General features: G+C 70.9%; 105 protein-coding genes and 1 pseudogene (1 of these 106 only partly in view). 39 read left to right on the top strand and 67 right to left on the bottom strand.

Going from position 1 to position 112,185, the window contains the following annotated elements:
- The 4 genes from AB0D85_RS30220 to AB0D85_RS30205 form a co-directional block, all read right to left on the bottom strand.
- A protein-coding gene (locus AB0D85_RS30220) for a hypothetical protein (RefSeq protein WP_362327003.1) crosses the window boundary here: on the bottom strand, positions 1–654 show its 5' portion. 429 nt of this gene lie to the left of the window's left edge; only the first 654 of its 1,083 coding nucleotides appear in the window; its start codon is at positions 652–654; its stop codon lies beyond the left edge, outside the window.
- A 158-nt stretch (positions 655–812) separates the two neighbouring features.
- A complete protein-coding gene (locus AB0D85_RS30215; protein WP_362327000.1) occupies positions 813–1,487 on the bottom strand; it encodes a SigE family RNA polymerase sigma factor in 675 nt (224 codons plus the stop codon).
- Positions 1,488–1,970: 483 nt separating this feature from the next.
- Complete coding sequence (locus tag AB0D85_RS30210; protein ID WP_362326996.1) at positions 1,971–3,050, bottom strand: aspartate-semialdehyde dehydrogenase; 1,080 nt, start codon at positions 3,048–3,050, stop codon at positions 1,971–1,973.
- Entirely contained in the window at positions 3,047–4,318 is a 1,272-nt protein-coding gene (locus tag AB0D85_RS30205) for an aspartate kinase (protein ID WP_362326993.1), read from the bottom strand. The genes AB0D85_RS30210 and AB0D85_RS30205 overlap by 4 nt, the downstream gene beginning before the upstream one ends.
- A 227-nt stretch (positions 4,319–4,545) precedes the next feature.
- Between AB0D85_RS30205 and AB0D85_RS30200 the strand changes: the two genes are divergently transcribed.
- Together AB0D85_RS30200 and AB0D85_RS30195 are read left to right on the top strand one after the other, a co-directional pair.
- Positions 4,546–5,235 (top strand): response regulator transcription factor, encoded by a 690-nt coding sequence (locus AB0D85_RS30200; RefSeq protein WP_362326990.1) that lies wholly within the window; start codon positions 4,546–4,548, stop codon positions 5,233–5,235.
- Positions 5,232–6,584, top strand: coding sequence for a HAMP domain-containing sensor histidine kinase (locus tag AB0D85_RS30195; protein WP_362326987.1), 1,353 nt, complete (start codon positions 5,232–5,234; stop codon positions 6,582–6,584). The genes AB0D85_RS30200 and AB0D85_RS30195 overlap by 4 nt, the downstream gene beginning before the upstream one ends.
- Here AB0D85_RS30195 and AB0D85_RS30190 read toward each other — a convergent pair.
- Together AB0D85_RS30190 and AB0D85_RS30185 are read right to left on the bottom strand one after the other, a co-directional pair.
- Entirely contained in the window at positions 6,550–7,074 is a 525-nt protein-coding gene (locus AB0D85_RS30190) for an SgcJ/EcaC family oxidoreductase (RefSeq protein ID WP_362326984.1), read from the bottom strand. The genes AB0D85_RS30195 and AB0D85_RS30190 overlap by 35 nt on opposite strands.
- Before the next feature lie 92 nt (positions 7,075–7,166).
- Entirely contained in the window at positions 7,167–7,334 is a 168-nt protein-coding gene (locus tag AB0D85_RS30185) for a hypothetical protein (protein ID WP_362326981.1), read from the bottom strand.
- Between the two features lie 112 nt (positions 7,335–7,446).
- Between AB0D85_RS30185 and AB0D85_RS30180 the strand changes: the two genes are divergently transcribed.
- Positions 7,447–8,166 carry a sulfite exporter TauE/SafE family protein gene (locus AB0D85_RS30180; protein ID WP_362326978.1) on the top strand — a complete coding sequence of 240 codons (720 nt, stop codon included), beginning with the start codon at positions 7,447–7,449 and terminating at the stop codon, positions 8,164–8,166.
- Positions 8,167–8,187: 21 nt separating this feature from the next.
- On the opposite strand, the gene AB0D85_RS30175 is transcribed toward AB0D85_RS30180, so the two are convergent.
- From AB0D85_RS30175 to AB0D85_RS30155, 5 genes are all read right to left on the bottom strand, one after another.
- Positions 8,188–8,577, bottom strand: coding sequence for a hypothetical protein (locus AB0D85_RS30175; protein WP_362326975.1), 390 nt, complete (start codon positions 8,575–8,577; stop codon positions 8,188–8,190).
- Positions 8,574–8,849, bottom strand: a complete 276-nt coding sequence (locus AB0D85_RS30170; protein WP_362326972.1) for a hypothetical protein — start codon at positions 8,847–8,849, stop codon at positions 8,574–8,576. The genes AB0D85_RS30175 and AB0D85_RS30170 overlap by 4 nt, the downstream gene beginning before the upstream one ends.
- A 72-nt stretch (positions 8,850–8,921) precedes the next feature.
- Entirely contained in the window at positions 8,922–9,998 is a 1,077-nt protein-coding gene (locus AB0D85_RS30165; protein ID WP_362326969.1) for a hypothetical protein, read from the bottom strand.
- Positions 9,999–10,298: 300 nt separating this feature from the next.
- Entirely contained in the window at positions 10,299–11,048 is a 750-nt protein-coding gene (locus AB0D85_RS30160) for a DUF397 domain-containing protein (protein ID WP_362326966.1), read from the bottom strand.
- Between the two features lie 150 nt (positions 11,049–11,198).
- Positions 11,199–11,756 (bottom strand): VOC family protein, encoded by a 558-nt coding sequence (locus tag AB0D85_RS30155; RefSeq protein WP_362326963.1) that lies wholly within the window; start codon positions 11,754–11,756, stop codon positions 11,199–11,201.
- 655 nt (positions 11,757–12,411) lie between these two features.
- Here AB0D85_RS30155 and AB0D85_RS30150 point away from each other — a divergent pair.
- Positions 12,412–17,127, top strand: a complete 4,716-nt coding sequence (locus tag AB0D85_RS30150) for an RICIN domain-containing protein (RefSeq protein ID WP_362327329.1) — start codon at positions 12,412–12,414, stop codon at positions 17,125–17,127.
- Between the two features lie 10 nt (positions 17,128–17,137).
- Positions 17,138–17,821, top strand: a complete 684-nt coding sequence (locus AB0D85_RS30145) for a hypothetical protein (protein WP_362326960.1) — start codon at positions 17,138–17,140, stop codon at positions 17,819–17,821.
- 93 nt (positions 17,822–17,914) lie between these two features.
- Here AB0D85_RS30145 and AB0D85_RS30140 read toward each other — a convergent pair whose 3' ends face one another.
- From AB0D85_RS30140 to AB0D85_RS30130, 3 genes are all read right to left on the bottom strand, one after another.
- Positions 17,915–18,577 (bottom strand): DUF5063 domain-containing protein, encoded by a 663-nt coding sequence (locus AB0D85_RS30140; protein WP_362326957.1) that lies wholly within the window; start codon positions 18,575–18,577, stop codon positions 17,915–17,917.
- Entirely contained in the window at positions 18,570–19,169 is a 600-nt protein-coding gene (gene recR, locus AB0D85_RS30135; RefSeq protein WP_046732256.1) for a recombination mediator RecR, read from the bottom strand. The genes AB0D85_RS30140 and recR overlap by 8 nt, the downstream gene beginning before the upstream one ends.
- Positions 19,170–19,288: 119 nt before the next feature.
- Complete coding sequence (locus AB0D85_RS30130) at positions 19,289–19,633, bottom strand: YbaB/EbfC family nucleoid-associated protein (RefSeq protein ID WP_362326953.1); 345 nt, start codon at positions 19,631–19,633, stop codon at positions 19,289–19,291.
- A gap of 297 nt (positions 19,634–19,930) precedes the next feature.
- On the opposite strand from AB0D85_RS30130, the gene AB0D85_RS30125 reads away from it, so the two are divergent.
- Entirely contained in the window at positions 19,931–20,680 is a 750-nt protein-coding gene (locus AB0D85_RS30125; protein ID WP_362326950.1) for an SLATT domain-containing protein, read from the top strand.
- Positions 20,681–20,782: 102 nt separating this feature from the next.
- On the opposite strand, the gene AB0D85_RS30120 is transcribed toward AB0D85_RS30125, so the two are convergent.
- Positions 20,783–21,787: a LacI family DNA-binding transcriptional regulator gene (locus tag AB0D85_RS30120; protein ID WP_362326947.1), complete on the bottom strand. Its 1,005-nt coding sequence runs from the start codon at positions 21,785–21,787 to the stop codon at positions 20,783–20,785.
- A gap of 123 nt (positions 21,788–21,910) precedes the next feature.
- On the opposite strand from AB0D85_RS30120, the gene AB0D85_RS30115 reads away from it, so the two are divergent.
- Genes AB0D85_RS30115 through AB0D85_RS30105 form a run of 3 tightly spaced genes read left to right on the top strand, consistent with a single transcriptional unit; the run spans position 21,911 to position 25,114 of the window.
- Entirely contained in the window at positions 21,911–23,065 is a 1,155-nt protein-coding gene (locus AB0D85_RS30115) for a Gfo/Idh/MocA family oxidoreductase (protein ID WP_362326944.1), read from the top strand.
- A complete protein-coding gene (locus AB0D85_RS30110) occupies positions 23,062–24,066 on the top strand; it encodes a Gfo/Idh/MocA family oxidoreductase (protein ID WP_362326941.1) in 1,005 nt (334 codons plus the stop codon). Before AB0D85_RS30115 ends, AB0D85_RS30110 begins: the two co-directional genes overlap by 4 nt.
- A 7-nt stretch (positions 24,067–24,073) precedes the next feature.
- The gene (locus AB0D85_RS30105) at positions 24,074–25,114 is read left to right on the top strand and encodes a Gfo/Idh/MocA family oxidoreductase (protein ID WP_362326938.1); all 1,041 of its coding nucleotides are present in this window, start codon (positions 24,074–24,076) and stop codon (positions 25,112–25,114) included.
- Between the two features lie 4 nt (positions 25,115–25,118).
- Here AB0D85_RS30105 and AB0D85_RS30100 read toward each other — a convergent pair whose 3' ends face one another.
- A complete protein-coding gene (locus tag AB0D85_RS30100) occupies positions 25,119–26,645 on the bottom strand; it encodes a substrate-binding domain-containing protein (RefSeq protein WP_362326935.1) in 1,527 nt (508 codons plus the stop codon).
- Positions 26,646–26,779: 134 nt separating this feature from the next.
- A complete protein-coding gene (locus tag AB0D85_RS30095) occupies positions 26,780–28,585 on the bottom strand; it encodes a protein kinase (RefSeq protein ID WP_362326932.1) in 1,806 nt (601 codons plus the stop codon).
- A 235-nt stretch (positions 28,586–28,820) separates the two neighbouring features.
- Here AB0D85_RS30095 and AB0D85_RS30090 point away from each other — a divergent pair, with 235 nt between their 5' ends.
- From AB0D85_RS30090 to AB0D85_RS30075, 4 genes are all read left to right on the top strand, one after another.
- On the top strand, positions 28,821–30,179 hold the full coding sequence (locus tag AB0D85_RS30090) for an aspartate aminotransferase family protein (protein ID WP_362326929.1): 1,359 nt from the start codon (positions 28,821–28,823) through the stop codon (positions 30,177–30,179).
- A 216-nt stretch (positions 30,180–30,395) separates the two neighbouring features.
- Positions 30,396–31,094, top strand: a complete 699-nt coding sequence (locus AB0D85_RS30085) for a GntR family transcriptional regulator (protein ID WP_362326926.1) — start codon at positions 30,396–30,398, stop codon at positions 31,092–31,094.
- Positions 31,091–33,532: a dolichyl-phosphate beta-glucosyltransferase gene (locus tag AB0D85_RS30080; RefSeq protein WP_362326923.1), complete on the top strand. Its 2,442-nt coding sequence runs from the start codon at positions 31,091–31,093 to the stop codon at positions 33,530–33,532. The genes AB0D85_RS30085 and AB0D85_RS30080 overlap by 4 nt, the downstream gene beginning before the upstream one ends.
- Positions 33,533–33,610: 78 nt before the next feature.
- Positions 33,611–34,261: a hypothetical protein gene (locus tag AB0D85_RS30075; protein ID WP_362326920.1), complete on the top strand. Its 651-nt coding sequence runs from the start codon at positions 33,611–33,613 to the stop codon at positions 34,259–34,261.
- A gap of 9 nt (positions 34,262–34,270) precedes the next feature.
- Here the strand turns inward: AB0D85_RS30075 and AB0D85_RS30070 are convergent, their stop codons facing one another.
- The 4 genes from AB0D85_RS30070 to AB0D85_RS30055 form a co-directional block, all read right to left on the bottom strand.
- Positions 34,271–34,717, bottom strand: coding sequence for a hypothetical protein (locus AB0D85_RS30070; protein WP_362326917.1), 447 nt, complete (start codon positions 34,715–34,717; stop codon positions 34,271–34,273).
- Positions 34,714–34,980 (bottom strand): hypothetical protein, encoded by a 267-nt coding sequence (locus AB0D85_RS30065; RefSeq protein ID WP_362326915.1) that lies wholly within the window; start codon positions 34,978–34,980, stop codon positions 34,714–34,716. Before AB0D85_RS30065 ends, AB0D85_RS30070 begins: the two co-directional genes overlap by 4 nt.
- Before the next feature lie 75 nt (positions 34,981–35,055).
- Positions 35,056–35,403, bottom strand: a complete 348-nt coding sequence (locus AB0D85_RS30060) for a hypothetical protein (protein ID WP_362326912.1) — start codon at positions 35,401–35,403, stop codon at positions 35,056–35,058.
- A 136-nt stretch (positions 35,404–35,539) separates the two neighbouring features.
- Entirely contained in the window at positions 35,540–35,947 is a 408-nt protein-coding gene (locus AB0D85_RS30055) for a hypothetical protein (protein WP_362326911.1), read from the bottom strand.
- 115 nt (positions 35,948–36,062) lie between these two features.
- Here AB0D85_RS30055 and AB0D85_RS30050 point away from each other — a divergent pair, with 115 nt between their 5' ends.
- Genes AB0D85_RS30050 through AB0D85_RS30040 form a run of 3 tightly spaced genes read left to right on the top strand, consistent with a single transcriptional unit; the run spans position 36,063 to position 37,431 of the window.
- Positions 36,063–36,914 carry a helix-turn-helix transcriptional regulator gene (locus tag AB0D85_RS30050; RefSeq protein WP_362326910.1) on the top strand — a complete coding sequence of 284 codons (852 nt, stop codon included), beginning with the start codon at positions 36,063–36,065 and terminating at the stop codon, positions 36,912–36,914.
- Positions 36,911–37,150, top strand: coding sequence for a DUF397 domain-containing protein (locus AB0D85_RS30045; RefSeq protein WP_362326909.1), 240 nt, complete (start codon positions 36,911–36,913; stop codon positions 37,148–37,150). Before AB0D85_RS30050 ends, AB0D85_RS30045 begins: the two co-directional genes overlap by 4 nt.
- Positions 37,147–37,431, top strand: a complete 285-nt coding sequence (locus tag AB0D85_RS30040; protein WP_362326908.1) for a hypothetical protein — start codon at positions 37,147–37,149, stop codon at positions 37,429–37,431. The genes AB0D85_RS30045 and AB0D85_RS30040 overlap by 4 nt, the downstream gene beginning before the upstream one ends.
- A gap of 86 nt (positions 37,432–37,517) precedes the next feature.
- Here AB0D85_RS30040 and AB0D85_RS30035 read toward each other — a convergent pair whose 3' ends face one another.
- A complete protein-coding gene (locus tag AB0D85_RS30035) occupies positions 37,518–37,913 on the bottom strand; it encodes a hypothetical protein (RefSeq protein WP_362326906.1) in 396 nt (131 codons plus the stop codon).
- A 171-nt stretch (positions 37,914–38,084) separates the two neighbouring features.
- On the opposite strand from AB0D85_RS30035, the gene AB0D85_RS30030 reads away from it, so the two are divergent.
- Complete coding sequence (locus AB0D85_RS30030; protein ID WP_362326904.1) at positions 38,085–38,285, top strand: hypothetical protein; 201 nt, start codon at positions 38,085–38,087, stop codon at positions 38,283–38,285.
- Here AB0D85_RS30030 and AB0D85_RS30025 read toward each other — a convergent pair.
- The 5 genes from AB0D85_RS30025 to AB0D85_RS30005 form a co-directional block, all read right to left on the bottom strand.
- Entirely contained in the window at positions 38,272–39,648 is a 1,377-nt protein-coding gene (locus AB0D85_RS30025; protein ID WP_362326902.1) for a HupE/UreJ family protein, read from the bottom strand. The two genes, AB0D85_RS30030 and AB0D85_RS30025, sit on opposite strands and share 14 nt — an antisense overlap.
- Positions 39,645–40,931 carry a DUF3500 domain-containing protein gene (locus AB0D85_RS30020; protein WP_362326900.1) on the bottom strand — a complete coding sequence of 429 codons (1,287 nt, stop codon included), beginning with the start codon at positions 40,929–40,931 and terminating at the stop codon, positions 39,645–39,647. Before AB0D85_RS30020 ends, AB0D85_RS30025 begins: the two co-directional genes overlap by 4 nt.
- Positions 40,932–41,236: 305 nt before the next feature.
- Positions 41,237–43,039 (bottom strand): 5'-nucleotidase C-terminal domain-containing protein, encoded by a 1,803-nt coding sequence (locus tag AB0D85_RS30015; protein ID WP_362326897.1) that lies wholly within the window; start codon positions 43,037–43,039, stop codon positions 41,237–41,239.
- A 221-nt stretch (positions 43,040–43,260) separates the two neighbouring features.
- Positions 43,261–43,872: a Uma2 family endonuclease gene (locus AB0D85_RS30010; RefSeq protein WP_362327326.1), complete on the bottom strand. Its 612-nt coding sequence runs from the start codon at positions 43,870–43,872 to the stop codon at positions 43,261–43,263.
- Between the two features lie 237 nt (positions 43,873–44,109).
- A complete protein-coding gene (locus AB0D85_RS30005) occupies positions 44,110–45,393 on the bottom strand; it encodes an adenylosuccinate synthase (protein WP_362326895.1) in 1,284 nt (427 codons plus the stop codon).
- A gap of 197 nt (positions 45,394–45,590) precedes the next feature.
- Between AB0D85_RS30005 and AB0D85_RS30000 the strand changes: the two genes are divergently transcribed.
- Entirely contained in the window at positions 45,591–46,442 is an 852-nt protein-coding gene (locus tag AB0D85_RS30000; RefSeq protein ID WP_362326893.1) for a diacylglycerol kinase family protein, read from the top strand.
- On the opposite strand, the gene AB0D85_RS29995 is transcribed toward AB0D85_RS30000, so the two are convergent.
- The 3 genes from AB0D85_RS29995 to AB0D85_RS29985 all read right to left on the bottom strand — a co-directional run bounded on the left by AB0D85_RS29995 (position 46,420) and on the right by AB0D85_RS29985 (position 49,339).
- Positions 46,420–47,028: a Uma2 family endonuclease gene (locus AB0D85_RS29995; RefSeq protein ID WP_362326890.1), complete on the bottom strand. Its 609-nt coding sequence runs from the start codon at positions 47,026–47,028 to the stop codon at positions 46,420–46,422. The two genes, AB0D85_RS30000 and AB0D85_RS29995, sit on opposite strands and share 23 nt — an antisense overlap.
- A 35-nt stretch (positions 47,029–47,063) precedes the next feature.
- Positions 47,064–47,819, bottom strand: coding sequence for an ethanolamine ammonia-lyase subunit EutC (gene eutC, locus AB0D85_RS29990; RefSeq protein ID WP_362327323.1), 756 nt, complete (start codon positions 47,817–47,819; stop codon positions 47,064–47,066).
- Between the two features lie 131 nt (positions 47,820–47,950).
- On the bottom strand, positions 47,951–49,339 hold the full coding sequence (locus AB0D85_RS29985) for an ethanolamine ammonia-lyase subunit EutB (protein ID WP_362326887.1): 1,389 nt from the start codon (positions 49,337–49,339) through the stop codon (positions 47,951–47,953).
- 161 nt (positions 49,340–49,500) lie between these two features.
- On the opposite strand from AB0D85_RS29985, the gene AB0D85_RS29980 reads away from it, so the two are divergent.
- The 3 genes from AB0D85_RS29980 to AB0D85_RS29970 all read left to right on the top strand — a co-directional run bounded on the left by AB0D85_RS29980 (position 49,501) and on the right by AB0D85_RS29970 (position 54,273).
- Positions 49,501–51,012, top strand: coding sequence for an APC family permease (locus AB0D85_RS29980; RefSeq protein WP_362326884.1), 1,512 nt, complete (start codon positions 49,501–49,503; stop codon positions 51,010–51,012).
- An 89-nt stretch (positions 51,013–51,101) separates the two neighbouring features.
- The gene (locus tag AB0D85_RS29975; protein ID WP_362326881.1) at positions 51,102–52,163 is read left to right on the top strand and encodes a DUF6801 domain-containing protein; all 1,062 of its coding nucleotides are present in this window, start codon (positions 51,102–51,104) and stop codon (positions 52,161–52,163) included.
- A complete protein-coding gene (locus AB0D85_RS29970) occupies positions 52,156–54,273 on the top strand; it encodes an NACHT domain-containing protein (RefSeq protein ID WP_362326878.1) in 2,118 nt (705 codons plus the stop codon). The genes AB0D85_RS29975 and AB0D85_RS29970 overlap by 8 nt, the downstream gene beginning before the upstream one ends.
- A 35-nt stretch (positions 54,274–54,308) precedes the next feature.
- Here the strand turns inward: AB0D85_RS29970 and AB0D85_RS29965 are convergent, their stop codons facing one another.
- Positions 54,309–54,803, bottom strand: coding sequence for a MarR family transcriptional regulator (locus AB0D85_RS29965; protein ID WP_362326875.1), 495 nt, complete (start codon positions 54,801–54,803; stop codon positions 54,309–54,311).
- A gap of 74 nt (positions 54,804–54,877) precedes the next feature.
- On the opposite strand from AB0D85_RS29965, the gene AB0D85_RS29960 reads away from it, so the two are divergent.
- From AB0D85_RS29960 to AB0D85_RS29950, 3 genes are all read left to right on the top strand, one after another.
- A complete protein-coding gene (locus AB0D85_RS29960) occupies positions 54,878–55,783 on the top strand; it encodes an ABC transporter ATP-binding protein (RefSeq protein ID WP_362326872.1) in 906 nt (301 codons plus the stop codon).
- Positions 55,780–57,357: an ABC transporter permease gene (locus AB0D85_RS29955; RefSeq protein ID WP_362326869.1), complete on the top strand. Its 1,578-nt coding sequence runs from the start codon at positions 55,780–55,782 to the stop codon at positions 57,355–57,357. Before AB0D85_RS29960 ends, AB0D85_RS29955 begins: the two co-directional genes overlap by 4 nt.
- Positions 57,358–57,560: 203 nt before the next feature.
- On the top strand, positions 57,561–57,779 hold the full coding sequence (locus AB0D85_RS29950; protein WP_362326866.1) for a hypothetical protein: 219 nt from the start codon (positions 57,561–57,563) through the stop codon (positions 57,777–57,779).
- Here AB0D85_RS29950 and AB0D85_RS29945 read toward each other — a convergent pair.
- Entirely contained in the window at positions 57,769–58,971 is a 1,203-nt protein-coding gene (locus AB0D85_RS29945) for a cytochrome P450 (protein ID WP_362326863.1), read from the bottom strand. The two genes, AB0D85_RS29950 and AB0D85_RS29945, sit on opposite strands and share 11 nt — an antisense overlap.
- A 52-nt stretch (positions 58,972–59,023) precedes the next feature.
- Positions 59,024–59,494, bottom strand: a complete 471-nt coding sequence (locus tag AB0D85_RS29940; RefSeq protein WP_362326860.1) for an RICIN domain-containing protein — start codon at positions 59,492–59,494, stop codon at positions 59,024–59,026.
- A 217-nt stretch (positions 59,495–59,711) separates the two neighbouring features.
- On the opposite strand from AB0D85_RS29940, the gene AB0D85_RS29935 reads away from it, so the two are divergent.
- Both AB0D85_RS29935 and AB0D85_RS29930 read left to right on the top strand, forming a co-directional pair.
- The gene (locus AB0D85_RS29935) at positions 59,712–60,452 is read left to right on the top strand and encodes a GntR family transcriptional regulator (protein ID WP_362327320.1); all 741 of its coding nucleotides are present in this window, start codon (positions 59,712–59,714) and stop codon (positions 60,450–60,452) included.
- Between the two features lie 5 nt (positions 60,453–60,457).
- Complete coding sequence (locus tag AB0D85_RS29930) at positions 60,458–61,699, top strand: MFS transporter (RefSeq protein ID WP_362326857.1); 1,242 nt, start codon at positions 60,458–60,460, stop codon at positions 61,697–61,699.
- Here AB0D85_RS29930 and AB0D85_RS29925 read toward each other — a convergent pair.
- The 10 genes from AB0D85_RS29925 to AB0D85_RS29880 all read right to left on the bottom strand — a co-directional run bounded on the left by AB0D85_RS29925 (position 61,689) and on the right by AB0D85_RS29880 (position 72,804).
- Positions 61,689–62,486, bottom strand: a complete 798-nt coding sequence (locus AB0D85_RS29925) for an MHYT domain-containing protein (protein WP_362326854.1) — start codon at positions 62,484–62,486, stop codon at positions 61,689–61,691. The two genes, AB0D85_RS29930 and AB0D85_RS29925, sit on opposite strands and share 11 nt — an antisense overlap.
- A 240-nt stretch (positions 62,487–62,726) precedes the next feature.
- Positions 62,727–63,392 (bottom strand): response regulator transcription factor, encoded by a 666-nt coding sequence (locus AB0D85_RS29920; RefSeq protein WP_362326851.1) that lies wholly within the window; start codon positions 63,390–63,392, stop codon positions 62,727–62,729.
- Entirely contained in the window at positions 63,389–64,759 is a 1,371-nt protein-coding gene (locus tag AB0D85_RS29915; RefSeq protein WP_362326848.1) for a histidine kinase, read from the bottom strand. The genes AB0D85_RS29920 and AB0D85_RS29915 overlap by 4 nt, the downstream gene beginning before the upstream one ends.
- Before the next feature lie 95 nt (positions 64,760–64,854).
- Positions 64,855–65,541, bottom strand: a complete 687-nt coding sequence (locus AB0D85_RS29910) for a response regulator transcription factor (RefSeq protein ID WP_362326845.1) — start codon at positions 65,539–65,541, stop codon at positions 64,855–64,857.
- Positions 65,538–66,956 carry a sensor histidine kinase gene (locus tag AB0D85_RS29905; RefSeq protein ID WP_362326842.1) on the bottom strand — a complete coding sequence of 473 codons (1,419 nt, stop codon included), beginning with the start codon at positions 66,954–66,956 and terminating at the stop codon, positions 65,538–65,540. The genes AB0D85_RS29910 and AB0D85_RS29905 overlap by 4 nt, the downstream gene beginning before the upstream one ends.
- A complete protein-coding gene (locus AB0D85_RS29900) occupies positions 66,949–68,136 on the bottom strand; it encodes an acyltransferase (protein ID WP_362327317.1) in 1,188 nt (395 codons plus the stop codon). The genes AB0D85_RS29905 and AB0D85_RS29900 overlap by 8 nt, the downstream gene beginning before the upstream one ends.
- A 49-nt stretch (positions 68,137–68,185) precedes the next feature.
- The gene (locus AB0D85_RS29895) at positions 68,186–69,127 is read right to left on the bottom strand and encodes an alpha/beta hydrolase (RefSeq protein WP_362326839.1); all 942 of its coding nucleotides are present in this window, start codon (positions 69,125–69,127) and stop codon (positions 68,186–68,188) included.
- A gap of 583 nt (positions 69,128–69,710) precedes the next feature.
- Positions 69,711–70,586 (bottom strand): alpha/beta hydrolase, encoded by an 876-nt coding sequence (locus AB0D85_RS29890; protein WP_362326836.1) that lies wholly within the window; start codon positions 70,584–70,586, stop codon positions 69,711–69,713.
- Between the two features lie 189 nt (positions 70,587–70,775).
- Complete coding sequence (kynU, locus tag AB0D85_RS29885) at positions 70,776–71,972, bottom strand: kynureninase (protein ID WP_362326833.1); 1,197 nt, start codon at positions 71,970–71,972, stop codon at positions 70,776–70,778.
- Positions 71,965–72,804, bottom strand: a complete 840-nt coding sequence (locus AB0D85_RS29880; protein ID WP_362326830.1) for a tryptophan 2,3-dioxygenase family protein — start codon at positions 72,802–72,804, stop codon at positions 71,965–71,967. The genes kynU and AB0D85_RS29880 overlap by 8 nt, the downstream gene beginning before the upstream one ends.
- A 207-nt stretch (positions 72,805–73,011) precedes the next feature.
- On the opposite strand from AB0D85_RS29880, the gene AB0D85_RS29875 reads away from it, so the two are divergent.
- Positions 73,012–73,431 (top strand): DUF3151 domain-containing protein, encoded by a 420-nt coding sequence (locus AB0D85_RS29875; RefSeq protein ID WP_362326827.1) that lies wholly within the window; start codon positions 73,012–73,014, stop codon positions 73,429–73,431.
- A 43-nt stretch (positions 73,432–73,474) separates the two neighbouring features.
- Here AB0D85_RS29875 and AB0D85_RS29870 read toward each other — a convergent pair whose 3' ends face one another.
- The 5 genes from AB0D85_RS29870 to AB0D85_RS29850 all read right to left on the bottom strand — a co-directional run bounded on the left by AB0D85_RS29870 (position 73,475) and on the right by AB0D85_RS29850 (position 76,222).
- Entirely contained in the window at positions 73,475–73,894 is a 420-nt protein-coding gene (locus AB0D85_RS29870) for a hypothetical protein (RefSeq protein ID WP_362326824.1), read from the bottom strand.
- A 2-nt stretch (positions 73,895–73,896) separates the two neighbouring features.
- Positions 73,897–74,163 (bottom strand): hypothetical protein, encoded by a 267-nt coding sequence (locus AB0D85_RS29865; protein WP_362326821.1) that lies wholly within the window; start codon positions 74,161–74,163, stop codon positions 73,897–73,899.
- On the bottom strand, positions 74,160–74,588 hold the full coding sequence (locus tag AB0D85_RS29860) for an ATP-binding protein (protein ID WP_362326818.1): 429 nt from the start codon (positions 74,586–74,588) through the stop codon (positions 74,160–74,162). The genes AB0D85_RS29865 and AB0D85_RS29860 overlap by 4 nt, the downstream gene beginning before the upstream one ends.
- A gap of 199 nt (positions 74,589–74,787) precedes the next feature.
- A complete protein-coding gene (locus AB0D85_RS29855) occupies positions 74,788–75,594 on the bottom strand; it encodes a zf-HC2 domain-containing protein (protein WP_362326815.1) in 807 nt (268 codons plus the stop codon).
- A gap of 25 nt (positions 75,595–75,619) precedes the next feature.
- Positions 75,620–76,222, bottom strand: coding sequence for a sigma-70 family RNA polymerase sigma factor (locus tag AB0D85_RS29850; RefSeq protein WP_362326812.1), 603 nt, complete (start codon positions 76,220–76,222; stop codon positions 75,620–75,622).
- A 143-nt stretch (positions 76,223–76,365) separates the two neighbouring features.
- On the opposite strand from AB0D85_RS29850, the gene AB0D85_RS29845 reads away from it, so the two are divergent.
- Both AB0D85_RS29845 and AB0D85_RS29840 read left to right on the top strand, forming a co-directional pair.
- Positions 76,366–76,878, top strand: coding sequence for a cupredoxin family copper-binding protein (locus AB0D85_RS29845; RefSeq protein ID WP_362326809.1), 513 nt, complete (start codon positions 76,366–76,368; stop codon positions 76,876–76,878).
- Positions 76,875–77,870, top strand: coding sequence for a metallophosphoesterase (locus AB0D85_RS29840; RefSeq protein ID WP_362326806.1), 996 nt, complete (start codon positions 76,875–76,877; stop codon positions 77,868–77,870). The genes AB0D85_RS29845 and AB0D85_RS29840 overlap by 4 nt, the downstream gene beginning before the upstream one ends.
- Before the next feature lie 15 nt (positions 77,871–77,885).
- Here AB0D85_RS29840 and AB0D85_RS29835 read toward each other — a convergent pair whose 3' ends face one another.
- The 8 genes from AB0D85_RS29835 to AB0D85_RS29800 form a co-directional block, all read right to left on the bottom strand.
- Positions 77,886–79,361 (bottom strand): MFS transporter, encoded by a 1,476-nt coding sequence (locus tag AB0D85_RS29835; protein WP_362326803.1) that lies wholly within the window; start codon positions 79,359–79,361, stop codon positions 77,886–77,888.
- A gap of 66 nt (positions 79,362–79,427) precedes the next feature.
- Positions 79,428–80,450: a class II fructose-bisphosphate aldolase gene (fbaA, locus tag AB0D85_RS29830; RefSeq protein WP_362326800.1), complete on the bottom strand. Its 1,023-nt coding sequence runs from the start codon at positions 80,448–80,450 to the stop codon at positions 79,428–79,430.
- A gap of 163 nt (positions 80,451–80,613) precedes the next feature.
- The gene (gene pyrE / locus AB0D85_RS29825) at positions 80,614–81,162 is read right to left on the bottom strand and encodes an orotate phosphoribosyltransferase (protein ID WP_362326797.1); all 549 of its coding nucleotides are present in this window, start codon (positions 81,160–81,162) and stop codon (positions 80,614–80,616) included.
- Between the two features lie 10 nt (positions 81,163–81,172).
- Positions 81,173–81,961, bottom strand: coding sequence for an aldose 1-epimerase (locus tag AB0D85_RS29820; RefSeq protein ID WP_362326794.1), 789 nt, complete (start codon positions 81,959–81,961; stop codon positions 81,173–81,175).
- Between the two features lie 94 nt (positions 81,962–82,055).
- Positions 82,056–82,784, bottom strand: a complete 729-nt coding sequence (locus tag AB0D85_RS29815) for an SRPBCC domain-containing protein (protein ID WP_362326791.1) — start codon at positions 82,782–82,784, stop codon at positions 82,056–82,058.
- Positions 82,785–82,825: 41 nt separating this feature from the next.
- Positions 82,826–84,460 carry a polyamine aminopropyltransferase gene (locus AB0D85_RS29810; protein ID WP_362326788.1) on the bottom strand — a complete coding sequence of 545 codons (1,635 nt, stop codon included), beginning with the start codon at positions 84,458–84,460 and terminating at the stop codon, positions 82,826–82,828.
- A 95-nt stretch (positions 84,461–84,555) separates the two neighbouring features.
- A complete protein-coding gene (locus AB0D85_RS29805) occupies positions 84,556–85,086 on the bottom strand; it encodes a DUF2617 family protein (protein WP_362326785.1) in 531 nt (176 codons plus the stop codon).
- A gap of 327 nt (positions 85,087–85,413) precedes the next feature.
- Positions 85,414–85,701, bottom strand: coding sequence for a hypothetical protein (locus tag AB0D85_RS29800; RefSeq protein ID WP_362326782.1), 288 nt, complete (start codon positions 85,699–85,701; stop codon positions 85,414–85,416).
- Positions 85,702–85,840: 139 nt separating this feature from the next.
- On the opposite strand from AB0D85_RS29800, the gene AB0D85_RS29795 reads away from it, so the two are divergent.
- The 3 genes from AB0D85_RS29795 (at position 85,841) to AB0D85_RS29785 (ending at position 90,456) form a co-directional block, all read left to right on the top strand.
- Positions 85,841–87,031, top strand: a complete 1,191-nt coding sequence (locus AB0D85_RS29795; protein WP_362326779.1) for a pyridoxal phosphate-dependent aminotransferase — start codon at positions 85,841–85,843, stop codon at positions 87,029–87,031.
- 156 nt (positions 87,032–87,187) lie between these two features.
- The gene (locus tag AB0D85_RS29790; protein WP_362326776.1) at positions 87,188–89,173 is read left to right on the top strand and encodes an Ig-like domain-containing protein; all 1,986 of its coding nucleotides are present in this window, start codon (positions 87,188–87,190) and stop codon (positions 89,171–89,173) included.
- A gap of 224 nt (positions 89,174–89,397) precedes the next feature.
- A complete protein-coding gene (locus AB0D85_RS29785) occupies positions 89,398–90,456 on the top strand; it encodes a hypothetical protein (protein ID WP_362327314.1) in 1,059 nt (352 codons plus the stop codon).
- Positions 90,457–90,464: 8 nt separating this feature from the next.
- Here the strand turns inward: AB0D85_RS29785 and AB0D85_RS29780 are convergent, their stop codons facing one another.
- From AB0D85_RS29780 to AB0D85_RS29770, 3 genes are all read right to left on the bottom strand, one after another.
- Positions 90,465–90,992 carry a YbjN domain-containing protein gene (locus AB0D85_RS29780; RefSeq protein WP_362326773.1) on the bottom strand — a complete coding sequence of 176 codons (528 nt, stop codon included), beginning with the start codon at positions 90,990–90,992 and terminating at the stop codon, positions 90,465–90,467.
- A gap of 135 nt (positions 90,993–91,127) precedes the next feature.
- Entirely contained in the window at positions 91,128–93,740 is a 2,613-nt protein-coding gene (gene clpB, locus AB0D85_RS29775) for an ATP-dependent chaperone ClpB (protein ID WP_362326769.1), read from the bottom strand.
- A gap of 395 nt (positions 93,741–94,135) precedes the next feature.
- The gene (locus tag AB0D85_RS29770; RefSeq protein ID WP_046730465.1) at positions 94,136–94,432 is read right to left on the bottom strand and encodes a (2Fe-2S)-binding protein; all 297 of its coding nucleotides are present in this window, start codon (positions 94,430–94,432) and stop codon (positions 94,136–94,138) included.
- A gap of 310 nt (positions 94,433–94,742) precedes the next feature.
- Here AB0D85_RS29770 and AB0D85_RS29765 point away from each other — a divergent pair, with 310 nt between their 5' ends.
- The 3 genes from AB0D85_RS29765 to AB0D85_RS29755 are packed head-to-tail and all read left to right on the top strand — an operon-like array spanning position 94,743 to position 97,764.
- Positions 94,743–95,774, top strand: a complete 1,032-nt coding sequence (locus AB0D85_RS29765) for a helix-turn-helix transcriptional regulator (protein WP_362326766.1) — start codon at positions 94,743–94,745, stop codon at positions 95,772–95,774.
- Positions 95,771–96,793 (top strand): helix-turn-helix transcriptional regulator, encoded by a 1,023-nt coding sequence (locus AB0D85_RS29760; RefSeq protein ID WP_362326763.1) that lies wholly within the window; start codon positions 95,771–95,773, stop codon positions 96,791–96,793. Before AB0D85_RS29765 ends, AB0D85_RS29760 begins: the two co-directional genes overlap by 4 nt.
- Before the next feature lie 26 nt (positions 96,794–96,819).
- Positions 96,820–97,764 (top strand): helix-turn-helix transcriptional regulator, encoded by a 945-nt coding sequence (locus tag AB0D85_RS29755; RefSeq protein ID WP_362326760.1) that lies wholly within the window; start codon positions 96,820–96,822, stop codon positions 97,762–97,764.
- Here AB0D85_RS29755 and AB0D85_RS29750 read toward each other — a convergent pair.
- Positions 97,727–98,779 (bottom strand): helix-turn-helix transcriptional regulator, encoded by a 1,053-nt coding sequence (locus tag AB0D85_RS29750; protein WP_362326757.1) that lies wholly within the window; start codon positions 98,777–98,779, stop codon positions 97,727–97,729. The genes AB0D85_RS29755 and AB0D85_RS29750 overlap by 38 nt on opposite strands.
- 392 nt (positions 98,780–99,171) lie before the next feature.
- Here AB0D85_RS29750 and AB0D85_RS29745 point away from each other — a divergent pair, with 392 nt between their 5' ends.
- The 3 genes from AB0D85_RS29745 to AB0D85_RS29735 are packed head-to-tail and all read left to right on the top strand — an operon-like array spanning position 99,172 to position 102,495.
- A complete protein-coding gene (locus AB0D85_RS29745; protein ID WP_362326754.1) occupies positions 99,172–100,722 on the top strand; it encodes a circularly permuted type 2 ATP-grasp protein in 1,551 nt (516 codons plus the stop codon).
- The gene (locus AB0D85_RS29740; RefSeq protein WP_362326751.1) at positions 100,719–101,651 is read left to right on the top strand and encodes an alpha-E domain-containing protein; all 933 of its coding nucleotides are present in this window, start codon (positions 100,719–100,721) and stop codon (positions 101,649–101,651) included. The genes AB0D85_RS29745 and AB0D85_RS29740 overlap by 4 nt, the downstream gene beginning before the upstream one ends.
- Before the next feature lies 1 nt (position 101,652).
- Positions 101,653–102,495: a transglutaminase family protein gene (locus AB0D85_RS29735; RefSeq protein ID WP_362326748.1), complete on the top strand. Its 843-nt coding sequence runs from the start codon at positions 101,653–101,655 to the stop codon at positions 102,493–102,495.
- Between the two features lie 53 nt (positions 102,496–102,548).
- Here AB0D85_RS29735 and AB0D85_RS29730 read toward each other — a convergent pair whose 3' ends face one another.
- The 7 genes from AB0D85_RS29730 to AB0D85_RS29700 all read right to left on the bottom strand — a co-directional run bounded on the left by AB0D85_RS29730 (position 102,549) and on the right by AB0D85_RS29700 (position 111,065).
- The gene (locus tag AB0D85_RS29730) at positions 102,549–103,655 is read right to left on the bottom strand and encodes a substrate-binding domain-containing protein (RefSeq protein ID WP_362326745.1); all 1,107 of its coding nucleotides are present in this window, start codon (positions 103,653–103,655) and stop codon (positions 102,549–102,551) included.
- Between the two features lie 374 nt (positions 103,656–104,029).
- Positions 104,030–105,481, bottom strand: a complete 1,452-nt coding sequence (locus AB0D85_RS29725) for a hypothetical protein (RefSeq protein WP_362326742.1) — start codon at positions 105,479–105,481, stop codon at positions 104,030–104,032.
- Between the two features lie 305 nt (positions 105,482–105,786).
- Entirely contained in the window at positions 105,787–106,233 is a 447-nt protein-coding gene (locus AB0D85_RS29720; RefSeq protein WP_089100113.1) for a helix-turn-helix domain-containing protein, read from the bottom strand.
- 5 nt (positions 106,234–106,238) lie between these two features.
- Positions 106,239–107,417 carry a molecular chaperone DnaJ gene (gene dnaJ / locus AB0D85_RS29715; RefSeq protein ID WP_362326738.1) on the bottom strand — a complete coding sequence of 393 codons (1,179 nt, stop codon included), beginning with the start codon at positions 107,415–107,417 and terminating at the stop codon, positions 106,239–106,241.
- A gap of 45 nt (positions 107,418–107,462) precedes the next feature.
- Positions 107,463–108,119 (bottom strand): nucleotide exchange factor GrpE, encoded by a 657-nt coding sequence (gene grpE / locus AB0D85_RS29710; protein WP_362326734.1) that lies wholly within the window; start codon positions 108,117–108,119, stop codon positions 107,463–107,465.
- The gene (dnaK, locus tag AB0D85_RS29705; RefSeq protein WP_362326731.1) at positions 108,116–109,951 is read right to left on the bottom strand and encodes a molecular chaperone DnaK; all 1,836 of its coding nucleotides are present in this window, start codon (positions 109,949–109,951) and stop codon (positions 108,116–108,118) included. The genes grpE and dnaK overlap by 4 nt, the downstream gene beginning before the upstream one ends.
- A 94-nt stretch (positions 109,952–110,045) precedes the next feature.
- Positions 110,046–111,065, bottom strand: a complete 1,020-nt coding sequence (locus AB0D85_RS29700; protein WP_362326728.1) for an MraY family glycosyltransferase — start codon at positions 111,063–111,065, stop codon at positions 110,046–110,048.
- 224 nt (positions 111,066–111,289) lie between these two features.
- On the opposite strand from AB0D85_RS29700, the pseudogene AB0D85_RS29695 reads away from it, so the two are divergent.
- A pseudogene (locus AB0D85_RS29695) lies at positions 111,290–112,185 on the top strand (Fe-S oxidoreductase); the annotation flags it as partial.

Here is a 112,185-nt window from a genome sequence, read left to right as displayed (position 1 = left end):
CGCGAGGAGGCTGACGCTGCCGGGGCCGCCGACGGTACAGCTCGTCTTCGACACGTTCACCACGTGGAAGGTGCCGTAGACGACGCCCGTCGAGTCGGGGGCGCCGACCGTGGAGGTCGGGGTGGAGAGCTGGTCCGAGGTGCAGACCGGGGCCGTGGTGCCGGCGCTGGCCGAGGGGACGACCTTGGTGCCGGTGCCGGCTCCGGTGCTCTCGTTCTTGCCGCTGCCCTTGGTGCCGCCCGGGCTCTGGTCTGGGGCCTGGCCGCTGGAGCCGCCCGCGGTGCTGGCGCCGCCGTCCGGGTTCTTGCCGCCGGTGGCGCCGCCCTGGGCCTGGGAGGCCTGGCCGGCCATGGAGGTGTTGGGGTCGGAGCCGCCGGAGTTCGAGACGTGCACGAGGGCGGGGACCGCGGTGCCGATGAACAGCGCGGCGGCCGCCATGCCGACGGCGGCCTGGCGCTTGCGGGCACGGCGGGCGGGCACCGCGCGGCGCAGATGGTCCAGGGAGCCGTCCCGCGGTGCGAGGTCGTCGACCGCGGAGTGCAGCAGCCGGCGCAGTGCCAGCTCGTCCGCCTCGAACCCGTCAGGGCCGGGGCGGAGCCCGTCGAAGCCCTGTCCGGGCTCCTCGGGGCCCTTTTCGTCGGGGCCGTGGTTCACAGTTCCGTTCCCAGCGTGCGATTGCGTGTGCTCTTGCTCGTGGTCCCGCGTCGGCTCCCCCGAACCGTGCGGACCGTGTGGCGGGCCGTCCCCCATCGGCTCGTGCCAAGCGTAGGGCTCGTGGCGATCATGTGAGTCGCCTCCCTCGGGGCTGTCCGTCATACCGCCGACTCCATGGCCACCCGCAGTGCCGCGATGCCGCGCGAGCCGTACGCCTTCACCGAGCCCAGCGAGATGCCGAGCGTCTCGGCGACCTGGGCCTCGGTCATGTCGGCGAAGTAGCGCAGCACGAGGACCTCGCGCTGGCGGCGCTGCAGGCCCTTCATCGCCTTGATGAGGTCGCGTCGCTCCAGCTGGTCGTAGGCGCCCTCCTCGGCGCTCGCCATGTCGGGCATCGGCTTGGAGAGGAGCTTGAGGCCGAGGATGCGGCGGCGCAGCGCGGAGCGGGAGAGGTTGACGACCGTCTGGCGCAGGTAGGCCAGGGTCTTCTCCGGGTCACGGACGCGTTTGCGGGCGGAGTGGACGCGGATGAACGCCTCCTGGACGACGTCCTCGCAGGAGGCCGTGTCGTCGAGGAGGAGGGCGGCGAGGCCGAGGAGGGAGCGGTAGTGCGCCCGGTAGGTCTCCGTCAGGTGGTCGACGGTGGTACCGGCCGCCGCCGTGTCCTCGGCGCCGTCACGCTGGCTGGGTATGCGGGTGGGCCGCGCTGCGGGCATGGGCGCGATCACCGGCATGCCGCCGGGCGCGCCGGGCATGCGGGGTCGCAGGCCGGCGCGGGGCGGCCGTAGGGCCGTCGCGCCGCGGGGCGCACTGAGTTCGAGTACCTCTGCCACGCCAGTTGGACACGTTCACCCCCGTCGGGGTTGTACGTGCCGGGCATCACTTTTGCGTCAGCTGTGCCGGGCGGGTTCGGGCCAGCTCCGCCGGGCGGCCCGGCCGGTACGGCGGACACCGTTCTGTCCGCGTCCGGCAGCCCGCCCGACGGTGCCTCACATACCGTCATGCATCCCGCTCTTCCCGCTCTTCCCCTGTGTCCCATATGAACGGGCGTCCCCACGCCCCGATCACGGCGTCCCCACGCCAGGATCATGCGTCCCCGCAGCCCGAAGGCCCGGCCACGTAAGCGCCCCGTAAGAGGGCGATCGCAAAGACGCTCCCCGCCGCCCGCTTGGTTGCGGAGGACGGGGAGGAAAATCTTCGAACGCCGAGGGGTCGGGATTCAAGAGGTCAGGACCATGCTCATGGCCACATTTCTTACGCAGATCCCACCTGTGGGCCCGCTCCCACCGCACACGTTTACCGTGGTCACCGGCTGTTCACGCAAACTCCGCCATACCTGAACGGCCGGTCAGTTCCGCCGCCACCAGCTCGGCGATCTGCGCGGTGTTCAATGCTGCGCCTTTGCGCAGATTGTCCCCGCACACGAACAGTTCGAGCGCGGTCGGGTCGTCGAGCGCCCGCCGCACCCGCCCGACCCAGGTCGGATCGGTGCCGACCACGTCGGCGGGGGTCGGGAACTCCCCGGCGGCCGGATTGTCGAAGAGGACGACACCCGGGGCCGTGTCCAGGATCTCCCGGGCCCCGTCGACCGTGACCTCGCCCTGGAACCGGGCGTGCACGGTCAGCGAGTGCGTGGTGACCACCGGGACCCGGACGCAGGTCACCGCGACCGGCAGCTTCGGCAGCCCGAGGATCTTGCGGGACTCGTCCCGCACCTTCATCTCCTCCGACGACCAGCCGTCCTCCCGCAGCGATCCGGCCCACGGTACGACGTTGAGCGCGACCGGCTCCGGGAACGGCCCGGTGTGCTCCCCGACGGCCCGCCGTACGTCGCCGGGCTTGGTCCCCAGCTCGGTACCGGCGACCAGGGACAGCTGGGCCCGCAGCGTCTCCACGCCGGCCCGTCCGGCCCCGCTCACCGCCTGGTACGACGACACCACCAGCTCGCGCAGCCCGAACTCGGCGTGCAGCGCGCCCAGGGCGACGATCATCGACAGGGTGGTGCAGTTGGGGTTGGCGACGATCCCGCGCGGCCGGTTGCGGGCGCAGTGCGGATTGACCTCGGGGACCACCAGGGGCACCTCGGGGTCCATCCGGAAGGCCCCGGAGTTGTCCACCACGACGACGCCCCCGGCCGCGGCGACCGGCGCCCAGCGCGCGGACACCTCGTCGGGCACGTCGAACATCGCGACGTCGATCCCGTCGAAGGCCTCCTCCGACAGGGCGACGACCTCGATCTCCTCCCCGCGCACGGTCAGCTTGCGGCCGGCCGAGCGCGCGGAGGCGATCAGGCGGATCTCGCCCCAGACGTCCGCCCGCTGGGACAGGATCTGGAGCATCACCGTGCCGACGGCCCCGGTCGCACCCACGACCGCGAGCGCCGGCTTCCCGGTCATCGGCCGGTGCCTCCGTAGACGACTGCCTCGTCGGAGTCGGAGTCCAGCCCGAAGGCGGTGTGCACGGCGCGCACGGCCTCCGGCACGTCGTCGGCGCGCGTGACGACCGAGATGCGGATCTCGGAGGTCGAGATCAGCTCGATGTTCACGCCCGCGTCGGACAGCGCCTCGAAGAAGGAGGCCGTGACGCCCGGGTTGGTCTTCATCCCCGCGCCGACCAGCGAGATCTTCCCGATCTGGTCGTCGTAGCGCAGCGAGTCGAAGCCGATGCCCGACCGGTTGCGCTCCAGCGCGTCGATGGCCTTGCGGCCCTCGGTCTTCGGGAGCGTGAAGGAGATGTCCGTGAGGCCGGTGGCCGCGGCGGACACGTTCTGCACGACCATGTCGATATTGACCGCGGCGTCGGCGATGGTCCGGAAGATGGCGGCGGCCTCACCCGGCTTGTCCGGCACACCGACGACCGTGATCTTGGCCTCGGAGGTGTCGTGCGCGACACCGGAGATGATGGCCTGCTCCACCTTCTTGTCCCCAATCGGCTTGCTGCTGACCCACGTGCCCTGCAGTCCGCTGAAGCTGGACCGTACGTGGATCGGGATGTTGTAGCGGCGGGCGTACTCCACACAGCGGTGGAGCAGCACCTTGGAACCGGAGGCGGCGAGCTCCAGCATGTCCTCGAAGGAGATCCAGTCGATCTTCCGCGCCTTCTTCACCACGCGCGGGTCGGCGGTGAACACACCGTCGACGTCGGTGTAGATCTCGCAGACCTCGGCGTCGAGCGCGGCGGCCAGCGCCACGGCCGTCGTGTCGGACCCACCGCGACCCAGCGTGGTGATGTCCTTCTTGTCCGCGCTGACGCCCTGGAACCCCGCCACGATGGCGATGTTGCCCTCGTCCAGCGCCGTCCGGATCCGCCCCGGCGTGACGTCGATGATCCGGGCTTTGTTGTGGACCGAGTCGGTGATGACGCCTGCCTGGCTGCCGGTGAACGACTGGGCCTCGTGGCCCAGGTTTTTGATCGCCATGGCCAGCAGTGCCATGGAGATACGCTCTCCGGCGGTCAGCAGCATGTCGAACTCACGCCCGGCAGGCATCGGGGATACCTGCTCGGCGAGATCGATCAGCTCGTCCGTCGTGTCGCCCATCGCGGAAACGACGACAACCACCTGGTTGCCGTTCTTCTTCGCTTCCACGATTCGCTTGGCGACGCGCTTGATGCCCTCGGCATCGGCAACGGAGGAGCCTCCGTACTTCTGCACGACAAGGCCCACGTGCGCTCCTCGCTCGGTCTGTTATGTCGGCTCAGTTTAACGAGCGTCCGAATTCCACCAGCCTGCTCCCGCATGGTGAGACGTCGTGGTGGGTGATCCGGCCGCTCGCTTCCGCACCGGAACCTGCCCAGCGCACGCCACACCACGCGGAAAAGTGCCCTGGCTCACAGTGACGGCCGCGAGCCGGGACGGCTGTGAATTAAGTTTCAAGAATTAAGGTACGGGGCGTGCGCGTACTTCTGGTGGAAGACGACGAGCCGGTGGCGGAATCCCTCCGACGCGGCCTGAGGCGGTACGGCTTCGAGGTCGAATGGGTCACCACGGGCGCCGCCGCGCTCGCCCACGCCGGCCCCTACGACGTCGTACTCCTCGACCTCGGCCTGCCCGACACCGACGGCCTCGACATCTGCAAGGCGCTCCGCGGGCGCGCCTCGGGCGGCGATGTGCCGATCATCGTGATCAGCGCGCGCAGCGACGAGACGGACCGGGTGGTCGGCCTGGAGCTGGGCGCGGACGACTACGTCTCCAAGCCGTTCGGGGTGCGCGAGGTGATCGCCCGGATAAGGGCGGTGATGCGCCGCGCCCAGCCGCGTGCCCAGGCGGACACCGGCCCCGACCGCTACGGCACCCGCCTGACCGTCGACCGCAAGGCCGCCCGCGTCCACCTGGACGGCGCGGAGGTGGCGCTGGCCCCCAAGGAGTACGACCTGCTGGCCTTCCTCACCGAGGAGCCGGGCGCGCTGATGTCGCGCGAGCAGATCATGGAGGCCGTCTGGGACGCGAACTGGTTCGGCCCGACCAAGACCCTGGACGTGCATGTGGCGGCCCTGCGCCGCAAGCTGGCCGGCGCGATCACCATCGAGGCCGTCCGGGGCGTCGGCTTCCGCCTGGAGGTGGCACCGGGGGACCCCTCGTGAACCGCCAGCTCATCCGCAGCTACATCCTGCTCGTGGCGGTGGCCATCCTCCTCTTCACCGTCCCGGTCGCCTTCACCCTCACCAAGCAGCTGCGCGACGACACGGAACTCTCCGTCCTGCGCGAGGCCAAGACGATGGCGCTGCTGCTGGGCGGCACCGACGGCGTCTCGTGCGAGGCCCTGACCGAGGTGGCCAGGGCGTACGACCGTGAGACCCCCGGCACGGTCCAGGTGGCCCCCGGCGGCAGCTGCGCCCCGGACCTGCCGAGGCCCGCCGCCGACCGGGCGCTCACCCGCGCGGCGCGGGACAACGCCCCGACGACCGACTGGGGCTCGGACTTCATCTGGGGCGAGCATCTGACGGTCACCGTCCCCGCCGAGGGGAACGCGGCCGTACGGATCGTCTACTCGACGTCCGACATGACGACCCGGTTCTGGCAGATCTGGGGCTTCCGGGCCGGCCTCGCCGTACTCGTCCTCGCGGCGGCCGCGGCGATCGGCGCGGTCGCCGCCCGCCGGATCACCCGCCCCCTGCGCGAACTCAACTCCATGGCGAGCAAGTTCAGCGACGGCGACCTGACCGCCCGGTCCCCGGTGACCGGCCCGGCGGAGACCCAGACCCTGGCCCGCACCCTCAACCAGGGCGCGGAACGCCTCGACACGCTCGTCGCCTCGCAGCGCATCTTCGTGGCGGACGCCTCCCACCAACTGCGCACCCCGCTCACGGCGTTGCGCCTGTCCCTGGACAACATCGCGGACGGAGTCGACGACGAGTTCGTCCGCGAGGACGTGGAACAGGCGACGGCGGAAGTGGTCCGGATGAGCCGCCTGGTGAACGGCCTGCTGGTGCTGGCGCGCGCGGAGGCGAAGGTGACGGCGCCGGAGCCGTTGCCGCTGCTGGACATCGTGGACGAGCGCCTCTCGCTGTGGAGACCGGCCGCCGACGAGCGCGGAGTCCACATCGCGCTCAGGGGAATCGCCGACGGCCGGCCGTCTGTGCTGGCCAGCCCCGGTCATCTGGACCAGGTGCTGGACAACGTCCTGTCGAACGCCCTGGAGGTGTCACCGGACGGCGCGACGATCACGGTGGGCGTCGAGACGACGGCCGACGACGTGATCCTGTCCGTCCTGGACGAGGGCCCGGGCATGACGGACGCGGAGAAGTCCCGCGCGTTCGACCGCTTCTGGCGCGGCCGGGGCCTGACCGGCCGCTCGGGCTCGGGCCTGGGCCTGGCCGTCGTACGCCAGTTGCTGACGGACGACGGCGGCACGGTCACCCTGCGGGACGCGCCCGGCGGCGGCCTCTGCGTGTCGATCAGCCTTCGGGCATCGCCGAGGAGTGGTGGTTGACGATCAGCCACGTGCCGCCGCGCTTCTCGTACTCGTAGGTGTACCGCGCCTCGACGACCCTCTTGGCGCCGGTCTTCGGGTCGGTGAGCGTGAACTGGTAGATGCCGGTGTCGATGGCCGAGTTGCCGTCGAGGACGTTCACGATGGTCGTCTTCTTCTTGCCCACCGGCTTGTTCTGCAGGAAGTGCTCGAAGTAGTCGACGATCTGGGCGTGGTCGGTCCGGATCTTGTTGCTGACGGTCGGCAGCAGGACGGCGTCCTTGGCGTAGAGGCCGGCGACCTTCTCCGGGTCGCCGGTCTGAAGGGCCGCGTTCCAGGTGTTGAACAGGGCCGCGATCTGCGCCTTGGTGGGCTTGTGCGCGGGCTTGTCGCTGCCGGCCTGGCTGACTCCGACGCTCACCGTGGCGGCGGTGACGAGGGCGGTGGCGGTGACGACGGCGGCGCGTATACGGGTCTTACGGGTACGGGCCTCACGGGCTGTGTGGGTCATGACCCAAGACTCTCTTTCCGCTGGTTAACGCCCGTGCAGCCGACGTACAGCGGGGATGCAGGGCTGATCCAATTCGCGTTTCCCGGCCGCTCTCAGCCGCGCAGCAGGCTGACTCCGGCACCGAGGGACACGACCCCCATCCCGACGGCGGTCAGCACACCCTGCGCACCGTCGACGACGAAGGGCGCGACGGCGGCGACGACGAGATTGAAGAGGAAGAGGAACCAGAGGACGGGACGGGAGGAGAGCAGGGCTTTCATGGCGGAAGTCCTCGCTGTGTGGTTGGTTGACCTGGCGAGATCAACGATTCCGTCTCCCGGGGACGGCAACGAGGGAGCGCGCTGCCGGACCGTTGGTGTAGGCAGGTACACCATGACCCCGCTGATCCTTCTCACCGGCATCGTCCTGCTCGGCGCGAGCGTGCAGTGGCTGACCGGCATGGGCTTCGCGCTGGTCGCCGTACCGGCCCTGATCCTGCTCCTCGGCCCCGCCGAGGGTGTCTCACTCGCCAACTGCGCGGCGGGCGCGATCAGTGTGGTGGGCCTGGCGGGCGGCTGGCGCCGGGTCCGCCCGGCGGCGATGGTCCCTCTGTGCGCGGCGGCGGCCTGCACGGTCCCGGCGGGCACCTGGCTGACCCGTCAACTCCCCGCGCCCTTGCTGCTTCTGACGATGGGCGGCCTGGTGACGGCGGCGGTGCTCCTGGTCATGCGGGGCGCCCGGGTCCCCGTACTCCGCGGCCGTGCGGGCGCGTTGACGGCGGGCGCGGTCGGCGGCTTCATGAACTCGGCGGCGGGCGTGGGCGGCCCGCCGATCTCCCTCTACGCGCTCAACGCGGGCTGGACGGTACGGGAGTTCGTCCCCAACGCACAGTTCTACGGCGTGGTCGTCAACGCGTTCTCGGTGACGGCGAACGGGGTGCCGGGGCTGAGCACGGCGGAGTGGACGGCGGTGGCCGGCGCGATGGCGGCGGGCGGCCTGATCGGCAGAGCGACAGGCGACCGCCTCCCCGAACACCACGCCCGCCGCCTGGTCCTCCTCCTGGCCCTGACGGGCGGGATCACGGCGGTGGCGAAGGGGCTGTGGACGCTGTGACCTCCGGGGGCTCCGGGAGCTTCACGGCCGCTCGACGACGATGCGCTTACGACCCGCACAATCGACCAGGGCGCGGATATCCCCCAGGTCGTCGGTGAAGATCGGCGCTTCGTCGTAGGTGATGGCAGTGAGGACGACACTGGCGTCGATGACGTCGGACGTCTTGTTCTTCTGGCAGAGCACCGCCGCCGCCTTCGCCAGGGCTTCGGTGAACGGCATCACCTCACAGCCGTGGAGTACGCGGTGGAGAGCGGCTGCCTTCGCACGCGAGTCCCATCCCTGTGCGAGAACCCCCGCCGGGACGACGGGGATCTTCCCCCTGCTCAGCATCTTGTAGTGCTGGTTCAGAAACGCCTGATCGTTCTTGGCGGCGGCGATCAACGCGCCAGTGTCGTAGACGATGTGGCTCACGCGCTCCGGCGCTCCTCTCGCGTCTCTCCGAAGAGGGCGTCGATCCGTGCGTCGGCTTCTGCCATCTCCTCGGGCGTCGGCCATCCGTGCTCTTCGAAGTGCTCCTCCATGGCCCGCATCCCCTCACGGATGATGCGGCGCTTGTCGAGGTACTGCTCCAGTGCCCGGCTGACCACCGCCGAGATCTGCTCGTCCTCGGCCTCTGCGTACTGCCGCAGTGCCTCGCCGAGATCGGCGTTGAGACTCACGCTGAACTTCACCTTCTCCGCCATATTACGAATGTAATCCGTGGGCTCCTCCGGGGCCACCGGCACACGGAGGCCCGCGCGCCGCCGCCCTTCGTGTCACCGCCGTCCCCAGTTCGAGCGCCTCGGCGGGAGCCCGTTCGCGATGCGGTCACGGTTGTCGCGGAAGTGGTAGAAGACCTGGTCCTCGATGGGCACGGGGCGGAACGTGTCGGGTACGGGCCCGCCCGTCCGGCGCTCCAGCTTCTCCTTGAGGAAGTGCGCGGACGCGATGCCGGGGCAGGCGATCTCCTCGATCACCTTCACGGGGTCCGTTTGGAGTTCCTCGTCGCCCGCCTCGTCCTGCGCGAACTCCTTGCGGCACTCCTCGCAGATACCCCGGTCGATCTTCACCGTCCGTTCGTCCTGGTCACAGGTCGCGCAGGCCATGATCACGCGGGTGACGCGGCCGCGCAGGGGACGGCTCGGGGCCTCCGTGGCGTCTTCCTTCGTGGGTGGCATCTTCGTCTCCAGTCGCCTGCGGGCGAGTCCGCCCGGGTTGGTGACCGTGGGCGGCAGCCCGTCGGTCAGGGCACGGGTGATGTCGTTCGGTGTCGCGCCACGGGACAGCCACTCCGCGGCGAGGGATTCGAGGGACCGGCAGTCGGTTTCCGAGAGCGGCATACGAGGGTCGGCTCCGCGCAGTCCGGCGAGGGTGCGGTACGCGGCGCTGGGCTGTTCGGGTTCCGGCGCCTCCGCTGTCGCCTGCGCTTCCTGGTCCGGCGCCGTGTCCCGGGGCTCTTCGCCGGTTCGGGCCAGGCCCGACTGGTGGTCCTGGGTAACGTCCCGGCCCTTGCGCTCCCGCGCGAAGTTCGCCCACCACTCGGGCGACCTGGGTGTACGCGACCAGTAGGTCCGCGTCACCCAGCGCATCGAGTTGTCCTCAAGGGTGATGTGTTCCTTGATCCAACGCAGATGGCCGGCCTCGGTGAGCCGGTTCAGCGACGTCCGCGTGGCCTGCTGGCCGTAACGGGGGTGTTCCGCGGCGATCGCCTTGTAGCCCATCGCATGACGGTCTTCGAGGTGGTCGACGTAGACGGCGAACTCGCGGTCACGGGGGCTCAGGTGTGCGAAGTCCGGGTCCGCGTGCGGGTCTTCGTCACCCGTGGAGCGCTTCCCGTAACCCGTTTTGGCCATGGGGTGCTGCGGGGACGGCAGGGCAGGGCTAGGGTAAGTGCAAGCCACGATCGAGCCTCAGTTTCGATCCGTAGGTCCAGGCCCCGGAGCCGGTGTTCCAGCACCGACCGGGGCCGATCTATTTGCCGCGAACCTAGAGGCCCTTTACGTTCCGGCGCAAGCCGATCACGGAACGTCACTCTTTCGAGGTAGGCGGCTTCAACTCACCCGCAGACTTGGTTGGTTGGGTTGGTTTTCACCCATCCCAAAACCCAGAAAACCAATGGAGGAGCTCGAAGCCCGAGGCTCGGAGCCCGGGGCTCAAGCTCCGGGCTGAACTGCGGAGATGAACGCCACCCAGGCGGGCGCGGCCACGCGCAACTCGGGGCCCGCGGGCGCCTTGGAGTCCCGGATGCGGACGGCGGCGGAGAGGGCGACTTCGACGCAGGCGCCGCCCTCGTTGTCGCTGTAGCTGGACTTGAACCACTTGAGTCGCTCGGTCACGCGGCTGACAACCCCCGGATCGGACGAAAGCTGACTGGCGAACGGGCCTTCCGTGAAGGCGAATCGCTCGTGGTCACGGGTCTCCAGAAGCATCATCGGCCCCATGAGCGCGTTACTGAAGGCCCGTTCGAAGGGAAGCCCCTGCACCACGACGTTCCGCAACCGGGCCACCTCCAGCAGGCGGCGCAGTTGCTCACCGTCCACCAACGGGCTGCGCAGCGCGGCCTCGTAGAGAACGAAGCTCAGGCCGACCGGAGGCTTCCGCTCGGTGAGGACGGCCCGTCGGTCCATGCGGGCGACGATCCGCTCCTCCACCGTCTCCTCGTCCAGGGGCAGGATCCGATTGTCGATGAGCGCCCGTGCGTACCCCTGCGTCTGCAACAGTCCAGGGACGAGCGAGACTTCGTACCACCAGATACTGGTCGCCTCCCGCTCCCGCTCGATGTAGTCCTGCGCCCAAGCCGAGTACCGCTCCCGATCCAGGAACTGCTTCGCCGCGCTCAACATCCCTTGTGCGTCGCACAATTCGTCCGCCACGTCCAGCACGCGCGAGGTCGGTCTGCGCACCCCGCGCTCCATCGAGGCGATGGTCTCCGGGGAGTAGTTGGCGGCCGAGGCCAGCTTCTCCCGGGTGACATCCGTAACGCCAGGCAGCGGGCGGCTGGTTGTTGCTCTCGCCGGACACTGCAACCACATCCGCTACTGACTGTAGCTAAGTCATACGACACTGTGACCGGTAACGGCGGGATTGACCTGTACGGGCGCACTACTGCGGCCCTCACGTCGGCCGCTGAGTTCCGCGTCGAGAGTCTTCTGGGCCACGCGCATGGCCTCCACATACCGGGGCTCCTGCAACCGGCTCCACATCTCCTCCTCGGAGACGTCCTCGACATGGGCGACCACCCACCAGATGTTGCCGAAGGGGTCCTTGACGCGTCCGCCGCGCTGCCCGAAGGCGTGGTCGGCGGGGGCGGTGACGACCTGGCCGCCGGCCGCGACGGCGCGCGCGAACGTGTCGTCCGCGTCGGCGACGAACACGCGCAGCAAGCTGGGCATGACGGGCCAGTCCGCGCTCCGGTCGAAGGCCAGGACGACGGTGTCGCCGATCCGGATCTCGGCGTGTCCGATCGCACCGGCCTCGGTGGCCACCCGCCCCAACTCCTCACCCCCGAACACCTGGGTGACGAAGTCCAGGAACGCCCCGGTGTCGTCGGTGACGACCCAGGGCGCGACCGTGGTGTATCCGTCCGGTGCTGCACTGTTCCGCTCGGGCATCGCGGTCTCCTCGGTGGTGTCGGAATGTCACCGACGACCGTAGGGGCCGATTAGGACAGAGGCTGCCCTACTTGGAGGAGGACCCCACCGATCCCCCACACCTCTCGCACGCAGGTACAACACAGAGCCCTCACAACCACCCTTGGAATTTGCACACCTCTCCGTGAGCGGTTTCAGGCCATTCCCCCCGTCACCCCCACTCGAAAACGCTTGCCCCTCGGGGGCGCCGTACGCCTACCATGACCTGCGCTTGACCGGCGCATGACCATCTGACAGGCGTGTGCCTGTCGGCGACCGGGGGGACTGAGTCGCCGCATCAGGGGGACGTCGCCATGCCGCGCGCCCGTCTGGTCCGATCCGCGGCTTCCTTCCCCTCTTACAGGGGGATACGTACTTGCGCTCCAGACCACCGAGATCCCTGCGGCCCGGACTGCCGGGACGCCTCAGACTCGGCCCGCCCGCAAAGCGGAAACGCTCCGTCACGACCACAACCGCCCGGCTTCTCCCGCCCGTTCTCGCCGTCTCGCTCGTCGCCGGCATCGCCGTCGGCTCGGGCCCGCTTCCATCCGCCCTGCGGGACGCCGCCCCGGCCGCCGACTCGTACCCCTGGTACCAGGACACCACCGCCGAGCAACTCCGGCAGGACCAGTGCCTGATGGCCGATGTCCTGCGGCTGGGCGGCACGTCCATGGCCGCAACCGCGCAGGACGGTCTGAACAAGACCCCGGAGCAACTGCACGTCCTCGCCGACCGGGAGCACTGGGAGAACACCGCTCTCTCCACGGCCTACGACAAGGACAAGGCCCAGGCGAAACAGGACCTGGACGCCGTCAACTCCCTCCAGGACACCTGGAAGAAGCCCCTGGAAGGGCTGAACACCCCGGCCGGCTTCACCGATGCCGACTTCCACTGGCCACCCGGTACCGCAGGCGACGGCAAGCAGAGCTTCTACGACCAGACCGGTCTGACCCAGTGGATCTCCGACCGGTTCTGGAAGAGCGAGGAGGATTTCTACAAGGACTCCACCCCACTGGCAGACGACGCCACCCTCAAGGCCGTCGACGCCCTGGGCTCCCCGCTCTACGGCAAGGACCCGGACCCGGGGCTGCCGAGGGACGAATGGAACCGCGCGCTCACCGAACGGGACGCGTTCGCGTGGATGCACCAGATGTCGGGGAAGAACGCGGGCACGGACGACGCCCGGATCTTCCTCGCGTCCGGCGGGTTCCCGCGTACCGCTCCGCAGCCGGACAGCGCCGAGTTCCGTATCGCGGTCGAGGACCTGAAGTCCCGGTTCGCCTCCTGCGCCTGGCGCGACCCGCTCGACCCCGACAGGGCCCTCGACGACGTCACCTCCACCGCGGCTGCCGAATGGCAGCAGGAGGTCGCCTCCCAGGCCACCCGGCGCGACCAGATCCTGACCGCGAACAAGGACGCCGTCACCGCACTCACCACGGGTTCCAAGGCTCTCGGCGATCTCCTGGGCCAGTCCTGGATCGCCGACCGGCTCGCCCGCTGGCAGGACTACTGGTCGGCCGGCGGGCTCGGCACGGTCGGTGACGCACCGACCGTGATCGAGGTGCACGCCGCGCAGGGCAAGTGCCTGGACGTCGAGGGCGGCAAGAAGGACAACGGCACGCCCGTCCAGCTCTACACCTGCAACAGCTCGGCCGCGCAGCAGTGGCAGATCCTGATCGGCGCCACAGGACTTCACCTGATGAACGTGAACTCCCAGAAATGCATGGACGTGTCGAACAACGACTCGGCCAACGGCACAAAGATCCAGATCTGGACCTGCAACAGCTCGCCCGCGCAGACCTGGGAGTTCAACCTCCGGGCCACCACGGCCCTGAAGAACACCGGCACCGGCAAGTGCCTGGACCTGCACGAATACACCAACGGCTACAACTCCTGGCTCTACACCTGCAACGGCACCGGCCCGCAGCAGTTCGACGTCAAACCGTCCGCCCACACCGGCACGGTGCCGCCGGCCGCGCAGTTCACCAAGGCCAAAGCGGGTGTCACCGCCGCACAGGCAGCGGCAAAGAAGCAGCTCGCGGCCCTGAAGACGCAGCTCACGGCCGCGCAGAAGGCGGCCACCGCCTCGGACACCGCCGAGCAGGCGGCCTACACCATCGCGGACACGAACGGCGCGCCGCGGGGCCGCGGTCTGCTGGTCGGCCAGCAGAAGGCACAGGTCACCAAGGGCGCGGTCGCCGCGCTCACCGCGATGGTGAAGGCCGGTGAAACCGCCGAGGCCGCGACCCGCGCCTCCGCCGCCGACAGCCAGACCATCGCACAGCGTGCGCTGGCACAGGCCGCGCAGGCCAAAGCCGAGTTCCGCAAGGAGGCCGCGCAGAAGGCCGAATTGCAGGCAAAGGCCGCGGCCGACGCGGCGAAGGTGCACCGCGACAACGCCAAGGCGGACAAGGAGACCGCCGAAGCGAAGCTCACCGTGGCCCTCAATGCCGAAGGTGACGCCAAGGCGGCCGCCGCCACCGCGCACGCCAGACGGCTGGACGCGGAGGCCGAGGAGAAGACGGCCAAGGCGGAGAAGGCGACCGCGGCGGCCAAGCAGGCAGAGGCCGCCGAGCACAAGAAGAACGCCGAAACCCAGGCAACAGCCGCGAAGGACGCCCAGGGCAAGGCGGAGGCCGCCGGGAAGACCGCCGAGAGCAGACGCGACGACGCGGTCGCGGCCCGCGACAAAGCCAAGGCCGAGCGGGACGACGCCTGGGACGCCAAACAGAAGGCCGACGCCGCCCGCGCCAAAGCGGACGCGAAGGACGCCTACGCCGACTCGCTCGACTCCGGGGACGCGGCCGACGCCGCCCGCGCTGCCGCGAACGAGGCTGACCGGCACGCGGACGACGCGGAAACGGCGGCCACCAAGGCCCGCTCCGAGGCCGACGCGGCAACACAGGCCGCCGCCGATGCCGATGCCGCGGCCACCCGCGCCGAGGCCGCCGCCAAGCGCGCCCGCTCCGACGCGGACGCCGCCCAGGCGGCCAAGGCGAAGGCGGACGCAGCGGTGAAGACCGCGACCAGCGCGGCCGCCGACGCCATCCAGGCCGCAGCACACGCCGCAGGCGAGGCGAAGACGGCCGTCAAGCTGGCCGACGAGGCCGAGCAGCACGCCAAGGACGCCAAGTCCCAGGCGAACGAGGCGCAGAAGGAGGCCGCCAAAGCCCTCGCCGCCGCGGCGAAGGCCACCGGCTTCGCCTATGTCACCGCGCAGGCGGCCGTGGACGCGGCCAACTCCGCCGAGCAGGTCGCCAAGCCCGCCAACGACGCGATCCAGCTGGGCTCCCCGTACCTCACGACCGACTCGGCCGCGAGCCTGGTCGTGCTGTCCGGGCAAGCCTCGAAGACGATCGCCGAGCAGCAGAAGGCGGTCGCCGCGGCACACGCCAAGAACGCGGCAGAGGAGGCCGCCGCCGCCAAAGCCATCGCCGACCAGGCGGCGGGCGACGCCAAGGAGGCCTACCAGCACGCGGCCAACGCCGCAGGCTACGCCTCCGACGCCCGCAGCTACGCGGGCGAGGCCCTCGGATACGCGGCCGACGCCGCGGAAGCAGCCTCCAAAGCCTCGGCCTCCCTGGCCCGCACGATCGAGTACGACCGCCAGGCCACCGAGGACGCCACCGCCGCCGACACGTCGGCAGACCGCGCCGAAAGCTACGCCCAGGACGCCCGGACCTCAGCCGATCAGGCCGCCCTCGACGCGGACGCGGCCCGCACCGCAGCCGCCGAAGCCGAACAGGCCGCCAAGAACGCCCGCACGGCAGCCGACCGCGCCGACGCCGCCGCGACCGAAGCAGAACAGGCCGCCAAGGACGCCGACAAGTACGCAAAGGAGGCACAAGAAGCGGCGGACCAGGCCGAACAGGAGGAAGCCAACAAGCAGGTGTCCACGGGTGCCGGTACGGGCTCCGGCGGTGTCTTCTACGTCATCGACGAAGAAAAATCGGAGATCCTCTCCGGTAAGCAGACGAAGGACTGCGCGCTCACCGTCCAAGGCTGCGATGTCGCGTACAAGGTCAACGCCAAGCTGGTCGTCGACTTCTACCTGTGCGCCGACGACAGCGCCCTCGCCACCGCTGCCGGCTGCCCGAAAGCGGCGTGGCAGTGGCTCGACCGTAAGACGGTGACGGCCGAGAACGTCGCCTGGGAGCACCACTTCACCGCTGGTGAGATCACCCGCCTGGGCTGGCAGAACCTCTTCGGCGACATTCTCGGCAGCGTCCTGTACGACGTGATCCTCGGGGATGCCGTCAAGTGCTTCCACGGGTCGGCGACGGCGTGCGCCTGGACCGCCGCCATGTTCGTCCCGCTCGAGAAACCGCTGGCCGCGCTCGCCGACGCGGTCAAGGCGGTGGATGCCTCCCTGCGTACCGGCATCGGAGTCGCCGACGCGCTGAAGGCGCTGCGCGCGCTGGACGTCGATGCAGGGGCGTTGGCGGGGATCGAGCGGTCGGCGAACCTCTTCGAGGAGATGCGGACCGCCTGCCTGACCAACAGCTTCCCCGGCACCACCGAGGTGCTCATGGCGGACGGCTCGCACCGGCCCATCAGCCAGGTGGGCGTGGGGGACCTGGTCAAGGCCATGGACCCGGCCACCGGCCGGTTGCGCACCCGGCAGGTCACCGACACCTTCGAACACGACACCCAGCGGCTGGTGGACATCACCGTTGCCGACGGGGGAAGGCTGACCAGTACAGCCGGCCACAGATTCTACGTGGCGGGGCGTGGGTGGACGCTGGTGTCCGAGCTGCACGTCGGTGACCGCCTGCGCACCCCGGACGGCTCCCTCCGCCCGGTGACCGCCCTCCTCGACCGCTCGGGCCTGACTCCGCGTGCGGTCTACGACCTCACGGTCGACGACCTGCACACGTTCTTCGTGCTGGCGGGCGCCACGCCGGTCCTTGTCCACAATTGCAAGGTGGCGTTGGGGTGGCAGAACGGCGGGAAGCTCGATGAGTGGGCCGGGCTGCCCGGGAACAAGTTCACCACCTTCTCCAACGTGTCCCCGAGGGACTTCGCACGTATTGCGGAAATGGCCATCGCCGACCCGAGCGTGACGCTGCACATCAACATGACGGGACTGGCCAACGAGGGAACCTTCCTGGATGCTGCCCAGCGTGGCCTGACGGCCGGTGAGGCCGGAGCTGCCACGGACTACGAGATGTCCATGATCGCGAGGGCACTCGCCAATGGCCAACGCACGTGGAGCTCGATCAAGTTCTACTCCCCCTCGGGTCCAGAAGGAGCCATGGTGCTGGATGCCCCGACAGCTATGCCGGATCTGTCGGTCCTGAAGGGAGACCTTCGCCCCGTGAAGGGTTCGGTCATCGGTTACTGCCACTGCTGAGGAGTCGGCCATGGATACCCACCGGAAAGACTTGTACCCGGACGTGACCGCTGCGGGCGGTCTTGTATCGGCGATGGAAAAGGTCGCGCAGCTGGGCATGGGCGAAATCTGGCCAGTACCCTCGCCCGCCGCCGACATCATTGGTATCGAGACGGCAAGGGGGACCCTGTCAGTCGTCCTCGCGACCGAGGAGCGACTGTTCCGGGTACGTGTCCATATTCCCGGGATCATCTGGGACACTCCCGGGTTCACTTGGGAGATCGGCTCGACGGACGAGTTCGGGCTGCTCGTCGAGGCGGTGGTCGCATGGCGGGAAGGCGTGCCGTTCGACGAGTTGGCGGCGAGATTCACGTTCCTGGAGCTCGATGGATTCGCCCGGGCGCTCGATGAGGGAGAGCCCACTTCTTTGCAGTGGGCCGAACTTCTGTCGACCGAATTCCACCGGAGGCAATGGAACCTTCTGCGTCGCCTCCGTGCAGATGAGGTGCTGGGGAACATGTTCCCGACGATCACGCACGGTGCCGTCCGCCTGCGGGGGGATCTGTTCGTCTGGGGGAGCCGTCAAGTCCTGGTGTACGAGCCGGAAGAGGACCGTTACGAGGTCACTCGCCCCGGGGTACCCGGAGCCGACTGGGTCGAGGTACCGACCAGTGATCTGATCGCCTACCTGCGAGCCGCCTTGAACCAAGAGTGATCTCGACAGATCGATGAGGTCGAACCCCGCCGGGCAATCCCTGGCGGGGTTTCTTGCACGCAGATCGGTGAGCGGTTCAGGCGGCCAAGGAGCCTACTTCACCGGCCGCGCCCCCAGCGCCCCGCCGATCTCCTGTTCCATGACCTGGCCCGCTACGAACTCCAGGGTTTCGTCGCCCATCGTGTCCTGGTCCGTGTCCAGGCCGTCCAGTTCTTCCAGGGGCTGGTTCAGGCGGACGTGGATGAGGATGGACTGGAGGGCCCGGAGGACCGCGGAGGCGGTCGGGCCCCAGTTGGAGAAGTAGGAGAACTGCCACCACCACAGGGCCTCCGTGGTGCGGCCCGCGCGGTAGTGGGCCATGCCGTGGCGGAGGTCGGTGACGATGTCGGCCAGGTCGTCCGAGAGGCGGGCCGGGACGGGCGCCTTGCGGGGCTCGTACGGGTCGAAGACCTCGGAGTAGACGTCGATGGGCTCCAGCAGGCGCGCGAAGTTCTCGCGGAGCTCGTCCACGTCCGGCTCCGGGCCCAGGTCCGGCTCGTAGCGCTCGTCGGGGACGATGTCCTCGTGCGCGCCGAGGCGGCCGCCGGCCAGCAGGAGCTGGGAGACCTCCAGGAGGAGGAAGGGCACCGCCGAGTCCGGCTCGTCGCCCTTCGCGACCTCCGTGACGGCCACCAGGAAGCTCTCCACCTGGTCCGCGATCTGGACCACGAAGTCGTCCGGGTTCTGTGCAGTCGCGTGCAGCGTGGCGTCAGACATCTAGGAGTCGTCTCCCCTCGAAGGCGCGGCCGAGGGTGACCTCGTCCGCGTATTCCAGGTCGCCGCCCACCGGGAGGCCGCTGGCCAGGCGGGTGACCTTCAGGCCCATGGGTTTGATCATGCGGGCGAGGTACGTGGCCGTCGCCTCGCCTTCGAGATTGGGGTCCGTGGCCAGGATGAGCTCGGTGACCGTGCCGTCGGCCAGCCGGGCGAGGAGTTCCCTTATGCGGAGGTCGTCGGGACCCACGCCCTCGATCGGGCTGATCGCGCCGCCGAGCACGTGGTAGCGGCCCCGGAACTCGCGGGTGCGCTCGATCGCCACCACGTCCTTCGGCTCCTCCACCACGCAGATGACCGTCGGGTCACGGCGGGCGTCGCGGCAGATGTTGCACAGTTCCTCCTGTGCCACGTTGCCGCAGGTCGCGCAGAAGCGGACCTTCGCCTTCACTTCCAGGAGGGCCTGGGCGAGACGCCGTACGTCCGTCGGTTCGGCCTGCAGGATGTGGAAGGCGATCCGCTGCGCGCTCTTGGGACCGACGCCGGGCAGCCGCCCCAGCTCGTCGATGAGGTCCTGAACCACGCCTTCGTACAACGGACTGCCCTTCCTGGAGTCTTTCGGTACGTACGGTAGTTGGCTGCCGCCTGTCCTAGGAAGGCGGTACGGGTGTCGCGCCCGTGACGAACATCAGAACGGCCACCGCCACAGAGGTGCTAGAACGGCAGGCCGGGGATGCCGCTGCCGCCGCCCATACCCTGCGCCAGCGGGCCCAGCTTCTGCTGCTGGAGCGCCTGCGCGTTCTCGTTGGCCGCCTGGACGGCCCCGATGATCAGGTCCGTGAGGGTGTCGATGTCCTCCGGATCCACCACCTTCGGGTCGATCTTCAGCGCGCGCAGCTCGCCGGCGCCGGTCACGGTGGCCCTGACCAGGCCGCCGCCCGCCTGCCCGTCGACCTCCGTGTTCGCCAGCTCCTCCTGGGCCCGTGCCAGGTCCTGCTGCATCTTCTGGGCCTGCTGGAGCAGCTGCTGCATGTTGGGCTGGCCACCACCGGGGATCACGATCAGCTCCTGGGTCCGGTCCTTCGCTTCGCTCTGCTGTGCATGAGCCTACGTGGTCGACGCAGCCATCGCCCCGCCACTCTTTCGAGTGAGAATCCCGGGAGGCCTATACCTGACCAAGACCCACTTCCGGGCGGAAAAGAGACGAAAGCGAAGCCTTCGCCACCCATTGGGCGGTAGGAAGGGTGCCCGTCATCAGCATCCATTGTCGGGTCCGGTGCCGTGGCCGGCGTCATGTTCAATGCCAGGTCCAGTGTCACGGAACGTGACCGGTCGGGATCAGTTAGGGAGTGCCGGGTGGTTCAGCCGGAGATGCAGCCCGAGGGACCGCCTCAGGACGGGCGGGGCGAGGGTGCGGCCGGACCGCGGCCGGGTGATCTGACCGGGCGGGTGTTCCCGCACGGCGACTGGGGCGAACCGGCCGAACGGCTCGAAGAGCTCTACCGGTGGGTGGAGCGCGGGGCGCTGGAGACGGCCGCGTGGTACCTGACGGACCGGGTGTGGAAACGGCGGGGGGCGCGGGCGCTGCGGTGCGGGGCGGCCGTGGGGGCGACGCTCGGGGCCGCCCTGCCGCTCCTCGACCTCACCGGGGTGGTCGGCGGGGTCGCGCCCTGGGGGTATCTGGCGCTGCTGATGGCGGTGGCGTGCATCGGCGCCGACCGGTTCTTCGGGGTGACCTCCGGCTGGATAAGGGACATGGCCACGGCCCAGGCCGTGCAGCGGCGGCTCCAGGTGCTCCAGTTCGACTGGGCCGCGGAGAGCGTCCGGGAGGTGCTGGGACCGGCGGAGGGGACGGCGAGCGAGGCGGCCGAGCGGTGCCTGGGGGTGCTGCGGCGGTTCTCGGAGGACGTGACCGAGCTGGTCCGCACGGAGACGGCTGACTGGATGGTGGAGTTCCGCACGGGGCCGACCCCGCTGGGCATCCAGGCGGCGGTCGTGGCGGGGCCGCGGGGGGATGCGGGGCAGCTGAACGGGCGGTTCCCGTTGCCGGGGCCCGGCGGGGCCCGGCCGAACATGCCGAGGCAGCGGCCGCCGGAACCGAGATGACCGGGACAGGGGGTGCGCGTCGTCGGCCGGCCGCGGGTGCGTGGTGGTTGCCCGCGCAGTTCCCCGCGCCCCTGAAGGGGCGCTCCGGACGCCCCCCGATGCTCAGCCGCCCGGTGGCGGTCCCGTCGTCCCCCTCACTTCCAGATACGGCGTCACCAGATCCACCTCGGCCGCCCTTTCCGGCTCCGTGATCCTGTCGAGGAGGCGTTGGGCGGCCCGGCGGCCCACCTCCGCGCTCGCGTTGTCCACCGTCGTGAGCCACAGGTGCCGCAGCCGGGAGAGGTACGTGTTGTCGTAGCCGACCAGGGACAGGTCCCGGGGGACGGTGAGTCCCGTCTCCTCGGCCGCCGAGAGCGCGCCCACGCAGGTCATGTCGTTGACGGCGAAGACCGCCGTCGGGCGGCGCGGACGGCTCAGCAGGCGGACCGCCGCCCGGTAGCCGCCCTCCTCCGTGAGGTCCCCCTGCTCCACCACCGCCGAGCCGGCCAGCCCGTGCTCCCGCATCGTCGCCTCGAAGCTGCGCCGGCGCAGCTCGCCGACCGCGCCCTGCCCGGCGATGTGCGCGATGTCCCGGTGGCCGAGCCCGATGAGGTGCTCGGTGGCGAGGCGGGCGCCGAGTTCGTCGTCGTTCGCCACGATGTCCACGGCCGGCAGCACCGGCTCCCGGGCGCCGGCCACCACCGTCGGCACCCGGTCGGCCGCCGTGCGCAGCACCCCGGGGTCGTGCAGGGTGCCGACCGCTATCAGCCCGTCGACGTGCAGTTCGGTGAAGGTGTGGGTGAGGTCCTCGCCGAGGCGGCGGTTGAGGTGGCCGTCGGCCAGCAGCATGCGCAGCCCGGCGTCGTACAGCCGCCGGTTCAGTCCGTCGAGGAGTTCCACGAACCAGGGGTTGCGCATGTCGTTCAGCAGCACGCCGACCGTGCGGGTGCGCCGCTCGCTGAGGCTGCGCGCGGCCGCGTTGGGCCGGTAGCCGAGTTCCTCGACGGCGGCCAGCACCGCCCGGCGCTTGTCGTCGCGGACCCCGTCCGCGCCCCGCAGCACCAGGGAGACCAGCGACTTCGACACACCGGCCCGCGCGGCGACGTCACGGATGGTCGGAGCGCTCATGGTGTGGACCGTTCCATAGCCCCGGCCACTTTGTAAAGACGGCCGAATGTCTTGACACCTGCGGAAGCGTCCCCGCATCGTGGGCGGGCAAGGCTCTGGAACGGTCCAAAGAAGGGCAGCCCCATGGTGAGTACGCTCGGCGTCGCCGTCGTCGGTTTCGGCTGGATGGGACGGGTGCACACCCAGGCCTACCAGCGGATCCCCCACCACTTCCCGCAGCTGTCCGTACGGCCCGAGCTGGTCGCCGTCGCCGAGGAGGTGCCGGGCCGGGCCGAGGAGGCCGCCGCCCAGTTCGGGTTCGCGTCGACCACCCGGGACTGGCGTGAGGTCGTCACCGACCCGCGCGTCCAGGCCGTCAGCATCACCGCGCCGAACTTCCTGCACCGCGAGATCGGCGTCGCGATGGCCGAGGCCGGCAAGCACATCTGGATCGAGAAGCCGGTCGGGCTGACGGCGGAGGACGCCCGGTCCGTCGCCGACGCCGTCGCCAAGGCGGGGGTGCGCAGCACCGTCGGCTTCAACTACCGCAACGCGCCCGCCGTCGCCCACGCCCGCGACCTGATCGCCTCCGGCGAGCTCGGCACGGTCACCCACGTCCGCGTCCGCCTCTTCAGCGACTACGCGGCCCACCCCGACGGCGCCCTGACCTGGCGCTACGAGCGCGCCCGCGGCGGCGGAGGCGTCCTGGGCGACCTCGCCTCGCACGGCGTCGACCTGGCCCGCTTCCTGCTCGGCGACATCGAGTCGCTGGCCGCCGACACGGCCGTCTTCATCCCCGAGCGCGCCCGCCCCACCGGCGCCACCGCAGGCCACACCCTCGCCACCGGCGGCGAACTCGGCCCCGTCGAGAACGAGGACTACGTCAACTGCCTGCTGCGCTTCGCCTCCGGCGCCCGGGGTGTCCTGGAGGCCTGCCGGGTCTCGGTCGGCGAGCAGAACAACTACGGCTTCGAGGTGCACGGCACCAAGGGCGCGGTCTTCTGGGACTACCGGCGCATGGGCGAGCTCGGCGTCAGCCGCGGCACCTCCTACCAGGACCAGCCCGTCAGCACGGTGTTCGTCGGCCCCGGCCACGGCGAGTACGGCGCCTTCCAGCCCGGCGCGGCCAACGCCATGGGCTACGACGACCTCAAGGTGATCGAGGCCCACACCTTCCTGCGCTCCGTCGCCGAGGGCACCTCGTACGGCGCCACGCTCGACGACGCCGTGCACAGCGCCACCGCCCTCGACGCGATGAGCCGCTCCGCCGAGCGGGGGACGTGGGTGAGCCTCGGATGAGCACCGTGCGGACGAGCCCCGTGCGGATCGGGGTCGTCGGCGCCGGGAACATGGGCGCCGACCATGCGAACACACTGCACCGCTGGGTCTCCGGCGCCGAGGTCGTCCTCGTCGCCGACATCGACAAGGGGCGGGCCGCCGAGGTCGCGGCGGCCGTACCGGGGGCACGGGCCACCGACGACCCGTACGCGCTGATCGCCGACCCCGAGGTCGACGCCGTCGTCATCGCCTCCCACGACAGCACGCACGCGGACCTCGCGATCGCCGGCGCCCGGGCGGGCAAGCCGGTCATGTGCGAGAAGCCGCTCGCGCCGACGACGGCCGAGTGCGTGCGGGTCCTCCGGGAGGACCGCGCGGACCTGGTCTCCCTGGGCTTCATGCGCCGGTTCGACCCCGGTTACGTCGACCTCAGGGCCGCCCTCGCCGCCGGTACGGCCGGTACTCCCCTCCTCGTGCACTGCATGAGCCGGGGTGTGTCCTCCGCGCCCGGCGCCACGGACGAGTTCAGCGTCACCGGCTCCGCCATCCACGAGTTCGACACCGTGCCCTGGCTGCTGAACTCCCCCGTCGTCGAGGTCAGTTGGCACGCGGCCCGCCCCACCCCGGCGGTGACCGGGCTACGGGACCCCCAGCTGATGCTGCTGCGCACGGCCGACGGCGCGCTGACCACCGTGGAGACCTTCCTCAACGCCGGGTACGGCTACGACATCCGCTGCGAGGTCGTCGGCGAGCACGGCACCCTCGCGCTGACCGACCCGGCCCGGCTGGTGGCCGACACCGCCCGTACCCGTGCCACCGGCTACCCGGCCGACTGGCGGCCCCGGTTCGCCGACGCCTACCGCCTGGAGCTGCAGGCGTGGACCGACGCCGTCGCCGAAGGGCGGCCGGCACCGCTGGCCACGGCGTACGACGGGCTGGTGGCCTCCGCGGTCGCCGAGGCCGTCATCGCGTCCATGCACGCCGACGGCCGCACCGTCGCCGTCCGGGTCCCGGAGGTCTGAGGTGCCGATGCCGACACCCCCCGCCTTCCCCACCGCGCTCCCCGCCCCGCGCACCCCCGATCCCATGGCGGCGCCCGTGCTGCGCTGGGGTGTGCTCGGCACCGGCTGGATCGCCGAGCGTTTCGTGAACTCGGTCCAGAACCACACCCGCCAGCGCTTCACCGCCGTCGCCTCCCGCGGCGCGGCCCGCGCCACGGACTTCGCCGGCCGGCACGGCATCCCGGCCGCGTACGGCTCGTACGAGGAACTGGTCGCGGCGCCGGACGTCGACGTCGTCTACGTGGCGACCGAGCACACCGCCCATCTCGCCTGCGCACGGCTGGCGTTGGAGGCAGGCAAGCACACCCTGGTGGAGAAGCCGCTGGCCCTCGACGCGGCCCAGGCCACGGAACTGGCCCGACTGGCCACCTCCCGCGGCCTGTTCTGTGCCGAAGCGCTCTGGACCTTCTTCCTCCCCCGCTTCGACGTCGTCCGGCAGATCCTCGACTCCGGTGTCCTCGGCGACATCCACACCGTGCTGGCCGACCACGGCGAGCACTTCGCCCCCGGTCACCGCATCCTGCGCGCCGATCTCGCCGGCGGCCCGCTCCTCGACCTCGGCACCTACCCCGTCTCCCTCGCCACCTGGGTCCTCGGCGAGCCCACCGAGATCCTCGCCACCGGCCAGCCGCACCCGGCCGGCGTCAACGGCCAGATCTCCGCCGTCCTGCGCGCCCCCGACGGCAGCCAGTCCGCCGTCCACACCACGCTCTTCAGCGACACCCCGACCACCGCGACGATCGCCGGCAACCACGCCACGCTCACCCTGCCGGGCCCCTTCTACCAGCCGGGGGACGTCCTGCTGACCCCGTCCGGCGGCGGTACGACCCTGACGTACACGGAGGAACGCACCGCCCACGACGCGCTCCACTTCGAAGCGGCGGAGGTGGCGAGATGCGTGACGGCGGGGATGCGGGAGTCACCGCTCCGGCCGCTGGAGGAGTCGATCGGCACGCTGCGGGCGCTGGACGGCATTCGTCGGGTGTGCGGCATCGAGTTCCCCGGGTAGGCGCTCAGGCGCAGAGCTTCATCCCCACCGGCGTGTAACACGGCACATGCCCATGCGCGCGGATCTCGTCCTCGCCGCTCCCCTTCATGACGTACGCCAGGAAGCTCGACGCCAGGGAGCCGGACACCGGCTGCCCGTACGTGTACGCGTACTCGATCTCCCGGTACGGATACGGACTCGCGCCGCGCTCGATCGCCTCCACGGACGGGGCGTTGTGGTCCAGGGACAGCACGTGCAGCCCCTTCGCCCCGGCCGCCACGTTCAGCTCGGCATAGCCGATCGCGCCCTTCAGCTCGGCCACCTCCGACAGCACCTGGTCGGTCGAGTCCAGCTCGCAGCGGATCACCTTCGCCGTCGGGTCGTCCTTGTGGACGCAGTCGACGGAGGAGTTGGCGATCTCGCCGCGCCCCAGTATCCGCCGCTGGAAGACCTGCCGGGTACCGGAGTTGGCGTCCCGGCTGACCAGCTTCACCGGCAGGTCGGGCCCGCCCAGCTGCTTCCAGTCGGTGATCTCGCCGCGGTACAGCCGTCGTACGTCCGCGGTGGAGAGGTCCGTCAGCTTCAGGTCGTCGTTCACGACCAGCGCGAAGACCACCAGGGCGACCCGGTTCTCCTTCAGTTCGGGCATGTCCGCGGGCTTGGGGCCGTCCGAGAGGGCCACGACCGGCGGGGAGCTCTTCTTCGACCACACGACCCCGGCGCTGTCCAGCTCCCTGACCCCGGCCGTCGAGCCGTGCGCGTCCACGGTGATCGACGAACCCTCGCACTGCTTCTCGTACGTCCTCGCCGCGTCCTGCATCACGGGGGCGAAGGCGGTCGAGCCGATGACCTGCAGCGAGCCCTTGGCGCAGCCGATCGGCGGCGGGTTGTCGTCGCGGGCCACGACGATCGTGGCGAGGGTGAGGACACTGAGCGTCAGCATGATGGTGATCAGCCGGGAGGCGCGGCTGAACAGGGGCGTGACGTCGTCCGGGGTGGCGCTGCGGTTGCTGTGCACCTCGCCGTCGTGGAGACCGCCGATGACCTTGATGTCCCGGCCGACGTCACCGCCCGACAGCAGCACGAGCAGTTTGAAGTGCTCGCCGTGGTTGAGCGGGACGCGCGGGATGCGCAGGGTGCTGCCGGTGTAGCCGAAGCCGCGTTCCGCGGTGAAGTGCGCCATGAGGTGGTCGCTGTCGGTCTGCGTGACCGAGACGCCCCGGATCATCCGGTCGGTGAACACCGCGGTGAGGCCGTGCGGTTCGGGGCTGGTGTAGTCGTCGCGGCCGATGCCCTGGGAGCCGTCGTTCTCGATCCGCAGCAGGACGAGGGTGGCGCCGGCCATGTCCGGGGCCTCGTCGAAGAGGCCCAGGCGTCTGCCGATCCGGCCGGCGCGGGCGTCGTCGCCTATCGGACTGTCCATCTGCACGCGGTAGCCGATGCGTTTGCGGCGCGGGACGCGTCGCTCGTACCAGAAGATGCCCGCCGACGCGACGATGCCGAGCACCGCGGTGCCGACGGCCACGATGTTCTCCGCGCTCAGCCACTCCATGTGGGTGCCCCCGCCACTCCCCGGAGCCGGATGATGGGGTCACCGTAAGGGCCGGGCGGAACGTGCGCAGGGACAATCCGGTCAGCCGGGCGGAAGTTCGCCGTACGTTCAACTACCTCACAGGGAACGGGATTTCACCGCTTGCTGTACGTCAGGCTCTCGCTGCCGTCCTTCTTCACCCGCTTCAGCCTGCCGTCCGACAACAGGGTCACCTCGGTGGCGTCTCCGGCGGAGCACGACGAACGGGGCTTGCCGGACGTGACCGTGGACGGGCCGATCTCCAACGGGCCCGAGGAGCCCGGCCGTTCGGCGAGCTTCGCGCCGAACACGCAGTGGTAGCCGGGTCCGTCGGCGACGAGGGTGAGCACCGGGTCGCCCACCGCGCCCTGGCGGATGGTGAGTTCACGGGTGTTGTGGCCGGTGGAGTTGTCTATCGCGGTGGTCCAGGTGCCGAGGAAGGCGGCGGGGACGGTGCCCTTGGCGGTGGCCGAGGAGGAGGGCGACGACTGGGTGGGCGTCGGTTCCCCGGAGGTGGTGGGGGCGGTGGCCGACGGGGTGTCGGAGACGTTGCCGTTCGCGCTGTCGCCGTCGCCGCCGCTGTTCATGAGCGCGTAGACGGAGCCGCCCGCGGCCAGCAGCACGATCAGGGCGATGGTGACGAGCAGGGCGGTGGAACGACCGGTACGGCGCGGCTCGTCGGCGGGGGTGGGGTCGTAGAGCGGGGGTGGGGGTGTGTAGAAGGGGGTGGGCTCCGGGGTGGGTTCCGGTGCGGTGACGGCGGTGTAGGGGTTGTACGGCTGCGACTGGGGCTGGGGGTGCTGGTGAGGTTGGTTCGGGTAGCCGTATGCGGGGTGGGCGGGGGCGTGTTCCGGGGACTGCGGGTTGGGTGTCGGCTGCGGGTTATTTGTGGCTGATCGCGCAGTTCCCCGCGCCCCTTGGGGGGTTGGCCCTTGCGCCCATTGGTTCGTTGCCCCTTTTTGAGGGGTTGTTGCCGGCGCTTCCGCCAAGGACCCGTGCAGGGTCGGGTCCTCCGCCTCCAGGAGTTCCACCGCGTGGCGTCCCAGCTGGGCCACCAGTGCCCCCGGCAGCCAGGGGTCTCTCGACCGGCCCTGGTCGACCGTGTCGCCCGCCCCCGTCCGCGCCAGGATCGCGTCCAGCGAGGGACGGGACGCCGGGTCCTTCCGCAGGCAGTCGCGGACCACGTCGGCGATGCCCTCGGGGATCGCCGACAGGTCGGGTTCCTCCTGGGCGATCCGGAAGAGCAGGGCGTGTTCGCCGCCCTCGGTGGAGCCGAACGGGAGACGGCCGGTGGCCGCGTAGGCGAGGACCGAGCCGAGGCAGAAGATGTCGGAGGCCGGCGTGATCCGGTCGCCGCGCACCTGCTCGGGGGCCATGAAGCCGGGCGAGCCGACGAGCGAGCCGGTCTGGGTGAGCCCCTCGCCTGGCTGGGTCTCCAGCGCCCGGGCGATGCCGAAGTCGATGACCCGGGGCCCCTCTATGGTGAGCATCACGTTGGACGGCTTGAGGTCGCGGTGGACTATCCCGGCCGAGTGGATGTTGGCGAGCGCGTGCGCGAGGCCGGCGGCGAGGATGCGTACCGATCGCTCGGGCAGGGGACCGTGGTCGTGCTCGACGACCCGTTGCAGGCTCGGTCCGGCGACATAGCCGGTGGCCACCCAGGGCACGGCGGCCTCGGTGTCGGCGTCCAGGACGGGTGCGGTCCAGAAGCCGCCGACCCGCTGGGCGTTGCGCACCTCCTGGCGGAAACGGGCCCGGAACTCCTCGCGCTCGGCCAGCTCCGCGCGCACCAGCTTCACGGCGACGGTACGGCCGCGCTCCGACCGGGCGAGATACACCTGCCCCATCCCGCCCGCACCCAGCCGCGCGAGCAACCGGTATCCCCCGATGTGCTGCGGATCCCCCGGCCCCAGCTTCTCCATGGCAGACCCGCCCCTCCCACACACTTGTGATCGAGCCGAGAATAATGCGGCCGTTCCAGGAGCCCGGCCACGCCATGTCTACGGTTACGTAACAGGCTCCGGCGCTTCCGGCACAAACGGACATCACCCGCTCCACTCCGTCCACCGCCTGTGGACAACCTGTCGCGGAATCCCCCTGTCCACGGAACAAGTCGCCGATACCGCGCCCGTACCCCCCGCTCCTACGCTCCCCGGCATGACCCCTCAGCCCAGCCCCGAGGTCGGTGTCGCCGTCAAGGCCGCCGACCGTGCGCATGTGTTCCACTCCTGGTCCGCGCAGGACCTCATCGACCCGCTCGCCGTGGCCGGCGCCGAGGGGTCGTACTTCTGGGACTACGACGGCCGGCGGTACCTGGACTTCACCAGCGGGCTGGTCTTCACCAACATCGGCTACCAGCACCCGAAGGTCGTCGCGGCCATCCAGGAGCAGGCCGCGAAGATGACGACCTTCGCACCCGCCTTCGCCGTCGAGGCGCGCTCGGAGGCGGCCCGGCTGATCGCCGAGCGGACCCCCGGGGACCTCGACAAGATCTTCTTCACCAACGGGGGCGCGGACGCCGTCGAGCACGCGGTGCGGATGGCGCGGCTGCACACGGGACGCCCCAAGGTGCTGTCCGCCTACCGGTCGTACCACGGCGGCACCCAGCAGGCGATCAACATCACCGGCGACCCCCGCCGCTGGCCCTCCGACGGCGCCGCCGCCGGCGTCGTGCACTTCTGGGCGCCCTTCCTCTACCGCTCCCGTTTCTACGCGGAGACGGAGGAGCAGGAGACCGCGCGGGCGCTGGAGCACCTGGAGACCACGATCGCGTTCGAGGGGCCGGGTACGGTCGCCGCGATCGTCCTGGAGACCGTTCCCGGCACCGCCGGGATCATGGTGCCGCCCGCCGGGTATCTGGCCGGTGTCCGCGAGATCTGCGACAAGTACGGGATCGTCTTCGTCCTCGACGAGGTCATGGCCGGGTTCGGGCGGACCGGCGAGTGGTTCGCCGCCGACCTGTTCGGGGTCGTACCGGACCTGATGACCTTCGCCAAGGGCGTGAACAGCGGGTATGTGCCGCTCGGCGGCGTCGCCATCAGCGAGAAGATCGCCGAGACCTTCGGCAAGCGGCCCTACCCGGGCGGGCTGACGTACTCCGGGCATCCGCTGGCCTGTGCCGCCGCCGTCGCCACCATCAACGTGATGGCGGAGGAGGGGGTGGTCGAGAACGCCAAGCGGCTCGGTGCCGAGGTCGTCGGGCCCGCGCTCGCGGCGCTCGCCGAGCGGCACCCGTGCGTCGGCGAGGTGCGCGGTGTCGGCATGTTCTGGGCGCTCGACCTGGTGAAGGACAAGGAGACCCGGGAGCCGCTCGTGCCGTACAACGCGGCCGGCGAGGCGAATGCGCCGATGGCCGCGTTCGGCTCCGCCGCGAAGCAGCAGGGGCTGTGGCCGTTCGTGAACATGAACCGGACGCATGTCGTGCCGCCGTGCAATGTCTCCGAGGCGGAGCTGAAGGAGGGCCTCGCGGCACTGGACGCCGCGTTGAGTGTGGCCGACGAGTACACGGTGGGCTGAGGGCGCGTTTCGGCTGCCGGCCGGTGGGGGCTGGTCGCGCCCACGCGGCGGAGCCGCAAATGTCTCAGCCCCGCGCCCCTTACGGGGCGCCTCGTACGGGGCGTTTCAAGGAGACGGAAGGATTACGGGAGCAACCCGAACGCGTAAGGTGGCGTGCTCGTAGATGTACATGTAAGCGAGCACGTCACCCGCACGCGTGAGGAGAGGCACCCGACGATGCCCGGCAACGGCGCTGTGACCCGCAGTACCCTGCGCCAGCAGATCGCGGACGCGCTCCGTGACGAGGTGCTCGCCGGGCGGCTCCAGCCGGGCCGGGAGTTCACGGTCAAGGAGATCGCCGAGCAGTACGGGGTCTCCGCCACGCCGGTCCGCGAGGCCCTGGTCGACCTGTCCGCGCAGGGCATCCTCGACGCCGACCAGCACCGCGGCTTCCGGGTGCCGGAGTACTCGCTCGCCGACTACCGGGGCATGATCGAGGCCCGCAGCCTGGTCACCGACGGCATGTTCCAGTCCCTCGTCGAGGGCCACCACCGCGCCTTCAAGGACCCGGACGACCCACGGGTGGCGGCCGCGCTGGCCACGGTCCGGCGGCGCGGCGAGGAGGCGCAGCGCGCCGCGGCCGCCGGCGACCTCACCATCCTCATCGGCTACGACCTCCGCTTCTGGCGCGAGCTGTCGGCCCTGTTCGGCAACCCCTACCTCGGCGACTTCCTGCACCGGCTGCGCGTGCAGTCCTGGGTGTGCGCGGTGCAGCACCTACGGCGGCTGCCCGATCTACGCGGGTATCTCTGGTCCCGGCACACCGAGTTGGTCGACGCGCTGTCCCACCGGGACGCGGAGGCCGCCCGGGGGATCGTCGCCGCGTACAACACGCACTCCATCGCCCTGATCGAGCGACTGGCGGAGAACGGATGACCGCGCCCACGGAGCAGGATGTGGACGGGGAGACCGTCGATCTTTCCGTCGTCATCCCCGCGTACAACGAGGAGGAGCGGCTCGGGCCGACGCTCGACGCCGTCACCCGCTACCTCGCCGACAACGAGAGCCGCTTCGGCTCCTGGGAAGTGATCGTCTCCGACGACGGCTCGACCGACGGGACGCGCGAGGTCGCCGCCTTACGGCACCCGCGCGTCCGGCTGGTCGCCGGTGAGCGCAACCGGGGCAAGGGCAACGCACTGCGTCTCGGTGTCGCCGCGAGCGGCGGCGGCCGGGTCCTGGTCACCGACGCCGATCTCGCCGCCCCGATCGAGGAGTTGGAGCGGCTGGACAAGGCGCTCAGCGAGGGCAACGCGGCGGCGATCGGCTCGCGTGCGGTGCCGGGCGCGGAGATAACCGACCACCAGCACCGGCTGCGCGAGCTGCTGGGGCGGGCGGGGAACCTGCTGATACGCGCCACCGCCGTGCCCGGCATCCGGGACACCCAGTGCGGTTTCAAGCTCTTCGACGGCGACCTGGCCCGCGAGGCCTTCGCCGACTCCCGGCTCGACGGCTGGGGCATCGACGTCGAGGTCCTCCAGCACCTGCACCAGGGCGGCCACCCGATCGCCGAGGTCCCGGTCCGCTGGAGCCACCGGCCCGGCTCGAAGGTCGGCCCGCTGGCCTACCCGAGGGTCCTCGCGGATCTGGCCCTTCTCCGCGTCCGCCGGCTGCGCCCGGCCGACCTCCTGGTCCCGGTCCTCTTCCTGCTGATGTCCGTGGCGTTGTACTCGGGCCGTTTCTTCGACCCGGACCACCGCTATCTCACCGACTCCCTCCAGGACCAGAACCAGTGGGAGTGGTTCTTCGCGGTGACGGCGGACAGCGTCGCGCACTTCCGCAACCCGCTCTTCTCCGACCTCCAGGGCTTCCCCGACGGCGTCAACCTGATGGCCAACACGGTCATGCTGGGCGCCTCCGTCCCCTTCGCCCCGCTCACGCTCATAGCGGGACCGGCGGTCTCCCTGAGCGTCTGCATGGCCCTCGGCCTCGCCGCGACCGCCGTCGCCTGGTACTGGCTGATCGTGAAGCGGGTGGTACGGCAGCGGGGTGCCGCCTTCGTCGGCGCCGCCCTCGCGGCCTTCGCACCGCCGATGGTCAGCCACGCCAACGCGCACCCCAACTTCGTCATCCTCTTCATGATCCCGCTGATCATCGACCGCGCCCTGCGCCTCGCCTCGGGCGCCCGGGTGCGGCGGGACGGGATCGTGCTCGGGCTGATGGCGGCGTACCAGGTGTTCCTGGGCGAGGAGCCGTTCCTGCTGGCGGCGCTGGGGATGACGCTGTTCGCCGGGGCGTACGCGGCCGTACGACCGGAGGTGGCGAGGGAGGCCTGGCGCCCCCTCGGCAAGGGCCTGCTGATCGCCGGCGCGGTCTGTCTCCCGCTGGTCGCGTACCCCCTCTACTGGCAGTTCACGGGCCCGCAGAGCTATCACAGCGTCCTGCACGGCGACAACGCCGGAAACAGCCCGCTCTCGCTCCTCGCCTTCGCCGAGCGCTCCCTGCTCTACGGAAACGCGGCCCGCGCCAACGAGCTGTCCCTCAACCCCACCGAGCAGAACGCCTTCTACGGCTGGCCGTTGATCCTGCTCGCCTTCGGGATCGCCGTACGACTGTGGGAGCGGCCGCTGGTCAAGGCGCTGGCGTTCACCTCGGTGGCCGCCGCGGTGCTGTCGATGGGCCCGAAGATCCGCATCCCGCTGACGGAGACGGTGTATCCGGGCCCGTGGGCGCTGGTGCGGAAGCTGCCCCTCTTCGAGTCGGTGATCGAGGGCCGGGTGGCGATGGTCTGCGCACCCGCGCTGGGCGTCCTCCTGGCCGTGCTGCTGGAGAAGGTGCTGGCCACGCGGCGGATCGGCGTCCAGTACTTCGGTCTCCTCGCGGTGGCGCTGGCCCTGCTGCCGATCGTTCCGGCGCCGCTCAAGTCCGTGCAGCGCGAGGCGGTCCCGGAGTTCATCACGAGCGGGCTGTGGAAGTCGTACGTGGGCAGGGGCGAGTCCCTCGTCCCGGTCCCGCTCCCCGACCCCGGCTACGCGGAGGCCCTGCACTGGCAGACGGCGGCCGGTCTCGGCTTCAAGCTCCCCGGCGGATACTTCAACGGTCCCTACGGCGCCGATCGCATCGGGATCTACGGTGCCGTCCCGCGCTACACCTCCGACATGCTGCGGGACGTCCGCTACACCGGGAAGGTGCCGGTGATCGGCAAGAACTGGCGGGCGCAGGCGAAAACGGACTTCGCATACTGGAAGGCGGGGGCCCTGGTGGTCGCCCCGCAGCCCAACGACGACAAACTGCGGCAGGCGGTCGAGGACCTGACCGGAAAACCCGGTAGGTGGACGGGCGGGGTCTGGGTATGGGACCTGCACGGGGGGAGCTGACCGGTGCCGCACCGATTACTCTTCCCTGACGACCTGGCTGAGCACTTACTGTGAACGCGCTGATACGAGGAGCCCTCTTTGGCCTGTGACCTCTGGCTGGTACCGCTCGTCGACGTGTTGTGCCACACCCCGGACAACCCGTTCGCCGAGGAACTCGCGCAATACAACAAGGTGCTCGCCGAGGCCGGGCTGCCACCGGTGCCGGTGTACCAGTACATGCCGGGCCTGTCCGGCGAGGTCGCCCCGGTGGCCGGCTTCGACTACGACGCGCTCCATTTCCTCCGCCGCGCCTATCTCCTCCAGGTCTGCGGCCTGCCCGTCTCCCCCGTGGACGCCCTCGGCGGCGACTACGAGCAGCTCCTGGAGATGTTCGAGTCCACGGCCCAGCAGTCGCACCTCGTCTGGCACTACGACCACGCCGGCGCCTACGTCCCCGTCGACTTCCCGAGCCCTCTCTCCAGCGACGAACTCCTCGCGAGCGGCGGCCCGCTGGGCTCCTCCCACGCCCTGCTGCGCGAGCTGGAGTACGTCGCCCCGTCGATCGGCATAGACCCGGCGAACCCCCCGGCCCCGCCGCAGCCCCCCTCGGCCCCCACCGGCCTGGAGGAACCGGCGGTCCCGGCCCCCTACGACCCGAGCCCCTTCGCCCGCGAACGCCACGTGTGGCTGGGCCTGCACGCGGCGGCGACACGGAGCCTGGCCCAGGGCTCGATGATCGTCTTCAGCTGACGGGCGGGGTCAGTTCTGCTCGACGATACGGATGGTGCGGATGCCCGTGCCCCGGTACCGCATCGGCGTCCTGGTCAGCACGGGACGGCCGCGCGGCCACTCGACGGTCGGCAGGGCGAGGTGCAGCACATGGGCACCGCTCCAGTCGGGTTCGTCCTTGCCCTGCTCCGACTCGCCCGCCGCCGCCCGCAGCCGCTTGCCCACGGCGGTGGCCGCCGCGAAGTCGAGCCCTTCGATGTTGACGGACGGCAGCGCGCCGACGTGCTCCGCGACCCCGGCCCGCTCCCGCTCGGCGGCCGCCAGGCTCACCGCGGGGATGTAGACCCGCAGCGCGGGATCCTTCTCGGCCTCCACGACGAGCCGCGAGGCCATGCTGTTCCCGGCGCCGAGCGCCAGGGCCGCCGTGTCGTCGAAGATGACGGCACGCGGCAGCGGGTACCGCTCCCCCTCGGTCACTGGACCTCCCCGATACGCCCGGACTCGATGTCGGCCCACAACTCTTCGCCGGCCTTCTCGTCCTCTTCCGTGTAGGGCCTGCCAAGGAAGTGCTCCTCGACGTACGCCCTGGTCTCCTCGTACCGCTTGCGCAGCTCTTCCTTGGTGGGCGTGGCCCCGGCCAGCTCCGCCACGAGGTCCCGCATGCTCATACCGCGCTCCCGGGCGAGCTCCTGGAGGCGGTCACGGACGGCGGGGTCGACCTTGATCGTGGTGTCAGCCATGAGGACAGTATACTGGCGGTATACCGTCTCAGGGCGTACAAGTGTGACAGTCATCGACGTTCCTTTCTCTGGTTTCTAGGCCGCCACGGGACGGACTTTTTGCAATTCACCCGTTGGCGAGCCACATTCGTACGGCCTCTCGAATACCTCGCAGACCGTCGAGTACTGCCGGGTCACCGGGTCCCGCCGCACCACCCGCCGCAGATACCGGCGTTCCTCCAGTTCACGCAGGGAGGCGACGACCGACATGCACCCTTCCCGGCGCCGCTCGGCGATGATCCGCTCCGTGATCCAGCAGCCGTTCGGAAGGCACAAGAGGTACGCCAGTACGCCTACCGCACCCCAGGACAGACGTCGGTCCCGGGAAAGGGAGTTGGCGAGGGCTGCGAAGGCGCGCAGCGGCGCCGTACGATGAACGCGCATCGGAGGGCTGTCTCCAGTGTCGAGCCCCCGGGTGTTGGCGCACCGCGGGGGCAATCTGTTGATCGTGACTTTAGGGCCACGCAAAGCGCCGCGCGCAAGCCGGAATCCCTTTTTCCTGTCCGCTTGTTGACGCATTTCACTCCGGCGAGTGAAGCGCGGTCCGCAGCAGTCGCGTGTGCACGAAACGGTCGGGACAGGTCGGCCGGTAGCGCCACGACAACGGCCAGGTCATGTCGTCCAGCGCGGGGATCGGGATGTACGACACCCGGGCCGGAACGGCGGTCAGTCTGGTCACCTCCGCAGGCCAGGGCAGGTGATCCGTACTCCCGGCGGCGACGAGGAAGTACACACACCGCCGCCCACTCGCGACCTCGATGACGGGCCCGGGATCACCCCCGGTCATCTCCGCGAGCCGGTCGGCGAGCCGCCGCCCCCACGCCCCGTCGTCCACACGAACGGCATCGAACTGCACGCCGGCCTTGCGGAGTTGAACGCCGGAGGCGGGCAGCCAGCCGAGGTTTAAGGGGTCACTTTGCGTGTTCATGGGACCAGTTTCGGCAGGTACGGCTACCGTCGCCATAACCCAGAGTCAAGAGCTGCAAACTCTGGGAATTCGGGGTCCGGTAGTTGTGACCGTTTGAGTTCGTTTGAGTTCGGGGGTGACCGCATTGACGCGGGCGGAGAACAAGGCCGAGCCAGGTGCCACGGCACAACTCCTGGCCGCTCTCGCGAAGGCATTTCGTGAGCAACAGGAGCTGACTCAGGAGGAATTGGGGAAGCGGATCGGCTACACCGGCTCCGCGATCAGCGCGATGGAGACGGGCGCGCAGCCGGCCAGCGACAAGATGCTCGCCAAGCTGGAGGAGGCGATCGGCGGCGGGCTCGGGATCTTCGAGAAGGCACGCAAGTTCGTACTGCTGGACAAGTATCCGGCCCAGTTCAAGAACTTCGCGTTGGTGGAGCAGGAGGCGGTGACGCTGTCGTCGTACCAGACGTTCGTGGTCGACGGCCTGTTCCAGACGCCGGAGTACGCGCGGGCGTTGATCGGCGGCGGCTTTCCGAAGCTGCCGGAGGAGAAGGTGGAGGAACTGGTCGAGGCCCGGGTGGCACGGCGGGCGCTGTTCGACCGGGCAGACCCGACGGCCATGGTCGAGGTGATCCTGGAGGAGTCGGTGCTGCGGCGGCCGTTCGGGAGCTGGGAGGTGCTGCGTGACCAATTGCGGTCGCTCGCGGAGGACGCCCAGAGGGACAATGTGAGTGTCCAAGTGCTGCCGACGGACCGGGGGTTGAAGGCCGGACACGCGGGGGCACGCGGCGACATGAAACTGGTGGAGACCAAGGAGCACCACCGCCTGGTCTACATGGAGATCGAGGACGAAAGTGTGCTGGTCAGCGATGCCGCGAAGGTCGCTCGCCTCGCCCACCGATATGCGAAGATCCGAACCCAGGCACTGAGCTCGGACGACTCGCTGAGCCTCATCCGGAAGTTGGCAGGAGAAGAGCGGACATGACGAGCACCCTGCGTTGGTTCAAGTCGAGCTACAGCGACAGCGGGGGCGGCGACTGCGTCGAAACCGCCTACACCTGGCGCAAGTCGTCGTACAGCAACGACAGCGGCGGCGATTGCCTCGAAATATCCCCCTGCCCCCACGCCATCCACATCCGCGACTCCAAGACCGGCCCCGGCGGCCCCCACCTCACCGTCTCCCCCACCACCTGGGCCGCGTTCCTGGAGTCGGCCGAGTGAGCGCGAGCGGTCCCGTGGACGCCGAGATCCTGGCGGTGGTCGACGCCGTCGAGCGGCGCGCCTCGGATCGGGGCGAGGCCCTTCCGGCCCTCCGCTCGGTGCGCAACCTCGTGGTCAACGACGAGGCGGAGCTCGCCATCGACTACCTCGTCAACACGGCCAACGCGTTCGGGCTCCCGCTCCGGCAGGACGAGCACGAGCAACTCATGGCGGCAGCCGCCCGGCTGGACTACGCCGACGCCGTGACAGACCTCGATCCCCGGCTGCTGCAACGCCCCTAAGGGGCGCGGGGAACTGCGCGACCAGCCACGACGGCGCCGCAGACGACCGACAGCGCACAGCGGCACTCCCAGCGGAGCTGGAGCGCTCAACCGAAGACGGTGAACAGGGCCAGTGCCGGCCCCGCCGCGTAGACGAGCACGCCTACTGCCAGGGCGGTCCACGGCCTCCGGGCCTGCACCGCCCCGAGCACGACCGTGACCACCGCGGCGGCCAGCGCGACCCACGGCCCGAACAACGCCACGAGCATCCACCCGCCGGAGTCGTCGCAGAACCGCGCCGTCCCGGCCGAGGTGCCGCAGCTGTCACTGGCGAACAGCATGCCGAAGGACAGCAGCCCGTTGACGGCGACCGCGGCGGCGAGCAGCAGCCCGGCCACCACGGCGAAGACCACCCGGAGGGGCCCGCCCGACGAGGGCGAGGGGTGCGGCGGCGGGAACCCGGGGCCGTAGGGCGGCGGGTACGGGGACGGCGGAAGGCTCATGCTCCCAATCTCGCGCCCGCCCGCGGGACTCCGCCTGAGTACGGCTACTCAATCGCGTGTGCAACGGCCCCTTCTCCGGAACCCCGGCCGCCGTTTTCGCCGTCTTCCGGTCCGGCGGGGCCGATCGGCATCCCGCCGCCGACCGAACCGCCCCGACCGTGAGGATCCGCCATGAACATGATCGCCGTGCTGTCCCTCCTCCTCGTCGCCGTGATCGGCGGCTGCGTCTGCGTCTGGTGGGCGGCCCGTGGTGGCCCGTGGTGGGTGCGGGCTCTGGCCGTGGTGACGTTGGCGGCCGGTGGGGTCCTGCGGGCCGGCTCGAAGCGGTCGCGGCGTAAGAGCGACGGCTCGGGCGTCATCATGGGCGGCTGAGCACAGGCGGTCTTCCGGCGGTCTCCGGCCGGGCACGGGCGCGCAGGCGGGTCGTCAGGGTCCAGGCGGTCGCGGCGAGAGCCGTGATCGCCAGGGCTACCAGGAGCAGCGTCGTATGCGAACCGGCGCTGTCGGCCGCGCGGGCCACGGGGTTGGGCAGGCCGAGGCGGTCGACCAGCCAGCCGAGGGCCGCCACACCGGTGAGCGTCGCGCCGGTCAGGCGCAACGCGGGCTGGACCCGCAGCCGGGCGAGGACCAGCAGGGACGGCAGGGCCAGGCAGACCAGCAGGAGCTGGACCAGTTCGATGCCGAGGTTGAAGCCGAGGAGGCTGGTCACCAACTGGCCGGTGGACAGGTGCATCTCGGCCAGTACGAAGGAGAACGCCATGCCGTGGCCGAGGCCGAAGACGCCCGCCACGACTGCTTCCCGGCCGGGGAACAGGGGCCGTATCGCATGGATCGCACCGACCAGGATGCTCGCGGCGATGAACGCCTCCACCGGCCAGGACGGGATGTCGAGCCGGCCCAGGGAACTCGCGGCCAGGGCGGCCGAGTGGCCCGCGGTGAAGGCGAGGGTGATGCCTCCGATGCGGGCCAGTGCCTTGCGGGGGCCCACCAGGCCGGTCCAGCGGCCGCCGGTGGCGGACAGCGGCGCGGGCAGCAGCAGGATCAGCAGGAAGAGCAGGTGGTCCGTGCCGGTGAGGATGTGGTTGCCGCCCAGTTCGAGCATGGCGACGAAGCCGCGCCAGGCGCTGCCGGCGCCGAGGTCCACCTTCAGGGGCGGGACCTTCATGTGCCGGACGTCGAGTTCGATCGTGCCGACCTGGGTGGTGCCCTCGCCGTCGACCTTTCCGGCCGACCAGTCCTGACGGACCGTCACCAGGATCACGTGGGTGACGACTTGGTGGACGATCACGTCGTAGTCGAAGGTGAAGTGGCGTACGTCGGCGCCGGCCGGCGGGGTGAAGGTGGCCTTGGCGGTCAGCTCGCGGTACGGGCCGGTGGAGGTCTGCTGGGTGCGGCTGAGGCTCAGCGCGCCGATGCTCACCCGCCAGGCCTTGCCCTGGGTGGTGGTCGGGTGGATGTGCTTCAGCAGGTAGGTACGGATCGCCGCGGCCCGGGACGGTAGTCGGGCCTTGGTTGTGTCGGTGAGGTCGATGCCGCTGGCCCGGGAGAAGTCGCTGACCGGCAGCTCCAGGCGGGCGGAGACCGAGGACTGGTACACGTCGAGCTGCACCACCGAGTGCGGCATCGGATGCGCGGCGGCCGGCGACGCCCCGAGGAGGAGCGCCGCCGGTACCGCGATCGCGATCCCGGCCACCAGGCGGAGCACTGTGGTCAGCCAGAGTCGCGGTCCGGTCATGAGAAGGAGAACTCGCCGCCGTAGTCGCGGGTGTGGTCCCGGTACACGGTGTGGTAGTGGACCTTGTCCCGGAACACGACACCGTCCTGGCAGACGAACTCGATCCACACGCTGGGACCGTCGATGCGCACGTAGTCGCCCTGGGTGTCCAGGCCCGTGCCGCCGGAGTAGGAGATGTACGTCTGGTCGAGTTCCTTGGCGTACGTCTTCATGAGCTTGTCGGCCGTGGCCTCGTCCGCGACGGACACCCACGGCTCGATCGCCGCCAGGATTAGCTTCTTCTGCTTCGGCGACAGCTCGCTGACCTTGATGCCCTCCTTGGTCTCCGGGAAGTCGCCGTCCTTGCTCGGGCCGAGCAGCACGTCGCTGAACGACTCGGACAGCTTGGCCTCGGCCAGCTGCTCCGTGGTCAGGCTCGCGGTCAGCTTGAGCATGCCGTTGCGGTACTTCGCCAGCGGCGCGTACGTGGTGCCGTCGTCCGCGGTCCAGCTGGAGGGCTCGACGCCGGTGAAATAGGGGCTGGCGCCGGAGACCTTGCCGTCCTTGTACGTGATGTTCACGGCGGTGTGGTGGCCGCCGAAGTGGAGCTGCCAGGTGCCGGTCGCCGACGGGGTGCCCAGGAACGACAGGAAGTAGAGACCGCTGCCGTACCCGCCACCGCCTCCGGCACCGCCGGACGGCGGGGCGCCGGTGGGGGCGTCCGTGGGAACGTCCGTCGCCGTCGCACTCGGGTCCGCCGAGGCCGAGTCGGTCGCCGTGTCGGTCGCCGTGGTGGAGGGGGCGGCCGAGGGAGCGTCCGTCGGCGCGCCCGCGGTGCTGGTGGCCTCCGCCGAGGCGAGCACGTCGTCGGCCATGAGCGTCTGCATGACGTGGTCGTAGCCGGTGTCCTTGCCGTCGCCCAGCGCCACCTTCAGCACATGCTCGGCGGCGGCCAGCTGGTCGTCCGTCAGGGTGCTGAACTCGATGCCGTTGCGGCAGGACGCGCCGCACGGCAGGTTCGACCAGGCGGTCGCGTTCGCCTGGGTGAAGTCCAGCAGCGTCGAGGACTGCTGGTCGGTGGTGAGCGTGTTGAGGAACGCGTTGGCGGCGGCGACCACGGCCGCGACGCCCTTGGCGTTCTTGTTGACGGGGCGCTGCACGCCCACGCCGGATTTCTGCGCCCCTTCGGTCGACGCATTGGCGACGGCGAATCCGCCGCCGACCAGGACTATGGCCGTGGCAGCACCGGCCACACCCCGCCAAGTCCGTCGCGTACGCACCTGACGGGTTCTTTCTCGGCTCACGAACCTCTCCTTTGGAGACAGGGTGGAGAAAGGCATGTAAAAACGCAGCGGCCTTACGGGAAGCACCCGTTGGCCTGCTGTGACGCCAGGGACAGTACCAACAACGACGTGGACACTCAACGCGTGAAAGGCGGCTGAAGAACGACTTCGAATCACCTCCGAAATTCTTCAGAATTCACAGCTTTAAGATTTCACAGACTGAGTTGAATTCACTGGGGGAACTAACAGGTTCCGCTTATTCGGCAAATAAAAAAGTGGCGGTCCCACACGAGGTGGAACCGCCACGAATCAGGAGACAGCGACCGCTAGAACACCGGCGTGCCGTCCTGCGTCAGTTTCCAGTTGACGGCTGCGAAGGCCGCCGGGTCGATCGTGCCCTTCGCCGTGGCGTAGGCGATCATCAGGTCGCGGACCTGGTTGGTGGAGCTGTACGCGGTCTCGGCGGCGGCGATGTGCGGGTAGCCGGAGCCGCCGTTGGCGCGGTAGTTGTTCACCGCGACGACGAAGACCTGGTCGTCGGCGACCGCGGTGCCGTTGTAGGCCAGGTTCTTGATGCGCGAGCCCTCGGCCGCCGCGATGTCGATCTCGTAGGAGACGCCGGCCGCCATGTCGTACATGTAGTCCCAGAAGCTGTCGGCGTTGGTGAGGGTCGTGGTGTCGACCGCCGTGCCGGACGGGACCTGGTGGTAGTACTTCGCCGCGTACTCCAGGTAGTCCTTGAGCTGGGCGCCGGTGAGCTTCTTGCCGTAGAGGGTGTTCTCGTAGACGTAGAGGCCCGCGACATCGCGGATCGTCACGTCACCGGCCGGGATGCTGGCGGTGCGGCTGAAGCACGCGGCGACCGAGATCAGCGGGAGCGCCGCGTCGGCCGCCGACAGGCCCGCCTTCACCGCGTCCATCTGGACCTGCTGGATGAAGTCGATGGCGGGGACGTCCTTCCAGCAGGCCTCCGCCGTCGACATCGCCTCGGTGCACGTGCCGATCGCGGTGTTGACGTACTTGACCACCGCGTCGTGGTCCGCGGTGAGGAGTTCGGTGATCCGCGGGTCCTCGTCGACCGTGTTGCTGTTCAGGGTCGTCGCGGTCTTGCTGGTGATCTTCCAGCGGCCGTGCTCCAGTTCCAGCTCGAAGTCGAAGACCGAGAGGCGGTAGCCGTAGCAGTACGGCTCGGAGAGGAGGACGTCCTCGCCGGTCTCCTCGTTCTTCACGGTGTAGGTGGGGACGTCGACGTGGGTGTGGCCGACGAGGATCGCGTCGATGCCCGGCACCTGCTCGGCGACCAGGTTGGAGGCGTTCTCCACGTACGGGAGTTCGTCGCCCCACGAGGTCGAGCCGTCCAGGCCGGAGTGGTCGGTGAGGAAGACGACGTCACAGCCGAGGGCGCGCAGCCGGGGCACGTACTTCTTCGCCTGCTCGACCAGGCCCGGGAAGACCAGCTTGCCGGAGACGTTGTCCTTGTCCCACAGGGCGATGCCCGGGTTGGTGAGGCCGAGGATGCCGACCTTGATGTCCGGGGCGCCGGGCACCCTGATCCGCTTGACGGTGTAGGGCGGGAACGCGGGCTTCAGCGTCTTCGCGTCCAGGGCGTTGGCGCCGAGCAGCGGGAAGTGGCACTGCTTCTCGAAGGTGCGCAGCAGCTCCACGCCGTAGTTGAACTCGTGGTTGCCGAGGGCGGCGGCGTCGTAGCGCATCTCGTTCATGGCGACCGCCATGGGGTGCTTGACGCCCTTGGTGATGGGGTCGACGTTCGCGTAGTAGGCCGCGAGGGACGTGCCCTGGATGATGTCGCCGGCGTCGACGAGCAGGACCCGGTCCTCGCCCTTCTGCTCACGCAACTGCTTGACGAGGGTGGCGATCCGCGCGATGCCGTACGTGTTGCCCTTGCTGTCCTTGTACGCGGCGTTCGTGTAGTAGTCCCAGTTGAAGACGTGACTGTGCAGGTCGGTGGTGCCCAGAACGGAGAACGACCAGGTACGGGGCTTGCAGTCGGGCTTCTTGGTGGCGGCCTCGGCGGTGCCGGTGCCGAGCGTCCCGGCGACGGCGACCGCCGCGCCGGTCACGGCCGACTTCTGCACGAACTCACGGCGGTTCAGGGGAAGGGCGGGCATTCAGGGCTCCTGGGGCTCTAGAGGCACGATCGGACGGGCGCGGCGGCGGAACTACCCGCGTAGATGCTTGCCTTCGCCCATTACCGGCGTAACCACGAACGCCCCAAGGGCCGGTCAAGGATTCCCAAGACCGGCCCAAGTGCGGCTGTGAACACATGCCCTACAGGGACGAGTTGATCTCGATCGTGCCACCCGTCCGCGCAACTCGTCCGGCTCGGCCTTCAGTCGACGTCATTCGGGGACCGCTTGCGCGGGACCAGGGCGGTCAGGTCGATGTCGATGTCGAAGGGGACGGTGACCGTAAGACGCTCGCGGTGGATTCCTGTGGCGACATAGGTCCGCGTCGTCTCGTCGAGCTCGTAGACGTGGACGACCGGAAGCCCCTTCTCGTCCTCCACACGCCAGTAGTGCCGGATGCCCGCCTGGGCGTATTTGAACGGCTTGATACCCCGGTCGCGGTCCTCGGACTCGTCGGACACGACTCCGACGACCAGGGCGACTTCCTCCGGCAGGTACCCCGTCCGGTCCGGATCGAAAGACACGGTGACGGCCAGGACGTCGGGTTCGGGGCGCGTCTTCCTGTCGATACGGATCGTCATCTCCCGATCCGCGTCGAACCCCCGCGGAGCCTGCTCCCGGAGCGCCCTTGTCACGTTTTCGACAACGCGGGCATGCCAGGACCGCTGGGGAGACATCATGAAGATCAGGGCCCCGTCGATCAGTTCGGTGTGGCGCGGCAGGTCGGGTGCATGATCGAGATCATCAGCCTCCCACCCGCTGGGCCGCGGAGGCCGCATCCACTCCGGCAGGGCCTCCCACGCGGGGACGCTCATCGCGCGCTCCTTGCCCGTCGGTATCCCGAACTCAGTATTCCGCAGGGTCCGGCACTCCAGATGTGTCCTCGGGCCTGTGGCCCGCACGGCCGTGGACACGGTCACCAGGGAGTCGAGATCCTTCTCCCGCACCGCATCGCGCCCGAACCGCACCACACCGATCGCACCGACCCGACCGCGCCCCGTGTGTGGCGGCGGCCGACACCTGGGTCAGGGCCGCCGCCACACACGTCGGGCCTACAGGAACGAGTTGATCTCGATCGTCTCGTCCCGGCCCGGACCCACGCCGATCGCGGAGATCGGGGCGCCGGACATCTCCTCCAGCGCCTTCACGTAGTTCTGGGCGTTCTTGGGCAGGTCCGAGAAGGACTTGGCCTTGGTGATGTCCTCGGACCAGCCCGGCAGGGTCTCGTAGACGGGCTTCGCGTGGTGGAAGTCGGTCTGCGAGTACGGCAGCTCCTCGACCCGCTTGCCGTCGATCTCGTACGCCACGCAGACCGGGATCTGCTCCCAGCCGGTGAGGACGTCCAGCTTGGTGAGGAAGAAGTCCGTGAGGCCGTTCACGCGGGTCGCGTAGCGGGCGATGACCGCGTCGAACCAGCCGCAGCGGCGGTCACGGCCGGTGGTCACACCCCGCTCGCCGCCGATACGGCGCAGCGCGGCGCCGTCCTCGTCGAAGAGCTCGGTCGGGAACGGGCCCGCGCCGACGCGGGTCGTGTACGCCTTGAGGATGCCGATGACCCGGCTGATCTTCGTCGGGCCGACACCGGAGCCGGTGCAGGCACCGCCGGCGGTGGGGTTCGAGGACGTCACGAACGGATACGTGCCGTGGTCGATGTCCAGGAGCGTGCCCTGGCCGCCCTCGAAGAGGACGACCTTGTTCTCCTCCAGGGCCTGGTTGAGGACCAGGACCGTGTCGGCGACGTACGGAGCGAGCTTCTCCGCGTAGCCGAGCAGCTCCTCGACGACCTGCTCGATGGCGATGGCACGCCGGTTGTAGAGCTTGGTGAGCATCTGGTTCTTGACGTCGAGGGCCGCCTCGACCTTCTGGGTCAGGATCGACTCGTCGTAGAGGTCCTGGACCCGGATACCGACCCGGTTGATCTTGTCGGCGTAGGTCGGTCCGATACCGCGCCCCGTCGTACCGATCTTCCGCTTTCCGAGGAAGCGTTCCGTCACCTTGTCGACGGTCACGTGGTACGGCGTGATGATGTGCGCGTTACCGCTGATCATGAGCTTGGACGTGTCGACGCCACGCTCGTTCAGACCGCTCAGCTCGGAGAGCAGGACCGACGGGTCGACGACGACACCGTTGCCGATGACCGGAACACACGTGGGCGAGAGGATTCCGGAAGGGAGGAGATGGAGCGCGTACTTCTGGTCGCCTACGACGACCGTGTGGCCGGCGTTGTTGCCACCCTGATAACGCACCACGTAGTCGACGGATCCGCCTAGCAGGTCCGTCGCCTTTCCCTTGCCTTCGTCACCCCACTGAGCACCGAGCAGCACAAGTGCGGGCACGCGCGTACACCCCTTCCGGGCGGGGCATGTCCAAGGTCAGGGGCGTACGCGTAAGGTTCGTCGCCGCGTACCACCGCGACCGTCGTTGGCCGCACAACCGTCGGACCGGATGCCCCGGAATAGACGAAGCCCCTGGCGCAATAGCGCAAGGGGCTCTTGCACAGTGATGCTACCCGAGGAAGCGAGGCACGACCGAGGTGGCGACATTCGCGACGTCCGGTCAGGCGTCTGATCAGCTGCTGGTGATCATCGATCCGGCGGCGAGGGAGACGGACGGGGAGTCCGTCCGGATCGCGAAAGACGTGCTCAGCGCGGGTGCGACCGCGAAGGTGTGCATGCCGGACGGGCCCGAGGAATTCGCCCGTGCACTGTCCCGCAGGGGCTCGAGGCGGCCGGTTGTCATCGGTGACGACGGGGCGCTGGTCCGTGCCGTGACCTTTCTGCACCGGCAGCGGGAGCTGGCCGGATGTGCGCTGTCGGTGGTCCCGGTGGGCGGCGCGCTGAGCGTCGCGCACGCGCTGGGGGTGCCCGCCGGTGCGGTGGCGGCGGCGCGGACGGTCCTGGACGGCGTGGAACGGCGCCTGGACCTGCTGGTCGACGACAGCGACGGGGTGGTCCTCGGCGCGCTGCGGATCCCGCCCCTGGCGGCCGCGCGGGAGACTCCGGAACCGGCGGCGGCACGCGGCTGGCTGCGCCCGTACCAGCACCTCGTCCGCTCCCTGTCCACCCGGCCGGCCCCGACCGTGCCCCGCCCCGGCGCCGCGCGCCTGCGTGTCGAGGTCGACGGCGAGACGGTGATCGACCTGGACCAGCCGGTGGAGGGCATCTCGGTGACCCCGGGCGCCCGCGGCGGCCTGGCGGAGGTGGAGGTACGGCCCCTGTCGGTGGGCGCGGAGGCGACCCCGGTACGGGCCGCGGGCCGCACGGTGACGGTGATCGGGGCGGACTTCCGCTACCGGGCGGACGGCGGGGTGGCGGGTCCGGTACGACGACGCACCTGGCGCGTGGTGGAGGGGGCCTGGGGGCTTACGGTGCCGGGGGGTTCGTAGCGGGGGCTTGGAAGCCGGTGGTGTCGAGGGTGCAGTCGAAGGGGGCCGGGATGGAGAGCTTTTCTCCGAACGGCCTCGTGTCTCGTGACTCGTACCCCTTCGCCGAGGGGTTCCAGAACACGGTGGCCAACTCCTCCTGCATGTCGAGGAGCAGATAAACGGGAACTCCCGCCCTTCCGTAGACCGTGACCTTGTCCGTCAGGTCATCGTCCCGTGTGGAGCTGGAGGTCAGCTCACACGCCAGAAGCAGGGCCTCGCCGTCTCGGCGGTTACTGGTCGTCCGAGAGATGCGTCGGGGTGTTACGTGGATATCCGGTCCGTATGCGCGTTCGTCCCCTGGAAAGACGTAGAGAAACGGGCCGATGCTGATGCGGTGGTCTTCGGGGAGGTGAGACCGCAACTGATCACAGACCAGCTCCATGACGTCCTCGTAATAGGACTTCGACCACGGCGACAAGACGATGCTCCCCCTGATGATCTCGGCCCTGTAGCCGGGCACATCCAACTCGTCGAGGGTGTTCAGCAGATCCTCGAAACTGTGGGGTTCGGTGCCGCTTATCGTCGGTCGCTCAGTCATCAACGTCATGATGCGCCCTCCCCGTGATGCAGACCAGACGCCACTCAGCGTAGCCGGTCGAGCACATCTGCGTGATCGCTTTCGTCCTTGAGCTCCACCCCCGTGAGCCCCAGCTCCCGCCCCCTCGCCATCAGTGCCGCCAGCTTCGTCGCCGCCGTCTCGTACGACAGGCCCAGTGGCGGCCGGATGTTGGAGAGGCAGTTGCGGTCGGCGTCCGTCGTCGCCCCCGGTGTCGGCCGGTAGGTCAGGTACGCGCCCAGGGAGTCCGCCGCCGACATGCCGGGGCGTTCGCCGACCAGGACGACCGCCATCGTCGCGCCCATCGCCGACGCGATGTCGTCGCCGAGGGCCACCCGGGCCTGTTCGGCGAGGACGACCGGGGCGATCCGCCAGCCGGGCAGGCGGGTCGTCGTCGCCCGCACCATCGCCGCCGCGTGCTCGTGCACCGCCCGGCTGGAGAGGCCGTCGGCGACGACGAAGACCACGTCCCAGGGGCCGACCGGGAGGTGGGCGCGGTCCGTGGGATCGAGGCGGCGGCCCAGGTCGGGACGCTGGAGGTAGGTCAGCCGGTCACCGGCCGCGCTGCGCACCCGTACCGTCGGCATCCCGGTCAGCGCGGCCGCGACCACCTCCGGTGCGAACGGCGAGTGCACCGCGTCCCGAGCGGCCGCATGGGCGGCCTGGAGGCCGAGGCGGTGGCGGGTGGGGAGACCGGAGCCGGCGCGGCCGAGGCCGATCCTGGCCTGGGTGTGGCGGCGGAGCAGCGGCCACAGCTCGTCGGGTTCGGGTCCGGCGGCCATGCCGGTCGTGCGGCCGGTTCCCTTCCGGTCGTCGTCGGCGACCACTCCGGTCATGCCGCCCCCTGCCTGCCGGGCTCCGTCGACGGTCGTCCGCGTCAGTGCGGTTGTCTCGGTCACCTGGGTCCTCTCGGTCATGCGGCCAGTTCCCTTCCGATGGCCGTCAGCGGATGGCCGTTGACCTCGCGCAGGCCGCCGGCCTCGTCCAGCAGGCCCATCGATTCCAGCCAGGCCTCGAACTCCGGGGCCGGGCGCAGGCCGAGTACCTCGCGCAGGTAGAGCGCGTCGTGGTACGAGGCGGACTGGTAGTTGAGCATGATGTCGTCGCCGCCCGGGGTGCAGATCACGAAGGACGCGCCGGCCACGCCGAGCATGGTGAGCATCGTCGCGATGTCGTCGTCGTCCGCGTCGGCGTGGTTGGTGTAGCAGATGTCCAGGCCCATGGGCAGGCCGAGGAGCTTGCCGCAGAAGTGGTCCTCCAGGGCGGCGCGCAGGATCTGGCGGCCGTCGTAGAGGTACTCCGGGCCGATGAAGCCGACGACGGTGTTGACGAGGAGCGGGTCGTAGCGGCGGGCCACGGCGTAGGCGCGCGCCTCCACCGTCTGCTGGTCCACCCCGTGGTGCGCGTCGGCCGACAGGGCGCTGCCCTGGCCGGTCTCGAAGTACATCGCGTTGCGCCCGACCGTGCCCCGGTCCAGCGCGCGCACCGCGTCGTACGCCTCGTCGAGCAGAGGGAGCGTCACGCCGAAGGACGCGTTCGCGGCCTGGGTGCCGGCGATGGACTGGAAGACCAGGTCGACAGGGGCGCCGCGCTCGATCAGGTCCACGCTCGTCGTGACGTGGCACAGGACGCAGGACTGGGTGGGGATGGCGTAGCGGGTGATCACGCCGTCCAGGAGGTCCAGCAGGGCGTGTACGGCGGCGGGGCTGTCGGTCGCCGGGTTGATGCCGATCACCGCGTCGCCGGAGCCGAGGAGGAGGCCGTCGAGGAGGGCGGCGGCGACTCCGGCGGGGTCGTCGGTGGGGTGGTTGGGCTGGAGGCGGGTGGCGAGCCGGCCCGGGAGGCCGATGGTGGAGCGGAAGGCGGTGACGACCCGTACCTTGCGCGCGACGGCCACCAGGTCGGCGTTGCCCATCAGTTTGGAGACCGCCGCGGTCATCTCGGGGGTGAGCCCGGGGGCGAGGGCGGCGAGCGCGGCCGTGTCCGCCGCCTCCGACAGCAGCCACTCGCGGAACTCGCCGACCGTCAGCCCGGCGACCGGCGCGAACACGGCCGCGTCATGGGTGTCCACGATCAGCCGGGTCACGTCGTCGTCCTCGTACGGGATCAGCGGCTCGGCCAGGAAGCGGGCGAGCGGCACCTCGGCCAGCGCCCAGCGGGCCGCGACCCGCTCCTGGGCGGAGGCCGCGGCGAGGCCGGCCAGCCGGTCGCCGGAGCGTTCCGGGCTCGCGGCGGCCAGCAGCCGGGCGAGCGAGCCGAACCGGTAGCGGTGGCCGCCGAGGGCGGCGGTGTACGTGCTCATGGCGGCGACCGTACGAGGGGCGTGTTGCCGCCAGATTTCCCATGGCCTTCTAAAGGTATGAGTGACAAACATTTAACGCACCGACGCCCCTGGCCGACTCATTCGGACTACAGAGTTCCGGTCCAGTACCGCACCGGACCACCAGGAGAGGGGCCAGCCCGATGGCAGTGGACGAGGGAGTCGCCCCAGGGGCGAACACCAGCGAGGAAAGCGCCGTTCACCGGCTCAAGCCGAACGCCATCGGCTTGCTGGGCGTGGTCTTCATGGCCGTCGCGACGGCCGCGCCGATCACCGCGATGACGGGCAACGTGCCCTTCATGGTGTCGGCGGGCAACGGCATCGGCGCCCCGGCCAGCTACCTGGTCGCAATGGTCGTCCTGGCAATCTTTTCTGTCGGCTTCACGTCGATGGCCAAGCACATCACCTCCACCGGCGCCTTCTACGGCTTCATCTCCTACGGCCTCGGCCGCACCGTCGGCCTCGCCTCCGGACTGCTCGCGACCTTCGCGTACGTCGTCTTCGAGCCGGCACTGATCGGCATCTTCTCGGTGTTCGCCAACACCACGCTCAAGGACCAGACCGGCCTCGACATCCCGTGGTGGGCCTTCGCGATCCTGATGCTCGCCATCAACGCGACCGGCACCTGGTTCGGGGTCTCGGTCGCCGAGAAGCTCCTCGTCGTGCTGCTGGGCACGGAGGTCACCGTGCTCGCGGCGATGGCCATCTCGGTCGCCCTGCACGGCGGCGGCCCGCACGGCTTCACCTTCGGGCCGGTCAACCCGGTCAACGCCTTCAAGGGCACGTCCGCCGGTCTCGGCCTCTTCTTCGCCTTCTGGTCGTGGGTCGGCTTCGAGTCGACGGCGATGTACGGCGAGGAGTCCCGCGACCCGAAGAAGATCATCCCCAAGGCGACGATGATCTCGGTCCTCGGCGTCGGCGTCTTCTACGTCTTCGTCTCCTGGATGGCCATCATCGGCAACGGCGAGTCGGAGGCGGTGAAGGCGGCCTCCTCCGCGAACCCGCTCGCCCTCTTCTTCAACCCGACCGAGCACTACGTCGGCCACTGGGCGGTCGTCGTCATGCAGTGGCTGATGATCACCGGCTCGCTGGCCTGCGGCATGGCCTTCCACAACTGCGCCGCCCGCTACATGTACGCGCTCGGCCGCGAGGGCGTCCTGCCGAAGCTCCAGCGCACGATCGGCCGTACCCACGCCGACCACGGCTCCCCGCACATCGCGGGCCTGGTGCAGACGGCGATCTCCGCCGTCCTGATCGCCGCGTTCTGGATCGCGGGCAAGGACCCGTACAACGCCCTCTACGTCCTGCTCGCCATCCTCGGCACCATGGCGATCCTGGTCGTGCAGGCGGTCTGCTCCTTCGCGGTCCTCGCCTACTTCCGCAAGAACCACCCCGAGAGCCGGCACTGGTTCAGGACCTTCGCCGCCCCGCTGATCGGCGGCGTCGCGATGCTCGCCGTGGTCGTCCTGCTGGTGTCCAACATGGGCGTCGCGGCCGGCGCGGAGTCCGGCTCGCTGCTGCTGAAGGCGACCCCCTGGCTGGTGACCCTGGTCGCGGCGACGGGCATCGGCTACGCGCAGTACCTCAAGCGCCGTTCACCCGAGCGGTACGCGCTGCTGGGGCGGACGGTGCTGGAGGAGACCAAGGAGCGGTAGGGGCGGGCGGGGGTGACGGTTCGTGGAAGCGGGGTGAAGGTTCCGCTGCCCGTACAGACGTAGCGCACCTGTCTACGTACGGTGCGTACATGCCAGGTGAGTTACGGACCGGCCGTACGGTCGCCGCAGCAGTCGCCGGTGCCGTCCTCGTCGTCGCCCCGGCCGTCGCCCCCGGGACCGCGAGTGCGGCAGCCGCGCCCCGCACCTTCCAGTACACCTGCACCTTCGGGCTACTCAGCGGGCAGTCGATGACGGGGTCGGTCGTGTGGAACGTCTCCGACACCCACGTGGTCGGGCGGCCGACTCCACGGCTGCCGGTGGCCGCGTCGGCGACGGTCGGGGGACTCATCCCGCCCGCGCTGCGGACGGCCGGGGCGACGAGCCTCGAAGGCACGGCCAAAGTGCACGCCGTCGTGGCCGCGCCGCAGGGAGACATGGACATCACCGTGCCGATGGACGTGCCCGTGACCCAGATCCCGCCCTCCGGGTCGATAACCGTCCCGGCGAACGGGACCGCGCCGTCGCTCACCTTCACGAAGGCGGGCCCCGCGAAGATCCTCGCCGGTGACATCGAGATGCGTGTGACGCCGCGGCAGGCGGACGGCAGCGAGACGCAGCTGGGCACGGTGAACGCGTCGTGCAGCGTGGACTCGGGCCAGGACAGGGTCGTGTCGTCGTTCCGGATCCGGCCGGCCTCGTCACCGACGCCGACGCCGACACCGACGCCAACCACGTCATCGCCGTCCAACGGGTCGGGGTCGGGGTCGGGATCGGGCGGCGGGGCGCATGGATCCGGGTCCGGTGCGGGTTCCGGGACGGGTTCCGGGTCCGGTTCGGGTTCGGGGAACACGGGGACCGGGGGCTCTCAGGGTTCCCACCAGGGCGGTGCCTCCCGCAGCCCCGATCCCGGCGGGTCGGCCGGCGCGAGCGGTTCGACGTCCCCGTCCGCGTCCCCGTCCGCGTCCGCGTCGGCCGTCGCGGGCGGTGCGCCGACCCTCGCCGCGCCCAGGACCGACTCCGACGACCGCACCCGCGCGCAGGACCGTACGGCCTTCCCGGTCCCGTTGCGCGCGGCGCTCGCGGTGCTGGCCGTGGCCGGGGCCGCGTTCGGCAGCGCGGTGTGGTTCCGGCGCCGGGGTGACGATGGCTGAGGGCGCGGCGGGCGGCGAGGAGCAACCGGGGCGCACCACCAACGCGAGCAACTACGGCGAGGGACCGCAGATCGTCGCCGAGTCCGTCGGCGTGGTGAACAACTACGGTTACGGCTCCGGCACCGGCGGTGCGCCGCAGGACGAACTGACCACGGCGGCGGCCGAGTTGGCGGACGCGGTGTGGACGCGCTGGGACGCCGAGGCGGCCGAGCACGGCCTCCAGGACCCCGAGCCGCGGCTGCGGGTGCGCTGGACGGCCGTCGCCGGGCGGGTGGAGTCGGACCACCCCGAAGTGGTCTGGCAGGGCCGGACCGAGGAGGACCTGACCGGGGACCTGGACGACATCGCCCACGTCTACGGGCTGCTTCCCGCCCCCGGCCGCCTGGTGGTGCTGGGCAGGCCCGGTTCCGGAAAGACGTGGCTGGGCGTGCGGTTCGTACTGAAGCGGCTGGCGGAACGGCGCGGTGGCGCACCCGTCCCGGAGATCTTCAGCCTGGGCTCGTGGAACCCGCAGGAGGTCTCGCTGAACGACTGGCTGAGCCGCCAGTTGAGCCGTGACCAGCCCTGGCTGACCGCCGCCACCCGCGACGGGCGGGCGACGCTCGCGGAGCGGCTGGTGGGCAGAAAGCTGATCCTGCCCGTCCTGGACGGGTTCGACGAGATCCCCGACGGCCTCCGGCGCGAGGCGCGCGAGGCACTCGCCAGGACATCGCTGCCGTACGTGCTCACCAGCCGCCCGCAGGAGTACCGGGACGCGGTGCGGGATTCCAAGGGACTGCACGGCGCCGCCGTCGTGGAGCTGTCCGATCTCTCGCCGGCCGAATCGGTGCGGTATCTGCGGCTCAGCAGCCCGACGGACGCCGGGTCCGGCTGGGACCGGGTGGAGGAGGCCATGCGGCGCGATCCCGGCGGCCCGCTGAGCCGGACGCTCGCCACCCCGCTGATGGTCGCCCTGGCCGCGGCGGTCCACGGCGAGCGCGGGGCGGGCGGGACGGAGGGGGCGAGTTCCGCGGACGGCCCGGACCGCGGCCCCGAGGCACTGCTGAAGGCCGCCGCCACCCCGGACCTGGAGAGCAGGCTGCTCGCCGCGTTCCTGCCCTCGGTGTACCGGCGCCGGCCCGGCGAGCGGCATCGGTGGAGCGCGCGGCGCGCCCAGCGGTGGCTCACCTACCTCGCGCACGATCTGGAGCGGCGCGAGCAGCCGACCCGCAACCTGGCCTGGTGGGAACTCGGCACGACGCTGCCGCCCCGGCAGCGGACCGCCGTGATCGCGTTCCTCGCCGGGCTGTCCTTCGCGTTCGTCACCGCGGTCGGCAACATCCCCGTCGACCTGATCGGCGCCCACCTCGGGCTCGGTTTCGCGGTGCGGCGCGGGCTGGTCGTCGGCGCCCTGCACGGGCTGCTGCTCGGCGCGGCGTGCGGCTTCATCTACCACCGGGCCAGCGGCAACGACCTGCTGAAACCGTCACCGATCGAGATCACCCTGCGCCGTGAGGCCCAACGGCGGCTGCGGGACGGGCTGTTGAGCAGGATCGCCATCGGTTCGCTGGTCGCGCTGGTGGGCGCGGTGGCGATCGTCGCCGTCGACCGGTCCGTGGTGCCGTGGCTGGGACTCGACGACGGACAAGGCGGCGGACTGGTGTCCGCGGCCCAGTTGCCGCTGATCTTCTGGCTCGGGACCGGGCTGGTGCTCGCGATCACGGCCTGGCTGGAGGCGCCGGTCGACGTGGACAGGTCCGTGAGCTGCGTGGACCTGCTGCGGATGAACCGCAGGAACGTGCACGCCCACATCGGCGTCTGGGCGCTCGTGTTCGGCTTCATCGCCTGGTTCGGCGGCAGCTTCACCGAGACCCCGCTGCGCAGCATCCAGCTGGGGCTGGTCTTCGGCATCGAGGGCGCGTTCGGGGGCGGCCTCGGATACGGGCTCTGTCTGACCGCGTGGGGGCAGTGGATCGCGCTGGCCCGGGTCTGGCTGCCGCTGACGGGACGGCTGCCCTGGCGCCTGGTCACGTTCCTGGAGGACGCGTGCGACCGGGGGGCGTTGCGGCGGACGGGGGCGGTGTACCAGTTCCGGCACGGGCGGTTGCAGGACCACCTCACGAACAGCTGAAGCGCACCCGCCGAGGGGCCCCGGAGCAGCGCGCTTCACTCCTGCCCGAAGCGCTCCTCGCGGCGCACCCGCCACCGCTCCATCATCTGCGCGATCTCCTCGTCCACGAACTCGAAGAACGCGAGCGTCTCGGCCATCCGCCGCCCCGCCGGGGTGTCCGCGCCGAGGCTGCTCACGCCCTCGCGCAGCGCCCCCTCCCAGCGCTTGATCACGGCCTCCCGGTTGGTGAGCGCCTCGTACCACTGGTTGCTGTGCACCCGGTACCGCTCCCGCCGCGACCCGGGCTCGCGCTCCCGGGCCACCATGTGCTGCTGTGCCAGATAGCGCACCCCGCCGGACACCGCCGCCGGGCTGACCTGGAGCTGCTCCCCGAGTTCCGCCGAGGTCAGGGTGCCCGAGTCGGAGGACAGCAGGGCCGCGAAGATACGCGCCGGCATGCGCTGCATCCCGGCCTCGACGAGCTGCGCCGCGAAGCTCTCCACGAACATGGAGACCGCTTCCCGGTCCCGCCCCACCGCATCCGTAGTCATGGTCACCACCCTAGCGACGGTTTCTACACTTCCTTAACTTCACAAGTTTCTGAAAGAAGCGTACGTTCTGAAGCATGACGAAGGCAATCACGGTCGCCGGGCTCCACAAGTCCTTCGGCCGCACCCACGCCCTGGACGGCCTCGACCTGGCCGTCGAGGCCGGCGAGGTGCACGGCTTCCTCGGCCCCAACGGCGCCGGCAAGTCCACCGCCATCCGGGTCCTGCTGGGCCTGCTGCGCGCCGACTCGGGCGCCGCGCAGATCCTGGGCCGCGACCCGTGGACGGACGCCGTGGAGGTGCACCGCAGGATCGCCTACGTCCCCGGGGACGTGACCCTCTGGCGCAACCTCTCCGGCGGTGAGGTCATCGACCTGTACGGCCGACTGCGCGGCGGCCTCGACAGGTCCCGCCGGGCCGACCTCATCGACCGCTTCGAGCTGGACCCGACGAAAAAGGGCCGTACCTACAGCAAGGGCAACCGCCAGAAGGTCGCCCTGGTCGCCGCGTTCGCCTCGGACGTCGACCTGCTGATCCTCGACGAACCGACCTCGGGCCTCGACCCCCTGATGGAGGAGGTCTTCCAGCGCTGTGTGGAGGAGGAGCGCGACCGCGGCCGTACGGTCCTGCTCTCCTCGCACATCCTGAGCGAGGTCGAGGAGCTCTGCGACCGGGTGAGCATCATCCGCAACGGCCGTACCGTCGAGTCCGGCTCCCTCGCCGACCTGCGCCATCTCACCCGCACCAGCGTGACCGCCGAACTGGCCGGTCCGCCCAACGGGTTGGCGCACCTCCCCGGCGTGCACGACCTCGACGTGCAGGGCCACCGGATCCGCCTCCAGGTCGACAGCGACCATCTCACCGCCGTACTGCGCTCGTTGAGCGAGACCGGCGTACGGTCCCTGACCTCCACGCCCCCGACCCTGGAGGAACTCTTCCTGCGCCACTACCAGGACGAGACCGAGCGGGTGGCGGCCCGATGACATCCCCTGTATCGCTCATGGGCACCGGCACCCTGCTGCGCTTCGCGCTGCGCCGCGACCGGGTGATGACCCCGGTCTGGATCGCGGTGAACGCGCTGATGGTCCTCTCCATGCCGAACACCCTGAAGAGCCTCTACGGCACGGAGTCCGAACGTACCGATCTGGTCCGCCAGTTGGAGACCAACGCCTCCTTCCGCGCCCTGATCGGCCCGATCCACGACACCTCGATCGGCGGCCTGACGGCCTGGCGGGTGGGCGTGTACGCCGGGCTCCTCGCGGCCGTCACCAGCCTGCTCATCGTCGTACGGCACACCCGTGACGAGGAGGAGACCGGCCGCGCGGAACTGCTGGCGTCCGGCGCGGTGGGCCGCCGGGCCTCCCTGACGGCGGCCCTGCTGGCGTCGGCCGTGGCGAACGGGGTGCTGGCCCTTCTCGTCGCCGCCGGTCTGGCGAACCAGGGCGCCGCCGGCGCGGCGGCCTTGGGGCTCGGCGTCGGCGCGGTCGGCATGGTCTTCGCGACAATGGCGGCGATCGTGGCTCAGCTGACGGAGAGCGCGCGGCTGGCCAGGGGGCTGACGTCGGCGGTCCTGGACGCGGCCTTTGTGCTCCGCGCGGCGGGCGACTCGGCGAGCACGGACGGCGGGTCGGTGTGGACGTGGCTCTCGCCCCTGGGCTGGCTGGAGAACCTCCGCCCCTTCGCCGCCGAACGCTGGTGGGTACTGCTCCTCTTCGCGGCGGCGGTGCTCGTGCAGGCCGGAGCGGCCTACGGGCTGGCCGGCCGCCGCGACCTCGGCATGAGCTTCTTCCCCGCCCGCCCCGGTCCGGCCGCCGGCCGCCTCGGCTCCGCGGCCGCCCTCGCCTGGCGGCTCCAGCGGGGCGGGGTGCTCGGCTGGTCGCTCGGCTTCTTCCTGGCGGGCGTGATCTACGGCGGCCTGACGGACGGCGCGGCCGACCTGGTCGGCAACAACAAGAACGCCCGCGAGATCTTCGAGCGGATGGGCGGCCAGAGCGGGCTGACCGACGCGTTCCTCGCCTCGATGGTCGGCATGCTGGGCCTGATCGCCGCGCTCTACGTCGTGGCGTCCGTCCTCCGCCTGAACGGCGAGGAGACCTCGGGCCGCGCCGAACCCCTGCTGGCCTGCGCGGTGAGCCGGCTGCGCTGGGCGGCCGGCCATCTGGCCATCGCCTTCGGCGGCTCGGCCCTGATCATGCTGCTGGCCGCGGCGGGCTTCGCCGTCGGCTACGGCCGGGAGGTGGGCCCCATCGTCGGCGCCTGCCTGCTGCAGCTCCCAGCGGTGTGGGTGATCGGCGGCCTGGCACTGCTCCTGTACGGCGCCGCGCCCCGCCTGGCCCCGGCCGCCTGGGGTGTCGCGGTGGCGGTCCTCCTGATCGGCTGGGTGGGCCCGGCCCTGAACGCCCCGCAACTCGTCCTCGACCTCTCCCCCTTCGGCCACCTCCCGAAGCTGCCGGGCGGGGAGATGACGTGGACGCCGGTGCTGGTCCTGCTGACGCTGGCCGGGGGGTTGACGGCGGCAGGGCTGATGGGGCTGCGCCGCCGGGACCTGACGGGATGACCCGAGGGGTGGCACACGACCGGGCGCCTGACCGGCCGACGGCCAATCGGCTGGGCGGCCGGCCAGCTGCGGGCCTGACCGGCAGAGCGCCAGGCGGCCGGGCGGTGGGCCGCCGGGCTCCCGACCGGCTGGCGGCTGGGCAGTTGGGCAGTTGGGCAGTTGGGCGGGAACCTCCGTGCGGCCCGCGCACGTCCCTCCCTGGCATGGGACAACGTATGCAGGCCGCGGCGGGGTGCCTGACCGCGGCCGTCGGCGCGGGGGCGGGGCTCGCGGTGTGGGCGGTCGACGTCCGGTCGCGGCTGTGGCGCTTCGAGCAGGCCCCGGACTGGAGCGTCCTCTACGCCGAACTGCCGCTGGCCGTCCTCGGCGGAACCGCCGCCGCACTCGCCGTCTGGGCCCTGGTCCACCGGTTCAGACCGTGACGGCGAGCCCCTCCAGCCCCCGGATCACGAAGTTCGGCTTCCGGTTCGGGTCGGCGGCCAGGTTCAGCGTGGGTGCCTTCTCCAGCAGGGCCGTCATGGACGCGGCCAGTTCGATGCGGGCGAGCGGGGCGCCGATGCAGTAGTGGATGCCGGCGCTGAAGGAGATGTGCGGGTTGTCGGCGCGGGTGAGGTCGAGGCGGTCGGGGTTCCGGAAGACGGCCGGGTCGTGGTTGGCGGAGCCGAAGAGCATGGCGATCTCGGCGCCGCGCGGGATCGTGGTCCCGTCGATCTCGATCTCGTCCAGCACCCAGCGTTCGAAGAGCTGGAGCGGGGTGTCGTAGCGCATCAGCTCCTCGATCGCGGTGGGGATCAGGGAGTGGTCGGCGCGGAGGGCGGCGAGCTGGCCGGGGTTGCGGAAGAGGGCGTACCAGCCGTTGACCGTGGCGTTGACGGTGGCCTCGTGGCCGGCGTTGAGGAGCAGGACGGCCGTGGAGATCATCTCCTGCTCGGTGAGGCGGTCGTCCTCGTCGTGGGCGGCGATGAGTCCCGAGATCAGGTCCTCGCCGGGCTCCTTGCGCCGCTCGGCGATCAGTTCGCGCAGGTAGTCGGAGAACTCGACGGAGGCCCTGACCGCCCTCGCGGCCGTGTCCTCGGACGGGTTCAGCTCGTACATCCCGCAGATGTCGGCCGACCAGGGGCGCAGCGGGGCCCGGTCGGCCTCCGGGATGCCGAGCATCTCGGCGATGACGGCGACGGGGAGCGGTTCGGCGACATCGGTGAGCAGGTCGCCGCCGCCGTCGCGGACCAGCCCGTCGACGAGTTCGCCGGCGAGCCGGGCGACGTACGGCTTGAGCCGCTCGACCGTGCGCGGGGTGAACGCCTTCGACACCAGGCGGCGGATACGGGTGTGGTCCGGGGGTTCGAGGTCGAGCATGCCGTGGTCGTTGAGGGTGTGGAACGGCTCGTGTCCGGCGGGCGGTGCCGTCCGCCCGAAGTCCTCGTGCGTGAACCTGTGCTGGTACGTCCGCCCCAGGCGCCGGTCCCGCAGCAGCGCGGAGACGTCGGCGTGGTGCGGTACCAGCCACTGGTGGGTGGGCTCGTAGTACTGCACCCGGCCCCGGGCGCGGAGTTCGGCGTAGGAGGGGTACGGGTCGGCGAGGAAGTCCGGGTCCCAGGGGTCGAAGGCTGCCATGGACGGACGTTAGACCGACGGTCCCCCTCCTGACCAGGGGTGTCTCAGGGACTCACGAGGCGGGCAGGCTCCACCACTGCCAGGTGTGGGTGCCGCAGGCGCGGAGGTCGAGCCCCGCGTGCTCGCGCTCGTCGCCCTTGTTCTGGATGCTCAGGCACTGGCCGGTGGCCTCGGTGCGCAGCCAGCTGCCCTCCTTGTACCAGCGCTGGTTGGCCCGGCCGTGGCAGTCGGCGAAGACCTGGGCGGCGGCGTCGGCCTTGCCCTTCCTGACGTCCAGACAGTGCTCCTCGGCGGCGTTGACCAGCTTCTTGTCCGACCAGTACCAGAGCTGGTCGGACGCGCCGGCGCCGCAGGTCCGCACCTCGACGTCGTCGCCGTCGGAGGCGAGGCACTTGCCGTTCAGCTGGCTGCCGATCTGGAAGTACCGCGGCACCGCGGCCGCGTGGACGGGCGGGGCGGTGGCGAGGAGGGGAAGTGCGGTCAGCGCGAGCGCGGTCAGGCCACGTTCCAGGTGCTTGGTCATGTGTCTTGATGTAGCCGGATCCCGTGGTCCGCCAACACGCCCCGAACAGGGGCTTCACCCGACCGGCGGACCGGTTTCACCGGCCTTGGGGTGAGCGTCGCGGGGGTCACGGAGCGTGATTCTGCTCCAGCAGCTTTCGGCGGGGGCAGTAGCTTGCGAACTCCCCTCGGAACCACCTCGATCGGAGTCGCCCATGCCCTCGCTCATGCCCGCTCCCGTGCCCCGGGAAGTGCGCTATCTGGCCGTCGCCGAGGCGCTGCGTGCGCGGCTCGCCGCGGGCGAGTGGCGGGTCGGGGAGCGGCTGCCGTCGAGGGCGCGGCTCGCCGAGGAGTACGGGGTCGGGCGCAATGTCCTGCAGCGGACCATGGACGTGCTGATCGTCGACGGGCTCCTGGAAGGGCGGGCGGGCTCGGGGACGTACGTCCGGGTGCCGCGCGAACGGCTGCGGATGGTCCGTTCCCGGTGCCGCGAACGCTCGCTCGCCGCCGGGACGGAGCGGGGCCGGGCGGGTGCGTGGGACGCGGACAGCGAGGTCCGGGTCCCGGCCCCCGAGCACATCGCCGAGCGGCTCGCCGTCCGTCCCGGAGACCTCTGCGTCCGCACGCACTACGAGTTCCTCGCCGACGGCCGGCCCGTCCAGCTCTCCGAGTCCTGGGAGCCGATGGCCCTCACGGCCGGCACCCCGGTCGTGCTGCCCGAACGCGGGCCGCTCGCGGGCAGGGGCGTCGTCGAACGCATGCGGTCCATCGGCGTGGACGTCGGGACGGTGGTCGAGGTGCCCCGTCCGGCCCGGGCCACCCGGCCACAGGCGAACCTGCTCGGCATCGACGCCGGGGACCTGGTGCTCCTGATCGAGCGGACCATTCACGACACCGGCGGGCGTCCCGTGGAGACCGCCGACATCGTGATTCCGGACGCCCGCCGGGAGGTCGTCTACGAGTTCGCGGTGGAGCGGTAGCGGAGATGGACCGCCCTCCCCTGACCGCCGGCCTCCTGCGCGACCCGGACTTCGGCCGGCTCTTCGCCGCCACCGCACTCGGTCAGCTCGGCGACCGCGTCATCTTCCTGGCGTTGCCGCTGGTCGCGCTCGTGACCCTGGACGCCGGCCCGTTCCAGGTGGGTCTGCTGACCGCGGCGACCACGGCGGGCTCGCTCCTGGTGGGGCTGCCGGCGGGCGCCTGGGTGGACCGGATGCGGAAGCGGCCGGTACTGATCGCCGCCGACCTCGCCAGGGCGCTGCTCCTGCTGACGGTCCCGGTGGCCTGGTGGGCGGGTCTGCTCACCCTCGGGTGGCTCTGTGCCGTGGCACTGGCGCACGGCGTGCTGACCGTCTTCTTCGATGTCGCCCACGTCAGCTATCTGCCGCATCTGGTGGGCCGCGGCCGCCTCGTCGAAGGCAACGCGAAGCTCTCCGCGATCCGCTCGGTGACCGCCATCGGCGGCCCGGCGGTGGCGGGGCCGCTGGTGGGCGGGTTCGGGGCCCCCGCGGCGCTGCTGGCGAGTTCGCTGGGGATGGCCCTGTCGGGTCTGCTCGCGATCGGCATCCGCAGCCGGGAGGAGCGGCCGGAGACGGGTGAACGCCCGCGGCTGGGACGGGACATCGCGGAGGGCCTGCGGTTCGCTCTCGGTCATGCGGCCCTGCGCCCGATCATCCTGGGCGACGCGATGTTCAACCTCTTCCTCGTCATCTACCAGACCATGCTGCTGGTCCAGCTGGAGCGGGCACTGGGGCTTTCGCCCTCCGGTATCGGCCTCGTCCTGTCGGGGATGGGGTGCGGTGCGCTGCTGGGGGCTCTGCTGGCCGCCCGGGTCTCGCGGCGGCTGGGTCAGGGCACGGTCATCTGGCTGGCCCCACTGGTCACCTGCCCGCTGACCGCGCTGCTGCCGATGGCGCGGCCGGGCTGGAGCACCGACGTGGCCGCGCTCGGACTCGCGGCGCTCTCCCTGGGCGGGGTGGTGCGCGTGGTGGCCCAGTCGAGCCTGCAGCAGGCCCTCACACCGGACCGGCTGCTGGGCCGGACGAGTGCGACGGCCCGCTTCGTCTCCTGGGGCGGCATCCCGCTCGGCGGCCTCCTGGGCGGCGCGTCGGGCTCGGTGTTCGGCGCGCCGGCCACGCTGTGGATCGGCGCGGCCGGGATGACGCTGAGCGCCCTGCCGAACCTTCTGTCGAACGTCCTGTCGCCGCGCGCGGACCTCACGCGGTGAATCGTCGGCCCGCCACGGCCTCCTGGCGTTCCGCGGGGTGCCAGTCGCGCTGGCCGCCCACGACCTCGGGGTCGAACATGACGATCGCGCCCGCCAGGATCAGGGCCGCCACCGGGCCGGCCAGCATGACCAGCAGGAAGGACAGCAGGCTCGTCGAGGACTGGCCGCCCGACTGCATCTGGGCCACATGGACGCTCACCGCGGCCATTCCGGTGTAGTGCATGGTCGACACGGCCGCGCCCATCACCAGGGCGGCCCCGATGGTCGCCCAGACCGCGCTGATCGACACCGCCGCCCAGAGCGCGGCGGTCGCGGCGACCACGGCGATCACCACGGAGAGGACGACGACCGTGGTGTCGTAGTGCACATCGCCGCCGGTGTTCACCGCCGTCATGCCGAGGTAGTGCATCGCCGCCACCCCGAGACCGGTGAGCACGCCCGCGGTGCCCAGGGTGACGGGGCCCGAACCCCGGTAGCCGACCAGGAAGACGCCGACGGCGACCACCGCGATGCAGACGAAGAGGCTCAGCAGCGTCCGGCCGGAGTCGTAACTCACCAGGCCGCCGTCCACGCTGAACCCGATCATCGCGATGAAGTGCATGGTCCAGATGCCGCAGCCGAGGGAGACCGCCCCCAGAGCGAGCCAGCCCAGCTTCTTCTGGCCGCGCCCGCGGCCTATCGAACGGGTCGTGCAGCGCAGGGCCAGCACGGCGCCCAGAAAGGCCATCAGGTAGGCGGCTATCGGGGTGATCAGGCCGTAGTGGAACTCGGACACCTCAGCGGTCATCGCGGCAACTTTCTTCACGCGAAACAGGGACGGCGGCGGCGCCCGCCGGGGATGCGGGCGCGGTGGGGACGGGGGTGACTCCAAGAAGGCGAAAGCTGGATGAAAAGGGAGTTAACAGGCGGCCGAAACAAGCCACCTGGCTGATTCCTTCACCATTCAAACACAACTTGAGCGCACTGTGTCCACACCTGTACCGTTCGCGACCGAACCGCAATAACGACTGTGCTCACGGCATGTGCGCTATCCCGGCGTCACCAGCCGCGCCTCGTACGCGAACACCGCCGCCTGGGTGCGGTCCCTGAGGCCGAGCTTCACCAGGATGCGGCTGACGTGGGTCTTGACGGTGGACTCGGCCACCACCAGGCGTTCGGCCATCTCCGCGTTGGAGAGGCCGTGCGCGATGAGGATGAGCACCTCCGTCTCGCGGTCGGTGAGGTCGCCGTAGGCCGCGTGGGCCGCGGGCATCATGCGCGAGGTGCCGGAGAGCCTGGCGAACTCCGTGATCAGACGTCTGGTGACCGAAGGGGCGAGCAGGGCCTCGCCGGTGGCCACCACCCTGACCCCGTCGGCGAGTTGGCGGGCCGAGGCGTCCTTGAGGAGAAAGCCGGAGGCTCCGGCGCGCAGGGCCTGGTAGACGTACTCGTCCAGGTCGAAGGTGGTGAGGACCAGGACCTTCGCCGTACTGTCGGCGGCCACGATCTCCCGGGTCGCCTCGATGCCGTTCATCCCGGGCATGCGGATGTCCATCAGGACCACGTCGGGAGTCAGTTCACGGACGCGGTCCACCGCCTCCCGGCCGTTGACCGCCTCGCCGACGACCTCGATGTCCGGCATCGCGTTCAACAGGACCGAGAAGCCCTCGCGCACCATCATCTGGTCGTCCGCGATCAGTACCCGGATGGTCATGCGTCACCTTCGGCGGTGGGGACTACCGGCAGGAACACCGTCACCTCATAGCCTCCCTGGGGTGTCGGGGCCGCCGTCATCTCGCCGTTCAGCATCGAGACCCGCTCCCGCATGCCCGTGATGCCGTGGCCGGCGCCGGGCGACGGCTTGAGGAGCGCCGGCCGGGGCGGAGGGTCGTTGACTATCCGCAGACCCAGGCCGCCGATGACATAGCCGATCTCGACCCTGGCGCTCGCACCGGGCGCGTGGCGCAGGGTGTTGCTCAGCGCCTCCTGGACGATGCGGTAGGCCGACAGCTCCACGCCCTGCGGGAGTTCACGGACCGCGCCGGTCACGGCCTTGTCGACGGCCAGGCCCGCCTCCCGCACATTGGCGAGCAGGGCGTCGAGGTCGGCGAGAGTGGGCTGCGGGGCGTCCGGGGCCTCGTAGTCCTCGGCGCGGACCACGCCCAGCACGCGGCGCAGTTCGGTGAGCGCGGCCACCGCGTTCTCCCGGATCGTGACGAACGCCTTCTCCAGCTCCGGCGGCGGGTTCTCGACCCGGTACGGGGCCGCCTCCGCCTGGATCGCGACCACCGACATGTGGTGGGCCACCACGTCGTGCAGCTCGCGGGCGATCGTCGTGCGCTCCTCCAGCAGGGTGCGCCGGGAACGCTCGTGCGCGGTCACCGTCTGCTGGGCGCTCACCTCCTGCCGGGCCTCGCTGCGTATGTGCCGGACGGTCACGCCGAGCAGGGACAGCGCGGAGAGGAACAGCAGCCCCATGGTGTCGGAGCCGAAGTAGTGGCCGCCGCGGAAGACCGTCTCCGCCATGACGCCGTACACCGCCGTCAGCACCCACATCCAGGCCGCCGTGCGCGGCCTGGTCCGTATCGCCACGATGGTGAGCACGAACAGGTGGCAGGCGAAGCTGCCGGACAGCCAGGGCCACTCGCTGCCCCATTCGCTCCCGAGGACGGCCGCGACCGGGGTCGCCGCCATCGACAGCCAGAACGCGCCGACGGGCCGCACCATGGTCAGCAGGACCGGGGCCAGGGCGAGCAGGCCGAGCACCAGGTTGACCGCCGCGGAGTCGAAGCCGTTGTCCGAGGCGATGAGCATCGCGACGAGGCCGGCCGCGCCGATCAGGGCGTGCGGTCCCCAGGCCGTGTACTCCCGCAGCCTGCCGGGGACCCGGCGGGCGAGCGGGCCGTCGGTGGCCGCCCGCGGCAGCGGACGGTAGGCGAACGCGTCGTGGAACAGTTCCTGCCGCAGGCCGCGCAGGGCGTCCATCGCCGCCCGGAACTCCGGGCTGCGCGGCTTGTACGGCTCGAACGCGCCGTCCTGCGGCTCCGGCGGCGTGGAGTGCGTGTGGGTCGTCTCGGTCACGTACACGACCGTAGGCGGAGGGCGGGGTCACCGTCGTCACCAGTGAGAAGGGTCCTCGGGCATCCCTCTCAGGTACTACGGGGACTGCGGGCCGGTCAGTAGCCGGAGGGCCGTACCAGCCCCGACTCGTAGGCGAACACCGCCGCCTGGGTGCGGTCCCTGAGGCCGAGCTTCACCAGGATGCGGCCCACGTGCGTCTTCACGGTCTGCTCGGCGACGACCAGCCGCTCGGCGATCTCCGCGTTCGACAGACCCTGCGCGATCAGCGTGAGGACCTCCGTCTCACGCTCGGTCAGATCGCGGACGCGCGTCTTCAGCGGGGCGCGCACCCCGCCGCCGTCCAGCTGGGAGAACTGGGCGATCAGCCGCCGGGTGATGCCGGGCGCGATCAGCGCGTCACCGGCCGCCACCACCTGGACCGCCTCGGCCAGCTTGTCCGCGGAGGCGTCCTTGAGCAGGAACCCGGACGCGCCGGCCCGCAACGCCTCGTACACGTACTCGTCCAGGTCGAAGGTGGTGAGCACCAGGACCCTGATGTCCGGGCGTTCGCCGACGATACGACGGGTGGCCTCGATGCCGCCGAGCTCGGGCATGCGGATGTCCATGAGGACGACGTCCGGGGTGAGTTCGGCGACCCTGGCCACCGCGTCCAGGCCGTCCACCGCCTGGCCCACCACCTCGATACCGGGCTGGGCGTTCAGCAGCACGGTGAAGCCCTGCCGGACCATCTGCTGGTCATCGGCGATGACCACACGGATGGGGCTGCCACTGCTGCTCGTCATGCGCGGTCGTCCTTCGGGTCGGGGGCAGCGGGTGTGCCGGTGGTGGGTGTGCCGGTGGTGGGGTCCGGGGCGGGGCCGGGTACCAGGCGGGTGCCGCGGGCGGTGGCCGGGAGCTCCGCGAAGATCCGGTAGCCGCCGTCCGCCCGCGGTCCCGCCGTCAGCGACCCGCCGAGCATCGCGGCCCGCTCCCGCATGCCGAGCAGTCCGTGCCCGGCGCCCGGCGACGACGGCGCGGGCCGGGTCGGCCGCGAGTTCGCGACGGACACCAGCAACCCGTAGGGGATGTACTCGATCTCGACATGGGCGGTGGCTCCCGGCGCGTGCCGCAGGACGTTGCTCAGCGCCTCCTGCACGATCCGGTACGCCGACAGTTCCACACCCGACTGCATCGGACGGCGCGCGCCGTTGATCCGGGTGGTGACGGTCAGACCGGCCGCCCTGGTGTTCTCGACCAGCGCGTCCAGCCGGTCCAGGGTGGGCTGCGGGCTGTGCGGGCCGGTGCCGGTGCCGTCGGGCGCGTCCTCGTCGGGGCTCTCGGAGCGCAGGACGCCCAGCACTCTGCGCAGTTCGGTCAGCGCCTCCAGCGCGTTGTGCCGGATGCCGTCGAGGTTCTCCCTCAGCTCGTCCGGAGGGTTCTCCACCAGGTGTGGGGCGACCTGGGCCTGGATCGAGATGACCGACATGTGGTGGGCGACCACGTCGTGCAGTTCGCGGGCGATACGGCTGCGCTCCTCCAGGAGCGTGCGCCGGGCCCGCTCCTCCTCGGTGAGCGAGGCCTGTCTGCCGAGCTCCGCGCGCGCCTCGCGGCGGCCCCGCAGCGCCGTGCCGAGCGCCACGACGATCACGGCCAGGACGACCGTGACCACCGAGGTGGACTGGTGCGGCGGGGCGCCCCAGACGCCGTCGAGGAGCCAGGTGAGCAGGACGGTCACGGCCAGGGCCTCGACGGCCACCCGGGGGCGGACCCGCAGCGCGAGCAGCAGCAGGACCAGCAGGTGCGCGATGATCCCGGCCGTGGTCCAGGGCCAGGTGAAGGGGGCCTCCGGTGCCAGGCCCAGCCGGCCGCGCACCGCGACGGCGCCCACCAGCATGGCTCCCGTCGACAGCCACCATGCCGGGACGGGCCGCCACATCGCCAGGACCACGGCGGCGCCGGGCGCGAGCCCGAGCGGAAAGGCGAGACCGGACCCCAGATGCCCGTTGGTGTCGAGTTGCGCGATGCCGCCCACCGTGATGCCGAACGCCGCCAGGCACAGCACGCCGTGCGGCAGCCAGCGCAGCCATACGGAAGGGGGCAGCGGGTCGAGGCGGACGGTGCACAGGTCGTCGCGGAGTATCCGCAGCCAGCGCAGCACACGGCCGGTCCACTCCGCCCGCCGGATCCCCGTCTCCGTCACACCGTTCAGCCTAGACATGACGGGCGCCCGTCGGTGTCGCCCGATCGGACGAGCGGTGCGTTCTGACGATGCGTGAGCGGCCGGCGCGCGAGCGGGTACGGGGGTGTGTGCGGGAACGGCGTGGGGTGCCGGGGTGCTCGTAGGTGTGGAACGCCGCCCAGCAGACGGCGAGGGCCAGGGCGAACGCCGGGAGCCAGAGCAGACGGGCCGCGACCCATGTGAGGTGGTCGGGGGCCGTGTGGAGGCCGGGGAGGTGGCCGAACAGGAGGCCGGTGGCGGTGGTCGCCATCAGGGCCGTCTGGTGCCAGAGGAAGATCGTCATCGCGGAGAGGTTCACGAAGGCCACCGCCGCCCAGACCAGGGGCCGTCGCATCGTACGGCGCAGCCGCTCGCGCAGGAGCAGGGCCAGGCCGCACTGCGCCAGGCCGAAGGTGACGGCGGCCAGGGTGGGCGGGTCGAGGTTGGAGACGGAGGCGCCGGGGACGCCGACCATCGAGGCCGGGTAGCCCGCGCAGGCGATGAGCGCGGCCGTCGCCGCCGTACCGCCGATGAGCAGCACCCAGCCGGCGCGCGGGCGGTCGAGCTCGCCGCGTGTCCACGCGGCGCCCAGGGTGTACGGCACCAGCCAGCCCGCCGCGAGGTTCACCCAGCCGAGGCCGGGCGGGGCGCCGAAGCCGAAACGGAGCAGGTCCACATGGAGGACGACGGCCAGCGGCCACAGCGGGTTGAGCCGGGTGACGAGCGGGGTCGCCGCCGTCAGCGCCGCGAAGACCACGAGGAACCACAGGGGGGACAGGGCGAGTTTGGCGAGGGTGCGGACGGTGGTGATGTCGGTGCCGGAGAGGAGGAGGGCGGTGGTCGCGATCGTCCAGAGGGTGAGGAGTGCGGCCACCGGTTTGAACAGGCGGGACAGACGGGACGTCAGCCAGCGGTGGTAGGGGATGCCCTTCGCCTGGGCGGCGGTGTGGCTGCGGGTGGCGACATGACCGCCGACCAGGAAGAACACGGCCAGGGTCTGGAACGCCCAGGAGATCGGGGCCAGTCGGGGCAGGTACTGGAGGGGGCTGCTGGTGTGCAGTCGGCCGCCGTCCGCCACCAGTGCCGTGACCAGCCAGTGGCCGAGGACCACGCCGAGGACGGCGAACGCGCGGAGGGCGTCCACGGCGCGGTCGCGGTCGGGCGGGGTGCTGGTGTCCATACGGTGGGCGAGGTGTCGTATGCCGTGGGTGAGGCGGGGCGGTGGTGGCTTACGCACGGGTGACCTCCGTCGTCTCGCCGAGGACGATCCGGGCGAGGTTGGCCAGGGAGACCGAGCCCGGGGTGAAGTAGTCGCTGTGGCCGCCGGGGCCCGCCGCGAAGACGCGGGCGCCGAAGGGTGGGGACACGGGGTCCGTGCCGAAGCCGACGGTCGTGCCGAAGAGGTCGGCGTCGATGTGCGGTACCTCGGCTATCCAGTCGCCGGCGCCTCGGGCCGCCCAGACGCGGGCGGAGGTGTGCAGGGCCGCGGCCGTGGCGGCGCCGGTGCCGGGGCTGCCGACCAGGGCGATGTCGGTGACGCCGAGGCCGGTGAGGGCGGGGGCGGTCCGGGCGCAGACGACCGTGCCGTAGGAGTGACAGAGGAGGGAGATCGCCGCGGGCCCGGGGGCGGGGGCGGTGAGGGTGCGGAGTTCGCGGATCAACTCCGCCAGGTGTGGGGCCGCTTGGTCGGCTCGGCCCGGGGTGAGGACCGTGGTGCTGATCGTGGCGGGCGTTTTGTAGCCCAGCCAGGCGATGACCGCGGTGGGGGTACGGGGTTGGTCGTGGGTGAGGCGTCGGTACAGGGACTCGGCCGCGGTGTGGAAGCGGGCGTAGGTGTCGAGGGTGGTGTCCGAGCCGGGGACGAGGACGGCGACGCGGGTGGCTTGCGCCAGGTCGCCGAGGACTTCGGTGGCCTGGCCGGTGCCGCGGGCGTCGAAGCGGAGGAGGTGGCGGCCGGGGGATGCGAGGGTGCGGTCGGCGGCGGCGCGGGAGGCGTCACCGTCGGCGGCGGCCATGCGGGCGGCTTCGGCGGCGTTCTCACGGTTGGCTTTGTAGGCGGTGGCGAGGGTGGCCGGGGTGAGGGGGGTGGGGAGGGCCGCGGGAGGCGGGGCGGGGATCTGGGGCTGGGTGGCCGCGGAGAGGGGGAGGACCACGGCGGCGGTGAGGAGCACGGCGAGGGCGGTGCGGCGCGGCCTTCGGGTGCGGCGTCTTGGGAGTGGGGGTGCGCTTGCCGCCGGTGCGTGGAGTGTGGGGTTCGGGTCGGTGGGGTGGGTGTCGCTGGCCGGTGCGTGGAGCGCGGGGCTCGGGTCGGTGAGGTGGGTGTCGCTGGCCGGTGCTGGGGGCGCGAGGTGGGTGTGGCTGAGGCTGGGGGTTTCGCTCGCCCGCGCTGGCGGGGTGCCGCTGCGCCCACCCGTGCCGCCCGTGGGGGCACCTCCCAGGCCCTCAAGGCTCTGGGGGAGGCACGACTGCCCGCAGCTAGGGAGTAGGCGCCGAGCCCTGCCGCCCCAGACGCGCGATCGCCCGCAGCTGAGGAGCAGGCGCCGCAAACCGCTCGGCCCCCCGGCAGCAGCCCTCCCCCGTTCCCCCGTCGTGTCTGGCATGGTGGGCCTCCCCGTTCAGTTCGCCCGGTCGGTGGGCTTGTCTGATCGGGAAGTTACGGAGCAAGGGGCGTCGTCCGCGTCCTGCCAGGGAGCTCATCCTGGAGGTAGCTCTCAGGTACTACGGGTATGTGGGGGAAGGCTCAGGGTGGGGTTCTCACCAGGCCAGTTGGGCGATTTCCTCCGCCACCACCGCGCAGGCGTCCGCCGCCGGGTCGATGAGGGGGAAGTGGCCGACGTCCTCCAGCAGTGTCAGGCCCACCACCTCGCCCGCCTTGGCCGCCGCGTCGGCGTAGGCCTCCGCCACCGCCTGCGGGACGACCACGTCCGCGCGGCCCTGGACGAGGGTGGTCGCGATGCCGGTCGGGAGGAGGAGCGCGGGGTCCGCGTAGCGCTGGCGGTCGGTGAACTTGTCCTCCCCGCCCAGGAGTTGGAGCGCCGCGTTGCCGCAGACGTCCAGCTTCTCGGCCATCGCGAAGTCCGCGATCGGGGCCAGGGCCACGACCCCGCGCAGCGGGGCCGCCGCGGGGGTGCGCCACGCGGCGTCGGCGGGGAGCACGTGCCGCGCCGCCGCCCACAGCGCGAGGTGGCCGCCCGCCGAGTGCCCGGTGAGGACCGTACGGCGGAGATCCGCCTGGGGCAGCGCCTCGCGGGCCAGGTCCGGCAGGGCGTCGAGGGCCGCGGCTACGTCGTCGAAGGTGTCCGGCCAGCGCCCGGCGACCGGGGCCGTACCGCCCTGCGCGGGGAGCGCCGCGCCGCGCCGGTACTCGACGTTGGCCACCGCGAAGCCGCGCCGGGCCAGGTAGTCGGCGAAGGGGGTGATGTGGCCGCGGTCGTACGGCGCGCGCCACGCGCCCCCGTGCAGGACGACGACCAGCGGGGCCGACGGCTCCTCGACCCGCGGGGCGTAGAAGTCGATCACCTGGTCGGGGTGGTCGCCGTAGGCCGCCGTGGCGTCGGGCGCGACATGCGGGTGCGAGAAGGCCGACTCCTGCTCGGCGGTGGCCCGGGCTGCTGCGGCGTCGTCCGGCATTTCTCCAACCTCTCAGCGACGTAAATACATTGGCGGACCAGGTGGGGAATTCGGCCGTTGGCCGGGACGGTATCAGCCCGGTGACGTGCGGGGACACGTGGATGTGACGCACGGTGAGTATTGAACGGTTCTGTACCGTCCCGGCCCCCGCACCGGGATGACTATGTCGTCATGTCGCCAGGGCCCGTCCTAGGCGACGGCCGTTCCCGCCACCTCCCCCAGCACCCGCGCCGCCCGCTCCACGTCCGCGAATCCGACGTACAGCGGGGTGAAGCCGAAGCGGAGGACGTCGGGGTGCCGGAAGTCCCCGACCACGCCCCGCTCGATGAGCCGTCTCATCACGTCCCCGGCGTCGGGGCAGCGCAGCGCGATCTGGCTGCCGCGCTCCTCGTGCGCCACCGGGGTCACCAACTCGACGCGGTCTTCCGGGAGATACGCCTCGACGCACTCCAGGAAGAAGTCCGTCAGGGCGAGGGACTTGGCGCGTACGGCCGCCACCGGCACCCCGTCCCAGACCTCCAGCGCCGCCTCCAGGGCCAGCATGGAGAGGATGTCCGGGGTGCCGACACGACCGCGCAGCGCGCCGGGGGCGGGGGCGTAGGACGGGCTCATGCCGAAGGGCTCGGCGTGCGAGTTCCAGCCGGGGAGCGGGGAGTCGAAGCGGTCCTGGAGCCCGTGGCGGACGTACAGGTACGCGGGTGAACCCGGGCCGCCGTTCAGGTACTTGTACGTGCAGCCGACCGCCAGGTCGACCCCGTGCTCGTCGAGGCCCACCGGCAGCGCGCCCGCGCTGTGGCACAGGTCCCAGACGGACACGGCCCCGGCCGCGTGGACCGCGGCGGTCAGGGACGGCAGGTCGTGGAGGCGTCCGGTGCGGTAGTCGACGTGGTTGAGCAGCACGGCCGCGGTGCGGTCGCCGAGTGCGGCGGGCACCTCGGCCGGCGTCACCGGCCGCAGCGCACGGCCCGTCAGCCGGGCCGCCGACTCGGCGATGTACCCGTCCGTGGGGAAGGTCGTGGCGTCGACGAGGATCTCGTCCCGGCCCTCCCCTGCCAGCCGTACCGCACCCACAAGTGCCTTGAAAACGTTGACACTTGTGGAGTCGCCGACCACGATCTGGCCGGCCGCCGCGCCGACCAGCGGGGCGATCCGGTCGCCGATCCGCTCCGGCGCCGTCCACCAGCCGCTCTCGTCCCAGGAGCGGATCCGCAGCTCGCCCCACTGGCGCCGGACGACGTCCTCGACCCGGCCGGGGACGTGCGCGGGCAGGGCGCCCAGTGAGTTGCCGTCGAGATAGACGACATCGTCGAGGACGAAGCGGGAGCGGAGTTCGGCGAGTTCGTCCGCGCCGTCCAGCTTCTCCGCCCTCAGGGTCAGCTCAGACATGGGACCTCGCCGTCCACAGCTCCGGGAACACGTTCTTGCGGGCGCGCTTCTCCAGCCAGGCGACGCCGGCCGAGCCGCCGGTGCCGGGCTTGGCGCCCATCGCGCGGCGGGTGGCGACCAGGTGGTCGTTGCGCCAGCGCCAGACGAGTTCGGCGACGTCGGTCAGTGCCTCGCCGAGGCGGGCGAGTTCGGCGTCCTCGTCGCCCGCGTAGACGGCGGTCCAGGCGGCCTCGACGGCGTCGACGGGTTCGTACCGCAGTGACATGTCACGGTGCAGCGCCTCGTCCGGGACCGGGTGCCCCCGCCGCGCGAGCAGCCGTACCACCTCGTCGTAGAGGCTCGGCTCGTGCAGCGCCTTCTCCAGTTCCGCGTGCACACGGGGCGCGCCGCGGTGCGGGACGAGCATGGACGCGGACTTCTCGCCGAGCAGGAACTCCATCCGCCGGTACATCGCCGACTGGAAGCCGGAGCCCTCGCCGAGGGCGGAGCGGTAGGAGTTGAACTGGGCGGGGGTGAGCTGGCCGAGCGGCCTCCAGGAGGCGTTCAGCGCCTCCAGTTCGCGAGTGGAACGCTTCAGCGCGGCGATCGCGGTGGGGATGTCGTCGCCGCGCAGCGCCGCCGCGGCCGTCTCCCACTCGTGCACGATGACCGTGAACCACAGCTCCATCACCTGGGTCGTGACCAGGAAGACCATCTCTCCGGGATCGTCGGAGAGGGTGTGCTGGAGGTGGGTGAGCACGTCCGCCTTGACGTAGTCCTCGTACGGCGTCGTGCCGGCGAAGTCGAGATGCGGGGTCTCCGGCTCGTTCGTTTCGAGAGCCTCATGGGACATCGCTGTCTCCTGTTGTACTCCGGGTAGCGGTCCGCCCCTGCCGATGCCGACACGGGGGCCCCGGTCCCCACCGGCATCTTCCGCAACGTAACCCGAATCCTGCAAGGCCCGCCTGTCGGGAGCACCGGAATGCGCCCGCACAGGGGACGGCGTTCCGGAAAGCGACGGGACGCGTGGTGAGGTTCCCGGCGGTGGCAGACTGGCGCCATGACGACGCACAAGAACCTGCTCGGTGGCCCGGAGCCGACCCATCTGCCGGTGAACGAAGAGGCGTACCGCCTGCTGGACGAGGAGTCGCTGGCTCCCGCCGAGGTCGCCGCGAAGTTCCCGACCTTCTCCCTGGCCTGGGCGCTGCTCGCCGACGATGCGTTCGGGCGCGGCGCGGTCGTCGAGTCGTACGCCTACGCCCGCACCGGCTACCACCGGGGGCTGGACGCCCTGCGCCGCGCCGGATGGAAGGGGCACGGCCCCATCCCCTGGGAGCACCAGGCCAACCGCGGCTTCCTGCGCTGCCTCGCCGCGCTCGCCCGCGCCGCCGGTGAGATCGACGAGAAGGACGAGCACGAGCGCTGCCTGCAGTTCCTGAAGGACAGCAGCACGGAGGCGTACGCCGAGCTGATCGGCTGACCTGCTTCGCTCGGCGTAGTGTCCGGTGACCGTACTCGCCGGTTCAGGTGCCGGGGCGCCCGGCGGCCGTCCAGGCGGCGTACTCCTGACGGACGTAGCGGCGGCGGCCGGGGGCGACCGCGTCGGGGCGGCACGGGCCGGCCACCAGGCCGGGATGGCGGCGGTCGTGCCGGACAAGTTGCTCGGCGGTCTCCGCGGCGGCCGCGGCCGGGCCGGGGCCGCCGCGCAGGGCCATCCGGTCCATGAGGGCCGCCCGGCGCAGCAGCCAGGCCCGTTCGGCGGCCGTCGCGTCGGCCGTCACGTCGGCCGGGGGGCCGGTGCCGGGCCCGGCACGGCGGCCGTCGCGTTCGGCCCCGAGAGCGAGCAGCTGGTGCATCTCGCGGCGCAGGTCGGGCGCGTTCGTGTAGGCCTCGGACGCGGTCGGGGCGCCGGTCTCCGCGCGGCCGTCCGGGGTGACGTCCATGGTCACCACTCCGCCGGTACGCGGGGGCCGGTGCCGCAGCGTCGGCACGGCACCGTGTCGGGGTCGTGGTCGGGGCCGTGGTCGGAGTCCCGGTGAGCGGGGGCCGCCGGATGCGCCGCGGACCGCGGGGGAACCCCGGCCGGACCCGGGCAGCCGTCGACGGGGCACGGCTTGTGGGTCGCGAAGGCCCACGCGCGGGGGCGTCCGGTGACCCGGCGCCGCGGCTCGCCCGGGACGCCCAGGCCGCCCGGGACATCCAGGCCCGTCATGCCGAACACCTCAGACAGGCGCGGACCTCGCGGCCGCCGCGTGTCTGGCGGACCTCGGTCGACTGGGCGAGGTACTGGACGATGCCGGTGCCGCGGCCGTGTTCGTCGGGAGCCGCGTCGCGGCGACGGCGCTCCACCGTCGTACCGGAGTCGGTGACCACGATGTGCAGCGTGCCGTCGTCGAGGACGAGCGACAGGGTCATCTGCTCGCGGCCGTACTGGGCGGCGTTGGCGGCGAGTTCGTCGACGATGAGAACGGCGGAGTCCCGCTCGCTCGCGGGCACGCTCCAGGTCTCCAGCAGATCGGCCGCGAAGTGACGGGCGGCGGAGACGTGCGCCTCCTGCGCGGGCAGGGTGAGCAGCGCCTGGTGTCGGCAGGGCCCGCCGAGCAGTGAACCCGGGTGGGGCGAATCGGTCACGTACATGGTCTTCTGGCTCTTCCGTGGAGGTGCGGAGATCGGAACGGGGGGGAGACCGCCGGCTATATCGGGGCGGTCGGCGGGCCCGTCCTGCATGGGCGCGCTCATTCAGTTCCACGGATGGCGCACGCCCGGCGGTTCGAGTAATTCGCACCTTTTGCCGGGCTTCTTGTCGGGCTTCCTGCCGACGTCGGTCGTCAACGCCTCACGCGCGGACGGTGACCAGCTTCTGGCCGTTGCCCGCGAGGATCTCGAAGTGCTCGATGGCTCCCGGGGACATGGCGACCGCCCCTTGGACCGTGGTGCCGGGAGGGTACTCGCCCGCCCGCCAGGTGGCACCGTCCACCCGGGCGCCGCCGGGCCCGACCGCCTGCAGCCGGCAGGTGATTCCGGCGGGCGCCCCCTTGGCGTGGACCCGCAGGACACTGCCCCAGGCGGAGGGGTAGACGTCCACCGAGGCGGAGACACCGGTGGCGGAATCGCTTCCGGAGAACGTGCGCCAGGCGGTCGACGCGGTCGCCCCGGGCGGCGCCGCCTGACTGCTCACGGATCCGACGGCCGCCAGCCAGGTGCCGCCGACCGCCGCCGCGACGAACGTCAAGGAGGCGGCGGCACCGGCCAGTTGCAGACGCCAGGTCCTGCGCCGCCGGGCCGCGGCCTGCCCCAGCAGCCTCTCCAGCACACCCGCCTGCGGCGCCGGCACCACCGCAGGCACCACAGGCCGTGCGGGCGGGGAGCCCTGCGCGCTCTCGGCCGCCTGGGCCACCAGCCGGTCGGCCAGGTCCCCGTCGGCCGCCGGCATCGCACGGCCCGCGACCTCGGGTTCGGCCTCGACCTCGGCCGCGGTCACCGTCGCCAGCAGCGCGGGCAGTCCCGCCAGCCGCAGGTGTTCGGCCCGGCACTCGTCGCATCCCACGAGGTGGACGCGCACCTGTTCCCTGTCCGCCGGGGGCAGTGTGCCCAGGACGTATCCGCCCAGCGCCAGCCGGAGGGCGTCGTGCTCCGCGCTCACGGTCGCCACCTCCCGCACTCCACGGTCATGGCTCGATCCCCCGCTCCTGGAGCGCCAGCCGCAGGGCGTGCAGGGCGTAGTACGTCCGTGACTTCACGGTGCCCAGCGGGATGCCCAGCACCTGTGCGGCCTCCGCCATGGTCCGTCCCCGGTAGTAGGTCTCCAGCAGCACCGCACGGTGGTCCGGGGACAGCGCCCGGAGGGCGTCGGCGACCGCCCAGCTCTGCAGCGCCTGCTCGATCTCGTCCTCGCCCGGCGTCTGCTCGGCGGCCCGCTCCAGGGCTTCGCCGCCGGCCTCGGCCGGCCTGGCCCGCCGGGCCCGGTGGGCGTCGATGACCAGGTGCCGGGCGACCGTGCACAGCCAGGCCCGGGCCGGGCCGCGTGCGGGCTCGAACGCGGCGGGGTGCTGCCACGCCCGCAGCAGCGTCTCCTGCACGACGTCCTCCGCCCATTGCCGGTCTCCCGATGTCAGTCGCAGCACGTAGTGGAAGAGGGGTCCTGCGTGCTCCGCGTACAGCGTGCGCAGCAGTTCCTCGTCCGCGGTCGAAAGGGTTCCTCTACCAGGGACACGGCGCTCGGAGCGATCCGGATCGACCCTTGGATCACGTTTTCGGAAACCCCGGGACATAAGTCCGATCATCGCCCATGCGAAGAAAACTCACAAAAGCGTATATATGTCGAACCGTATGCCCCTCGCCGTCCGTGGAGCCGGACAGGAACCGACTTTCGCGCGGTTCCTCATCGACTCCCCGACGGCAAGGACGGATCGCCATGCACCCGAGCTTCCACCCACCAGGCCGACGATCACGCACCGCGACCGGGCTGGCCCTCACCGGCCTCGCCACTGCCGGCGCGCTGGCGCTCCTCGGCGCATGCGGCCAGTCGTCGCACCCCTCGTCCACCGGAGCCGGCGCCATCACACCCGGCCCGGGTCAGCACCAGACGGCAGGCATGCCCGGCATGAGCATGTCGACGATGCCGGCGATGTCGACGACGCCGACGCACGCGGGCACGGGCGCGCCGGTGTCCGGGACCGCCGTCGCGATCAAGAACTTCGCGTTCTCGCCGGCCGCGCTGAAGGTGCCGGTGGGGACGACCGTGACCTGGACCAACGAGGACACGGACGCCCACACCGTCACCAGCTCCGGACCGGGCGGCCCGTTGAGCTCCCCCGCCCTGGCCACCCACGCCACCTACCGCTACACGTTCACCAAGCCCGGCACCTACGCCTACCTCTGCACCGTCCATCCGTTCATGACCGCCACCGTCGAGGTGACCCGATGACCGACTACCACGACAGCCAAGACAGTTACGAGAGTTACGACAGCCACGACGAGGAACACGGGATGACGCGTCGCCAACTCATGCGGCACGCGGGGTGGTTCGGCGGTGCGGTGGTGCTGACCGTGGCCGGTGGGGAGGTGATCAGCCACATCGCCGGCCCCCGGGGCACCGACGCCGAGGCCGCCGCCTTCGCCACCGCGACGGGAAGCGGCGCGCTGCGGTTCGTGCAGGTCTCCGACAGCCACATCGGGTTCCAGGGCCCGGCGAACATGGACGTGGCCGGCTCGTTCACCGAAGCGATCAGGCAGGTCAACTCGCTCGGTTTCAGGCCCGACTTCGTCATGCACAGCGGGGACCTGACCCACCTGTCCACGGCCGGGCAGTTCGACCAGGTCAAGCAGATGCTGTCCGGGATGAGGACGGACCGCGTCTTCACCGTGCCGGGCGAGCACGACTCCATCGGCGACGCGGGCCGCGCCTACCGGCGGACCTTCGGCACGGGCACGCTCGGCGACGGCTGGTACAGCTTCGACACCCACGGCGTGCACTTCATCGCGCTGGTGAACACCCTGAGCCTGGAGAAGCTCGGCCACCTCGGCAACGACCAGATCGACTTCGTCCGCAGGGACCTCGCCGGCCTGTCCTCGGACACCCCCGTCGTGGTCTTCAGCCACATCCCGCTGTTCGCGATGTACCCGCAGTGGGGCTGGAGCACCGACGACGCCCTCAAGGTCATCGCCCTCCTGCGCCGCTTCTCCTCCGTGACCTGTCTCAACGGGCACGTCCACCAGCTGTTCACCAAGACCGAGGGCAACATCACCTTCCACTCCGCCACCACCACCGCCTACCCCCTGCCCAGACCGGGCACGGCCCCCGCCCCCACCCCGCAGGTCGTCCCCGCCCGGCAGCTCAAGCACGCGCTGGGCATCCGCAGCGTCGGCTACCGCCAGGGGGACCGCGAACTGGCCGTCAAGGACCAGCCGCTGACCTGAACCGGACGACAGGCCCTAGTGGCCCTCGGCCTCGATCGGCGGTGACGTCACGTTCCCGTGGGTACGGCATTCCGGGCGTACGCAGCCCGGTGCCGGCCTGCGGACCAGGGCGAAGGCCAGGGCCGCGCCCACCACCAGCACCCCGGCGCAGATCGGCATCGCCCGGTGGAACGCCGCGTCGAAGGCGGCCGGCGAGCGGTAGGCCTCCGGGCCCATCCGCGCGAGCAGCGGCAGCGCCGCCACCGCGATGAGGCTCGCCGCCCGGGCCGCCGCGTTGTTGATGCCGCTGGCGATGCCCGCCCGGGCCGTGCCGACGGAGGCGAGGACCGAGGCGGTGAGGGGGGCCACCAGGGTGACCATGCCGGTGCCCATGACCAGGACCGCCGGAAGGACGTCCGTCAGGTAGTTCGCGTGCTCGCCCACCCGGAGCATCAGCAGCATCGCCGTCGCGCAGAGCAGCGGGCCCACCGTGAGCGGGATGCGGGGGCCGATGGTGTCGGCGAGGGCACCCGAGCGGGCCGAGAAGAGGAGCATCAGGGCGGTGGTGGGCAGCAGGGCCGTACCGGCGGCGAGGGCCGAGTAGCCCGCCACCACCTGGAGCTGGAGCGCGGTCAGGAAGAAGTAGCCGCCGAACGCGCCGTACACGCACAGGGTGACGATGTTCAGCGCCGTGAACTGGCGGGACGCGAAGATGTCCAGCGGGAGCATCGGGTCCGCGCGGTGCTTCTCGACGTACACGAAGGCCACACCCGCCGCGACCCCCGCCACGGCCAGCAGTGAGGTGGTCCCGGCCTCGATCAGCGCGTAGGTGACCAGGCCGAGCGCGAGCGCGGCCAGCACGGCGCCGAGGACGTCGAAGCGGCCGTGGGCCCGGTCTCCCCCACTCTCGGCTTCGCTCGAGCGGGAGGTGCCCCCAGCGGACTCGGGGACATGGCGCAGGGCGACCGGGACGCAGAGCAGGGCCAGCGGGACGTTGAGGAGGAAGACCCAGCGCCAGCCCGGGCCGTCCACCAGCCAGCCGCCCAGGAAGGGCCCCACGGCCGCGCCGATACCGCCGAAGCCGGACCAGAGGCCGACCGCGCGGGCCCGGTCGTCGGGGTGGAAGGAGGCCTGGATGAGGGCCAGGGAGCCCGGGGTGAGGAGCGCGCCGCCGATGCCCTGGAGGGCGCGGGCGCCGATCAGCACGGCGTCGGTCGGGGCCAGCCCGCACATCAGGGACGCGGCCGCGAACCAGACGACACCCGTCACGAAGATCTTCCGGCGGCCGTACTGGTCGCCGAGCGAGCCGCCCAGCAGGATCAGGCCGGCCAGCGTGAGCATGTACGCGTTGACCGTCCACTGCAGCGCGGACAGACTCGCGTCCAGGTCACGCCCGATACGGGGCAGCGCCACGTTGACGACGGTCGAGTCCAGCATCGCCATGCTGGAACCGAGGACGGTGGTGAGCAGGATCCACTTGCCCTGGGATGAGGCGAGCCGGACGTCGGGCATGGTCCAGGTATACAGCGGACCCGGCGCCGTAGACAGACGAACGCCGGGTCCTGACCGTAATGCGACTTACTTGATCTTGTTACCCGCGGAGCGCAGGTTCTGCGTGGCCTCGACGACGCGCGCGGCCATGCCCGCCTCGGCCAGCTTGCCCCAGGTGCGCGGGTCGTAGGTCTTCTTGGAGCCGACCTCGCCGTCGACCTTCAGGACGCCGTCGTAGTTCCTGAACATGTGGTCGGCGACCGGACGGGTGAAGGCGTACTGGGTGTCCGTGTCGAGGTTCATCTTCACGACGCCGTTCTCCAGCGCGGTCAGGATCTCCTGCTCGGTGGAGCCGGAGCCGCCGTGGAAGACGAAGTCGAACGGGGACTGCTTGCCGAACTTGGCGGCCACGCCGTCGTTCAGCTCCTTCAGCAGGTCGGGGCGGAGCACCACGTTGCCCGGCTTGTACACGCCGTGCACGTTGCCGAAGGAGGCGGCGAGCAGGTAGCGGCCCTTCTCGCCCAGGCCCAGGGCCTCGGCGGTGCGGATCGCGTCGTCGACCGTCGTGTACAGGGAGTCGTTGATCTCGTGGGAGACGCCGTCCTCCTCGCCGCCGGTCGGGGTGATCTCGACCTCGAGGATGATGTTGGCGCGGCGGGCCTGCTCAAGCAGCTCCTGCGCGATGGCCAGGTTGTCGGCGAGGGTCTCCGCCGAACCGTCCCACATGTGCGACTGGAAGAGCGGGTTGCGGCCGTTCTTCACGCGCTCCTCGGAGATCGCGAGCAGCGGACGTACGTACCCGTCGAGCTTGTCCTTCGGGCAGTGGTCCGTGTGCAGGGCGATGTTGACCGGGTACTTCTCGGCGACGATGTGCGCGAACTCGGCGAGCGCGACCGAGCCGGTGACCATGTCCTTCTTGTACTGGCCGCCCAGGAACTCGGCGCCGCCGGTCGAGATCTGGACGATGCCGTCGCTCTCCGCCTCCGCGAAGCCGCGCAGCGCCGCGTGCAGGGTCTGGGTCGAGGTGACGTTGATGGCCGGGTAGGCGAACTTGCCTGCCTTCGCCCGGTCGAGCATCTCGTTGTAGACCTCGGGGGTTGCGATGGGCATCTGTCCGCTCCTTGGGTGTGCGGGTCGGGTACTGCTGCTTCTCTACGGCCCTGACCTAGACCTGTGTGGGGGCGACGTCATCGTCGTCCCCATCTTTCCAGACATGAACCGATGCTCCACGCGCCGGTCAAATCCGGGTCAATCCCACTCGTCAACCCACGTGTCAGTCCAGCCCCAGTTCATCCTTCGAGAAGGCGAAGAGGTACGGCACACCGGCGCCCTCCCGGATCTTCTCTGCGGCGCCGGTCGCCCGGTCGACGATGGTGGCGACGGCGACGACCTCGGCGCCGGCCTCCCGTACGGCCTCCACGGCGGCGAGCGGGGAACCGCCGGTGGTGGAGGTGTCCTCGACGACCAGGACCCGCCGGCCCTCGATCTCCGGACCCTCGACCCGGCGCTGCATGCCGTGCGCCTTCGCCGCCTTGCGCACGACGAAGGCGTCCAGGCGACGGCCCCGCGCGGCGGCCGCGTGCAGCATGGCGCCGGCGACCGGGTCGGCGCCCATGGTGAGGCCGCCGACGGCGTCGAACTCCAGGTCGGCGGTCAGGTCCAGCAGCACCTGGCCGACCAGCGGGGCGGCCTCGCCGTCGAGGGTGACGCGGCGGAGGTCGACGTAGTAGTCCGCCTCCAGCCCCGACGACAGGGTCACCTTGCCGTGCACCACGGCCTTGTTCTTGATCTGTTCCAGCAGCTCAGCACGTGCATCCGTCATGCCGAACAGCTTAGAGGCGCGTCCAGGTCCACGTGGTCGAGGCTTCGAGCGGCTCCAGGGGCGTGACCAGGCGGGGCAGCGTGTTCAGCCCGTTGGGCGGACCGGTCTGCGGCTCCACGCACACGGCGGCCTCCTGCTCGTCGTAGACGACGACCCACTGCTCGCGGCTGGCGACCTTCAGCTCCAGTTGCCCCGGCCAGGTGAGGGTGACGTCGACGCCGTCGGGCATGCCGAAGCAGTCGTCCCAGGGGCCGGGCTTGGGGTCGATGCGGTTGCCGGTGGGCAGGTGGTCGTCGCCGCGCTCCTCCTGCCAGGCGGGCGCGAAGTCGACCTGGACGTCCTGGCCGCCGAGGCTCCGGTTGAACCACGGGTGCCAGCCGATCTGCGCCGGGAAGGAGTCGTCGTACGTCTCCACGCCCATCGTCAGCGTCAACGAGTCCTCGGTGAGCTGCACGGCGTGGGTGACGCGGGCGGCGTGCGGCCAGGGGGCGGCGAGTTCGCAGGTGATCACCGCCTCGCTCGCCGAGCGGCGCGCGAGGCGCCAGGCGCCGTCGCGTGCGGTGCCGTGGATGGCGTGCGGCGGGGAGTTCAGCGGCATCTGGACGACGGTGGCGCCGTCGAGGAAGCGGCCGTCGCGGGTACGGCCGCACCAGGGAACCATCGGGAAGCAGCCGAAACGGTCACCTTGCCGGAGGAGTTCCGCGCCGTTGATTTCGAGGCCGCCGATACGACCACCGTTGGCGGGCTGGATGCGTACTACCGCGTCGCCTGCGGTCAGCGTGATGTCTTCGTTACTCACGGGATGACAGTACTGGGGAAGGCGCGTCGAGTTTTGGCTGCGGGTGGGTGGGGGCTGGTCGCGCAGTTCCCCGCGCCCCTATGGGGCGCTTCACTCACCGTCGCCTGCGCAACGCCCTCGTCACCACGATCGCCGACGCCAGTGCCAGTGCCGCCGCCGGTGCGGCCCAGCGGAGTGCTGATGCCGCCGCCACCGTCTGCGGGGCCGGGACCGGGGCGTACCGGCCCCTCGGTGGGGCGTGGTCGACCTCCTCCGCGCTGCGGCCGATCATCGTCCGGCGGGCGTGGGCCGCCTCGGCGAAGATCTCGGGGAGGGGCTCCGGCTCCGGTTCGGGTTCCGGCGCGGGCGCGGGCGCGAGGGACGGTGGCGGGACCTCGGTCTCGAAGACCGACGCCGGGGGCGCCTCCTCGCCCAGCCCCTCCACGAAACGGTTGAGCAGCCTCGTCGCCGCCGACTCGACCGCCTCCGGCGGCAGTTCCGCGGCCCGCCCGCCGACGGAGGCCGTACCGGTCACCGTGACCGTGCAGCCGCCCTCGTCGGTGTCGGCGAGGCGGAAGGTGAGCGCCAGCTTCACCGTGCCGGTGCCGCGTGCCTCCGCCGCATCTCCGTCGACCGTGTACGAACCGTCGTCGTGGGCGCTGACACTCAGGGAGCCCCGGTAGGTGATCGAGTGGCTGCCGATACGGACCTTGAGGCGCCCTGTGCCGGGTTCGGCGCCCGCGTCCTGCTGGAGGCCGGGGACCGCCCGGGCGACCCGCGCGGGGTCGGCCAGCGCCTCTCTGAGCCGCGCGCTCGGGGCCGGTACGTACACCTGGTGCTCCATGCCGGTTGAGCCTACCCACGAGTCGGTCCGGCACACCCTCCTCAGTAGCGCGGATGCACCAACGTGGACGGCGGCAACGCCGTCGCCGGCATCTCCAGCGCGTCCCTCCGCAGCGCCTGCCGGGTCAGGGTCCGCAGTCTCGGCCCGTCCGCCGGCAACCGCAGGGGCGGCCGGCCGGGGCCCGTCGCGGCCAGGACGAAACCCCAGTCGTGCGGGTCCCCGGACTCGCCGGCCGAGCGGTCGGGGCCCGGGGCGAAGCCGGCGTCGTGGCCGAGGACCCGGTAGGGGGTCGTGGCCAGGCCGGCGGCGCGCAGGGTGGCCGCGACCGTCCAGAAGGCGCGGGGGCGGGCCTGGACCGGGCCGGCGTGGACGACCAGGCGGCCGCCCGGGGCGAGGGCGCGGCGGGCCAGGCCGTAGAACTCCTGGGAGTACAGCTTGGTGCTGGCCGTGATGCCGGGGTCGGGCAGGTCGGCGATGACGACGTCGTACGCGGCGCGCGGCGCTGTCCGGCGCAGCCAGCAGAAGGCGTCGGCGGTGAAGACGTGGACGCGGGTGTCGTCGTACGCGTGGCCGTTGAGCGCGGAGAGGGCGGGGTCGTGGCGGGCGAGGCGGACCAGGCCCGCGTCGAGTTCGACGACGTCGACCCGCTCGACGCCGGGCTCGCGGAGCACCTCGCGCGCGGCCATGCCGTCGCCGCCGCCGAGGATGAGCACGCGCGCGTGCGGGCCGCTCATCGCGGGGTGGACGAGCGCTTCGTGGTACCGGCGTTCGTCGCGGCCGCCGGCCCTGAGCCGGCCGTCGAGGAAGAGGTCGAGGGGGCGGCCGTGGGTGCCGCCGGTGAGAACGACCTCCTGGACGTCTGTCTGGAGGGCGACCCGGACGTCGTCGCCGTAGACCGCGTGCCGTGCGGCGCGTTCGAAGTCGTCGACGAGGACGGCGGCGGAGGCGAGCAGGCCGAGGACGGTCACGTCGACGACGAGGAGGGTCCAGCGGGCCCGCCGGGAGAGGTCGCGCCGGAACAGGCCGAGGACCAGGGCGCCGCCGGCCGCCACGTTGACGGTCCCGGTGAGCAGGGTGCCCGTCAGCTGGCCCAGGAGTGGCAGCAGCAGAAAGGGAAAGGCCAGGCCGCCGACGAGCGCGCCGACGTAGTCCGCCGCAAACAGGTCGGCCACCGCGCCGCCCGCGTCCTGGCGGCGGATGCGCTGGATGAGCTCCATGAGGAGGGGCACCTCGGCGCCGATGAGCAGGCCGATGGCGAGGGAGAAGGCGACGAGGAGACAGCGCGGTCCGGCGGCCCACAGGCCGCCCCAGTCGCCGGTCCAGGCGAAGACGGCGTACAACGCCATGGCGCTGCAGCCGCCGACCAGCGCCAACGCGGCCTCCACCGCGCCGAATCCGGCCGCCGCGTGCCAGCGCAGCCGCTTCGCGCCGAGCGAGCCGACACCCATCGCGAAGACCATCACGGAAAGGACGACGGAGGCCTGGGTGACCGAGTCGCCGATCAAGTACGAGGCGAGGGCGACGAGTTCGAGTTCGTACACCAGACCGCAGGCAGCGCAGACGAAGACGCACGCGAGGACCAGGAACCGTCCCGTCCCCGGCCGCACGGGCAGCGGCGCCGGGGTGCCCCAGGGCGGCGGTGTGCCGGGAGGGGCGGGTGCGTGCGGATCGATCACTCTGCGACGTTACGTCACTCGGTCGGTACGCTTCGTCACCCACACGTGTGGATCTGGACCGCCTTGACGGGTCCGGGGTTTATGTCATCCGGACGTCAGCCGGCGACGGGCCGGCGCGCCGGAACCCGTACGCCGACCCTGGTCCGGGTCGCCACCAACTGCCCGTCCTGCGGGTACGCGTGCCAGGTCCGCCAGTGCACCTGGCCCTCGTGCCGCTGGGCCAGCATCGCCGTGAACGCGTACGGGCTGCCCGGGAAGACACCGGCGAGGCCGTGCGGATGCTCGGACACCAGGGCCAGCAACTCCTGGGCGCGGCCCGCGAAGGAGCCCGGTGACAGCACCTCGACACGGGCCGCGAACTCGTACTCCCAGTCGCCGTTGCGCTTGGCGACCCCGAGCGGCAGGGGGGTGCTGGAGCCCGGGATGCACGCCACCGTCTCCGAACAGCCGCCCCGCTCCTCCTCCAGGAGCACCTGGTGGGACGCGCCGAGCAGTCTCAACTGCAGCTTCGCCCCCGTCAGTTCCAGATCGAGGGTGGCCAGGGCGGGCAGCGGCTCGCGCCCCAGGGCCCAGGCGAGGTCGGCCGCGCGCGTATCGGTGTAGGAGGTGTGAAGGGTCGTGAGCATGGATCGGCTCCGCTAACACGCAAAGGGGGGAGTGTGGTCCGGCGCGCCTCGGTCGACACCGGGAGATCGGCCCGGCCGGCCCAGCCGGGGAGGGGTGTCGTCAGGACGTCCGAGGCGCTGCTTTGGTGATTTAGAGGGAATCATGAACTGTGGCGCCGCCACAGCGTTTTTACCCAAGTTCGTGGGGTTTCCATCCCTCAGAGGGCTCCACAGCTCAACTGTTCAACCATGTCGTGCGCCGGACATCGCCCGGCGTGCGCCGGGGCGCCCGCGAAGAGCTCCCCCGCTCTCCCGCCGGACGCCCCGGTTCCCCCGGTCCCCCCGGGTTCAGTTGCCGCCGCCGCAGCCGCCCCCGCCGCACGAGGAACCGCCGCCGCAGGAGGAGTGCCCGCCGCCGCAGGAGTGCCCCCCGTGGCTGTGACCGCCGCCCCCGCCGTGTCCGCCGTGCGAGGACGACGAGCCGGAGTCCCCGGCCCACCAGCTGCCGGAGCTGTCGTAGCCCGAGGACCCGCCCCGGCCGGACGCCCCCTTGACCCGTCCGCCCCTGCGGACCGCGGTCCCGACGATCACGAAGCAGACGATCGCGGCCGCCACCACGATGAAGACGATGCCCATGGCGTCACCTTCTTTCCGTTCGCTCGGAGCGACCCCCCGTGGGCGCCCCGGCCGCCGCGTGAGCGCGGCGTGAACGGGGGATGCCCGGCCGTCTCGGCAGCCAAAGCAGAGTTGAGGAACTCCAGAGCTTGGGCGCAGGATGGCCGGCATGACCTCCAGCGCACGCCCTCTCCTCAATCGCCGGCTCGCCGAGTTCGGGACCACGATCTTCGCCGAGATGTCCGCCCTCGCGCTCAGCACCGGGTCCATCAACCTGGGCCAGGGCTTCCCGGACACCGACGGCCCCGAGGAGGTCAGGGAGGCCGCCGTGCGCGCGCTGCGCGAGGGGCGCGGCAACCAGTACCCGCCGGGCCCGGGCATCCCCGAGCTGCGCGGCGCGATCGCCGCGCACCAGGAACGCCGGTACGGGCTGTCGTACGACCCGGACGCCGAGGTCCTGGTCACGGCGGGCGCCACGGAGGCCATCGCCGCCGCCCTGCTGGCCCTGCTCGAACCCGGTGACGAGGTCGTCGCCCTGGAGCCGTACTACGACTCCTACGCGGCCTGCATCGCGATGGCCGGCGGTACGCGCGTGCCCGTCACCCTGCGCCCGGACGGCGGCGCCTTCCGCCTCGACCTGGACGAGCTGCGCGCCGCCGTCACCCCCCGCACCCGCCTGCTCCTGGTCAACACCCCGCACAACCCGACCGGCACGGTCCTCACCCGCGCCGAGCTGACCGCGATCGCGGAGCTGGCGGTGGAGCGCGACCTGCTGGTCGTCACCGACGAGGTCTACGAGCACCTGGTGTACGACGAGGCGGAGCACATCCCCCTGGCCACCTTCCCCGGCATGCGGGAGCGCACGGTCACCATCGGGTCGGCCGGCAAGACCTTCTCCTTCACCGGCTGGAAGGTCGGCTGGGTGACCTCGACGCCGGAGCTGGTCACGGCGGTGCGCTCGGCGAAGCAGTTCCTGACGTACGTGAGCGCGGGTCCGTTCCAGTACGCGATCGCCGAGGCGCTGCGGCTGCCGGACTCGTACTTCGACGGCATCCGCGCCGACCTCCGGCGCAAGCGCGACCTGCTCGGCGACGGGCTGCGGACGGCCGGGTTCGAGGTCTACCAGCCCCGGGGCACGTACTTCATCACCACCGACATCCGCCCCCTCGGCGAGAAGGACGCCTACGCGTTCTGCCGCGCGCTCCCCGAACGCTGCGGTGTCGTCGCCATCCCCAACTCCGTCTTCTACGACGACCCCGAAGCCGGCCGCAGCCAGGTCCGCTTCGCCTTCTGCAAGCAGGACGGCATCCTCCAGGAGGCGGCCGACCGCCTGCGGCGCCTGGCGGCCTGAACCGGGGAGGGGGCGGCGGGCTTCTTGACACCCGGTGGGAGTCCGTTCAAGATCTTCACGCCGCTGCCACGCCGGCCGCCCACTCCCCGCCCATACGCAGTGACCTGGGGATTGTCCGCGCTCCGCCGAGCCAGGGGCAGGCCCAGGAGGAGAGACGTGGGTATATCCCGAGCTGTCAGATCGTTCGCCGTCACCGCGAGCGCCGCCGTGCTGTGCGCCGTCGCGGACGGCACCGGTGCCGTGATCACGTTCGACGGCATGTCCTCGGACGCCGGAGGGGACGGCACGGTCAGCGCCGGGCAGACGGTCACCGGCACGACGGATGTCACCTTCACGGTGCACGCGGACCCGGACGACGAGCCGACCGCGGCCGTGGTCAGCATCGCCGGCGGCACCGAGTACCAGGGCACCGGCACGGTCAAGCAGACCATCGCCCTGAACCCGGGCGACTGCCTGCCCTCCTGCACCCTGCACGCGACCCTGGACACCGCCGCCACCCAGCAGTTCGGAGGCGCCACGAACGGGGTGGCCGCACCGCTGGTGAACGACGGCGCGAACACCGTCCACATCGAGGTGGACAGCCCCCGCCCGCGGACCGTCACGGCCGACGCGGCCGTCACGGTCGACAACGGGCGGCCGGTCGTCACCCTGCCCGACCTGCCCGGCGAGGACGCCTGGACCACGTACAAGCCCGTGGGCCTGTCCGCGGACGGCGAGTTGTCGCTGCGCGCCACCGCGACCGGCGACAACGGCGTCTCCCGTGTCCGGTACTTCAGCTCCGGCAAGGTCTGGCCCGCCCCGGTCGACCTGACCGCCCCGGACAGCGGCGCGACATGGACCACCACGCTGGACACGAGTGCCGTCCCGGCCGGCCTGTACGCCGGAGGCGTCTACGTCGTGGCCTACGACAAGGACGGCCGCGCGGGTTCCCCGGTCCGGGCCGACACCGTGGTCGACCACGGCTTCACCGTCACACCGAAGCTCGGCACCGTCGTCCACCCGGACGAGGGATCGGTGAACGTGACCTACGCCTATCCCTCGCCGCTCGACAAGGCGTTCCCGTCCAACCTCAACTACGCCTACCCGGTCGGCACCACCGTGTCGCTCGACGGGAAGGTCCAGGCGACGACGCCGGTCGACGCCTACACCTACCAGGGAAACACCAAGGGCTTCGTCGCCGACCTCGGCACGCTCCCCTACGGCAGCCACACGCTGACGTTCGACACGGTCGACAACCGCGGCGCCCACGGCCGGACGGACCTGCCGGTCCAGGTGGTGTCCGAGGTGACGCCGGCCTGGACGGACGGCTTCCAGGACTTCCCCGTGGCGGGCAGCAGCCGGACGTACGCCGCCACGACCTCCGCCGACGACGGCGTCAGCCGGGCCGAGCACTGGACCCTCGACGTCGACGGCACGGCGTTCGCCACCGGCAGCTATCCCGCGCAGCCCTCCGGCACCTGGAAGACCACGACCACCGGGGTGCACTACGTCACGCTGACCATCGTCTCCCAGTACGGCGACACCACCGTCCGCACCGTGCCGATGCGCGTCCTGGCCGCCACGACGACCCAGCTGACCGGCCCGGCCACCAGCGCCTACGGCGGCAAGGCGACCTTCACCGCCACCGTGGCGCAGACCGGCGCCCAGCCCGCGGCCGGCGCCAAGGTCGGTTTCCAGTACAAGCGGGCGGGCACCACCACCTGGAAGACCCGGGCGACCGTCACCGCGGACAGCACCGGCAAGGCCACCTACACCACGACCGCCCAGTACAACGGCGCCTGGCGCGCCGTCACCGCGGCCAAGAACCTGACGTGGGCGTCCTCGACCAGCAAGACCCTGGCCTCGCACGTCAAGGCCGTCCTCACGGTGAGCAGGCCGGCCGCCAGGGCGGTCCACGGCAAGGCCGTGTCCTACACCGCGCTCAGCTCCCCCTACGTCAAGGGGACCGCACTGCGCTTCCAGGCCCGCCAGAAGGACGGCACCTGGAAGACCCTCACCAGTGCCGCCCTCTCCACCGGCGGCAGCGCCACCGCGAAGATCGCCTTCTCGCGGGCGGGAACGTGGACGCTACGGGTCTACCGCCCCGGCACCACCGATCTGACGGACACGTACTCCTCGTCCTGGACGGTCAAGGTCAGCTGACCCGGGGGCCGCGGTCACGGCTCGGGTAGGTGGCAGCGGGCCCACCTACCCCATCGGGCGCACATTTCTCGCACATCACCGCGATCCCCCTGCACTGTGCGAATGTGAGCCACGCGAGCACCGCCCTAGCCCCGCCCGTCGCACAGCAACCCGGCACCCGGCTGTCCCTCGTCACCGCGGGCGGGTTCGCCGTGGGGCTGTTCGCCGCGGCCCGGCTCACCGGCATGACCGTGCTCGCGCTGGTCGCCTGGGCGGGCGGCGGGCATCCGCTGACCCTGCTCGGCCGGTCCTGGGACTCGGTCTGGTACCTCGGCATCGCCACGCACGGCTACGGCCGCACCCTGTACTTCGGCGCCGACATCATCCACAGCGACCTGGCGTTCTTCCCGCTCTACCCGGCCCTGATCCGGACTCTGACGGCCGTGACACCGCTGAGCGGGGCGGGCGCGGGGCTCCTGGTGGCCTGGGCGGCCGCCGGGGTCGCCGCCGCCGGCATCTACGCGGTGGGCGCCCGGCTGCACGGCCGCGCCGTGGCCACCGCGCTGGTGCTGCTGTGGGGCCTGCTCCCGCACTCCGTCGTGCTGTCCATGGCGTACACGGAACCGGTCCTGACCGCCTTCGCCGCCTGGTCCCTGTACGCGGTCCTGGCCGGGAACTGGCTGTGGGCGGGCTCCCTGGCCGCCCTCGCGGGCCTGTCCCGCCCGAACGGCTTCGCGGTCGCGGTGGCCGTCCTCCTCGCCGCCGCCTGCGAGCTCCGCCGCACCCGCGGCCGGGTTGCCCACAGGCTGTGGACGGGCGCGGCGCTCGCCCCGCTCGGCTGGACGGCGTACGTCCTGTGGGTGGGCCGGCGCAGCGGGAACCGGCTGGGCGGCTACTTCGACGTGCAGCGCCTGTGGGGCTCGCGCTTCGACTTCGGCCGGGGCTCGCTCCGGTTCGTGCGCGGCCTGCTCCTGCACGGCGACCGCTTCGTCTTCCCGATGACGCTGGTGATCGTGGCGGCGGCGGTGGTCCTCTACGCCCTGCTCGTCCTGGACCGGGCCCCGCTCCCGCTCCTCGCCTACACCGCCGTACTCCTCCTGATCACCCTCGGCGGCTCCGGCTTCTTCGAGTCCAAGCCCCGCTTCCTGCTCCCGGCGTTCCCGCTGCTGCTGCCCCTGGCCCGGGCGCTGGTGCGCACGGCGAGAGCCCGGCCCTGGCACGCGACCGTGGTGGTCGCGGCCCTGGCCGGGCTCTCGTTCGGCTACGGCGCGTACCTGGTCGTATACGCGCGCACTCCGCTGTAGAGGACCGACTACTCGTCGTCCTCGGGCTTCTCGGCCTCGTTGACGGCCTCCTCCAGGCCGAGCTGCTCGACGAGCCACTTGTCGAACTCGATCGCGGCCCGCACCCAGCTGACCGTGGACGACACGAAGTGGTTGATGTCGACGCCCGTGCCGATCAGCATCTGCGCCTCACCGATGAGGCGGACGGTGCCGTCGTCGTGGGTGTGGGTGTAGACCTTGGGCCACAGGGTCCGCCGGTTCCAGTCGTCGATGGACTCGAGCAGCTGCGGCTTCTCGTCGATCTTGTGGGGGCGGTCGTAGAACGTCCGCACCGAGAAGACCGCCTGCTCGTCCTCACCGCGGAACATGAAGTACGTACGGAACTGCTCCCACGGCGCGGCGAGGTCGCCCTCGTCGTCGATGACGTACTTGAGCTCCATCTGGTCGAGGAGCTGCTTCACGAGATCCTGATCCGGGACGACGGGGCCCGCCGGTCCTTGGGGCTGCGGCTCGGGCTGGCCCCCGAAGTTCGGGATCGAGGACGGGTCGATGGACACCTTGATTTCCCTTCGTCTGGACCCCGCCATCCTCCCTCATACGGGGAGGGGGGCCGCAACCCCGGCCCGCCCTTCAGCCGTGGGCTGACAGGATCCGTCCGGGTGCGCTCCGGTCCGCAGCGCACCCGGTCGGTGTCACAGCGTCTTCGCGGGCTTCTCCTGCTCCGTCACCGGTCCCACGATCAGGCCGTCCCCGAACGCGTCCACGCGGATCGTGTCGCCGTCCTTGACCTCGCCGGCCAGGATCTCCTTGGCCAGGCGGTCGCCGATGGCGGTCTGGACCAGGCGGCGCAGCGGGCGGGCGCCGTACGCCGGGTCGTTGCCCTCCTCGGCGAGCCAGGCCAGGGCCTCCGGGGTGATCTCCAGGGCGAGCCGGCGGTCGGCCAGGCGCTTGGCGAGGCGGTCGATCTGGAGCCGGGCGATCCGGGCCAGTTCGTCCTTGGCCAGGGCGGAGAAGACGACCAGGTCGTCCAGGCGGTTGAGGAACTCCGGCTTGAAGGACTGCCGGACCGCCTCCAGGACCTGCCGCTTCTTCTCCTCCTCGCCGAGGACCGGGTCGACCAGGTACTGGCTGCCCAGGTTCGAGGTGAGGACCAGGATCGTGTTGCGGAAGTCGACCGTGCGGCCCTGGCCGTCGGTGAGGCGGCCGTCGTCCAGCACCTGGAGCAGGATGTCGAAGACCTCGGGGTGGGCCTTCTCCACCTCGTCCAGGAGGACGACCGTGTAGGGGCGGCGGCGGACCGCCTCGGTGAGCTGGCCGCCCTCCTCGTAGCCGACGTATCCGGGCGGGGCGCCGACCAGGCGGGCCACGCTGTGCTTCTCGCTGTACTCCGACATGTCGATGCGGACCATCGCCCGCTCGTCGTCGAAGAGGAAGTCGGCCAGCGCCTTCGCGAGTTCCGTCTTGCCGACGCCGGTCGGGCCGAGGAAGAGGAAGGAGCCGGTGGGGCGGTCCGGGTCGGCGATGCCCGCGCGGGAGCGGCGGACGGCGTCGGAGACCGCGCGTACGGCCTCGGTCTGGCCGATCAGACGGCGGCCCAGCTCGTCCTCCATCCGGAGCAGCTTCTGGGTCTCGCCCTCCATCAGCCGGCCGGCCGGGATGCCGGTCCAGGCGGCCACCACGTCGGCGATGTCGTCGGAGCCGACCTCGTCCTTGACCATGGTGTCCTTGGCGGTCTCCTCCTCGGCCTCGGACGCGGCCTCCAACTCCTTCTCCAGCTGCGGGATCTCGCCGTACAGCAGCTTGGAGGCGGTGTCGAAGTCGCCGTCGCGCTGGGCGCGTTCGGCGGTGCCGCGCAGTTCGTCGAGCTTCTCCTTGAGCTCGCCGACCCGGTTCAGGGACTGCTTCTCGCGCTCCCAGCGGGCGTTGAGGCCGCGCAGGTCCTCCTCCCGGTCGGCGAGGTCGCGGCGCAGCTTCTCCAGGCGCTCCCGGGAGGCCGGGTCGGTCTCCTTCTCCAGCGCCAGCTCCTCCATCTTCAACCGGTCGACGGAGCGCTGGAGTTCGTCGATCTCGACCGGGGAGGAGTCGATCTCCATGCGGAGCCGGGAGGCCGCCTCGTCGACGAGGTCGATCGCCTTGTCGGGGAGGAAGCGGGAGGTGATGTAGCGGTCGGAGAGGGTCGCGGCGGCGACGAGTGCGCTGTCGGCGATCTGGACCTTGTGGTGGGCCTCGTAACGGCCCTTCAGGCCGCGGAGGATGGCGATGGTGTCCTCGACCGTCGGCTCCGCCACCAGCACTTGCTGGAAGCGCCGCTCCAACGCCGGGTCCTTCTCGATGCGTTCGCGGTACTCGTCGAGGGTCGTGGCGCCGACCATGCGCAGTTCGCCGCGGGCGAGCATGGGCTTGAGCATGTTGCCGGCGTCCATCGCGGAGTCGCCGCCGGCCCCCGCGCCGACGACCGTGTGCAGCTCGTCGATGAAGGTGATGATCTGCCCGTCGGAGTCCTTGATCTCGGCGAGGACGGTCTTCAGCCGCTCCTCGAACTCGCCGCGGTACTTGGCCCCGGCGACCATCGCGCCCAGGTCCAGCGCCACCAGCCGCTTGTCCTTCAGCGACTCGGGCACGTCCCCCTTCACGATCCGCTGGGCGAGCCCCTCGACGACGGCGGTCTTGCCGACGCCGGGTTCGCCGATGAGCACGGGGTTGTTCTTGGTCCGCCGGGACAGCACCTGCACGACCCGGCGGATCTCCTGGTCCCGTCCGATGACCGGGTCGAGCTTGCCGTCGCGGGCGGCGGCGGTGAAGTCGGTGCCGAACTTCTCCAGCGCCTTGTACTGGCCCTCGGGGTCGGCGGTGGTCACCCGGCGCCCGCCGCGCGCCTTCTGGAAGGCCTCCACCAGCTTCTTCGCGGTGGCGCCCTGCCGGTCGAGCACCTCGCCGGCCGCGCCGCCCTTCGCGGCGATGCCGATGAGCAGGTGCTCGGTGGAGAGGTAGTCGTCGCCGAGGTCCTTGGCGCGTTCGCCGGCGTCGGCGAGCACCGCGAGCAGCTCGCGGTTGGGCTGCGGGGGCGCGACCGTGGAGCCGGTCACACTGGGCAGCGCGGCCAGTGCGCGCTCGGCGCCCTGGCGTACGGCGGCCTGGTCGGCGTCGACGGCGGCGAGCAGGTCGGTGATGTTCTCGTTGTCCTGCCCGGCGAGCAGGGCCAGCAGCAGGTGGGCAGGCGTGAGGTCCGGGTGCCCCATGGTCACGGCCCGGTTGCTGGCCGCGTTGATCGCGTCCCGGCTCCTGTTGGTCAGCTCGGCGTCCACGTTCGCGTTCTCCTCCTCGGCGTCGTACGACTGACTCAGCCAACGTACACAAAGTTGAGTCTATTCCACTCAAGGTGGAGTCGGGAGCTCTTCCGGTACGCATGAACCCTTCCGCACCGGACGAGGAGTGTCAGCGTTTCTGGCCGGAACGCCACCTGCGCACCCTCACGACGCCGCGCCCGGACGGGACACGGGGGCGGCACGGGGGCGGGTGCGGGGGCCGGGGTGACCACCCCGTTCTACCGACGGGTTTCAGCCACCGTGCCGTCTGGCCGGAACCGGCCGATACCCGGAAATGTCCCCAGAAAACTGCAGCGGCGTCACCGTGTTCAGGTCACGGTGACGCCGCTGCGGGGGGAAGCACCTGAGCGATCTTTTACGACGGGGGAATCGCGTCAGGCACTGCGGGGGGTGGCCGAGATGGTCCTCACGTCGGGCACCTCCGGCTCAGCCAGCCGGTGGTCCCGTTGGTCCAGGTTCACAAAGATCATTCCGTACCGGACGGCACAGCGCACGGGCTGCGGCGCGCCACGGGGCTTGCGCAGACACCGGTAAGCCCGGACGTCCTCGTCCTCGTCCCGCGTGACGACGACCGGCTCACCGAAGACGGTCACCATCAGCGAGTCACCGCTGTGGGGGATGGCGGTGACCAGGTCGATGAAGTGCCAGCCGCTGCGGTAGGCGGTAGCCATCTCGCGGCGGAAGGATCGGTCGTCCGGTGGGGTGGTCACGTCAGCTCCCAGCTCAGTCTGCCGTACTTGCGTTGACAGCCACGGCAGGCCATTCGGTGATCGCCTGCACGTCACTCTTCGCACCAGAGGTACCACCGAGTACCCCCAGGACCACCAGGGCGGAAAAGGCGGCGCCGAGCACCGAGCGAAGCAGTCTGTTACGCATTGTCGGCTTCGTTCCTCACTTGAAGGTCCCCTTTTCCCCCGTCAGGTACGACGATGGCTCATTCGGGCACGTGGTGGCCACAGGATCAGTGCATCATGTTCCTGCATGTTCAGGACCCTGGGGGGTGGAGATTTGGCAACTAAGCGGGTGAAAGCGACACATCCTCATCCGGTGACCGAGCTGTGCGACGAAGGCAGTCGCCTTTACGCCACCGCTCTGCGCTCGGGACGTGTCGCCCGCACGGACGCGGAGGCCGCTCCCTGTCTGATGGAACTCGCCCTCCTCCACCCGGACCCCGACGATCCCGCCTGGCTGCGCCCGGTTCCGCCGGTCGTCGCGCTGACCCGCCGGCTCAACCCGATCGAGCGCGAGATCACCGAGCGCCGGCAGATGTCGATCGAGCTCGCGCAGATATTCGAGCCGTTCATGTCGATCGGCACGGAGGTGAGCACTCCCGGCGATGCCATCACCGTCCTGGAAGGCGGCGACCGGATCAACGCGGCGCTCAACCTTGCCACTTCCCAGGTCCGGACCGAACTGGTCACGGTGCAGCCCTCCGACCGCATCTCGGAGAGCAGCCTGCTGAAAGGCCTGGAGCGCGACCGGGCCCTGGTCGAACGCGGTGTGAAGATCCGGAGCCTGTACCAGCACACGGCCCGCTACAACCCGGAGAAGCTGGCGTACTCGGCCCAACTCTCCGACGGCAAGGTCGAGTACCGCACCATCGACGAGCTGGTCGAGCGGCTGATCATCGTCGACCGGGCGATCGCCTTCATCCCCGCCCGCGACGACCAGAGGATCGCCCTGGAGCTCCGTCACGAGGGCCTGATCCGCTATCTCCTGAAGGTCTTCGAGTACCTGTGGGACCGGGCCGTCCCGATGAGCATCGGCGGCCCGTACTCGGCCGACTCCGAGGGCATCACCGAGATCCAGTACTCCATCGCCAAGCTCCTGGTGGAGGGCCATGTCGACGAGGCCATCGCCCGCCGGCTGGGCATGAACGTACGGACGTGCCGCGCCCACATCGCCAAGCTCGCCCAGGCCCTCGGCAGCGGCAGCCGCGCCCAACTCGGCTATCTCATCGCCCAGTCCGGCATGCTGGACCAGACGATTCCGGGGGCGGGTGGCCCCCGGTGACCCGTGCCCCGCACGGCGAGCACGGCATCGAGGACCTGTGCGCGGAGGGCACGAAACTGTACGCGCGCGCCTTGCGCGAGGGCCACATCACCGCTCTGGACGCCGCCGGGGCCCCCTGCCTCATCGACCTCGGCCTGCTCCACCCCGCGCTGGACGACCTCGACCGGCTGGAGCCCGTCGCCGCGGCGCTCGCCCTGAACCGGCTCCTGCGCGGCGCCCGCGCCCGCGCGGCCGAGGAATGGCAGCTGGAGCAGCGGTTGGTGGAGCTCTTCGAACCACTGTTGACCATCGAGCAGCGGTCGGACACGGCGGCGGACTCCCCGGCTCTGCGGCTGCTGAGCAGCACCCGGCGGATCAACCAGGCCATCGACGAGGCCATGGCCGAGGCCATGGCCGAGGCCCGGGACGAGGTCCTGTGCATCCAGCCGCACGCCGGTCTGGTGGGCGAGCGCGGCGAGACCGCCCAACCCGCCGCCCACGCACGCGACCAGGCGTTCCTCGACCGCGGCGGCCGTTTCCGCACGCTCTACCAGCAGACCCTGCGTCATGTGCCGACCGTGTACGCCTATACCGAGGAACTGAAGGGCGACAACGTGGCCCGCGGTCTCGACGAGGTCCCCGACCGGCTCCTCGTCATGGACGGGGCAGTCGCCTTCCTGCCCGCCAACGACGACGGCACCCTGGCCCTGGAGATCCGCCACCCGGCCCTGGTCAAGTACCTCGCGACCGTCTTCGAGCGCTTCTGGCGCCTGGCCACGCCGATGTTCCCCAAGACCGAGCAACGCCCCAGCCTCAACGGCGTCACGCCCCGTCAGCAGGCCATCGCGGCCCTCCTCGTCGAAGGCCACACCGACGCCGTCATCGCCGACCGCCTCGGCATGAACATCCGCACCGCCCGCGTCCACATCGCCAAACTCGCCGCCACCCTCGGCAGCGACAGCCGGGCCCAACTCGGCTATCTCATAGGCCGGTCCGGGATCCTGGAACAAACGCCGTTCGACGAGGGCGGCCCGCACTGACGCACGCCGACCACACCATCGAGCAGTTGTGTACAGCGGGTTCGGAACTCTACGAACAGGCCCTGAGCGAGGGCCACATCTCCGCCGCGGCCGCGGCGGACGCCCCCTGCCTCACCGAGTTCGGCCTGCTTCATCCGGCCCTCGACGACCTCGACCGGCTGGAGCCCGTGGCCCCCGCGCTCTCGCTGAACCGGCTGCTGGGCGCCACCCGAGCCCGTATCGCCGAGGAACACCGCCGGGAGGACCGGCTGGTGGACCTGTTCGGACCGTTGCTGCGGATCGACGGACAGACCGCGCCGGACAGCCCCTCGCTCCATCTGCTCAGCGGTACCAAGCAGATCAACAGGGCCATCTCGGAGGCGCTGGTGGAGGCAACCGTCGAGGTCATCGGCATCCAGCCGCACGCCGGTCTCGTCGGCCGGCGCGGCGAGACCGCCCAGCAGCTCTCTCTCGCCCGCGACCAGGCCTTCCTCGACCGCGGCGGCCGTATCCGCACCCTCTACCAGCATTCCCTGCGCCATCTGCCGAGCGTCCTCACCTACGTCGAGCAGTTGAAGGGCGACAGCACGGGCCGCAGCCTCGACGAACTCCCGGGCCGCCTCATCGTCATCGACGAAACGGTCGCCTTCATCCCGGCCGACGGCGACGGCACCCTCGCCCTGGAGGTCCGCCATCCCGCGGTGATCACGTTCTTCATCAAGACCTTCGACCGGTTCTGGCAGCTGGCCACCCCCATGTTCCCGAAGCCGGAGCACCGCCCCACCGTCAACGGCGTCACCCCCCGCCAGCGCGCCATCGCGGCCCTCCTCGTCGAGGGCCACACCGACGCCGTCATCGCCGACCGCCTCGGCATGAACATCCGCACCGCCCGCGACCACATCGCCCGCCTCGCCACCACCCTCGGCAGCGAGAGCCGCGCACAGCTCGGCTATCTCATCGCCCGGTCCGGGATCCTCGATCGGGAAGACTGACCACGGCCGGCGAGCCGCTCGCCCCGCCGGGCGGCCGGTCCAGCCCGACCTGCGCTATCCGCACCCCCAGTTGGGTACGGCTGGCCGCGCCCAGGGTCTCCGAGAGACGGGCGATGTGGGCGCGGCAGGTGCGCACGCTGATCCCCAGGCGCTCCGCGATCACCGCGTCCTGGTGGCCCTCCGCCAGCAGCGCCGCGATGGACTGCTCCCGGTGCGAGATGCCCTCGATGCCGGTGTCGGGGAGGGCGGCGGTGAGCGGGATCGCCAGCCGCCACAGCCTCTCGAACACCGTGACCAGGTACTCGACCAGGGCGGGGTGGCGCAGTTCCAGGGCCATCGTGCGGTCCGCGTTCGCGGGGATGAACGCCACCGTGCGGTCGAAGAGGATGAGCCGGTCGATGACCTCGTCGAGCGTCCGGGCCTCCACCGCGTCGCCCATCAGCTCCAGGTAGTTGAGCAGGCCCTGACCGTGCCGGGCGACATGGGTGTAGAGGTCCCGCATCCGCACGCCCCGGCCGCGCAGGGCGACGGCCCGGTGCAGGCCCTCGGTCAGCTCGGACTCCCGGCGGATACCGCCCGGCTGCACGGTCAGCACCTCGGCCGTGCACGCCTGGGTCGCCTCGTCCATGGCCGCCTGGATCCGTGACAGCCCGTCAAGGACCCGGATCGCCGCCGTGCCCTCGGCGGAGGCCGAGACCGCCTGCAACTGCCGTCCCAGACCGGCGTACCACTCGAACGCCGCGACCGCCGCGCCCACCCGCCGCTGGCTGTCCGTGACCTCGTCGTGGACCCCGCGCAGCAGCCGGGTCATGACCTCCTGCGGGGAGGTCGGCACCAGCCAGTCCATGTCGTCGGGGTCCGGGTGCAGCAGCGCCAGCTCCAGCAGACAGGGCACCGCGTCGGCGTCCGTGCGCGGTACCCGGCCCCGGCGCACGGCCCGGGAGTACACACGGTCCCCGGCGGCGCACAGCCGGTCGGCACCGTGTGGATGCTCCTCCGCCCCGTGCCCGGCCATCGCCCATTCCACCCCCGGTTTGCTGCCTCTTCCGCAGCGCAACTATGAGCGGTCCGGACCGGGTCCGCAACACGGCTTCCCCCGCACCGGGCGTCGTAATGCACCGGTGCGCCCGGGTATCGTCCGGCCTCCGCAGGCCGCACTGCAACAAGATGACGGTGGTGGGCGAGGGGTGCGGGCGGCAAGGTTGATGTTGCTTCCCACGGGCGTTGCCGGACGCCCGGCGGAGCCCCGGCCGGCATCCCCCGCGGGCCGGGGCACCGCGCAACGCGTCCACGGGGGAGACGCGTTGCACGGGAGGGCCGCTCGCGGGCGCGTGGCGCGGCGGACCAGGCGAATCCCCGAAATCCGCCAGTGATCGCCGCGTTACGTGCCCGCTCTAACGTCCCCTCATGGCGGACATATTTGACGCGTACGCGTTGGCCGACGCGTGGGACGAGATGTTTGTGCGGCCGGGTGAGGTCAGGACCGCCTATGAGCCGGTGCTGGCGGCACTTCAGCCGATCGAGCCGAGTGAACTGCGCTTCCGGGCCGACCAGATGGCCCGTGCCTTCACCGACCGGGGCGTGACCTACGCCTTCGCGGGCGAGGAGCGGCCCTGGCCGCTGGACCTGGTGCCCAGGATCCTCGACGCCCTGGAATGGGATCTCATACGAAGAGGGGTGGGCCAGCGGGTCAGAGCCCTGGAGGCCTATCTCGCCGACGCCTACGGACACGCCCGCGCCTTCGAGGACGGCGTGGTCCCCTGGCGGCTGCTGCTGGGCTCGCCGCACTTCCACCGGGCGGCGCACGCGGTGGAGCCGCCCGGCGGGGTGCGCATCCATGTGGCCGGGATCGACCTGGTCAGGGACGAGGCCGGCGCCTTCCGGGTGCTGGAGGACAACGTGCGGGTGCCCAGCGGGGTGTCGTACGTCATCGAGAACCGCCGGGCCATGACCCGGATCTTCCCCTCGCTCTTCGCCGAGCAGCACGTCCTGCCGGTCGACGGGTACGCCCAGCGGCTGCTGGCCGCGCTGCGGGCCGCGGCGCCCGGCGGGGCGGCGAGCGACCCCCGGGTCGTCGTCCTCACCCCCGGCCCCAGCAACGCGGCCTACTTCGAACACGCCCTGCTCGCCCGGCTGATGGGCGTGCAGCTGGTGGAGGGCCACGACCTGGTGTGCCGCAGCAACCGGGTGTGGATGCGGACGACCCGGGGCGAGGTGCCCGTGCACGTCGTGTACCGGCGGCTCGACGACGACTTCCTCGACCCGCTGCACTTCCGCCCCGACTCGGTGATCGGCTGCCCCGGCATCCTGAGCGCCGCCATCGCCGGGAACGTCACACTCGCGAACGCCGTGGGCAACGGCATCGCCGACGACAAACTGCTCTACACCTACGTCCCGGACCTGATCCGCTACTACCTCGGCGAGGAGCCGCTCCTCCCCAACGTGGAGTCCTACCGCCCTGATGAACCGGGCCAGTTGGAGGCGGTCCTCGACCAGCTCGACCAGCTCGTGGTGAAGCCCGTCGACGGGGCCGGCGGACAGGGGATCGTCATCGGACCGAAGGCCGACGCGGACACCCTGGAACGCACTCGCAAAGCAGTCGCCGCCGACCCGCGCGGCTTCATCGCCCAGCGTCCGGTCGCCCTCTCCACCTCTCCCACCCTCGCGGGTGACCGCATGGCACCGCGCCACATTGACCTGCGCCCGTTCGCCGTGAACGACGGCGACGACATCTGGGTGCTGCCCGGCGGCCTGACCCGAGTTGCCCTCCAGGAGGGCAACCTGATCGTCAACTCCAGCCAGGGCGGCGGCTCCAAGGACACCTGGGTACTCGCCGAGGGCCCGGCGGAGCGCCCCGCGCCGGTCGGCGCGGCGGGCCCGATCCCCGCGGTCGCCCCGCGCCGCCTCGGCCCCGACGGCACCCGTGCCGTCGTACCGGAAGGAGCCCAGCAGCAGTGAACGACGTGATCCTCTCCCGTATCGCCGAGTCGCTGACCTGGACCGGACGGTATGTCGAGCGGGCCGACGCCACCGGCCGGATCCTCGACGCCTATCTGCACCGGATGCTGGAGGACCCCTGGCGCGACGAGGACGCCGCCTGCCGCTCGCTGTACGCGATCCTCGGGGTGGACGCCGGCGCGGAGCCGGTGGACATGCAGCAGGTCCTGGACCAGCTCGCCTTCGACGCCCGCTCCACGTGCTCCATCGAGGGCGCCCTGAGCGCGGCCCGGCTGAACGCGCGCAGCGCCCGTGAGGCCGTCTCCTCCGAGATGTGGGAGTGCCTCAACTCCACCTGGCACGCACTCGCCGACCAGCGCCGCGCGGCCCGCCGCACGGGCCCCTACGCCTATCTGGAGCTGGTCCGCAGCCGGGCCGCCCTGTTCTTCGGGCTCGCCGACTCCACGATGAGCCGGGACGACAGCTGGCGGTTCGTCGTCCTCGGACGCAGCCTGGAACGGGTGGACATGACCGTACGGCTGCTGTCGGTGCGCGTCCTGGACGCGGCGCACGCGCCGGACTGGACCACGCTGCTCAGCGCGAGCGGGGCCGACGAGGCGTACGCGCGGGTGCACAGCGGGTTCGGGGACACCCCGCGGGTGGCCGAGTTCCTGCTCCTGGACCGGGACTTCCCGCGCTCGGCGCTGCACGCGCTGACCACGGCGGAGGAGTGCCTGGCCGCGCTCGGCCGGCCCCGCCAGGATCCGGCGCGCTCGCCGATCGGCCGGGTCCGCACCCGCCTCGAATACCTGGACACCGCCTCCCTGGAGGAACAGCTCCCGGCCCTGCTGCGGGAGTTGCAGCAGGCCTGCATGACGTCCGCCGACGCGGTGGCGGAGCGGTTCTTCCCGTACCAGGGGCCCGTGGAGTGGGCCCAGGAAGGAGCCTGACATGGCTCGTCGCCTCCGCATCCGGCACACCACCCGGGTCTCCTACGCCCAGCCCGCCGCCTCCTCGCACAACGAGGTCCGGATGACCCCGCTGACCCTGCCGGGGCAGACGACGCTGGACGCGCGGGTCACCGTCAGTCCCGCGACCGCGGTGTGGTCGTACTGGGACTACTGGGGCACCCAGGTCACCGGCTTCGATCTGATCGACCCGCACGAGGATCTGACGATCACCGCGTCGAGCCTGGTGGAGACGTCGGCGCCGGAGCCGCTGCCGGCGGCACCGGCATGGGAAGAACTGGCCGAACGGGCCGCCGGGTCACGGCTGGTGGAGTTCGTGAGCCCCACAGGGCGTACGACGGTGCCGAACAAGCTGGTGAAGAAGGCCCGGGGCGCTGCCGCCGGGCTGGCGCCGCACGAGGCCGCGGAGGCCGTCTCCGGGCTGGTCGCCGACCGGGTGGCGTACCTTCCGGGAGCCACCGGGGTGAACACCTCCCCCGCGGAGGCCTGGGCCCAGCGGGCGGGGGTGTGCCAGGACATCACGCATCTGACGATCGCGCTGCTGCGCGGGGTGGGACTGCCCACCCGGTACGTCTCGGGCTATCTGCATCCGGAACGGGAGGCGGAGCTGCACCGGCCCGTCGCCGGGCAGAGCCACGCGTGGATCGAGTACTGGGCGGGTGAGTGGTGCGGCTACGACCCCACGAACCGGGTGCGGGCCGGGGAGGACCATGTCGTCGTGGGCCGGGGCCGGGACTACGACGACGTCACTCCGCACAAGGGGATCTACCGGGGGGTGCCGGGAGGGGCTCCGGAGGTGAGTGTGGAGTTCACGAGGGTGGCGTAGTCGGCTGCGGGTTCCCCGCGCCCCGACGGGGCGCGGGCTCCTGCCGCCGGGGCCTACTTGAGGCCCACCGCCGCGCAGGCCGACTTGTACGCGGCCGTGCAGATCTGCGAGATCTTGAAGATGCCGTCGGCGACGACGGTGTCCTTGATCTTGTCCTTCGTCACGGCGTTGACCTGCACCAGCTGGGACGGGATGTTCTTGTTGGTCGGGCTGTCGACCTGGTCCTGGGTGAGCGCGTCGAACTGGATGTCCTTGCCCTGGACCTTGTAGACGGCCATCTGGGCGGCGGCCTCGGCCTCGTCCGGGTAGGGCTTGTAGACGGTCATGTACTGCTCGCCGGCGAGGATCCGCTGGATCGCGTCGAGGTCCGCGTCCTGGCCTGTGATCGGCGGCATGGTCGTGACGCCGGCCGCCTTGAGGGCCTTGACGATGCCGCCCGCCATGGCGTCGTTCGCGGAGTAGACCGCGGCGACGTTGTCCTTGCCGATCGAGGCGATCGCCTTGGTCACCTCCTGCTCGGCGATGTCCGGGTTCCAGTCCTTGGTGTCGTACGTGGCGGCGATGGTCACCTTGCCGTTCAGCTCGGACAGGGCGCCCGTCTTGAACTGCTTGGCGTTCGGGTCGGTCGGCGAGCCGTTGACCATGATGACCTTGTCGGAGGTGTCGACGTTCGACCCGAGGCCCTCCAGGAGGGTACGGGCCTGCACCTCGCCCACCAGCTCGTTGTCGAAGGAGACGTAGGAGTCGATCGGGCCCTCGGCGAGGCGGTCGTAGGCGATGACCGGGATGCCCGCGTCCTTGGCCTTCTTCACCGTGCCGGCGATGGCGTGCGCGTCGACCGAGTCCAGGATGATCACGTCGACCTTCTCGTCGATCATCTTCTGCATCTGCGTCGCCTGCTTGGAGGCGGACGACCCGGCGTTCTGGTAGTCGACCTTGCCCTGCTTGTTCGTGAGCTCCGCGATCTTGGCCTTCATGATCGGGTAGTCGAAGTTCGTGTACCGGGTGTTGATGGTGTCCGGCATCAGCACGCCCACCGTGATGTCGTTGCCCTTGGTCGGTGTCGCGGAGGTCGATGAACCCGTCGCGTTGAGCACGCCGCAACCGGCGAGCGAGAGGGTCATCGTGGACGCGGCCACGAACATGGCTATACGACGCATACGGGGGCTCACTTCAGGTGCGTTCCGGACGTGGGGCTCTTTGCGACCCAGATGTCTGAAAAGCCAACGCGCAGGCCACACCCGACGTCAAGCGGAATCACTTAACGAGTCCGCAACAGCACGCTCCGCTGCACCTGTGAAGGCCGAGCGGAATCACCTCCAAACACCCTTTACGGACCCTCCATGCAAAGGGAGTTCATGGGGAGGCAAAGATCAGTACAACCAAGTCCATTCCTCGTGAGTCGACATCAGGAACGACCATCCCGGTCGTACTCACTCGTATCGGCCTGACCAGAGGATCGAATGAACCGCTCCTGGCGTTGCTGGACCGTGGTGGCCAACTCGCCGTACCCCGGACGGTGGTCCGGGTGACCTCACGAACGGTCTTCGAGGTCAGGGAACAGCACGAGTTGGTCACCTCGGCACGGTCGGGTCTTTGCGCCCGGCTTGGGCGTGCCTGCCGTCCTGGGCGGGCTCGCGGTCCCGCACGCCCTCGGTGTGGACACGGCCTGGCCGGTAGCTCTCCCCGCGCTCATCCTCCGGTGAGCGGGGGTCACACCTGGCCGACGCCGAATCCCGTGACCGAGGGCGCGCCTACCGATGGCCACCCCAGCTGCGTGATGCCGGGTGACCGTAGTCTTCTTCGACTGCTGCTGGAGAGGCTTGGCCCAGTGCTGCCCGCCCCAGCAGCTGGTGTAGGCCGGGTCGACCGCGACAACCACCAGGCCCCGGTGGTTGGCCATGCCGCGCAGCCGCTCCCGGAAGCGGGCGGTAGGGATTCCTGCCACGGTACGGCGGAAGCGTCTGCCGCGTCTGCCCCTGCCCATGGACTCCCGCCCGATGGCGCGAGCGTCGGTGAATCCCAGGTTCTCGATGGCCATCCCGGCACAGTCGTACTCCAGGGCGAGTGCGATCAGGTCGCTGATCGCGGCACGCAACCGTCCGTCCCGGGCGGTGGCGGGGCCGGTCAGGTCGAGCGGGATGGTGATCGGATCGCCGATCGGGTTGCCGTGCACGTCGAGCACACAGGCAGCAAGGTGGTCGGCGTTCAGATCGACTCCCAGCAGCCGCGCGCTTCGTGCCTTGAGCTCCTCCGGAGTGGGCAACACTGTGATCTCGGCCGACCAACTCGCGTCCAGGTACCAACGGCCACTTGCCGAGTCGCAGGCAATGTCGTAACGCACGGCCCTGTGGGCGGTGACCCGGTCCAGCCATTCCTCGTGACGATGGGAGAACCGCACGCTGCCGGCCATCCGGTAGCGGCCTCGCGGGGAGTTGGCCAGGTGCCGCAGTTCCTCCGGCAGCACGATCGTCACCGAGCCGTCGGACGGATCAACGGTGATGGTGTAGTTGCCGTACGAGGCGCCGGACTCGCCATCTGCGGTCAGGAACAGCCGCGCACCCTCCCACCGCTCGCGCCACTGGGCCTCGCTCAGCTGTGCGTCGGGAAGGTTGTGACGCTGCTTTACGAGGCGCCTGCCACCGACGACAACGGCGGGACACCCCGAGGCGATCTTCTGCTCTACGACGGCGAGCCGGGCCTTGAGCGCCTGCATGCGCTGCTGCTTCTGGACCCGTTCATTCTGGTCGGCGTAACCGCGCACACCGTCCCTCGACCGCCTGCCACAGGCAGCGGTCAGGCGCCGGGTGATGATGTGGATGGACCGGCGCAGCCCAGCCCGCTCATCGTGGAGGCAACGCATGGACAGCTGATACTGGTCCTCCGAGACACGGGTCATTGCTCCGGTCCACCGGGACGAGGACACCGAGGTGAGCTTCTTCTTCCGCTCTGCCCGCTCGGCCCAGCAGGCGGAGTACTTTCTCATCGGCGGGATCCGGACGCAGCCGATCTCGGATCCGGGCCCCTGACGGCGCGGCAACCGTGAACGGAGCCGCCAGCGCACGCAATGCGCGCTTCCTCCCACGCTTGCCTGCCACCGTCGGCCCCTCCCTCCTCGGCATCACTGCGAACTCAGCCACCACCACCGATCATGCGTTCCAGGGACTCCAAGATCCTGATAAACCATCTAGTTCACCCATATGGGCTACGCGATGGCCTCGTCACCGTCCGAACAACGCCGAAGGGGCCCGGAGGTCGGTGAACCTCCGGGCCCCTTCGTGCAGGGTGTTGCTAGTCCTTGGCCTTCTTCGGCCGCCACACCACCAGCGCGCTGGTCTGCTGGACCTCCTGGTACGGGACCAGGTCGCGGCGGTAGGAGGCGTGGACCGCCGCTTCCCGCTGCTGCATCGCTGCCGCCGCGCCGTCGACGGCCGCCTGGAGTTCGGCGACGCGCTGCTGGAGCGCTATGACCTGGTTCTCCAGTTCGATGATGCGCTTGATGCCGGCCAGGTTGATGCCCTCGTCCTGCGACAACGCCTGCACCTGGCGGAGCAGTTCGATGTCGCGGGCCGAGTAGCGGCGGCCCCGCCCGGCCGTGCGGTCCGGGGAGACCAGGCCGAGGCGGTCGTACTGGCGCAGCGTCTGCGGGTGCAGTCCGGAGAGCTGGGCCGCCACCGAGATGACGTAGACCGGGGTCTCCTCGGTCAGTTCATACGGGTTACGTCGACGGCCGTCCATCTCTGTCATGCTCCCTTCGCGGCCTCGAACAGCTCGGCCCGCGGGTCCTCGCCCGCGGTCGCCTCGCGATACGCCTCCAGCGCGTCACGAGCCTTCCCCGACAGGTCCTTCGGGACACTCACCTCGACGGTGACCAACAGGTCGCCGCGGGTGCCGTCCTTGCGGACCGCGCCCTTGCCCCGGGCGCGCATGGTGCGGCCGTTGGGCGTGCCCGGGGGCAGCTTCAGGGTGACCGGCGGGCCGCCCAGGGTCGGGACCCTGACCTCGCCGCCGAGCGCCGCCTCGGTGAAGGTCACCGGGACGGTCACCGTGAGGTTGTCGTCCTTGCGGCCGAACACCGGGTGGGTGTCGACATGGACCATGACGTACAGGTCGCCCGCGGGGCCGCCGCGTTCGCCCGGCGCGCCCTTGCCGCGCAGCCGGATGCGCTGGCCGTCCGTCACCCCGGCGGGGATGCGGACCTGCATGGTCCGGGACGACTTGGCGCGGCCGCTGCCCTTGCAGTCGGGGCAGGGGTTCTCCGCGATCAGGCCGCGGCCCTTGCAGTCGGGGCAGGGGTCGGTGAGCGAGAAGCCGCCGCCGGATCCCCGCGCCACCTGACCGGTACCGACGCAGGTCGGGCACACCCGGGGTGTGCCGTTGGCGTCGCCGGTGCCCGAACAGGCCTTGCAGGGGGCCTGCGAGGACATCCGCAGCGGGACCGTGGCGCCCTCGATGGCCTCCGTGAAGCTGAGCGTGACCTCGGACTCGATGTCCTGGCCGCGCCGGGGCTGGGTGCGGGTGCCCGCGCCGCCGCCCCGGTTGAACAGGCCCCCCAGGACGTCACTGAAGCCGCCGCCGCCCCCGCCGAAGCCGCCCCCGCCCTGGGCGCCGCCCCCGAAGAGGTCGCCCAGGTCGAAGTTGAAGTTGCCGCCGCCCGCGCCCGGCCCGGGGCGGAAGCCGCCGTTGCCGAAGAGGGCGCGGGCCTCGTCGTACTCCTTGCGCTTCTTGGGGTCGCCGAGTATGTCGTTCGCCTCGGAGATCTCCTTGAAGCGCTCCTCGGCCTTGGCGTTGCCCTTGTTGGCGTCCGGGTGGAACTCGCGGGCGAGCTTCCGGTACGCCTTCTTGATCTCGGCCTCGGTGGCGTCCTTGGGGACGCCGAGGACCTTGTAGTAGTCCTTCTCGATGAAGTCCTTGGTGCTCATCCCCGACGCGCCCCCTTCCCGGTGTTCCGCGTGTTGTCTACGACTTCAGCCCTCCTCAGGGCCGTTGTCCTTCTCGTCTCCCGCCGCGGGGGCCTCCTCGGCACCCTCGGCCTTCGCCGGCGTCGCCCCCGGCTGGGGTTCGGCGACCGCCACCCGCGCGGGGCGGATGGTGCGCTCGCCGATGCGATACCCCGGCTGCAGAATCGCCACGCACGTCGTCTCGGTGACGTCCGGCGCATAGCTGTGCATCAGCGCCTCGTGGATCGTCGGGTCGAAGGGCTCGCCCTCCTTGCCGAACTGCTGCAGGCCCATCTTCGCCGCGACCGTCTCCAGCGACTCGGCCACCGACTTGAAACCGCCGACCAGCTCGCCGTGTTCCCGGGCGCGGCCGATGTCGTCGAGCACGGGCAGGAGTTCGGTCAGGAGGTTCGCGATGGCGATCTCCCGGACCGTGATCCGGTCGCGCTCCACACGGCGGCGGTAGTTCTGGTACTCGGCCTGCAGGCGCTGGAGGTCCGCGGTGCGCTCGCCGAGCGCGGTGCGTACCTGGTCCAGCTGCGCCGTCAGACCGGCGACCTGTGCGCTTGCGTCCCCGGCCGGGGCCGCCCCCTGAGCGGGAGCGGCCTTCGGCTCGGCGTCGTCGGGGGTGGCGCCGGAGGGGACGTCGGGCTTCTCCTCGAAGCCCGGGGTCTCCTCCGTCACGCGGCACCGTCCTTGCGCTCGTCGTCGACGATCTCGGCGTCCACCACGTCGTCGGCCCCGTCACCGGCAGGGGCACCGCCGGCCGCGGCACCCGAGGCCTGGGCGTCGGCGTACATGGCCTGGCCCAGCTTCTGGGAGACGGCCGCGACCTTCTCGGTGGCGGTGCGGATCTCGGCGGTGTCCTCGCCCTTGAGCTTCTCCTTGAGCTCCTCGATCGAGGCCTCGACCTCGGTCTTGATCTCGCCCGGGACCTTGTCCTCGTTGTCCTTGAGGAACTTCTCGGTCTGGTAGACGAGCTGCTCGCCCTGGTTGCGGGTCTCGGCGGCCTCGCGGCGGCGGTGGTCCTCCTCCGCGTACTGCTCGGCCTCCTGGCGCATCCGGTCGACCTCGTCCTTCGGCAGCGAGGAGCCGCCGGTGACGGTCATCTTCTGCTCCTTGCCCGTGCCAAGGTCCTTGGCCGTGACGTGCATGATGCCGTTGGCGTCGATGTCGAAGGCGACCTCGATCTGCGGGACACCGCGCGGGGCCGGCGGCAGACCGGTCAGCTCGAACATGCCGAGCTTCTTGTTGTACGCCGCGATCTCGCGCTCGCCCTGGTAGACCTGGATCTGGACGGAGGGCTGGTTGTCCTCGGCGGTGGTGAAGATCTCGGACCGCTTGGTCGGGATCGTCGTGTTCCGCTCGATGAGCTTGGTCATGATGCCGCCCTTGGTCTCGATACCGAGGGACAGCGGGGTGACGTCGAGGAGCAGGACGTCCTTGACCTCGCCCTTGAGGACACCGGCCTGGAGGGCGGCGCCGATGGCGACGACCTCGTCCGGGTTGACGCCCTTGTTGGCGTCCTTGCCGCCGGTCAGCTCCTTGACGAGCTCGGCGACGGCGGGCATCCGGGTGGAGCCGCCGACGAGGACGACGTGGTCGATCTCGCCGAGCTGGATGCCGGCGTCCTTGATGACGTTGTGGAACGGGGTCTTGCAGCGCTCCAGCAGGTCCGCGGTCAGCTGCTGGAACTGGGCGCGGGTGAGCTTCTCGTCGAGGTGCAGGGGGCCCTCGGCGGAGGCGGTGATGTAGGGCAGGTTGATCGAGGTCTCCGTGGAGGAGGACAGCTCGATCTTGGCCTTCTCGGCGGCCTCGCGGAGGCGCTGGAGGGCCATCTTGTCCTTGCCGAGGTCCACGCCGTGGCCGGCCGCGAACTGCTTGACCAGGTAGTCGACGACGCGCTGGTCCCAGTCGTCACCGCCGAGGTGGTTGTCGCCGTTGGTGGCCTTCACCTCGACGACGCCGTCGCCGATCTCCAGGAGGGACACGTCGAAGGTGCCGCCACCGAGGTCGAAGACGAGGATCGTCTGGTCGTCCTTGTCGAGGCCGTACGCGAGCGCGGCCGCGGTGGGCTCGTTGACGATACGGAGGACGTTCAGACCGGCGATCTCGCCGGCCTCCTTCGTCGCCTGGCGCTCGGAGTCGTTGAAGTAGGCCGGGACGGTGATGACCGCGTCGGTCACCTTCTCGCCCAGGTAGGCCTCGGCGTCCCGCTTGAGCTTCTGCAGGATGAACGCGGAGATCTGCTGGGGGTTGAAGTCCTTCCCGTCCAGCTGGATCTTCCAGTCGGTGCCCATGTGACGCTTCACGGACCGGATGGTCCGGTCCACGTTGGTGACCGCCTGGCGCTTGGCGACCTCGCCGACGAGGACTTCGCCGTTCTTCGCGAAGGCGACGACGGACGGCGTGGTCCGGGCACCCTCGGCGTTGGTGATGACGGTGGGCTCGCCGCCTTCAAGAACGCTGACGACGGAGTTAGTCGTGCCCAGGTCGATGCCGACCGCACGTGCCATGGTGATTTCCTCCAGCTGACTTGAGTGGAACGGACTCAAGTGTGCATCAAGCTTCGCCGTGGGTCAACAGACCTGAGTGGAGCAGGCTCAAGTCTTATCCGTTCCTTATACGCAAGTGCCCGCCGACCTGCGGAGATACGGCCGATCGAGGGCCGTAGACAGGGATCCGAAGGAGTACGAGTACGGCGATCAGGGTGACGCCGGCGACCCAGGTGACGGTTGCGGAGGCGATCCAGCCGCCGTGTGCGAGCACCGCGACGGACACCCCGGCGAAGGATCCGGCGCCGAGGACGACCGTCGCGCCGGGCGAGCTGAGCCCCAGCCGCCGCAGCCGGTGCGCGAGATGGTCCGGCCCGCGCCGCAGCACCGGCCGCCCGGCGAGGAGCCGCGACAGCAGGACGAGGAGTACGTCCGCACTCGCGACGGCGGTGAGCGCGAACAGCACGCCCGTACTGGCGGCGGGATCGTGCCCGGCGCGGGTGAACAGCGCGCCCGCGGCCAGCACGAACCCGGCGAACAGCGAGCCGGTGGCACCGAGGGCGATCCGCGCGGGATGCCAGTTGTGCATCAGGAACCCGGTGAGCGCGGCCGCGAGCACACTGAGCAGCACGGCGAGCCCGTCCATGACCTCGGCGGCGGCACAGGCGCCGGTCCCGAAGGCGGTGACCACGCCGACGGTCCCGGCGAGCCCGTCGGCGTGGTCGAGCCCCTTGAAGGCGACGGCGACAAAGGCGATCCAGGCCACGGCGAGCGCCCCGCCGGCGGTACCGAACTCCTCGTACGGCACGACGCACGCGGCCGCCACGGCCGTACCGAGCAGCAGGAACCGCGTCTTGAGCCGCCACACGTCGGCGACCAGCCCGAGCAGCGCCACCGCCGCCCCGGCGACCAGCAGCCGCCCCACCCCGGTACCGAGCGGGGCGACCCCGCTCCAGTCGCCGACGCCCGCGACCGGACAGGTGGCGCCGACGACGGCGAGCCCGCCCAGCGCCGGCACCGGCCGCACCCGCCTGCGGTCGACCAGCCGCAGCCGCAGGGCGGCCGGCCGGATCAGCGCGGAGAGGACGGCGGCGAGCAGCAGGGCGGTGGTGGCGGCGGCGATCCCGTAGAGCACAGGTCCAAATTAGACCCGAATGTAACAATCATGTACGAATAACACGATCGGCTTCCGGAAGCGGGGCAGGTACCCCTCAGCGACTCAGATCACTCCGCGGCTGGCTACAGTGCGAGTAAAGATGCGGGTAGTCTCAGACGGACTGCATAAGTTACCGCTTAGTAATTTCGGGCACCCTCAAGAAAGAGACCCGAAGAGACCCCTCGCAGGCCCGAGGAGCCCCCATGCAACTCGCCGCGATCATCGTGTCGCTGGTTCTGATCGTGGTCGGTGTGGCGTTGTTCGCCCGCGCCGTCCTCCAGATCTACACCTTCATGCGGCTCGGCCAGAACGTGCCCGCCGGCACCCGTACCGACGAGCCCGTCCAGCGGACCGTCACGGTGGTCCGGGAGTTCCTCGGTCACACCCGGATGAACCGCTGGGGCATCGTCGGCGTGGCGCACTGGTTCGTCGCGGTCGGCTTCTTCTCCCTCCTCCTGACGATCGTCAACGCCGTCGGCCAGCTCTTCCAGGCCGACTGGATCCTGCCGGTCATCGGTGACTGGGCGCCGTACAACATGTTCGTCGAGTTCATCGGCACCATGACCGTGCTCGGCATCCTGACGCTGATCGTCATCCGCCAGCTGAGCAAGCCGAACCGGCCGGGCCGCAAGTCCCGCTTCGCCGGCTCCAACTTCGGCCAGGCGTACTTCGTCGAGACGGTCATCCTGATCGTCGGCGTCTGCATCTTCACGCTGCACGCGCTGGAGGGCGCCCAGCACCACGTGGACTCCTACGAGGCGTCGTTCTTCATCTCGTACCCGGTCGTCTCCTGGTTCCGGGGCATGGACGTCTCCACGCTCCAGAACCTCACCTACTTCTTCGCCGGCCTGAAGATCGCGACCTCGTTCATCTGGATGATCGTGGTCGCCCTGAAGACCGACATGGGCGTCGCCTGGCACCGCTTCCTGGCCTTCCCGAACATCTGGTTCAAGCGGAACGCGACCGGTGAGACCTCGCTCGGCGCCCTGCTCCCGATGACCTCCGGCGGCAAGCCGATCGACTTCACCGACCCCGGTGACGACGACGTCTTCGGCGTCTCCCAGGTGGAGCAGTTCTCCTGGAAGGGCCTGCTGGACTT

Origin of the sequence: Streptomyces sp. NPDC048277, from assembly GCF_040652235.1 — a bacterium.
Classification (GTDB): Bacteria; Actinomycetota; Actinomycetes; order Streptomycetales; family Streptomycetaceae; genus Streptomyces.
This window is presented reverse-complemented; position numbering and strand designations above follow the sequence as displayed.

What these genes read in the sequence shown, in the direction of transcription:
- AB0D85_RS30010 (WP_362327326.1), bottom strand. Translation starts at nt 43,872, where the DNA reads ATGAGCGTCCCCGCGTGGGAGGCCCTGCCGGAGTGGATGCGGCCTCCG.
- AB0D85_RS29785 (WP_362327314.1), top strand. Translation starts at nt 89,398, where the DNA reads ATGACCGTGCTCGCGCTGGTCGCCTGGGCGGGCGGCGGGCATCCGCTG.
- AB0D85_RS29865 (WP_362326821.1), bottom strand. Translation starts at nt 74,163, where the DNA reads ATGACGGGCCTGGATGTCCCGGGCGGCCTGGGCGTCCCGGGCGAGCCG.
- AB0D85_RS30150 (WP_362327329.1), top strand. Translation starts at nt 12,412, where the DNA reads ATGGCCGATGTCCTGCGGCTGGGCGGCACGTCCATGGCCGCAACCGCG.
- AB0D85_RS30060 (WP_362326912.1), bottom strand. Translation starts at nt 35,403, where the DNA reads ATGCGCGTTCATCGTACGGCGCCGCTGCGCGCCTTCGCAGCCCTCGCC.
- AB0D85_RS29845 (WP_362326809.1), top strand. Translation starts at nt 76,366, where the DNA reads ATGCACCCGAGCTTCCACCCACCAGGCCGACGATCACGCACCGCGACC.
- AB0D85_RS30110 (WP_362326941.1), top strand. Translation starts at nt 23,062, where the DNA reads ATGAGCACCGTGCGGACGAGCCCCGTGCGGATCGGGGTCGTCGGCGCC.
- AB0D85_RS29910 (WP_362326845.1), bottom strand. Translation starts at nt 65,541, where the DNA reads ATGACGAGCAGCAGTGGCAGCCCCATCCGTGTGGTCATCGCCGATGAC.
- AB0D85_RS30190 (WP_362326984.1), bottom strand. Translation starts at nt 7,074, where the DNA reads ATGACCCACACAGCCCGTGAGGCCCGTACCCGTAAGACCCGTATACGC.
- AB0D85_RS29980 (WP_362326884.1), top strand. Translation starts at nt 49,501, where the DNA reads ATGGCAGTGGACGAGGGAGTCGCCCCAGGGGCGAACACCAGCGAGGAA.
- AB0D85_RS30210 (WP_362326996.1), bottom strand. Translation starts at nt 3,050, where the DNA reads ATGACCGGGAAGCCGGCGCTCGCGGTCGTGGGTGCGACCGGGGCCGTC.
- AB0D85_RS29965 (WP_362326875.1), bottom strand. Translation starts at nt 54,803, where the DNA reads ATGACTACGGATGCGGTGGGGCGGGACCGGGAAGCGGTCTCCATGTTC.
- kynU (WP_362326833.1), bottom strand. Translation starts at nt 71,972, where the DNA reads ATGTCTGAGCTGACCCTGAGGGCGGAGAAGCTGGACGGCGCGGACGAA.
- AB0D85_RS29750 (WP_362326757.1), bottom strand. Translation starts at nt 98,779, where the DNA reads ATGGCCGGGCACGGGGCGGAGGAGCATCCACACGGTGCCGACCGGCTG.
- AB0D85_RS29880 (WP_362326830.1), bottom strand. Translation starts at nt 72,804, where the DNA reads ATGTCCCATGAGGCTCTCGAAACGAACGAGCCGGAGACCCCGCATCTC.
- AB0D85_RS29890 (WP_362326836.1), bottom strand. Translation starts at nt 70,586, where the DNA reads ATGCCGGACGACGCCGCAGCAGCCCGGGCCACCGCCGAGCAGGAGTCG.
- AB0D85_RS30015 (WP_362326897.1), bottom strand. Translation starts at nt 43,039, where the DNA reads ATGCCCGCCCTTCCCCTGAACCGCCGTGAGTTCGTGCAGAAGTCGGCC.
- AB0D85_RS30045 (WP_362326909.1), top strand. Translation starts at nt 36,911, where the DNA reads ATGACGAGCACCCTGCGTTGGTTCAAGTCGAGCTACAGCGACAGCGGG.
- AB0D85_RS30085 (WP_362326926.1), top strand. Translation starts at nt 30,396, where the DNA reads ATGCCCGGCAACGGCGCTGTGACCCGCAGTACCCTGCGCCAGCAGATC.
- AB0D85_RS29850 (WP_362326812.1), bottom strand. Translation starts at nt 76,222, where the DNA reads ATGTCCCGGGGTTTCCGAAAACGTGATCCAAGGGTCGATCCGGATCGC.
- eutC (WP_362327323.1), bottom strand. Translation starts at nt 47,819, where the DNA reads ATGGCCGCCGGACCCGAACCCGACGAGCTGTGGCCGCTGCTCCGCCGC.
- AB0D85_RS29805 (WP_362326785.1), bottom strand. Translation starts at nt 85,086, where the DNA reads ATGCTCACGACCCTTCACACCTCCTACACCGATACGCGCGCGGCCGAC.
- AB0D85_RS30030 (WP_362326904.1), top strand. Translation starts at nt 38,085, where the DNA reads ATGAACATGATCGCCGTGCTGTCCCTCCTCCTCGTCGCCGTGATCGGC.
- AB0D85_RS29735 (WP_362326748.1), top strand. Translation starts at nt 101,653, where the DNA reads ATGGCTCGTCGCCTCCGCATCCGGCACACCACCCGGGTCTCCTACGCC.
- AB0D85_RS29770 (WP_046730465.1), bottom strand. Translation starts at nt 94,432, where the DNA reads ATGGCTACCGCCTACCGCAGCGGCTGGCACTTCATCGACCTGGTCACC.
- AB0D85_RS29835 (WP_362326803.1), bottom strand. Translation starts at nt 79,361, where the DNA reads ATGCCCGACGTCCGGCTCGCCTCATCCCAGGGCAAGTGGATCCTGCTC.
- AB0D85_RS29730 (WP_362326745.1), bottom strand. Translation starts at nt 103,655, where the DNA reads ATGCGTCGTATAGCCATGTTCGTGGCCGCGTCCACGATGACCCTCTCG.
- AB0D85_RS30120 (WP_362326947.1), bottom strand. Translation starts at nt 21,787, where the DNA reads ATGAGCGCTCCGACCATCCGTGACGTCGCCGCGCGGGCCGGTGTGTCG.
- AB0D85_RS29720 (WP_089100113.1), bottom strand. Translation starts at nt 106,233, where the DNA reads ATGGACGGCCGTCGACGTAACCCGTATGAACTGACCGAGGAGACCCCG.
- AB0D85_RS29970 (WP_362326878.1), top strand. Translation starts at nt 52,156, where the DNA reads ATGGCTGAGGGCGCGGCGGGCGGCGAGGAGCAACCGGGGCGCACCACC.
- AB0D85_RS29870 (WP_362326824.1), bottom strand. Translation starts at nt 73,894, where the DNA reads ATGGACGTCACCCCGGACGGCCGCGCGGAGACCGGCGCCCCGACCGCG.
- AB0D85_RS30035 (WP_362326906.1), bottom strand. Translation starts at nt 37,913, where the DNA reads ATGAGCCTTCCGCCGTCCCCGTACCCGCCGCCCTACGGCCCCGGGTTC.
- AB0D85_RS30140 (WP_362326957.1), bottom strand. Translation starts at nt 18,577, where the DNA reads ATGTCTGACGCCACGCTGCACGCGACTGCACAGAACCCGGACGACTTC.
- AB0D85_RS29815 (WP_362326791.1), bottom strand. Translation starts at nt 82,784, where the DNA reads ATGGAGCACCAGGTGTACGTACCGGCCCCGAGCGCGCGGCTCAGAGAG.
- pyrE (WP_362326797.1), bottom strand. Translation starts at nt 81,162, where the DNA reads ATGACGGATGCACGTGCTGAGCTGCTGGAACAGATCAAGAACAAGGCC.
- AB0D85_RS29920 (WP_362326851.1), bottom strand. Translation starts at nt 63,392, where the DNA reads ATGACCATCCGGGTACTGATCGCGGACGACCAGATGATGGTGCGCGAG.
- AB0D85_RS30100 (WP_362326935.1), bottom strand. Translation starts at nt 26,645, where the DNA reads ATGGAGTGGCTGAGCGCGGAGAACATCGTGGCCGTCGGCACCGCGGTG.
- AB0D85_RS30145 (WP_362326960.1), top strand. Translation starts at nt 17,138, where the DNA reads ATGGATACCCACCGGAAAGACTTGTACCCGGACGTGACCGCTGCGGGC.
- AB0D85_RS29960 (WP_362326872.1), top strand. Translation starts at nt 54,878, where the DNA reads ATGACGAAGGCAATCACGGTCGCCGGGCTCCACAAGTCCTTCGGCCGC.
- AB0D85_RS29925 (WP_362326854.1), bottom strand. Translation starts at nt 62,486, where the DNA reads ATGACCGCTGAGGTGTCCGAGTTCCACTACGGCCTGATCACCCCGATA.
- AB0D85_RS29840 (WP_362326806.1), top strand. Translation starts at nt 76,875, where the DNA reads ATGACCGACTACCACGACAGCCAAGACAGTTACGAGAGTTACGACAGC.
- AB0D85_RS29875 (WP_362326827.1), top strand. Translation starts at nt 73,012, where the DNA reads ATGACGACGCACAAGAACCTGCTCGGTGGCCCGGAGCCGACCCATCTG.
- AB0D85_RS30095 (WP_362326932.1), bottom strand. Translation starts at nt 28,585, where the DNA reads ATGGAGAAGCTGGGGCCGGGGGATCCGCAGCACATCGGGGGATACCGG.
- AB0D85_RS29765 (WP_362326766.1), top strand. Translation starts at nt 94,743, where the DNA reads ATGTTCAGGACCCTGGGGGGTGGAGATTTGGCAACTAAGCGGGTGAAA.
- AB0D85_RS29745 (WP_362326754.1), top strand. Translation starts at nt 99,172, where the DNA reads ATGGCGGACATATTTGACGCGTACGCGTTGGCCGACGCGTGGGACGAG.
- AB0D85_RS29975 (WP_362326881.1), top strand. Translation starts at nt 51,102, where the DNA reads ATGCCAGGTGAGTTACGGACCGGCCGTACGGTCGCCGCAGCAGTCGCC.
- AB0D85_RS30055 (WP_362326911.1), bottom strand. Translation starts at nt 35,947, where the DNA reads ATGAACACGCAAAGTGACCCCTTAAACCTCGGCTGGCTGCCCGCCTCC.
- AB0D85_RS29995 (WP_362326890.1), bottom strand. Translation starts at nt 47,028, where the DNA reads ATGACGTTGATGACTGAGCGACCGACGATAAGCGGCACCGAACCCCAC.
- AB0D85_RS29940 (WP_362326860.1), bottom strand. Translation starts at nt 59,494, where the DNA reads ATGACCAAGCACCTGGAACGTGGCCTGACCGCGCTCGCGCTGACCGCA.
- AB0D85_RS30165 (WP_362326969.1), bottom strand. Translation starts at nt 9,998, where the DNA reads ATGGCCAAAACGGGTTACGGGAAGCGCTCCACGGGTGACGAAGACCCG.
- AB0D85_RS29860 (WP_362326818.1), bottom strand. Translation starts at nt 74,588, where the DNA reads ATGTACGTGACCGATTCGCCCCACCCGGGTTCACTGCTCGGCGGGCCC.
- AB0D85_RS30065 (WP_362326915.1), bottom strand. Translation starts at nt 34,980, where the DNA reads ATGGCTGACACCACGATCAAGGTCGACCCCGCCGTCCGTGACCGCCTC.
- AB0D85_RS29930 (WP_362326857.1), top strand. Translation starts at nt 60,458, where the DNA reads ATGGACCGCCCTCCCCTGACCGCCGGCCTCCTGCGCGACCCGGACTTC.
- AB0D85_RS29955 (WP_362326869.1), top strand. Translation starts at nt 55,780, where the DNA reads ATGACATCCCCTGTATCGCTCATGGGCACCGGCACCCTGCTGCGCTTC.
- fbaA (WP_362326800.1), bottom strand. Translation starts at nt 80,450, where the DNA reads ATGCCCATCGCAACCCCCGAGGTCTACAACGAGATGCTCGACCGGGCG.
- AB0D85_RS30025 (WP_362326902.1), bottom strand. Translation starts at nt 39,648, where the DNA reads ATGACCGGACCGCGACTCTGGCTGACCACAGTGCTCCGCCTGGTGGCC.
- AB0D85_RS30090 (WP_362326929.1), top strand. Translation starts at nt 28,821, where the DNA reads ATGACCCCTCAGCCCAGCCCCGAGGTCGGTGTCGCCGTCAAGGCCGCC.
- AB0D85_RS29950 (WP_362326866.1), top strand. Translation starts at nt 57,561, where the DNA reads ATGGGACAACGTATGCAGGCCGCGGCGGGGTGCCTGACCGCGGCCGTC.
- AB0D85_RS30105 (WP_362326938.1), top strand. Translation starts at nt 24,074, where the DNA reads ATGCCGACACCCCCCGCCTTCCCCACCGCGCTCCCCGCCCCGCGCACC.
- AB0D85_RS30185 (WP_362326981.1), bottom strand. Translation starts at nt 7,334, where the DNA reads ATGAAAGCCCTGCTCTCCTCCCGTCCCGTCCTCTGGTTCCTCTTCCTC.
- AB0D85_RS29905 (WP_362326842.1), bottom strand. Translation starts at nt 66,956, where the DNA reads ATGTCTAGGCTGAACGGTGTGACGGAGACGGGGATCCGGCGGGCGGAG.
- AB0D85_RS30115 (WP_362326944.1), top strand. Translation starts at nt 21,911, where the DNA reads ATGGTGAGTACGCTCGGCGTCGCCGTCGTCGGTTTCGGCTGGATGGGA.
- AB0D85_RS29795 (WP_362326779.1), top strand. Translation starts at nt 85,841, where the DNA reads ATGGCCGGCATGACCTCCAGCGCACGCCCTCTCCTCAATCGCCGGCTC.
- AB0D85_RS30180 (WP_362326978.1), top strand. Translation starts at nt 7,447, where the DNA reads ATGACCCCGCTGATCCTTCTCACCGGCATCGTCCTGCTCGGCGCGAGC.
- AB0D85_RS29985 (WP_362326887.1), bottom strand. Translation starts at nt 49,339, where the DNA reads ATGAGCACGTACACCGCCGCCCTCGGCGGCCACCGCTACCGGTTCGGC.
- dnaK (WP_362326731.1), bottom strand. Translation starts at nt 109,951, where the DNA reads ATGGCACGTGCGGTCGGCATCGACCTGGGCACGACTAACTCCGTCGTC.
- dnaJ (WP_362326738.1), bottom strand. Translation starts at nt 107,417, where the DNA reads ATGAGCACCAAGGACTTCATCGAGAAGGACTACTACAAGGTCCTCGGC.
- AB0D85_RS29900 (WP_362327317.1), bottom strand. Translation starts at nt 68,136, where the DNA reads ATGGACACCAGCACCCCGCCCGACCGCGACCGCGCCGTGGACGCCCTC.
- AB0D85_RS30170 (WP_362326972.1), bottom strand. Translation starts at nt 8,849, where the DNA reads ATGGCGGAGAAGGTGAAGTTCAGCGTGAGTCTCAACGCCGATCTCGGC.
- AB0D85_RS29945 (WP_362326863.1), bottom strand. Translation starts at nt 58,971, where the DNA reads ATGGCAGCCTTCGACCCCTGGGACCCGGACTTCCTCGCCGACCCGTAC.
- AB0D85_RS29800 (WP_362326782.1), bottom strand. Translation starts at nt 85,701, where the DNA reads ATGGGCATCGTCTTCATCGTGGTGGCGGCCGCGATCGTCTGCTTCGTG.
- AB0D85_RS30080 (WP_362326923.1), top strand. Translation starts at nt 31,091, where the DNA reads ATGACCGCGCCCACGGAGCAGGATGTGGACGGGGAGACCGTCGATCTT.
- AB0D85_RS30155 (WP_362326963.1), bottom strand. Translation starts at nt 11,756, where the DNA reads ATGCCCGAGCGGAACAGTGCAGCACCGGACGGATACACCACGGTCGCG.
- AB0D85_RS29725 (WP_362326742.1), bottom strand. Translation starts at nt 105,481, where the DNA reads ATGAGAAAGTACTCCGCCTGCTGGGCCGAGCGGGCAGAGCGGAAGAAG.